General features: G+C 29.4%; 86 protein-coding genes, 1 riboswitch and 1 other annotated feature. Of the genes, 84 read left to right on the top strand and 2 right to left on the bottom strand.

The window, feature by feature from the left end:
- The 3 genes from Q0F58_RS00945 to Q0F58_RS00935 form a co-directional block, all read left to right on the top strand.
- Positions 1-1,143: PAS domain-containing sensor histidine kinase (locus tag Q0F58_RS00945; protein ID WP_294371244.1), on the top strand; the 1,143-nt coding region annotated here is incomplete at its 5' end.
- 226 nt (positions 1,144-1,369) lie between these two features.
- Entirely contained in the window at positions 1,370-2,293 is a 924-nt protein-coding gene (locus Q0F58_RS00940; RefSeq protein WP_294371241.1) for a tetratricopeptide repeat protein, read from the top strand.
- 124 nt (positions 2,294-2,417) lie between these two features.
- Positions 2,418-2,834 carry a DUF3592 domain-containing protein gene (locus Q0F58_RS00935; RefSeq protein WP_294371236.1) on the top strand — a complete coding sequence of 139 codons (417 nt, stop codon included), beginning with the start codon at positions 2,418-2,420 and terminating at the stop codon, positions 2,832-2,834.
- Positions 2,835-2,863: 29 nt separating this feature from the next.
- Here the strand turns inward: Q0F58_RS00935 and Q0F58_RS00930 are convergent, their stop codons facing one another.
- Positions 2,864-3,511: a hypothetical protein gene (locus Q0F58_RS00930; RefSeq protein ID WP_294371261.1), complete on the bottom strand. Its 648-nt coding sequence runs from the start codon at positions 3,509-3,511 to the stop codon at positions 2,864-2,866.
- Positions 3,512-3,857: 346 nt separating this feature from the next.
- Between Q0F58_RS00930 and Q0F58_RS00925 the strand changes: the two genes are divergently transcribed.
- The 23 genes from Q0F58_RS00925 (at position 3,858) to Q0F58_RS00815 (ending at position 25,129) form a co-directional block, all read left to right on the top strand.
- Complete coding sequence (locus tag Q0F58_RS00925; RefSeq protein ID WP_294371233.1) at positions 3,858-4,304, top strand: MarR family winged helix-turn-helix transcriptional regulator; 447 nt, start codon at positions 3,858-3,860, stop codon at positions 4,302-4,304.
- Between the two features lie 18 nt (positions 4,305-4,322).
- A complete protein-coding gene (locus tag Q0F58_RS00920) occupies positions 4,323-5,294 on the top strand; it encodes a beta-ketoacyl-ACP synthase III (protein WP_294371230.1) in 972 nt (323 codons plus the stop codon).
- A gap of 93 nt (positions 5,295-5,387) precedes the next feature.
- Complete coding sequence (locus Q0F58_RS00915; protein WP_294371227.1) at positions 5,388-5,612, top strand: acyl carrier protein; 225 nt, start codon at positions 5,388-5,390, stop codon at positions 5,610-5,612.
- 35 nt (positions 5,613-5,647) lie between these two features.
- Positions 5,648-6,583, top strand: a complete 936-nt coding sequence (gene fabK / locus Q0F58_RS00910) for an enoyl-[acyl-carrier-protein] reductase FabK (protein ID WP_294371223.1) — start codon at positions 5,648-5,650, stop codon at positions 6,581-6,583.
- Positions 6,584-6,585: 2 nt separating this feature from the next.
- Positions 6,586-7,524 (top strand): ACP S-malonyltransferase, encoded by a 939-nt coding sequence (gene fabD / locus Q0F58_RS00905; RefSeq protein WP_294371219.1) that lies wholly within the window; start codon positions 6,586-6,588, stop codon positions 7,522-7,524.
- A 71-nt stretch (positions 7,525-7,595) separates the two neighbouring features.
- Complete coding sequence (fabG, locus tag Q0F58_RS00900) at positions 7,596-8,336, top strand: 3-oxoacyl-[acyl-carrier-protein] reductase (RefSeq protein ID WP_294371216.1); 741 nt, start codon at positions 7,596-7,598, stop codon at positions 8,334-8,336.
- A gap of 15 nt (positions 8,337-8,351) precedes the next feature.
- Complete coding sequence (fabF, locus tag Q0F58_RS00895; RefSeq protein WP_294371213.1) at positions 8,352-9,584, top strand: beta-ketoacyl-ACP synthase II; 1,233 nt, start codon at positions 8,352-8,354, stop codon at positions 9,582-9,584.
- A 21-nt stretch (positions 9,585-9,605) separates the two neighbouring features.
- Entirely contained in the window at positions 9,606-10,103 is a 498-nt protein-coding gene (gene accB, locus Q0F58_RS00890) for an acetyl-CoA carboxylase biotin carboxyl carrier protein (RefSeq protein ID WP_294371211.1), read from the top strand.
- Positions 10,104-10,109: 6 nt separating this feature from the next.
- Complete coding sequence (gene fabZ / locus Q0F58_RS00885) at positions 10,110-10,538, top strand: 3-hydroxyacyl-ACP dehydratase FabZ (protein ID WP_294371208.1); 429 nt, start codon at positions 10,110-10,112, stop codon at positions 10,536-10,538.
- An 8-nt stretch (positions 10,539-10,546) separates the two neighbouring features.
- Positions 10,547-11,899 (top strand): acetyl-CoA carboxylase biotin carboxylase subunit, encoded by a 1,353-nt coding sequence (locus Q0F58_RS00880; protein WP_294371206.1) that lies wholly within the window; start codon positions 10,547-10,549, stop codon positions 11,897-11,899.
- Positions 11,892-12,773, top strand: coding sequence for an acetyl-CoA carboxylase, carboxyltransferase subunit beta (accD, locus tag Q0F58_RS00875; RefSeq protein WP_294371204.1), 882 nt, complete (start codon positions 11,892-11,894; stop codon positions 12,771-12,773). The genes Q0F58_RS00880 and accD overlap by 8 nt, the downstream gene beginning before the upstream one ends.
- A complete protein-coding gene (locus tag Q0F58_RS00870) occupies positions 12,766-13,584 on the top strand; it encodes an acetyl-CoA carboxylase carboxyltransferase subunit alpha (protein WP_294371200.1) in 819 nt (272 codons plus the stop codon). The genes accD and Q0F58_RS00870 overlap by 8 nt, the downstream gene beginning before the upstream one ends.
- Positions 13,585-13,759: 175 nt before the next feature.
- On the top strand, positions 13,760-14,173 hold the full coding sequence (locus Q0F58_RS00865; RefSeq protein ID WP_294371199.1) for a HutP family protein: 414 nt from the start codon (positions 13,760-13,762) through the stop codon (positions 14,171-14,173).
- Between the two features lie 310 nt (positions 14,174-14,483).
- Positions 14,484-15,500, top strand: a complete 1,017-nt coding sequence (locus Q0F58_RS00860) for an ABC transporter substrate-binding protein (protein WP_294371196.1) — start codon at positions 14,484-14,486, stop codon at positions 15,498-15,500.
- Entirely contained in the window at positions 15,500-16,414 is a 915-nt protein-coding gene (locus Q0F58_RS00855) for an ABC transporter permease (protein WP_294371193.1), read from the top strand. The genes Q0F58_RS00860 and Q0F58_RS00855 overlap by 1 nt, the downstream gene beginning before the upstream one ends.
- Positions 16,380-17,180 carry an ABC transporter ATP-binding protein gene (locus Q0F58_RS00850; RefSeq protein WP_294371190.1) on the top strand — a complete coding sequence of 267 codons (801 nt, stop codon included), beginning with the start codon at positions 16,380-16,382 and terminating at the stop codon, positions 17,178-17,180. Before Q0F58_RS00855 ends, Q0F58_RS00850 begins: the two co-directional genes overlap by 35 nt.
- A gap of 166 nt (positions 17,181-17,346) precedes the next feature.
- Entirely contained in the window at positions 17,347-19,272 is a 1,926-nt protein-coding gene (locus tag Q0F58_RS00845) for a [Fe-Fe] hydrogenase large subunit C-terminal domain-containing protein (RefSeq protein WP_294371188.1), read from the top strand.
- A gap of 246 nt (positions 19,273-19,518) precedes the next feature.
- Positions 19,519-20,763 carry a replication-associated recombination protein A gene (locus Q0F58_RS00840; RefSeq protein WP_294371185.1) on the top strand — a complete coding sequence of 415 codons (1,245 nt, stop codon included), beginning with the start codon at positions 19,519-19,521 and terminating at the stop codon, positions 20,761-20,763.
- A gap of 301 nt (positions 20,764-21,064) precedes the next feature.
- Positions 21,065-21,514 carry an Rrf2 family transcriptional regulator gene (locus Q0F58_RS00835; RefSeq protein ID WP_294371258.1) on the top strand — a complete coding sequence of 150 codons (450 nt, stop codon included), beginning with the start codon at positions 21,065-21,067 and terminating at the stop codon, positions 21,512-21,514.
- Positions 21,515-21,520: 6 nt separating this feature from the next.
- A complete protein-coding gene (gene nifS / locus Q0F58_RS00830; protein ID WP_294371184.1) occupies positions 21,521-22,702 on the top strand; it encodes a cysteine desulfurase NifS in 1,182 nt (393 codons plus the stop codon).
- A gap of 2 nt (positions 22,703-22,704) precedes the next feature.
- Positions 22,705-23,139: a Fe-S cluster assembly scaffold protein NifU gene (nifU, locus tag Q0F58_RS00825; RefSeq protein ID WP_294371180.1), complete on the top strand. Its 435-nt coding sequence runs from the start codon at positions 22,705-22,707 to the stop codon at positions 23,137-23,139.
- Between the two features lie 35 nt (positions 23,140-23,174).
- Positions 23,175-24,227: a tRNA 2-thiouridine(34) synthase MnmA gene (mnmA, locus tag Q0F58_RS00820; RefSeq protein ID WP_294371255.1), complete on the top strand. Its 1,053-nt coding sequence runs from the start codon at positions 23,175-23,177 to the stop codon at positions 24,225-24,227.
- 146 nt (positions 24,228-24,373) lie between these two features.
- A complete protein-coding gene (locus tag Q0F58_RS00815) occupies positions 24,374-25,129 on the top strand; it encodes an AraC family transcriptional regulator (protein ID WP_294371177.1) in 756 nt (251 codons plus the stop codon).
- A 14-nt stretch (positions 25,130-25,143) separates the two neighbouring features.
- Here the strand turns inward: Q0F58_RS00815 and Q0F58_RS00810 are convergent, their stop codons facing one another.
- Positions 25,144-25,353 (bottom strand): cupin domain-containing protein, encoded by a 210-nt coding sequence (locus Q0F58_RS00810; RefSeq protein WP_294371251.1) that lies wholly within the window; start codon positions 25,351-25,353, stop codon positions 25,144-25,146.
- Positions 25,354-25,694: 341 nt separating this feature from the next.
- On the opposite strand from Q0F58_RS00810, the gene Q0F58_RS00805 reads away from it, so the two are divergent.
- The 58 genes from Q0F58_RS00805 to Q0F58_RS00520 all read left to right on the top strand — a co-directional run bounded on the left by Q0F58_RS00805 (position 25,695) and on the right by Q0F58_RS00520 (position 88,253).
- Positions 25,695-26,195, top strand: coding sequence for a PRC-barrel domain-containing protein (locus tag Q0F58_RS00805; protein WP_294371175.1), 501 nt, complete (start codon positions 25,695-25,697; stop codon positions 26,193-26,195).
- Positions 26,176-27,204 (top strand): AI-2E family transporter, encoded by a 1,029-nt coding sequence (locus Q0F58_RS00800; RefSeq protein WP_294371172.1) that lies wholly within the window; start codon positions 26,176-26,178, stop codon positions 27,202-27,204. Before Q0F58_RS00805 ends, Q0F58_RS00800 begins: the two co-directional genes overlap by 20 nt.
- Positions 27,205-27,298: 94 nt before the next feature.
- Positions 27,299-27,476: a binding site (T-box leader), on the top strand.
- Between the two features lie 193 nt (positions 27,477-27,669).
- Positions 27,670-30,309 carry an alanine--tRNA ligase gene (gene alaS / locus Q0F58_RS00795; protein WP_294371169.1) on the top strand — a complete coding sequence of 880 codons (2,640 nt, stop codon included), beginning with the start codon at positions 27,670-27,672 and terminating at the stop codon, positions 30,307-30,309.
- Positions 30,310-30,449: 140 nt separating this feature from the next.
- Positions 30,450-30,707: an IreB family regulatory phosphoprotein gene (locus tag Q0F58_RS00790; protein WP_294371167.1), complete on the top strand. Its 258-nt coding sequence runs from the start codon at positions 30,450-30,452 to the stop codon at positions 30,705-30,707.
- A gap of 53 nt (positions 30,708-30,760) precedes the next feature.
- Positions 30,761-31,183, top strand: a complete 423-nt coding sequence (gene ruvX, locus Q0F58_RS00785) for a Holliday junction resolvase RuvX (RefSeq protein WP_294371164.1) — start codon at positions 30,761-30,763, stop codon at positions 31,181-31,183.
- Between the two features lie 120 nt (positions 31,184-31,303).
- Positions 31,304-31,582 (top strand): DUF1292 domain-containing protein, encoded by a 279-nt coding sequence (locus tag Q0F58_RS00780; RefSeq protein ID WP_294371161.1) that lies wholly within the window; start codon positions 31,304-31,306, stop codon positions 31,580-31,582.
- Between the two features lie 59 nt (positions 31,583-31,641).
- Positions 31,642-32,106 carry a Fur family transcriptional regulator gene (locus Q0F58_RS00775; RefSeq protein WP_294371158.1) on the top strand — a complete coding sequence of 155 codons (465 nt, stop codon included), beginning with the start codon at positions 31,642-31,644 and terminating at the stop codon, positions 32,104-32,106.
- A 60-nt stretch (positions 32,107-32,166) separates the two neighbouring features.
- Entirely contained in the window at positions 32,167-33,834 is a 1,668-nt protein-coding gene (locus Q0F58_RS00770; RefSeq protein ID WP_294371155.1) for a ribonuclease J, read from the top strand.
- Between the two features lie 327 nt (positions 33,835-34,161).
- Complete coding sequence (gene typA, locus Q0F58_RS00765; protein ID WP_294371152.1) at positions 34,162-35,988, top strand: translational GTPase TypA; 1,827 nt, start codon at positions 34,162-34,164, stop codon at positions 35,986-35,988.
- A gap of 101 nt (positions 35,989-36,089) precedes the next feature.
- Positions 36,090-37,115: an endolytic transglycosylase MltG gene (gene mltG, locus Q0F58_RS00760; RefSeq protein ID WP_294371248.1), complete on the top strand. Its 1,026-nt coding sequence runs from the start codon at positions 36,090-36,092 to the stop codon at positions 37,113-37,115.
- Positions 37,116-37,134: 19 nt separating this feature from the next.
- On the top strand, positions 37,135-37,779 hold the full coding sequence (locus Q0F58_RS00755; protein ID WP_294371150.1) for an O-methyltransferase: 645 nt from the start codon (positions 37,135-37,137) through the stop codon (positions 37,777-37,779).
- A gap of 8 nt (positions 37,780-37,787) precedes the next feature.
- Entirely contained in the window at positions 37,788-39,011 is a 1,224-nt protein-coding gene (locus tag Q0F58_RS00750; RefSeq protein ID WP_294371147.1) for a U32 family peptidase, read from the top strand.
- A 177-nt stretch (positions 39,012-39,188) separates the two neighbouring features.
- Positions 39,189-40,751: a penicillin-binding protein 2 gene (locus tag Q0F58_RS00745; RefSeq protein ID WP_294371145.1), complete on the top strand. Its 1,563-nt coding sequence runs from the start codon at positions 39,189-39,191 to the stop codon at positions 40,749-40,751.
- A 74-nt stretch (positions 40,752-40,825) separates the two neighbouring features.
- Complete coding sequence (sigK, locus tag Q0F58_RS00740) at positions 40,826-41,524, top strand: RNA polymerase sporulation sigma factor SigK (RefSeq protein WP_294371141.1); 699 nt, start codon at positions 40,826-40,828, stop codon at positions 41,522-41,524.
- A 208-nt stretch (positions 41,525-41,732) separates the two neighbouring features.
- Positions 41,733-42,767, top strand: a complete 1,035-nt coding sequence (locus Q0F58_RS00735; protein ID WP_294371140.1) for a type IV pilus twitching motility protein PilT — start codon at positions 41,733-41,735, stop codon at positions 42,765-42,767.
- Positions 42,768-43,036: 269 nt separating this feature from the next.
- Complete coding sequence (locus Q0F58_RS00730) at positions 43,037-44,302, top strand: cell division FtsA domain-containing protein (protein WP_367118139.1); 1,266 nt, start codon at positions 43,037-43,039, stop codon at positions 44,300-44,302.
- Positions 44,303-44,316: 14 nt separating this feature from the next.
- Complete coding sequence (gene ftsZ, locus Q0F58_RS00725; protein ID WP_294371135.1) at positions 44,317-45,456, top strand: cell division protein FtsZ; 1,140 nt, start codon at positions 44,317-44,319, stop codon at positions 45,454-45,456.
- A 465-nt stretch (positions 45,457-45,921) separates the two neighbouring features.
- Positions 45,922-46,722: a sigma-E processing peptidase SpoIIGA gene (locus Q0F58_RS00720; protein WP_294371132.1), complete on the top strand. Its 801-nt coding sequence runs from the start codon at positions 45,922-45,924 to the stop codon at positions 46,720-46,722.
- Between the two features lie 12 nt (positions 46,723-46,734).
- Complete coding sequence (gene sigE, locus Q0F58_RS00715) at positions 46,735-47,442, top strand: RNA polymerase sporulation sigma factor SigE (protein WP_294371130.1); 708 nt, start codon at positions 46,735-46,737, stop codon at positions 47,440-47,442.
- A gap of 82 nt (positions 47,443-47,524) precedes the next feature.
- The gene (gene sigG / locus Q0F58_RS00710) at positions 47,525-48,298 is read left to right on the top strand and encodes an RNA polymerase sporulation sigma factor SigG (protein ID WP_294371128.1); all 774 of its coding nucleotides are present in this window, start codon (positions 47,525-47,527) and stop codon (positions 48,296-48,298) included.
- A 163-nt stretch (positions 48,299-48,461) separates the two neighbouring features.
- On the top strand, positions 48,462-48,719 hold the full coding sequence (locus Q0F58_RS00705; RefSeq protein ID WP_294371125.1) for a YlmC/YmxH family sporulation protein: 258 nt from the start codon (positions 48,462-48,464) through the stop codon (positions 48,717-48,719).
- A gap of 72 nt (positions 48,720-48,791) precedes the next feature.
- Positions 48,792-49,241 carry a transcriptional regulator NrdR gene (gene nrdR, locus Q0F58_RS00700; protein WP_294371121.1) on the top strand — a complete coding sequence of 150 codons (450 nt, stop codon included), beginning with the start codon at positions 48,792-48,794 and terminating at the stop codon, positions 49,239-49,241.
- A gap of 248 nt (positions 49,242-49,489) precedes the next feature.
- The gene (pgeF, locus tag Q0F58_RS00695; RefSeq protein ID WP_294371119.1) at positions 49,490-50,230 is read left to right on the top strand and encodes a peptidoglycan editing factor PgeF; all 741 of its coding nucleotides are present in this window, start codon (positions 49,490-49,492) and stop codon (positions 50,228-50,230) included.
- A gap of 12 nt (positions 50,231-50,242) precedes the next feature.
- On the top strand, positions 50,243-50,941 hold the full coding sequence (locus tag Q0F58_RS00690; RefSeq protein ID WP_294371116.1) for a response regulator transcription factor: 699 nt from the start codon (positions 50,243-50,245) through the stop codon (positions 50,939-50,941).
- Between the two features lie 4 nt (positions 50,942-50,945).
- On the top strand, positions 50,946-52,634 hold the full coding sequence (locus tag Q0F58_RS00685) for an ATP-binding protein (protein WP_294371114.1): 1,689 nt from the start codon (positions 50,946-50,948) through the stop codon (positions 52,632-52,634).
- Between the two features lie 424 nt (positions 52,635-53,058).
- Positions 53,059-53,144: riboswitch (cyclic di-GMP riboswitch) on the top strand.
- Positions 53,145-53,322: 178 nt separating this feature from the next.
- Positions 53,323-53,814 (top strand): hypothetical protein, encoded by a 492-nt coding sequence (locus Q0F58_RS00680; protein ID WP_294371111.1) that lies wholly within the window; start codon positions 53,323-53,325, stop codon positions 53,812-53,814.
- Positions 53,811-54,806 carry a lipopolysaccharide assembly protein LapB gene (locus Q0F58_RS00675; protein ID WP_294371105.1) on the top strand — a complete coding sequence of 332 codons (996 nt, stop codon included), beginning with the start codon at positions 53,811-53,813 and terminating at the stop codon, positions 54,804-54,806. The genes Q0F58_RS00680 and Q0F58_RS00675 overlap by 4 nt, the downstream gene beginning before the upstream one ends.
- A 316-nt stretch (positions 54,807-55,122) precedes the next feature.
- Complete coding sequence (locus Q0F58_RS00670; protein WP_294371103.1) at positions 55,123-56,061, top strand: phosphate ABC transporter substrate-binding protein; 939 nt, start codon at positions 55,123-55,125, stop codon at positions 56,059-56,061.
- A gap of 103 nt (positions 56,062-56,164) precedes the next feature.
- Positions 56,165-57,055 carry a phosphate ABC transporter permease subunit PstC gene (gene pstC / locus Q0F58_RS00665; protein WP_294371100.1) on the top strand — a complete coding sequence of 297 codons (891 nt, stop codon included), beginning with the start codon at positions 56,165-56,167 and terminating at the stop codon, positions 57,053-57,055.
- A complete protein-coding gene (gene pstA / locus Q0F58_RS00660; protein WP_294371247.1) occupies positions 57,055-57,939 on the top strand; it encodes a phosphate ABC transporter permease PstA in 885 nt (294 codons plus the stop codon). The genes pstC and pstA overlap by 1 nt, the downstream gene beginning before the upstream one ends.
- A 9-nt stretch (positions 57,940-57,948) precedes the next feature.
- On the top strand, positions 57,949-58,698 hold the full coding sequence (pstB, locus tag Q0F58_RS00655; RefSeq protein ID WP_294371097.1) for a phosphate ABC transporter ATP-binding protein PstB: 750 nt from the start codon (positions 57,949-57,951) through the stop codon (positions 58,696-58,698).
- A gap of 18 nt (positions 58,699-58,716) precedes the next feature.
- A complete protein-coding gene (phoU, locus tag Q0F58_RS00650; protein ID WP_294371095.1) occupies positions 58,717-59,379 on the top strand; it encodes a phosphate signaling complex protein PhoU in 663 nt (220 codons plus the stop codon).
- Positions 59,380-59,501: 122 nt separating this feature from the next.
- Positions 59,502-60,659: a phosphatase gene (locus Q0F58_RS00645; protein WP_294371094.1), complete on the top strand. Its 1,158-nt coding sequence runs from the start codon at positions 59,502-59,504 to the stop codon at positions 60,657-60,659.
- Between the two features lie 50 nt (positions 60,660-60,709).
- Positions 60,710-62,803, top strand: a complete 2,094-nt coding sequence (gene ppk1 / locus Q0F58_RS00640; RefSeq protein ID WP_294371091.1) for a polyphosphate kinase 1 — start codon at positions 60,710-60,712, stop codon at positions 62,801-62,803.
- Between the two features lie 356 nt (positions 62,804-63,159).
- Complete coding sequence (gene der, locus Q0F58_RS00635) at positions 63,160-64,476, top strand: ribosome biogenesis GTPase Der (RefSeq protein WP_294371088.1); 1,317 nt, start codon at positions 63,160-63,162, stop codon at positions 64,474-64,476.
- Between the two features lie 4 nt (positions 64,477-64,480).
- Complete coding sequence (locus tag Q0F58_RS00630; protein WP_294371086.1) at positions 64,481-65,473, top strand: NAD(P)H-dependent glycerol-3-phosphate dehydrogenase; 993 nt, start codon at positions 64,481-64,483, stop codon at positions 65,471-65,473.
- Between the two features lie 188 nt (positions 65,474-65,661).
- Positions 65,662-66,228, top strand: a complete 567-nt coding sequence (locus Q0F58_RS00625; RefSeq protein ID WP_294371083.1) for a sigma-70 family RNA polymerase sigma factor — start codon at positions 65,662-65,664, stop codon at positions 66,226-66,228.
- Positions 66,218-67,279 carry a DUF4179 domain-containing protein gene (locus Q0F58_RS00620; protein ID WP_294371081.1) on the top strand — a complete coding sequence of 354 codons (1,062 nt, stop codon included), beginning with the start codon at positions 66,218-66,220 and terminating at the stop codon, positions 67,277-67,279. Before Q0F58_RS00625 ends, Q0F58_RS00620 begins: the two co-directional genes overlap by 11 nt.
- A 249-nt stretch (positions 67,280-67,528) precedes the next feature.
- On the top strand, positions 67,529-69,007 hold the full coding sequence (spoIVA, locus tag Q0F58_RS00615; protein WP_294371079.1) for a stage IV sporulation protein A: 1,479 nt from the start codon (positions 67,529-67,531) through the stop codon (positions 69,005-69,007).
- 394 nt (positions 69,008-69,401) lie between these two features.
- Entirely contained in the window at positions 69,402-69,827 is a 426-nt protein-coding gene (locus tag Q0F58_RS00610; protein ID WP_294371076.1) for a hypothetical protein, read from the top strand.
- 379 nt (positions 69,828-70,206) lie between these two features.
- The gene (locus tag Q0F58_RS00605) at positions 70,207-71,190 is read left to right on the top strand and encodes an asparaginase (protein ID WP_294371074.1); all 984 of its coding nucleotides are present in this window, start codon (positions 70,207-70,209) and stop codon (positions 71,188-71,190) included.
- A 301-nt stretch (positions 71,191-71,491) separates the two neighbouring features.
- Entirely contained in the window at positions 71,492-72,871 is a 1,380-nt protein-coding gene (locus Q0F58_RS00600; RefSeq protein ID WP_294371072.1) for an NCS2 family permease, read from the top strand.
- Between the two features lie 333 nt (positions 72,872-73,204).
- Entirely contained in the window at positions 73,205-74,086 is an 882-nt protein-coding gene (locus Q0F58_RS00595) for a YicC/YloC family endoribonuclease (RefSeq protein WP_294371068.1), read from the top strand.
- A 16-nt stretch (positions 74,087-74,102) separates the two neighbouring features.
- Entirely contained in the window at positions 74,103-74,372 is a 270-nt protein-coding gene (gene remA / locus Q0F58_RS00590; protein ID WP_002579574.1) for an extracellular matrix/biofilm regulator RemA, read from the top strand.
- Positions 74,372-75,010, top strand: a complete 639-nt coding sequence (gene gmk / locus Q0F58_RS00585) for a guanylate kinase (RefSeq protein ID WP_294371066.1) — start codon at positions 74,372-74,374, stop codon at positions 75,008-75,010. The genes remA and gmk overlap by 1 nt, the downstream gene beginning before the upstream one ends.
- Positions 74,991-75,215 carry a DNA-directed RNA polymerase subunit omega gene (gene rpoZ / locus Q0F58_RS00580; RefSeq protein ID WP_294371064.1) on the top strand — a complete coding sequence of 75 codons (225 nt, stop codon included), beginning with the start codon at positions 74,991-74,993 and terminating at the stop codon, positions 75,213-75,215. The genes gmk and rpoZ overlap by 20 nt, the downstream gene beginning before the upstream one ends.
- A gap of 1 nt (position 75,216) precedes the next feature.
- A complete protein-coding gene (gene coaBC, locus Q0F58_RS00575; protein ID WP_294371059.1) occupies positions 75,217-76,401 on the top strand; it encodes a bifunctional phosphopantothenoylcysteine decarboxylase/phosphopantothenate--cysteine ligase CoaBC in 1,185 nt (394 codons plus the stop codon).
- A gap of 91 nt (positions 76,402-76,492) precedes the next feature.
- Entirely contained in the window at positions 76,493-78,682 is a 2,190-nt protein-coding gene (gene priA, locus Q0F58_RS00570) for a primosomal protein N' (RefSeq protein WP_294371056.1), read from the top strand.
- A 14-nt stretch (positions 78,683-78,696) separates the two neighbouring features.
- Positions 78,697-79,137 (top strand): peptide deformylase, encoded by a 441-nt coding sequence (def, locus tag Q0F58_RS00565; RefSeq protein ID WP_294371052.1) that lies wholly within the window; start codon positions 78,697-78,699, stop codon positions 79,135-79,137.
- Between the two features lie 28 nt (positions 79,138-79,165).
- The gene (gene fmt / locus Q0F58_RS00560) at positions 79,166-80,092 is read left to right on the top strand and encodes a methionyl-tRNA formyltransferase (RefSeq protein ID WP_294371051.1); all 927 of its coding nucleotides are present in this window, start codon (positions 79,166-79,168) and stop codon (positions 80,090-80,092) included.
- A gap of 271 nt (positions 80,093-80,363) precedes the next feature.
- Complete coding sequence (gene rsmB / locus Q0F58_RS00555) at positions 80,364-81,680, top strand: 16S rRNA (cytosine(967)-C(5))-methyltransferase RsmB (protein WP_294371048.1); 1,317 nt, start codon at positions 80,364-80,366, stop codon at positions 81,678-81,680.
- A gap of 14 nt (positions 81,681-81,694) precedes the next feature.
- Positions 81,695-82,738: a 23S rRNA (adenine(2503)-C(2))-methyltransferase RlmN gene (gene rlmN, locus Q0F58_RS00550; RefSeq protein ID WP_294371045.1), complete on the top strand. Its 1,044-nt coding sequence runs from the start codon at positions 81,695-81,697 to the stop codon at positions 82,736-82,738.
- 1 nt (position 82,739) lies between these two features.
- On the top strand, positions 82,740-83,459 hold the full coding sequence (locus tag Q0F58_RS00545) for a Stp1/IreP family PP2C-type Ser/Thr phosphatase (RefSeq protein ID WP_294371042.1): 720 nt from the start codon (positions 82,740-82,742) through the stop codon (positions 83,457-83,459).
- A gap of 2 nt (positions 83,460-83,461) precedes the next feature.
- Positions 83,462-85,441, top strand: coding sequence for a Stk1 family PASTA domain-containing Ser/Thr kinase (gene pknB, locus Q0F58_RS00540; protein ID WP_294371040.1), 1,980 nt, complete (start codon positions 83,462-83,464; stop codon positions 85,439-85,441).
- Between the two features lie 113 nt (positions 85,442-85,554).
- Complete coding sequence (rsgA, locus tag Q0F58_RS00535; RefSeq protein ID WP_294371038.1) at positions 85,555-86,427, top strand: ribosome small subunit-dependent GTPase A; 873 nt, start codon at positions 85,555-85,557, stop codon at positions 86,425-86,427.
- Positions 86,421-87,065, top strand: coding sequence for a ribulose-phosphate 3-epimerase (gene rpe / locus Q0F58_RS00530; protein WP_294371035.1), 645 nt, complete (start codon positions 86,421-86,423; stop codon positions 87,063-87,065). Before rsgA ends, rpe begins: the two co-directional genes overlap by 7 nt.
- Positions 87,066-87,070: 5 nt before the next feature.
- Positions 87,071-87,706 (top strand): thiamine diphosphokinase, encoded by a 636-nt coding sequence (locus Q0F58_RS00525; RefSeq protein ID WP_294371034.1) that lies wholly within the window; start codon positions 87,071-87,073, stop codon positions 87,704-87,706.
- A 421-nt stretch (positions 87,707-88,127) separates the two neighbouring features.
- The gene (locus Q0F58_RS00520) at positions 88,128-88,253 is read left to right on the top strand and encodes a hypothetical protein (RefSeq protein ID WP_294371032.1); all 126 of its coding nucleotides are present in this window, start codon (positions 88,128-88,130) and stop codon (positions 88,251-88,253) included.
- Positions 88,254-88,481: the final 228 nt, after the last annotated feature.

Here is an 88,481-nt window from a genome sequence, read left to right as displayed (position 1 = left end):
AAAAATGGAAAAATACTATATGCTAATAGAAGCGCAGCAAATTTATTAGCATATGATTATATAGATGATCTTAATGAAAAAGTAATTTATGATTTTCATAATCCTAAAGAAATTGAAGAGATAAAAGAAAAGTATATTGAAATAGAAAATCAGAAAGGAAGAAAAGTAGTAGATGAAGAAGAGTTTATAGATTCATCTGGGAAAATTATACCTGTAAGTAATACATCATCATTTTTTCTTTACAAAGAAGAAGGGGCAGTATTATCGGTATTAACTGATATGACTGATGAAAAGAAAATAGAAAGTCTTCAAATAGATATAAAAAATAATATAAAGGAAATTAAAGAGGCAAAAGAATTTAATATGCTTATAACAACATTTTTTGTTAATATGTCTCATGAATTAAAAACTCCTCTAAATGTTATATATTCAGCAGTTCAGGCTATTGCATCAAATTGTGAAATCAACTATATAAAGAAAAATGCAGTATATCTGAAAAATATGAAACAAAACTGTTTGAGGATGACACGATTAATTAACAATTATGTTGATGCAACAAGAATTGAATCAGGGGAAATGAAATTAAATAGAAGTAATGGAGATTTTATAGGAGTTGTTGAAAATTTGGTTCAAAAAGTGGCCGAATATGTTAAAGAAAAAAAGAATATAGATATCACATTTGATACTGAGCTAGAAGAAAAGACCATGGCTTTTGACATAGAACTTATAAAAAGAGTTGTGCTTAATTTAATATCAAATTCAATAAAATATGGATATGAGAAAATATCAATATTTGTAAGTATATTTTCAGAAGATAAATATATTATTTTAAAGGTAAGAGATAATGGAAAAGGTATCAAAAAAAGCAAATTAAAGATTATTTTTGAATGTTTTGGACAAGGAGATAAATCTCTTTCAAGAGAAAGTGAGGGAGCTGGCATTGGTTTGTATCTTGTTAAGTTATTTGTTGAACTTCATAATGGACAGATAGAGCTAGAAAGTAGTGAAGGCTGTGGAACAGAAGTTACAATAAAACTTCCTATGGAAGAGATATATGACGAAGGGGTATGTTCTAAGAATATGATTTTTGAGACTGATGAAGAGAAGATAGAAATGGAATTTTCAGATATTTATACTTTATAGGAATCGATGATTTTGTATGGTATTTTATATTATATGATATTTAGAGATAACTATGTCAAAGTGTTATTTATAAAGTGGGTGTGTTGAATCCACTTTGTTTTTGGATGTATACTAATGGAGCATTATTATATTTAAGTAGAATTTTTGCAAAATTATTCGATTACTGTAGTTTTTTAATGTTATAATATATTGGTTGTTATTAATAATTGATAAGGATGACGTTAAAATGCAGAACAAAAATTATTTATATAATAATTATTTAAACATAGCAAGGAATTTGAGAACAGAAAACAATCTATTAAAAGCAATGTCTTTTTATAAGAAGGCATATAATCTAGGAATTGGCAAAAAAGATATAGAGCTGCTTATAGATATGGCTTTGATATATGATGAAATAGGAATGAAAAATGAAGCGGAAGAAAAGTATTTTGAAGTAATAAATTTAGATAAAGATGAAGCAAGAGCTTATTATGGTCTTGCAATAATATATGATGATAATGATGAATTGGGAAAAGCAAAAGAATATTATGAAAAGGCTATAGAAAAGAATCCTAATTATGATAAGGCATATTTTTTTCTTGCTGATATTTATGATACATGGGGAGATAAAGAAAATGCTATAAAAAACTATAAAAGAGCAATAGAGGCCAACCCCTATGAAATATGGTCATATGCCAATTTAGCATGCATATATGAGGAAGAAAATAGAAACGAAGAAGCATTAAATTATATAAATCAAGCTTTGGAAATTGATGAAAATCATTATAAGGTTTTGTTTAATAAAGGTGTAATTTTAAAAAAGCTTGGTAAAATAGGTGAAAGTAAAGAGTGCTATAGAAAAGCAATAAAAAATAATCCACATTATCCATATAGTTATTTAAATTTAGCAGTGATATATAGAGAAAACAGCAATTTTGAAAAAGCTGTTGAAATTATTAGTGAAGGAATTATAAATAATGAAGATGAAGGCTTTTTATATTATAATAGAGCATGCTTTTATATTAATTTAAATGAATATGTGAAAGCGTTTTATGATGTAAAAAAAAGCATAGAATTAGATGAGTTTTTTTTAGAATATATGAAAAAGGATGAAGAGATTGATCCTATACGTAAACTTAAAGAATATACGGAGTTTATAGAAAGCAATTAAATGAGTTTACTTTTAATAATATGTTGTTTTGTATATTAAAGGTGGTTAAAATGTTTGCATTTAAACAAATATTTTAACAATAATCATGAATATTTCATATACATAATTGTAGGAGGAAATATTTATGGTTAGTATTTTATTAATGTCTGTTGGGATAACATTTATAATTATAGGAATTTTAGTGTTTATAGATAAAATAAAAATGCTTAAATATGGAATAAAAGTTAAAGGGGAAGTTATAGGATTTGAAAAAGATACTTCAGCATATATAGATCAGAACAAGCGGATTGCGTATATAAGTGTATATAAGCCTAAAATAAAATTTTTTACTAGTAATGGAGAAATGAAAATAATAACATATAATACTTCAGATATAGATAAGGCGTATAATATAGGAGATAAAATTGACTTGGTATATACTGAAAATGAGCCTGATTATTTGGAAATAGCAAATGGTAATGCGATTTTTTCTATATTATGCAAAATTATTTCTGTAGGAATAGTGTTTGTAATATTTTCAGTGATATTGTGGATAGTATAAGTAAAAAGCAGGGATTAAACCCTGCCTTTTTATTTGTAGTGAATTTCAGATAATTCAGCTACATGATCATATTCAATATTTTCGCCATTATATAAGAATTTAACTCCATCAATCCATTCTCCATTTGATTTATTATTAGATTGAAGGTAATTTTCTATTAAAGTATTTGCTGTTATTTGTCCTCCTGTTGAACCCTGGAATTTTGGAACCCATTCATTATTCCCAGAATCAGTAAGGTTTATGGTAGCTACTTTTTTCCCATCTATAGTATCAATAGATTTTACTTCAAGATTAAGACCATCAAAATCAGTTTTTGATATTTCAGCTGATAACTTTGTTAATTTATCATTTAAACTTAGATTGGAATCTAAAGAGATACTGCTTACTTTATTAGGTTCTAAAGAATTTTCATCTGTTGCATAAATAGAAAATTCAATTTTATTATCAGTTTTTTTTGATTCATTTTGTGGTTTGTCTTGAGTTTTAGATTCTGTATTGTTTTCGTTTTCGTTTTCTTTTTCCTTTTTATCTTCATTTTTAGGTTCTGCACTTGATGAATCGTCAGTAACAGATGAAGAACTAGAATTAGAATCAGCTGTCTTTTTATCAGAGTTACATGAAACTAGTGTAAATACACTTAGTATTAAAACAGTTGTTAATATAAATTTTCTAATCATAGCATGTACTATCGCTTTTGGTAAAGCAATAGTTTTCACCTCCTTTGGTAATAATAATTTCATAAATATACGTTCTAATTAATAAAACTACATAATGTTAAAGGAATTTTATAAAGATTTCAGCATTTATTGTATATTGTAGATTTGAACATATATATTTTCATAAATTATATCATATGACCTACAAAAATAAAAGATGATGAGAAGGCAAGAATTTATTGACAATTTATTTTGATTGTGATATATTTTGATTATCAAAATATTTGACACTAAAAATACAAAGTAAATACGTGTTTATTTAAAGATAAATAGAAAACTTTCATTATTTATGTGGGAGGGTAAATAAATGAACAAACCAACAGTTATTATCAATGAATTATTGGTAGAATTGTTTAATGATGTTTTGCAGATTGAAGAGTACAGCTTAAAGAGCGGGCCTATTTCTGATTTATCAATAACTGAAGTGCATACAATTGAAGCTATTGGAATGTATGATGAAAAACCTATGTCAGAAATTGCACAGATACTTAAAATAACAGTTGGAACACTTACAACAGCTATAAACAAACTTATAAAGAAGGAATATGTTCAAAGAAAAAGAATAGAAGAAGATAGAAGAGTTGTTTTAATCAAACTTACAAAAAGAGGAAAACTTGCTTATAGAATTCATGAAAAATTTCATAAGGATATGGTTAATACAGCTATAGAAGGATTAGATGAAGAACAGGAGAAAATTTTAATAAATGCATTAACAGAGATTAATGTATTTTTTAAGAAAAAATATGAATTGTAATTATAAAGGAGAATTACTATGAGTAATGTGGGGATTGCTGGAATTGGTGCATATACACCTTCTTTAGCAGTGACAAATGATGATATCAGCAGACTTGTAGAGACAAATGACGAATGGATTGTCAAAATGACAGGAATACATGAAAGAAGAATATCTGAAGGAGAAGATACATCAGACATGGCTTGTAAAGCAGCTATGACTGCTTTGAAAAGAGCCGATGTTGATCCAAAAGATTTAGATCTTATAATAGTAGCAACAATAAGTCCTGATAAGTTTATTCCATCAGTTGCTTGTCTTGTACAAAGTAAAATAGGAGCTGATGACGCAGCTTGTTTTGATATAAGTGTAGCATGCTCTGGATTTGTTTATGCCATGGAAGTAGCTAAAGGCATGATGAATTCCATGAATTATAAAAATGCTTTAATAGTTGGGGCAGAAACTTTATCAAAAATTATAAATTGGCAGGACAGATCTACATGTATTTTGTTTGGTGATGGAGCAGGAGCAGCTGTTTTAAAGAAAACAGAAGGAAATGGGATAATAAAATCATATTTGAGATCACAAGGAAAGAAGTGGAAAGCACTTACAGTAGATGGAGCTGATTTTGATACTCCATTTTCGAAAGAAACTGTTATTAAAGATAGGCATGTAATTATGGATGGAGGCAAAGTTTTGAGATTTGCAGTTTCAGCAATATCTAATTCTGTGAAAGAAGTTTTAAAAGAAACTGGAATTTCTATGGACGAGATTAAATATATAGTGCCACATCAGGCTAATATCAGAATAATACAGTCAGCAGCTAAATTACTTCGTTTAGATTTAAATAAATTTTATATAAATATTGACAAGTATGGAAATACATCGTCGGCATCTGTACCTATAGCATTGAATGAAATGTATGAAAAAGGAGTAATAGAAAAGGGCGATAAACTTATATTGGTAGCATTTGGTGGAGGTTTAACTTATGCTGCATCTGTAATAGAATGGTAGAAATATTTAAGTGATTTAAGGCAAAACAAAAATAGATTGTCTTTTAAAATAAATAATTTAATTAATTAATGAAAATTTTTGGAGGTATATATTATGTTATTTGAAGAAATTAGAGAAGTTATCTGTGAACAATTAGGAATTGAAAAGGAAGAAGTTACTTTAGAAACAACATTTGATGAATTGGGAGCAGATTCTTTAGATTTATTCCAAATAGTAATAGAACTTGAAGAAAAATATGAAATTCAAATAGAAGAAGTAGAAAACTTAAAGACTATAAAAGATGCAGTAGATTATGTACAATCGCATAAAGCAAACTAATGTAATTTGTTTAATTATTTCAGGGGGAATTTCTTATGGAGAAAAATAGAGTATGTGAACTTTTAAAGATAGAATATCCTATCTTTCAAGGTGGTATGGCTAGAATAGCAGATGCTTCATTAGCAGCAGCTGTAAGTGAAGCAGGCGGCCTTGGAATAATAACTGGAGCAGCACCTACAGAATGGGTTAGGGAAGAAATAAGGAAAGCTAAAAAGATTACTGATAAGCCTTTTGGTGTAAACATAATGCTTATGTCAGAAAATGCAGATGAAATTGCAGATTTAGTATGTGAAGAGGGCGTAAAAGTAGTAACTACAGGGGCAGGAAGTCCAGGAAAATATATGGTAAAATGGAAAGAAAACAATATAAAAGTTATTCCAGTGGTTGCATCAGTTGCTCTTGCTAAGAGAATGGAAAAATCAGGTGCAGATGCAATTGTTGCAGAAGGCACTGAGTCTGGAGGCCATATAGGTCAGCTTACTACTATGGCTTTAGTTCCACAAGTTGCAGATGCAGTAAGCATTCCAGTAATTGCTGCAGGTGGTATCGGTGATGGCAGAGGTGTTGCAGCAGCATTTATGCTAGGTGCAGAAGGAGTTCAGGTAGGTACAAGATTTCTAGTAGCAAAGGAGTGTACAGTACATCAGAACTATAAAGATAAAGTGTTGAAAGCCAAAGATATAGATACTGAAGTTACAGGAAGATCAACAGGGCATCCTGTCAGGGCACTAAAAAATAAGATGTCAAGAACTTATATGAAATTGGAAAAAGAAGGAGCCACTGCAGATGAATTAGAGAAGATAGGAACTGGTGCATTGAAAAAAGCAGCTGTTGATGGAGATGTTGAAAATGGAGCAGTTATGTCAGGCCAGATTGCAGGACTTGTAAATAAGGAACAGACAGCAAGAGAAATAGTAGAAGATTTATTTCAAGGTGCAAATGAAAGATTTAAGCTTTTTGGAGGCAGATAGATATGAACAGTAAGAAAATAGCATTTCTTTTTCCAGGCCAAGGAGTTCAAACTGTTGGTATGGCAAAGGAATTATATGATAATATACCAGAATGCAAGGAAATATTAGACTCTAGTGAAGAAATTTTAAAAATGCCGCTGAAGAAGATGATGTTTGAAGGTCCATTAGACCTTCTTACTGAAACAGAAAATGCTCAGCCAACTATTTTAGTAGCATCACTTATGGCGTTGAAGGCATTGGAGATAAATGGAATAGAAGCGGAATATGCTGCGGGATTAAGTCTTGGAGAATATGCTGCTTTGATTAATGGTGAGGCTCTTTCTTTAGAAGATGGTTTGCTTCTTGTAAAAGAGAGAGGAAGAATAATGGGAAATGCACTGCCAGAAGGTCTTGGAACAATGGCAGCTATATTAAAATTAAATGATGAAAAATTACAGGAATTATTAGATAGAGCTGGAAAATTTGGAATAATAGAAGGTGCTAATTTTAATTGCCCAGGGCAAGTGTCTGTATCAGGAGAAGTTAAAGCAGTTGAAGAAGCAGTTAAAATAGCAAAAGAATTAGGAGGACTTGGAATTATGCTTAAAGTAAGTGGTCCATTTCATAGTTCTCTTTTAAAAGATGCAAGTGAAGAATTTTACAATACAATAAAAAAGGCAAATATCAAACCTCTTACAAAGAAAGTTTATTCAAATGTTAAAGGAGCACTTTATGAAGAAAATGATGATGTAAGAGATCTTTTAAAGAGACATATAAGATCATCAGTATTATTTGAAAAAACTATAAGGGATATGCTTGAAAAAGGCGTGGATACATTTATTGAAGTAGGACCTGGAAAAGCGTTGAGAGGATTTGTTAAGAAAATAGATAGAAAAGTAAAATTATTAAATGTTGAAGATATGGAATCATTAGATAATACAATAAAAGCATTGAATATCTAATTCCATCAGTTTGATGAATTGATGTTTTTGGAAAAGTAATAATGCTGAATTTAACATAGGGAGGGAATTTTATGTTAAATGGAAAGTGTGCACTTGTAACAGGTGCATCAAGGGGAATAGGTAAAGCTATTGCTTTAAAATTGGCTTCTCTTGGAGCAAATTTAGTTTTAAATTATAGAAGCAGTGAAGCAGAAGCTTTGGAAGTTGAAAAAGAAATAAAGAATATGGGTGTTGAGACGATAAGTGTTAAAGGCGATATTTCAAAATTAGAAGATGTTGAAAATCTTGTTGCAGCAGCAAAAGAAAAATTTGGGATTATTGATATTATGGTAAATAATGCAGGAATAACCAAAGATAATTTAATACTTAGAATGAAAGAAGAAGATTTTGATAAAGTAATAGATGTTAATTTAAAGGGAGTATTTAATTGCTTAAAAGTAATTACTCCCATTATGGTAAGACAGAAACATGGAAAAATAGTAAATCTTTCATCTGTGGTTGGAATTTCGGGAAATGCAGGTCAAGTAAATTATGCAGCATCAAAAGCAGGAGTAATAGGAATGACAAAATCTCTTGCAAAAGAAGTAGGTTCTAGAGGAATTAATGTTAATGCTGTAGCTCCAGGGTTTATAGAAACTGATATGACTGAAGTTTTGGGAGAAAAATATAAGGACGAAATGAAGAAAAACATTCCATTAAAAAAACTTGGAAAGCCTGAAGATGTAGCAAATGTAGTCGCTTTTCTTGTAAGTGAAAGTTCAGATTATGTTACAGGACAGGTCATTCATGTTGATGGCGGAATGTTAATGTAGTGGAGGAAAATTAGTATGGAAAGAAGAGTTGTTATAACAGGAATGGGAGCATTAACTCCTATTGGAAATGATGTAAATACTTTTTGGAATAATGCTAAAGAAGGAAAACTAGGAATAGATTATATTACATTAATTGATAAAGATTTAGTTGATGTAAAAGTTGCTGGAGAGGTTAAAGGATTTGATCCAGAACCAATTATAGGAAAAAAAGAATGTAAAAGACTTGATAGATTTGAGCAGCTTGGATTAGCAGCAGCTCATGAAGCAATTGAAAATTCTGGTTTGGATCTTGAAAAAGAAGATTTAGAACGAATAGGTGTTATGGTAGGATCAGGTATAGGTGGTCTTCAAAGTATAGAAACAGAATGTATAAAACTTGAAAATGGCAAATCAAGAAGGGTATCTCCATTTTTCATACCAATGGCAATAATTAATCTTGTTGCAGGTAATATTGCAATAAAATATGGATTAAAGGGACCATGTACATCTGTAGTAACAGCATGTGCTACTGGAACAAACAGCATCGGTGATGCATTCAGAACAATTAAACATGGTTATGCAGATGTTATGGTTGCTGGTGGAGCAGAAGCACCTATAACTAGAATTGGAATAGGTGGATTTAATGGAATGAAAGCATTGAATACATCTAATGATCCTAAAAAAGCTTCAATACCTTTTGATAAGGATAGAGCAGGATTTGTTATGGGAGAAGGTGCTGGAGTTGTGGTTTTAGAATCATTAGAACATGCACAAGCAAGAGGTGCTAATATCATAGCAGAAATTTCAGGATATGGATCAACTTGTGATGCATATCATATTACATCACCTATTCCAGATGGAAGTGGAGCTTCAAAAGCTATTAAAGATGCGTTAAATGAAGGTGGTATTACACATGATAAAGTTTCATATATAAATGCTCATGGAACTTCAACTCAATTAAATGATAAATTTGAAACACAAGCAATAAAAAATGTATTTGGTGAAGATACAAAAGTTCCAGTTTCATCAACAAAATCTATGACTGGTCATTTATTAGGAGCAGCAGGAGCTATTGAAACTATTATATGTGCAAAAGCATTAGAAGATGGATTTATACCACCAACAATAGGATATACTACACCAGATGAAGGATTAGATCTTGATTATGTTCCTAATATAGGTAGAAAGCAGGAATTAGAGTATGCACTTACTAATTCATTAGGATTTGGTGGTCATAATGCAGTTTTACTTTTAAAGAAATGGAAGTAGGGACTTCTAGGAGGGTATAATATGGATTTTGAACAGATTAAAGAACTTATTACACTTATAGATTCTTCTGATTTAGCTTTTTTTGAACTTTCAGATGGAAATAATCATATAAAGATGGATAAATCACTAAATAGGAATATATCTGATAATTCTGCTAATAATATCAATATAAGTAGTAAGGAAGAACCTATTGTAGAAAGAGTTGAAAGACCAGCAATAAGAGAAGTTAAAAAGGTAAAAAATGAAGAAGTAGAAGAACAGAGTGAAGAAGAGAGTGATTTAATTACAATTACATCTCCAATGGTTGGAACATTTTATTCATCGGCTTCCCCAGAGGCAGAACCTTTTGTTAAAACAGGGGATATAGTATCTAAAGGTAAGATAATATGTATAATCGAAGCTATGAAGTTGATGAATGAAATTGAAAGTGAATATAATGGTGAGATAGTTGAATGTTTAGTGAAGAATGGTGATATGGTAGAATACGGTCAACCATTGTTCAAAATAAAGGAGGCGTAATTGTTTATGCTTAATATTAAAGAAATAAAAGAAATTTTGCCTCATAGATATCCTATGTTGTTAATAGACAGAGTGGTAGAAATGGATATTGAAGATAAGATGTATGTTAAAGGATATAAAAATTTAACAGCTAATGAGGCTTTTTTTCAGGGACATTATCCTGAAGAACCTATTATGCCAGGTGTATTGCAGATAGAAGCACTAGCTCAGGCTGGAGCTGTTGCTATTTTATCTATGGAAAAATTTAAAGGAAAAACACCATTATTTGCAGGAACAAATAAAGTAAGATTTAAAAATAAAGTTGTTCCTGGCGACAGACTTGATTTGTACTGTGAAATTGTAAAAATTAAAGGACCTATAGGAATAGGAAAAGGTGTAGCTACTGTTGATGGTAAAGTAGCATGTGAAGCAGAAATATTATTTGCTATAGGATAGGTGATAGTATGTTTAAGAAGGTACTTATTGCAAACAGAGGTGAAATTGCCGTTAGAGTTATAAGAGCGTGCAGAGAAATGGGAATAAGCACAGTTGCAGTTTATTCAGATATAGATAAAGATGCACTTCATACACAGCTTGCTGATGAAGCTGTGTGTATCGGTTCTGCAATGCCTAAAGATAGTTATCTAAATATGGCTAATATATTAAGTGCGTGTGTATTGACAGGAGCTGATGCTATACATCCAGGTTTTGGATTTTTGTCTGAAAATTCAAAGTTTGCGAAAATGTGCAGGGAATGTAATATAAAATTTATAGGACCAGATTATGAAACTATAGATTTTATAGGAGATAAAGCTGAAGCAAGAAAAATAATGAAGCTTTCAGATGTTCCAGTTGTTCCAGGATATGAAGGGGAAATTCGTGATGAAAACCATGCATTGGAGCTTGCTAAAGAAATCGGATATCCAATTATGATTAAAGCATCAGCTGGAGGTGGAGGAAAGGGCATAAGAATCGCCTTTAATGATGAAGAATTTCTTATGGGATATAAAACTGCACAAGCTGAAGCTAAAGCATGTTTTGGAGATGATACACTATACTTAGAAAAGTTTATTCAAAAGCCTAAACATATAGAGTTTCAAATTTTAGCAGATGAATATGGAAATATTATTCATCTTGGAGAAAGAGAATGCTCAATGCAGAGAAAAAACCAAAAAGTATTAGAAGAAGCTCCATCTAATGTGCTTACTGAGGAACTTAGAAATAAAATGGGTGAAATAGCAAAGAGAGCAGCTCTTGCAGTTGATTATAAAAATGCAGGAACTGTAGAGTTTTTATTTGATAGAGATAATAATTTTTACTTTATGGAGATGAACACAAGAATTCAAGTTGAGCATCCAATTACAGAAATGATTACAGGGATTGATATTGTTAAGGAGCAGTTAAGAATTGCAGCAGGCGAAAAATTAAGATTTACTCAGGATGATATAAAAATAAAAGGTCATGCAATTGAATGCAGGGTAAATGCTGAAGATCCTGAACATGATTTCAGACCATGCCCTGGAAAGATTGAGGAATTATGTATTCCTGGGGGAATGGGAGTAAGAATAGATTCTGCTATATATTGTGGATATAAGATACCTCATTGTTATGATTCTATGATTGCTAAGGTAATAACATATGGAAATGATAGAAATGAAGCTATAGTAAAAATGAGAAGAGCATTATCTGAATTTGCAGTGGGTGGTGTAAAGACCAACATAAATTTTGATTTGTCTATTTTAGATACAAAAGAATTTATAAAAGGCGATTATGATACGTCATTTTTATCGGAAAAGATGGTGAAGAAGAATGCTTAAGGATTTATTTGTTAAAAGACAATATGCAGTTGTAAAGCCTGCAGTGTTAAAGAACAATGAAGAATTAAAAATAGAAAAACCTAATATTCCGTCAGGCATGTGGACTAAATGTGATAAATGTGGTCAGATGATATATCAAGATGATTTGGAAAATTACAAATATGTTTGTCCTAATTGTAATCATCATTTCAGATTGAATGCCAAAGAAAGAATAAGAATGTTTTTTGATAAAAATACATTCGAAGAAATGTGGGGAGATTTAAAAACTACCAATCCTCTTGGCTTTGATGGATATGATGAAAAAATTAAAAGTAGCAGCCATAAGACAACAAGTTCTGAAGCTGTTGTAACAGGTATAGGATTGATAAATGGATTAAAAATTGCATGTGGAATAATGGATAGCTTTTTTATGATGGGAAGTATGGGAACTGTAGTTGGAGAAAAGCTAACTAGATTAATAGAATATTCTACAGCAAACAAACTTCCTGTAATAATATTTACTACATCTGGAGGGGCAAGAATGCAGGAAGGTATTTTTTCCCTTATGCAGATGGCGAAAGTGAGCAGTGCTTTAGCCAAACATGATGAAGCTGGTCTTTTATATATTTCAGTATTAACTGATCCTACAACAGGTGGTGTGACTGCAAGTTTTGCAATGGAAGGTGATATTATCTTAAGTGAGCCAGATGCACTTGTTGGATTTGCAGGCAGAAGGGTTATAGAAAACACTATTAAAGAGACTCTTCCAGATAATTTTCAAAAGGCAGAATTCCTTTTAGAAAAAGGATTTATTGATTCCATAGTCGAAAGAAAAGATCTTAGGGCATGTATATATAGAATTCTTGTTTTACATGGAGTGAAGAATTATGAATAGAGAATTTATTAAGGGTAATAGTGAAGCTTGGGAAAGCGTTGAAATAGCAAGACATAAAGAGAGGCCTACAGGAAAATTTTATATAGAAATTATATTCAAAGATTTTATTGAACTTCATGGAGATAGATGCTTTGGTGATGATAAAGCTATAATAGGAGGAATTGCTTCTATTAATGGAACAAATGTTACGGTGATTTCTATAACAAAAGGAAGCAATACTAATGAAAATATAAAGAGAAATTTTGGTATGCCTAACCCTGAAGGATATAGAAAAGCATTAAGACTTATGAAGCAAGCTGAAAAATTCAAGAGACCTGTAATATGTTTTGTGGATACTCCAGGAGCCTTTTGCGGACTTGGAGCTGAAGAAAGAGGTCAAGGTCAGGCTATTGCAAATAATTTATTTGAATTAAGCAGACTTAAAACACCAATAATGTCTGTTATTACTGGTGAAGGAGGAAGTGGAGGAGCATTAGCATTAATGGTTGCAGATAATGTGTGTATGCTTGAACATTCAATATATTCTATTCTTTCACCAGAAGGCTTTGCATCTATTTTGTGGAAAGATGCTTCAAGAGTAAAGGAAGCAGCTGAAGCTATGAAGATAACAGCTAAAAACCTAAAGGAATTTAATATAATAGATGAAGTTATAAAAGAACCTAGAGGTGGAGCTCACAAGAATCCTCAAAAAACGGCAGAAGAAATTAAAAATAGTATTATACAGTTTCTTCTTAAAGTTAAAAATAAGGATTTAGAAAGTTTGGTAGATGAAAGATATAAAAAATTTAGAAATATGGGAAACTTCTATTAATTTAGAAAGCACTTAAAAGTAAGTTTAAGAAATGACTTTTAAGTGCTTTTTATATTATTGATAATAAACATTATATTTTGCATTTAAAATCTATGATAACAATATTATATAGAACTGACAACTGAAAATTAATGTTATATAATCAAATTAAAGTTTTTAGTGTTAGGAGAATATTATGGATAGTAATAGTACAAAAATTGCAAAGATAGCTACCAAGATGGCGATTTGTGATAGAGAAGAAGAAGAAGTTTTAAAGAATATGTATAGTAAACAAGGAATAAAGGTGACAGCAGTAAATATAGGTGGAAATATAAATTCATCTGTTTCGAAGATTTTAGAAAGTGCACTAGTAGCTGCAAAAAGAAATGGACTTATAAGAGAAGAGCACCTTCATGAAGGTGCTGTAATAGGCGCAGCACGAGATGCCATAATTCAGATCAGCAATAGAGCTAATGGATTAAATGTAGGTGGAAAAGTAGGAATTGCAAGAGGTGGAGAACATGTTTCTGTATGTATATTTTTAAGCATAGGGTTACTTCATTTAGATGAAGTAGTTATAGGAATTGGACATAGAAGCATTCCAATGTGAAAATTAACAGTTTTTAGATAAATAATTAATAAATGAGAAAAATAATGAGGAGCTTAAAATATTTAAGTCTCCTTTTTTTATTCGACATAATATATATAAAATGTGAGAAAAAATAAAAAAATTTTAATATATAGGAGATAAAACTTTACAGTAATTTTAAATTATGATAATATAAATTAATAAATTAATAAAAGGTTGTCAATTCAATTGAGGTAATAGCATAAATATAAGCGTATAATTATCAATTTATTTTTTAGGAGTAAATAATAATTAAGTTAAACTGACAACATATATATAGGAGGATAGAATTATGGTAGGAAAGAAAAAATTAGGGGCACTTATTACCGCAGCAATAATAGGAACTTCATTAATTGGCTGTGGAGGAAGTTCTGGGACAAGCAATTCTGATAATAAGGGAAATGGAAATACTAAAAATATTGGTGTTGTTCAACTTGTTCAACATGATGCATTGGATTCTGCAAATAATGGATTTGTAGATGGATTGAAAGAAAAAGGATATGAAGAAGGAAAAAATATAAATATAGATCAGCAGAATGCTCAAGGTGAACAAGCAAACGCACAAACAATAACTAAGCAATTTGCAGATGGTAAAAAGGATTTAATATTTGCCATAGCAACACCAGCAGCACAGGCGGCATATAATTCAACAAAGGATATTCCTATAGTATTTACAGCAGTTACAGATCCAGTAGCAGCTGAAATTGCAAAGGATTGGAAAAGTTCTGGAACTAATGTTACTGGAACATCTGATAAAGTACCAGTAGAAGATCAAATGAAATTATTAAAGAAATTACTTCCAGAAACAAAGACAGTAGGAGTAATTTATAATACTTCAGAAACCAATTCATTGATTCAAGTAGAAGAATTAAAAGCAGCTGCAGAAAAAGAAGGATTAGCTGTAAAAGAAGTTGGTGTAACAAATGTAAATGAAATAAACCAAAATCTTGCAAGTGCAATAAACGATATTGATGTTTTATATACTCCAACTGATAATACAGTAGCTTCTGCATATAGCTTGGTTGGAAAGATTTGTTTAGATGCCAAGAAACCTATTATCGGGGCAGAAGAAGCCGTAGTAACTAAAGGTGGTCTTGCAACTATAGGTATTGATTACTATAAATTAGGAAAAGAAGCTGGATATAAAGCAGCTGAAATATTAGATGGAAAGAATCCTTCTGATATTGAAATAACAACATTAAGTCAAATGTCATTTACTATAAATACAGATGTTGCTACAAAATTAGGAATAACTATTCCAGAAGATATTGAAAAGGATGCTAAATTAGTTACAGGAGGAGTAGAATAGTGGATGTTTTAATAAATATTTTAGAACAAGGTCTATTATTCTCTATTGTAGCAATTGCAGTTTATATAACATATAAAATATTAGATTTTCCAGATATGTCTGTTGATGGAACATTTCCTATGGGGGCAGCTATAAGTGCTGCTCTTCTGGTAAAAGGTGTAAATCCATGGATAAGCATACTTGTAGCAGCAGGAGGAGGAGCAATAGCTGGAACTATTACAGGACTTTTACATGTTAAATTAAAAATTGACAATTTAATGGCTGGGATACTTATGATGATAGGCTTGTATTCAATAAACTTAAGGATAATGGGAAAAGCAAATGTTCCTTTATTTAATGTAGATAATATATTTAAATTAAATGTACCTGCTATAGTACTCATTGCAGTGGCATTAATAGTTATAAAAATTCTTTTAGACCTATATTTGAAAACTAAATCTGGTTTTTTACTTATTGCAGTAGGTGATAATGAACAGGTTGTGTCATCTCTAGGTGTAAATAAGGATTTTATAAAAGTTTTAGGGCTTCTTATAAGTAATGCACTGGCTGCAACAGCTGGAGCAATTACAGCTCAATATCAAGGATTTGCAGATGTTGGAATGGGAACTGGTACAGTTGTAATGGGACTTGCAGCAGTAATAATTGGAACATCTTTATTTGAAAAGGTAACATTCATAAAAGCAACTACTCTTTCTATAATCGGAGCAATAATATATAAAGGTGCAATAGCAATAGTATTGAAATATGGAGCTGTAATAGGCTTGACTGCTAACGATTTGAAACTTATGACAGCTATTATAGTAGTAGTAGCACTATGTTCTAATAATGGTGTATTTAAATTTAAAAAGAAAAAACTTATAGAAGGTGGTGCACAAAAAGATGTTAAAAGTGACACAACTATCCAAAGTGTTTAATCCTAACACTATAAATGAAAACAGAGTATTTGATAAATTATCATTGGAAGTTAGTGAAGGGGATTTTGTAAGTATAATAGGATCAAATGGGGCTGGAAAATCTACATTGCTGAATATGATATCTGGTACATTACAAGCTGATTCAGGATCTATATTATTAGATGGAATTGAGGTAATAAATAAGCCTGAATATATTCGATGTAAATCTATTGGAAGGGTTTTTCAGGATCCATCAAAGGGTGTAGCACCTAATATGACCATATTAGAAAATATAGCTCTTGCAGATAATAAAGGAAAAAGATTTGGATTTGCTCCAGGAATAAATAAAAAGAGAATTGATTATTATAAAGAAATGGTCAGTGAAATAAATCTAGGACTTGAAGATAAGCTTCATAATAAAGTACAGCTCTTGTCAGGAGGACAAAGGCAAGCCCTAACTCTTCTTATGTCAGTAATGTCTAAGCCAAAACTTTTATTACTGGATGAGCACACAGCTGCATTGGATCCAAAAACGTCTGAAAAGATAATGGAGATAACAAGAAAAATAGTAAAAGAAAGTGGAATTACTACTCTTATGGTTACTCATAATCTTAAACATGCTATTGAAAATGGAAATCGACTATTTATGATGCACAGAGGTCAAATTCTTGCAGATATAAAAGGCAAAGAAAAAGAAAAATTGGATACAAACAGTCTTCTTGGATTATTTGAAAAAGCAAATGGAAATGGAGAAGAAGGCTTAAGTGATAGAACTTTATTTGGATAACAGGCTAAACCCATATAAGCATTAATTATTAATGTTTATATGGGTTTTTTGCAATATAAGTGTAAATATATGTTGTGCTTGAAAAAATATATTTCTGCTTTATTATTACATATATGGTAAAATAGTATTAAGAGTATAAAATTGTGTTGTTTTAAGGGGGGTAACTATGAGTACAATTATAATTGATAAAGACAAATGTGTAGGATGTAATAACTGTGTCAGAGCATGCCCTGCAATAGATGCTAATATAGCTGAATATGATGAAAATGATCAGCTTACGATTTCTATTGATGAAGATAAGTGTATAAAATGCGGTTCATGTATTACTGCATGTGCGCATAAAGCAAGAAGATTCGAGGATGATACGGATGAATTTATAAGTGATTTAAAAAGAGGTGAAAAAATAAATATAATAGTGGCTCCAGCAATAAAGATTGCATTTGATGGAAATTGGAGACATGCACTTCAATGGCTTAGAAATAATGGAGTTAATAAAATTTATGATGTTTCATTTGGTGCAGATATATGTACATGGGCTCATGTTCGACTTCTTGAAAAAGAACCTGCAAGGAAAATTATAAGTCAGTCTTGTGCGGCAATAGTCAATTACATACTTAAATACCGGCATGGATTAATAAAGGATTTATCTCCTATTCAGAGTCCTATGATCTGTTTGGTGATTTACATGAAAAAATATCTAAATATGTCTGGGAAAATAGCTGCATTATCTCCATGTATAGCTAAAAAAGATGAATTTAATCAGACTGGTCTTGTAGATTATAATATTACATTTGGAAAATTGAAGAAATATTTTAATGCAAATAATATAAATCTTCCTCAAGTAAAAATATATAGTGATTTTGAATTTGATGAAGAACAGGGACTTGAAGGTTCTATATATTCAAGGCCAGGTGGATTAAAAGATAATATATTGATTCATAATCCTAAGCTTAACATAATAAATAGTGAAGGAATTCAAGTTTATAATGATTTGGATACTTATGAAAAAGAAAAACCAGAATTTAGACCTCAGGTATTTGATGTTTTAAACTGTCAATTTGGCTGTAATGGAGGAACAGCAGTGGGCCAAGACTATATGGTATTTAAAATGAACAGCATAATGTACGATGTTGAACAATTTACAAGAGAAAAAAGAAAGCAGAATACTACAAAAAAAGGTGTTGATAAACAGTATGAATTTTTTGATAAAAGATTAGATATAAATGATTTTATAAGAAAGTATGAGCCTGTTGGCAAATATATAGAGGAGCCTGCTGAAGAGGAAATAGAAATGGCTTATAGAAAATTAAATAAAACTACAGAAGAACAGAAAAATTTTGATTGTCATGCATGTGGATATCAAACATGTAGGAATATGGCCATTGCAATAGCTAAAGGAGTAAATCAGCCATTAAATTGTAATCAAAATGTATTATACATATGTAGGAAAGAAAAAAAGGAAATGGAGAATATTAATAACAAAGTAGCTGAACTTGTTGGAAAACTTGAACAAGTTATGGAAGTATTGAATGACAATATAGATAAAGTTGGAGAAGGAACTAATAAGATAAATAATTTAGGAATTAGAAGTTCTGATGATATGAATAGTGTATCAAAACATATGAATGAAATGGATCAGTTATGTACTAACATCAGATTAGCAACTATGGATATCTCAAGTGAAATTGATCAATATAAAATAATGATAAAAAATGTTAATTCAATAGCAAGTGATATAAATTTGTTATCTTTAAATGCTTCTATAGAAGCTGCAAGAGCTGGAGAAGCTGGAAAAGGTTTTTCTGTAGTTGCTGAGAATATAAGAGAATTGTCTGATAAGTCGAAGAGAGCTGTAAGTAATGCCAAGGAAAGTGAGAAAAAATTATATTACGTTATAGATAAGATAAAGGGCATAGTGGAAGATACATTAGAGACCAACAAAAAATTATTGAAAAATGTTGAAGATGCATTGTATGATGTTGATAATATTACACAAGAGGGAAATTTCATAAACGAATCAATGAATATGCTTGAAGGTGTGGCTAAAAAACTTGATGGAATGATGAAGGAAACAAGTAGTATACTAAAATAGTCTAAATAAACAGCTATTATATGGAAATTAACAATATAATAGCTGTATTATTTTGAGGATTTTAGATGTGAAGATATTAATGATATAATTTAATCAGTTGTATATTGATGAAATATGGTAATATATATTTATCATATTTCATCAATATATATTCAATAGTGAATGATGAAATATTTGAGCTATTTGAATATGTATTATAGAAATTAAAATTATAGATATATATGTATAGGATAGGGGATATTTTTAGTGAGACCATTAGCTGATTTAATGAGACCTTCATCACTAGAGGATTTTGCAGGTCAAAAGCATATACTTGGTGAAGGAAAACCATTATATAATTTAATAAAAAACAGAAAAATATGTAATTGCATATTTTATGGACCACCAGGTACAGGAAAAACAACTTTAGCAAATATAATGGCTAACTATGTTGATAAAAAATTCTATAAATTAAATGCAACAACAGCAAGTGTCAAAGATATACAGGACATAACGAATAATATGGGAAATCTGATGAGTTATAATGGAGTGGTACTTTATATTGATGAAATACAACATTTTAATAAAAAGCAGCAGCAGGCGTTATTAGAATTTATTGAAGATGGAAGAATAACATTGATTGCAAGTACTACAGAAAATCCTTATTTTGTAATACACAAAGCTATAATAAGCAGATGCAATATATTTGAATTTAAACCGTTGAACAGTAATGATATAGTCATAGGACTTGAAAATTCTTTAAAAAAACTTATAAATGAAGGTGTGAATGTGAATTATTCATTAGATGCACTAAAATATATAGCAGAAATATCTCAGGGAGATTATAGAAAATCTTATAATATTCTTGAACTTGCTATAAATTCACAAATCAAACATATCAGAGAAATAACTAAAGAATACATTGAAAGTCTTGGACAGTCCACTATGAGAGCAGACAGTAGTGGAGATGAATTCTATAATCTTTTGAGTGCACTTCAAAAGAGTATAAGAGGAAGTGACCCTGATGCAGCAGTTCATTATCTTGCAAGACTCATAAAAGGTGGAGAACTGAATGCAATAGTCAGGAGAATTGCGGTAATAGCAGCAGAAGATATAGGGCTTGCTGTGCCTAATGCACTTACAGTAATAAATTCAGGAATAGATCTTGTTTTAAAAACAGGACTGCCTGAAGCAGGGTTAATATTATCTGAAATGGTTATATATCTTGCAACACTTCCAAAATCAAATAGTGCTTGCATTGCTATAAATCGAGCTCTTAATGATTTGGAAAATATGAATGTAGGAGATGTTCCAATGCATTTAAAAGATGCACATTATAGTGGAGCTGAAAAATTAGGAGTTGGAGGGTATAAATATCCGCATGATTTTGAAAATCATTACATTAAACAGCAGTATATGCCTAAAGAATTAATAGGACGGAAATATTATGAAGAGCAGAATAATAAATATGAAACAAGTATAAAAAATTATTGGAACAAGATAAAATATTAATAATTTTAAAAAATCTATGCAAACTAATATAAAATGATATAATGAGTAATAAAAGACAATTTTATATAATGAAAAGATTTTATATTAAAGGTAGAAATATATATAAAATTAATAATAAAACATACTATTCATATAAATATTATAAAAAATATCCAATGTGATTTTGTCAAGATTACATCAGTTTTCAGTTATATTTGAATAATAAATAATATGATTAATTACAGAAATATTTTTGAGTTTGACAATAGCCGAGTATTTTGATAAGATATAGATGAAATGAATGATAATAAGGGGTGAGATGGTGAAATTATCGACAAAAGGAAGATATGGAGTAAGAGCCATGGTAGAGCTTGCTGCTCATTATGGAGGTGCCCCTATTTCAATAAAGACAATATCGAAAGAACAAAATCTTTCTGAATATTATTTAGAACAGCTTTTTAGTCCTTTAAGGCGCGCAAATATGATAAGAAGCATAAGAGGAGCACAAGGTGGATATGTTTTATGCAAGCATCCAAGTGAAATAACAGTTGGTGATATTATGACAATACTTGAAGGTCCAATTGAAATTGCAGATTGTATTGATGGATACCAATGTGAAAGTGAACATAGCTGTGCAACTAAATTTGTATGGGAAAGAATAAAAAATAGTATAGATGAAGTTATGAATTCTATTTCTTTACAAGATATAGTGGATAATTATGAAAATATAAAAAAAGAAAGCAGCAAGATAAGAATCGTAGAGGAGTGTTAATATACAATGAGAAATGTTTATATGGATTATTCAGCAACAACTTATGTTAAGCCTGAAGTTTTAGAAGAAATGATGCCATATTTTACAGAGAAGTTTGGAAATCCATCTTCATTTTATGGAATATCTAGAGAAACAAAGAGAGCTATAGATTCAGCAAGAGAAAAAGTTGCAAAAGGTTTGAATTGTCTGCCTGATGAAGTTTATTTCACAGGTGGAGGATCAGAAGCTGATAACTGGGCAATAAAAGGAATTGCTTCTGCTCATAAGAAAAAAGGAAATCATATAATAACAACAAAAATTGAACATCATGCTGTTCTTCATACTTGTCAGTATTTAGAAAAACATGGATTTGAAGTTACATACCTTGATGTTGATAGTGAAGGATTTATAAATTTAGACGATTTAAAAAATGCTATAACAGATAAGACAATATTGGTTTCTATAATGTTTGCTAATAATGAAATAGGAACTATTCAACCAATAAAAGAAATTGGTGAAATTTGTAGGGAAAAGAAAGTATTATTTCATACAGATGCAGTTCAAGCAGTTGGAAATGTTCCAATAGATGTTAAAGATATGAATATTGATATGTTATCTTTAGCTGGACATAAAATTTATGGACCTAAAGGAGTAGGAGTTCTTTATATAAAGAAGGGAATTAAAATTGATAATCTTATTCATGGGGGAGCTCAAGAAAGAAATAGAAGAGCTGGAACAGAAAATATTGCAGGAATTGTTGGTATCGGTAAAGCAATGGAACTTGCAACAAGTAATGTTGAAGAACATATGAAAAAGATGACTGTATTAAGAGATAAACTTATTGATGGATTGCTAAAAATTCCATATACTTATTTAAATGGACCAAGAGGAGATAAGAGACTTCCTGGAAATGTTAATGTTAGGTTTACATTTATAGAAGGTGAATCAATATTACTTTCATTAGATTTTAAGGGAGTATGTGCTTCAAGCGGAAGTGCTTGTACTTCAGGATCACTTGATCCATCACATGTACTTTTAGCAATAGGTCTTCCACATGAATTAGCTCATGGATCATTAAGACTTACATTAGGTGCAGGATCTACTGAAGAAGATGTGGATTACGTATTGGAAGTTACACCACCAATAATAGAAAGATTAAGAAATATGTCACCATTATGGGATGACTTTATTAAGAAGGGAGAAAAATAATTATGATATACAGTGATAAAGTTTTAGATCATTTTCAAAATCCAAGAAATGTAGGAGAAATAGAAGATGCTAATGGTATTGGTGAAGTTGGAAATGCTAAATGTGGAGATATAATGAAAATTTATTTAAAAGTTGAAGATAATATAATTAAAGATGTTAAATTCAAAACTTTTGGATGTGGATCTGCAATTGCATCATCATCAATGGCAACTGAAATGATAAAAGGAAAGACAATAGATGAAGCATGGGAATTGAGTAATAAAGCTGTTGCAGAAGCTTTAGATGGACTTCCACCAGTAAAAATGCATTGTTCAGTACTTGCAGAAGAAGCTATTCATAAAGCTATTAATGATTATAGAGAAAAAAATGGTTTAGAAGTTCATCCAATGGAAGAACATAACCATGATGAATTACATGATATGGTTCATGGAGAATAGTAAAGGTGAGCGGTAAAAAGAAAGTTTTAGTGGGTATGAGTGGCGGAGTTGACAGCTCTGTGGCTGCATACTTATTAAAACAACAAGGATATGAAGTTATTGGCGCTACAATGCAGATATGGCAGGAAGATAAAGAATATGAAGAAAGAGAAGGCGGATGCTGTTCACTTTCAGCAGTTGAAGATGCAAGAAGAGTATGTGATAAATTAGATATACCTTTCTATGTATTGAATTTTAGAGATTATTTTAAGGAAAAAGTAATAGAGCCATTTATACAAGAATATATGGATGGAAGAACTCCAAATCCATGTATAGAATGTAATAAACACCTTAAATTTGATGAACTTTTAAGAAGAGCAAGAGGGATTGGTGCAGATTATGTGGCAACAGGACATTATGCTAGAATTGAAGAAAGAGATGGAAGATATCTGCTTATAAGATCAGAAGATGATTCTAAAGATCAAACATATGCTCTATATAATTTTACACAAGATCAGCTGGCTCATACATTGATGCCTTGTGGTGATTATGAAAAAACAAAGATAAGAGAAATTGCTAAAGAAATAGGATTAGCTGTACATAATAAAAAAGATAGTGAAGAAATATGTTTTATTTCGGATAATAATCATGGAAAGTATATTTCGGAAGCAAGACCTAACAGAGTAAAACCAGGCAATTTCGTGGATAAAGAAGGAAATGTGCTTGGAAAGCATAAAGGTATTGTGTATTATACTATTGGACAGAGAAAAGGTCTTGGATTGGCACTTGGAAGACCAGTTTTTGTTACTGGAATTAACGCAAAAACTAATGAAGTTATAATAGGATCAGAAGATGAAATATTCAAGAATGATCTTATTGCTACAGATGTTAATTTTATACCTTTTGATAAATTAAAAGATGAATTAACAGTTCAAGCTAAAATAAGGTATTCAGCAAAACCAGCAGAAGCTGTACTTTCACCATTACCTAATGGAAAAGTAAAAGTATCATTTAAAGATAAGCAGAGAGCTATAACCAAAGGGCAGTCTGTAGTTTTTTATGATAAAGAAGTAGTTGTTGGTGGAGGAATAATAGAGAGCATAATTTAAATACATATGATATTTTTAGGGAGTGTTATATTTTAAAGATATAATGCTCTTTTTTAATATAATTTACAATATTTTTTGTAAGAGACAGAATAAATATTTGAATTTAAAACAAATATAATCGATTATATAAAGGCAGGCGAATTTTATTGAAGTGTAGTAAGATAAAGTGTTTTCATACAGAAAAAGAGTTTGTTGAGGTTATTTATATCAAAAATTCAAAAATTTCATATTGTCAACATAATCATAAATCTATATATACAATAGCAATAATAATAGATGGAAGTCTTAAAATTCAAGAGGAAAATATAAAATGCGAATATTTTGCGGGAGATGTATATGTTGTAAAGCCCTACAAATCTCATTCTATAGAAGCTGGAATATGTGGATATTCATCACTTATTTTTTGCGTAAAATCAGAGTTTATGAAGAAGTATAGCTTTGAAAAGGTTGGAAAATATATAGATAATATTATATGTGGACTTTACTTGAAGGATTTGGTTGATATTGATGTGAAATCTATAATAATTAAAGAATTGGAAAAGATATATACCTATGTAGTTAAAGAAGAATTAAATGAAGAATATCTACATATAATAAATAATATTATTGATAAAAATTTGGAAAATGATATGAATGTTGAAGAATTGAGTCAAAAGCTGTTTATAAGCAAATATCATTTTATAAGACAATTTAAAAAGAATATAGGAATAACACCTCATAAATTTCAAATTCAGAATAGAATAAGAACTGCACAAAATAGGATACGAAAAGGTGAAAACATAAATAAAGTAGCTTTGGATATGGGATTTTATGATCAAAGCCACTTTATAAAATATTTTAAAAAAATTGTAGGTATTACTCCAATGGAATATATAATGTCATGTAATAAGATGCATGATTAAAAATGAATTTTTCATTAAGCGGGAAAAAACTTTGCAAACATATAAAGTCCATTTTCTCCAGCTGTTACTTCATGAGGAGTATTCATGTCAAATATTGATATTGTACCACTTGTATAATCAAGCTTTGTACCATTATTTATACAATACCCATTACCTGCTATTACTTCATGAGTTTCAATTTGTTTTTGATGAACATGATTTTTAATGCTTTTTCCAGGATGAATTCTTACGAGATGATAGCTGTATTGTCCGTTAGTTTCATCTCCTGTAACAATATGTTTTAATTCAACCCCTTGGAAGGCAGGATGTTTAGTCCATTCTATATCTGCGAATTTTATTTCATGGGAAGGAAGTTTTAAAATTCCATTTTCAAAGTTTTAAAAAGTATTTTTATTATTCATATATTATACCGCCTTTCTTTGATTTACAAATTTATGATACAAATTTTTTTAAAAAAATTATTGTAAAAAATTGCTCACTATTACTTAAAAAGTAATGAGCAATAGGATTAAATTCCTTTGTTATGGGAAACATATAGTTATTAACCTAATAAGGATGTGTATTGATGCTGAGAAGTAAAGATTTTTATTTGAAAAACATATATGATGTTAATGGGAAAAAAATAGGTGTGGTAGAAGATATATATATAGATTTTTATAATCAAAGAGTAGTTGGATTTAAATGTTCATCCCTAAGTTTTCTTAATAAAAATGATTATATAGATATTGAAGATGTAATCGAACTTGATGATGAAGTTGTTGTTTATAGCAGAAAGCAGGGAAGTGGATTAAGTTTTAAGTCTATTAAGAACCTGAATATAGTTGATATTAATGGAATAAAAAAAGGTGTTTTAGAGGATATTATAGTGGATAGTAATAATTATAATATAAAAGGAATTGTAGCAAGTTCAGGGATTTTTGATAGATTGATAAAAGGAAAAGAAATATTTCTGCTAGAACAATGTATATTAGGTGACGAATATATTTTGTACACTGGGAAAGATAATATTGAATTTAAGACAATGATACATGATATGGAGAAGAAAAATGATTCTGCAAAAGCATAAATCAAAGTTGCTTGTATTAGCAGGTGTTCTGATAGGAATAAGTCTTATATGTCTATATTTATTTAATTCATCTGTCAAGGAAATAACAGATATTGTATTTATTTCTTTTGTATTAGCATATATTTTAAGTCCAATTAAAGAATTTTTTGAAGAGAGAGTTGGACTTGATAGGAGAGTATCATCTATAGTAGTAATAGTAATTGTCATAACGATTGTCGTGCTAGGTATTGCAATGATTTTACCAGGTTTTATAAAAGAACTATCATCTATAAATGATGTATTTGATGATTTAACATTACTATATGAAGATATTATTCAAAAGTTCAACTTGAATAATGCACCTAAAATAGAAGCTTTCTACAATTTGATTGTAGAAAAAAGTAATAGAATATGGGTGAATTTTTCAGAAAATATATTTGATAATATATTGGAAACAAGTTCAAAAGTAATATCATTAGCGGTTATTCCTATAATTACATATTATTTTATGTGTGATGGAACAAAGATGTTTTCAAGGATGCTGCTTTTTCTTCCTACAGAAAGAAGAGATCTTACTGAAAAAATAGTAAAAGATATAAACAAAGTTCTAAAAAGGTATATATGTAGTCAGTTATATTTATGTGGAATAATAGGAATTCTTACTTTTATTCTTCTTATATTGCTTGGAATAAGATTTCCTTTGTGGATTGCAGTACTTAATGGATTATTTAATATAATACCTTATTTTGGACCGATTTTTGGAATGATACCTGCCGTTTTTATTGCATTTATATTGTCACCATCAAAAGCTTTATGGGTTCTTGCGGGTATGATTTTAATACAGCAGATAGAAGGAAATATATTATCGCCTAAAATAACTGGAGATAATACAGAAATGCATCCCGTAGTTATAATAATTCTTCTTCTTATAGGGGATAAATTTGGAGGTTTTATGGGGATGATTATAATAGTACCGATAGCTGTAATAATAAAAGTTTTATATGATGATATTAATTACTATTTCTTTTAAGAATTTGTGACTATTAAATGTTTAGTATTGTACAATAGTATTATATGTATTGACAGAATTATGTATATGAAATATAATTTTTGTTGAAAACATATATTAAGCGATGAATAGGAAAAGTAGAATTATAAATAGACATTAAGAGAGAAAGTGGCTGGTGAAAACTTTCTGCTATTGTAATTTGAAGCTGCCTAGGAGCTATAATTTTTACTAAGTGATGTATATTTTATACATAATTAGGGTGGTACCGCGGAAATTCAGCTTTCGTCCCTTGTGATTTCATGGGAAGGAAGCTTTTTTATTTTGTAAAGATTTATATGAAAAGTTTCTGCTTTTCAACATGAATTTGAAATAATGATAATGTATAATTAATTCTGTAAATATGCAGAAATTGACTTATCTTTATTCGGTATGATGTAACAGTATTTTGACAGTTCAAAGATAAATTAATAAATGGAGGAATAACTTATGAAATTTACAAAGACTAATGACTTAAGAGATGCTTATTTAAAGTTCTTTGAAAGTAAAGGACATTTAAAAATGGATAGTTTTTCTTTAGTGCCAAAAAATGATAAAAGTTTATTATTAATAAATGCAGGTATGGCGCCATTAAAGCCTTACTTTACTGGCTTACAAGAACCACCAAGAAGAAGGGTTACTACTTGTCAAAAGTGTGTAAGAACTGGTGATATTGAAAATGTAGGTATTACAAGCAGACACGGTACATTCTTTGAAATGCTTGGAAATTTTTCTTTTGGAGATTATTTTAAGAAAGAAGTTATTCCTTGGGCTTGGGAGTTTTTAACAGAAGTTTTAGAAATGCCAAAGGATAAGCTATATGTAACAATATATTTAGACGATGATGAGGCTTATGAATACTGGACTACTCTTACAGATGTAGATAAGAGCCACATATTTAGACTAGGAAAAGAAGATAACTTCTGGGAACATGGTGCTGGTCCTTGTGGTCCTTGTACAGAAATTCATTTCAGCAGAACAGAAGAAGTTCCAAAGAATGCTGAAGAATTTGTTGAATTATCAGATGCTGATAAGATAATTGAAGTATGGAACCTTGTATTCACTCAATTTGATGGTGATGGAAAAGGAAATTATGAAAAACTTGCAAGTACTAACATAGATACAGGAATGGGACTTGAAAGACTTGCAGTTGTAATGCAGGGTAAAAACAGTATTTTTGAAATAGATACATTAGAAAATATATTAAATGAAGTTGCTAAGCTTGCAGGAGTTAAGTATGGTGAAAATCATAAAACTGATATATCATTAAGATTAATAACAGATCATATAAGATCTATAACTTTTATGATTTCAGATGATATCATGCCTTCAAATGAAGGAAGAGGATATGTTTTAAGAAGACTTCTAAGAAGAGCAGCTAGACATGGAAAGACTTTAGGAATCAAAGATGCATTCCTTTGCAACTTATGTGATGTTGTTATAAGGGATTCAAAAGATGCATATCCAGAATTAGAAACTAAGAAGGAATATATCAAGAAAGTAATAAAAATAGAAGAAGATAAGTTTAGAGAAACTTTAGATGCTGGTATAGAAATATTAAATGGATTCATAGCTGATTTAAAAGCAAAGAATGAAAAAGTTCTTAGTGGTGCAGACGGATTCAAATTATATGACACTTTTGGATTCCCAATGGAACTTACAAAAGAAATATTAGAAGATGAAGGACTTTCTTTGGATGAAGAAGCATTCCATGAAGAAATGAAAATACAAAGAGAAAGAGCAAGAAGTGCAAGAAAAGTTTCTAACTATATGGGTGCTGATGTTAAAACTTCAGATGCAATAAGTGCAGAAGTGGAAACAGAATTTGATGGATATGAAAATGATGAACTTAATGGTAAAGTTGAAGTACTGATAAATGGTGATGAGTTTGCTGATTCATTAACTGAAGGAAATAAGGGAATAATAGTTACAGATGTAACTCCATTTTATGCTGAAATGGGAGGACAGATTGGAGATACAGGTGTGATTTATAGTGACAGCTTTAAAGCTGCTGTTGTAGATACTAAGAAGAACATTGGTGGAAAGATAGTACACTTTGTTGAAGTTTTAAGTGGAGAAGTAAAGGTAAATGATATTGTTACTTTATCAATAGATAAAGAAAGACGTGAAAGAATAAGAAAGAATCATACAGCTACTCATTTATTAGATACTGCACTTAAAAAGGTTCTTGGATCTCATGTACATCAGGCAGGTTCGTTAGTAACTGATGAAAGATTAAGATTTGACTTTTCTCATTTTGAAGGATTGACAGAAGAAGAAATTCTAAAAGTTGAGGAATTAGTTAATGATGCTATAACAAGTGTTACACCAGTAGTTACTGAAGTTATGGATTTAAATGCTGCAAAGAATAGTGGAGCAATTGGTATTTTTGATGATAAATATGGAGACAAAGTAAGAGTAGTTACTGCTGGAGAATATTCAAAGGAATTATGTGGTGGTACTCATATAGATAATACTGGTAAAATTGGATTGTTTAAAATTATATCTGAAAGTGGAATCGCTGCAGGTACAAGAAGAATAGAAGCTGTAACAGGAAAAGAAGCTGTTAAATTTATAAATGAAAAAGAAGAACTTTTAAAAGAAGCTTGTGGAAAATTAAAATGTGCTCAAAAGGAAATTTCTACAAAAATAGACCAGAATTTAAAAGAAATAAAAGAAAAAGAAAAAGAAATAGCTCAATTAAAAGCTAAATTTGCTACTATGGGATTGGATGACATAATTGCAAGCAGCAAAGAAATAAAAGGAATAAATGTAGTATCTTATGAATTAAAAGATGTTGATAGTGACGCACTTAGAGATGTATGTGAAAAGGTACGAGACAAAGTTGAAAACAGTCTTGTTTTACTTATGAGTTCTAATAATGGAAAAGTTATTATATGTGCTATGGCTGATAAAGATGCAGTGGCTAAGGGTGCTCACTGTGGTAAACTAATAAAAGAAGTTTCTGCTATCCTTGGAGGAGGTGGAGGTGGAAGACCAGACATGGCTCAAGCTGGTGGAAAGCTTCCAGAAAAAATTAGTGAGGCTATTGAAGAATCTTATAAAATAGTTGAAACTTTGGTAAAATAGTATACTTTTTGTTCAAATTAGAGTATAATTTAAATAAAGATTCAGGTATAAAATATAATTATAATGTTAACAATAATTATGGATATAGTTTCCTTAGAATATGCGTAAGGGGGTGAGCTGCAGTTTAAGCAGCATGAGTTATGAGTAATAATATAGAAGCAACAATGCAATTTGATTTGAGTAAGAATAAAGAAGCTCTTACAAAGTCTATCTTGTCACAGGTTTATAATTCATTGCAGGAAAAAGGATATAATCCTATAAATCAATTGGTTGGATATTTGATTTCAGGAGACCCTACTTACATCACTAATTACAACGGAGCAAGGGCTTTAGTAAGAAAACTCGAAAGAGATGACATACTGGAAGAAGTAATAAAATCTTATTTAGAGATAAAGTAGAAAGAGTGCCCGTTATCTACGGGCACTTTTATTTATATTCGTGAGGTGAAAAATTGAAGAGAATATTAGGTCTGGATTTGGGACAGAAAACTATAGGAGTTGCAATAAGTGATCCATTAGGTTTTACAGCACAAGGACTCACAACTATAAGAAGAAGTAATAAAGAAAAAGATATAGAAGATTTAAAGAAAATATGTGATGATTATAAAGTTGAAACAATTGTTGTTGGATTGCCAAAGAATATGAATGGAACAATAGGTCCATCAGGTGAATTAGCAATGTCGTTTGGAAATTTGTTAGAAGAAAAACTTGGCATTGAAATTAAGTTCTGGGATGAACGCTTAACAACAGTAGCTGCACATAAAGCTATGCTTGAAGCAGATTTGTCAAGAAATAAGAGGAAGAAGATAGTAGATAAAGTAGCATCTACTTATATACTACAAGGATATCTAGATATGATTTCTAGACAAATGTAATTATTTTTTATAAAATTAAGAAAATTGTAAAATTATTTTAAAATGAATTTGAAGATAATCTCTTGATGAAAATTGTAAAGAGAATTAATATATAAATTAGAAACAGAAAGGAAAGTATGTATGGATAAGGATGCAAAATATGTATATATACCAGATGAAAATGGAAATGATGTAAAGTTTGAGGTTATTATATATTTTGAAATTGAAAAATTAAAAGGGCAATATATAATTGCAACGCCAGCTTTTGAAGAAACTGATGAAGCATATGCTTTTAAAATTTTTAAAGAAGAAGATGGAAGTGAAGTATTTTTAGCTCTAGAAGATGATGATGAAGAATTTGAAATGGTTTTAGAGACTTATAATACTTTAATGAGTGAAGATGGTTTATTTGAAGAATAATTAAAATTATATTGATTATAAATTAAATTCCTTAAGAATGAGAAAGTGAGGTGTTATAAATGCAGGAATCAAATTTAATTGATATGAATGCCTTAAAAGAAGACCTAAAGAAAAAGGGGTATAAATTAACTCCTCAGAGAAGGTCTATTGTTGATACAATAATAAAAAACGAAGGTAAACATTTAACAGCAGAAGAAATTTATGACGAAGTTAAAAAGGATTGCCCGGAAATAGGTCTGGCAACAGTTTATAGAACTATTCTGCTTCTTGAAGAATTAAATGTTATATCAAGACTTGATTTAAATGATGGATGCAGCAGATATGAAATATTGCATTCTAATGAAACTCACAGACATCATCATTTAATATGTAACATATGTAATAAAGTATTAGAGGTTCAAGATGATCTTTTAGAAGACCTTGAAGCTAATATTGAGAGTAACTACAAATTTAAGATACTCGACCATAGTTTGAAATTTTATGGAATATGCAAAGAGTGTCAGGAAAAACAACTTGATGAATAAAAGGATTTTTTAAAAGAAACCTTTGTTTATAAATAAATATTAGGAAAAAGGAGGGGAAATATGAAAAATGAGAGAGCGAAGATTAAGATAATTCCTCTTGGTGGTATAAATGAAATCGGGAAAAACATTACAGCTATAGAATATAAAGAAGATATTGTAATTATAGACTGTGGTTTGAAGTTTCCTGATGACGATATGTTTGGAATAGATATAGTAATACCAGATATTTCATATCTTCTTAAGAATTCGGAAAAAATAAAAGGAATATTTTTAACTCATGGACATGAGGATCATATAGGAGCATTGCCTTATGTATTAAAGCAATTAAATGTTCCTGTATATGGTACAAAGCTTACTCTTGGAATTGTTGAAACAAAACTTAAAGAGCACGGTTTATTAGGATCAACAGAATTGGTAAGAGTGAAGCCTAAAGATATAATAAAATTAAGCAGTGTATCAGTTGAATTTATTAAGACTAATCATTCTATAGCTGATTCAGTAGCAATAGCAATTCATACTCCTCTTGGTGTGGTTCTTCATACAGGAGATTTTAAAATTGATTATACTCCAATAGATGGAGAAATGATGGATTTTGCAAGACTGGCTGAAATAGGAAGAAAAGGTGTTTTGGTTATGATGGCTGATTCAACAAACGTTGAAAGACCAGGATATACTATGACTGAAAGAGTTGTAGGAGAAACATTTGACAGACTATTTGGAAAAGCTTCTGGAAGAATAATTGTAGCGACATTTGCATCAAATGTTCACAGAATTCAGCAGATAATAACTGCTGCACAAAAATATGATAAAAAAGTATCAGTGTCTGGAAGGAGTATGGAGAACATAGTTCAGGTTGCTATTGAACTTGGTTACCTTGAAGCTGAAAAAGATGTGTTAGTTCCTATTGATCAGATTGGAAAGTATCCAAATGAAAAAATGGTAATAATAACAACTGGAAGTCAAGGTGAACCTATGTCAGCTTTGGCAAGAATGGCAGCTTCAGAACATAGAAAAATAACTATAGTTCCAGGAGACACTGTAATTATTTCAGCAACACCTATACCTGGAAATGAAAAATTTGTTTCAAGAGTTGTTAATCAGCTGTTTAAAAAAGGTGCTGAAGTAATATATGATTCGGCTGAGAAAATTCACGTATCTGGGCATGCTTGTCAAGAAGAATTAAAGCTTATGCAGGCATTGGTAAAGCCAAGATTTTTCATACCAGTTCATGGAGAATACAGACATCTTAAAAAACATGGAGAATTAGCTATGGAACTTGGACTTCCAGAAAAAAATCTTGTTATATGCGAAAATGGAGATGTTATTGAAGTAACTCGTAATTCAATTAAGAAAAATGGAAGTGTAACTTCTGGTCAAGTTTTTGTTGATGGATTAGGTGTTGGCGATGTAGGTAACATTGTTTTAAGAGATAGAAAGCATTTGTCACAGGATGGTATATTAACAGTAGTTGTTACAATTGAAAAGCAGACTGGTAAAGTAGTGTCAGGACCGGATATAATTTCAAGAGGATTTGTTTATGTAAGAGAATCTGAAGGTCTTATGGACGAAGCAAGAGAAATTGTAAGGGCTGTTTTAAAAGACTGTGAAGAAAGACAGATAACTGATTGGGCTACATTAAAGTCTAAGATGAGGGATGAATTAAGAGAATTCCTTTATGAAAAGACTAAGAGAAAGCCAATGATATTACCAATAATAATGGAATTTTAATTAAGAGTTTGTATTGATTTGATTATACTTGACTTTTTATGATTAAAAGAGTAATATTAATTATAGTTACGTGAGAAATTGGGTACTTTTTGTATCCAATTTTCTTTTGGAAAAAAACAGTTATAGGTTTACATTCATATATTAATAAAGATATTAGCTGATAATGCTAAATCATTTATCCAGATATTTATATGAATTGGAATACATTTTAATGAATAAGAACTTATTTGCAATAAATACTTTAATTTTTACTTGTTAATAAATAAGTATAGATATAAACTAGTACATATAAAATTCACAGTATAAATACTGTATGGAGGAATTAAAATGGAATTAATTAAAAGAGAAGATATTAGAAATATTGCTATCATAGCTCACGTTGACCATGGTAAGACTACATTAGTTGATGCACTATTAAAGCAAAGTAACATTTTCAGAAGTAATGAAAAAGTTCAAGAAAGAGTAATGGATTCTAATGACTTAGAAAAAGAAAGAGGAATTACAATACTTTCAAAAAATACAGCAGTAATGCATGATGGGGTTAAAATAAATATTGTTGATACTCCAGGACATGCTGATTTTGGTGGAGAAGTTGAACGTGTACTTAAAATGGTTGACTCAGTTTTATTAGTAGTTGACTCTTATGAAGGACCAATGCCACAGACTAAATTCGTTCTTAAGAAATCACTAGAATTAGGTTTAAAGCCAATTGTTATAATAAATAAAATAGATAAACCAGATGCAAGACCTGCTGAAGTAATAGATGAAGTATTTGATTTATTTGTTGAACTTGGAGCAAATGATGAACAATTAGACTTCCCAATAGTTTATGCTTCAGCAAGAGAAGGATTTGCAAGATATAATGTTGAAGATACAAATAACGATATGACACCAATATTTGAAACAATATTAAAACATGTTGCACCACCAGAAGGAGAGATGGATGAACCATTCCAGATGCTTGTAACTACATTAGATACAAATGCATTCGTTGGTAAAATTGCTATAGGTAAGATTCACAGAGGTAAGGTTAAAAAGAATCAATCAGTTTCTTTAGTAAGAAATGATGGAAGTACTTCAAATTACAAAATTACTGCTGTGTTTACTTATGATGGTTTAAAAAGAGTAGAAGTTGATGAAGCAGGAATGGGTGATATAGTAGCAGTAAGTGGTGTTGTAGATGCTAATATAGGTGAAACAATTGCTGATTCAAGTGCTCCAGAAGCATTACCATTTGTACATATTGATGAACCAACACTTAATATGAATTTCATGGTTAATGATTCTCCATTTGCAGGTAAAGAAGGAGAATTTGTTACATCAAGACACTTAAGAGATAGATTAATGAAAGAGCTTGAAACAAATGTAAGTTTAAGAGTTAAAGAAATAACTCCAGATTGTTTTGAAGTATCAGGAAGAGGAGAACTTCATCTTTCAGTATTGATTGAAACAATGAGAAGAGAAGGATATGAATTCCAAGTTTCTAAAGCAAATGTTATATTTAAAGAAGAAAATGGTCATAAGTTAGAACCGATAGAATACTTGACAATTGATGTCCCAGAAGAATTTATGGGGCCAGTTATGGAAAAGCTTGGACCAAGAAAAGCTGAAATGGTAAATATGACATCAGCAGTAAATGGTTATACAAGATTAGAATTCAAAATTCCAGCAAGAGGACTTATTGGATTCAGAAATGAATTCATGACAGATACTAAGGGTAATGGAATTATGAATCATGTATTTGAAGGATATGAACAATATAAAGGTGAAATACCAACAAGAAATAGAGGTTCAATAGTTGCATTTGAATCTGGTGATTCAATAACTTACGGACTATATAATGCTCAAGATAAAGGTCAATTATTCATAGGTGCTGGCGTGCCAGTTTATACAGGAATGGTTGTTGGAGTATGTTCAAGAGCTGAAGATATAGACATAAATGTATGTAAAGGTAAAAAACTTACTAATACAAGATCATCTGGTGCAGATGAAGCATTAAAACTTACTCCACCATTAGAAATGACATTAGAACAATGTTTAGATTTTATTAATTCAGACGAATTAGTTGAAGTGACACCAGAAAATATTAGAATGAGAAAAAGAGTTTTAGATCCTGCTGAAAGAAGAAGGATGATAAGCAGAAATAAGAAGTAGTATATAATTTAAATTATATATTTTAACTATAATTAAAGTAAATAGTCTTTTAGGCTATTTACTTTATTGCGTATAGGAGAAGTTTTATGAAAAAAAGGAAAATGCGGAAAAGAAGTAAAATAAAAAAAACTAGAATTATTTGTCTATTTTTGATTTTTTCTATTCTTGTAGGATTTGTTATTTTATACAATAAGGCAATAAGTAAACCTTTAAAAAGCGATGAAGATACAGTTCTAATTGAAGTAAAGAATGGAGAAGGTTTTTATGATGTGTTAAATAGATTAGATAGTGAAGGAATGTTATATAATAAACTTCTTGTTAAAGTAAAACTGAGTATAGATAAGCCTTATGTAGTTCTTAAAGAAGGAACATATGAAATTAAATCAGATGTTACACTTGATGAACTTATAAATGGACTTCAAGATGATTCAAATAATATAAAATTTGTTAAGGTTACCATACCAGAGGGATATTCAATAGAAGAAATAGCAGAACTTATGGATGAGAAAGAATTGTGTTCTAAGGATGAATTTATTAAAAGTGTAAAAGATTATAAACTGCCAGACTTTATTGAAGTTAATGAAAAAAGAAGATATAATTTAGAAGGGTTTTTATATCCTGATACATATATGATAGAAAAGGGAATTAGTGCAGATGATATAATAGAGAAAATGCTTAAGCGCTTTGAAGAAGTAATAAATGAGATTGAAAAAGAAAACAATATTTCATTAGATGATAAGGAAATCTATAAAATTGTTACTATTGCATCTATGATAGAAAAAGAAGCAAAAGTAGATTCTGATAGAAGTCTCATTTCATCTGTTATTTATAATAGGCTTGAAAAAAGTATGAAGCTTCAGTTAGATGCAACTGTACTCTATGCTTTGGGTGAACATTTGGATGTGGTATTGAATAAACATTTAGAAACTGATTCTCCATATAATACATATAAATATTCAGGACTTCCAGTAGGACCAATAGCAAGTCCAGGAATTGAATGTATAAAAGCAGCTATTTTCCCAGATAATACAGATTATATATATTATATATTGCAAAAAGATGGAACACATTATTTTACAAATAGCTATGATGATTTTCTGGCTAAAAAGAAAGAGCTAGGATATTAATTTTGGAGGAGAGATAAGAGTGAGTAAAGTTACATATGACTATATGGAAGATTATATAAGAGGACTTATTCCTGATAGAACTGGAACCTTAAAAGAAATAGAAGATTTTGCAAGGGAAAACGGAGTTCCTATAGTGCAAAAAGAAACAGGTGTTTTTTTAGAATTTATGACCAGCATGAAAAAACCTAAAAAGATATTGGAACTTGGAACAGCTGTGGGATTTTCATCTATATTAATGTATGAAAGTGCAGGAACTGAACCTGATATAGTAACTATAGAACGAGATGAGAGAATGATAGAACTTGCTAAAATTAATCTCGAAAAGTTCAATTTAAGCCATAAGATAAAAATTGAAGAAGGAGACTGCCTTGAAGTTTTAGAGCGATTAGATGATAAATATGATCTTATTTTTATGGATGCAGGTAAAGGTCATTATAATCATTTTCTTCCACATTGTTTAAGGCTTCTAAAAGAAGATGGAATCATTGTTGCAGATAATGTTCTTTTCAGAGGAATGGTTGCATCACAAGAATTGGTTAAACGAAGGAAGATAACAATAGTAAAAAGAATGAGAACATATTTAGATTTAGTAACACATGATGAAAATTTAATTACGTCAGTCATACCTATGGGAGATGGCATAGCAGTGACTAAAAGGAGGTAATAAACCCTATGAAAAAGAAACCAGAAATTTTAGCACCAGCAGGAAGTTTGGAAAAATTAAAAATAGCAATAGATTTTGGCGCAGATGCAGTGTATCTGGCTGGAGAAAAATTAAATTTAGAAGCATTTTCAGATAATTTTACCAATGAAGAAATGATTGAAGGTATTAAATATTGCCATGAAAGAGGAAAAAAAGTATATGTCAATCTAAATATTTTTGCAAGAAATTATGATTTAAAGGATGCTGGTGAATATATTAAGAAGTTATATGATATTGGAGTAGATGCAATACTTATTGCAGATCCATCGCTTATATCAATTGCAAAAGAAATAGCACCACAATTAGATATACATTTAAGTACTCAGGCAAATACAGTAAACTGGGTTGCAGCAAAATTTTGGCATGATATTGGAATAAAGAGAATTGTACTTTCAAAGGAATTAACTTTTAAAGAAATAAAAACAATAACTGAAAATATACCAGGTAGTTGTGAAATAGAATGTTTTGTTCATGGTTCCATGTGTATTGCTTATTCAGGAAGAAGTCTTATTTCAAATTATATTCTTGGAAGAGATGCTCATAAACAAATGGATTTAAATGAATGTGAACATAAATATAACCTTGTAGAAGAAACAAGACCTGGTGAATATTATCCTATAGTTGAAGATAAAAATGGTACATATATAATGAACTCAAAAGATTTATGTATGATTCACTATATACCTGAACTTGTAGAATCAGGAATAAACTCTTTTAAGATAGAGGGAAGAATGCAAAGTGAATTTTATATTGCTTCAACAATAAAAGCTTATAGGGAAGCATTGGATAGATATTATGATGATCCTCAAAATTATCAATTCCAGCAAGAATGGATGGATATATTAAATAGAGTAAGTCATAGACCATACCATACAGGATTTTATTTAGGAAAAAATGATGAACAGAATTATGAAGAAAAATCATATACAGGTGGTTATAAAATAATTGGAATTGTTGAAGAATACGATGCTGGCACACAGACAGCAATAATAATGCAGAAAAACAAAGCTTTTAATAATACAGAAGTTGAGATATTAAGACCTTACATGCCATATTTTAAAGTTAATATGAGTCAAATGTATGATATTGAAAAAGATCGTGAAATTGAAGAAGCAGATAGATCTCATATGAGATTCAAAGTAAAAGTTAATATACCTCTTCAAAAAAATGACATTATTCTCAAAGGTAATTAAGTTAAGAAAGATTAACTCAAGTAAATATTAAAGAATATTATTTTAGTATTTGTAATATTAGGAATAAAGGGATAAATATGAATAAAAAGCATCTTTCAAGGTTAAAATTTAACTGAAGGGAGATGCTTTATTATTTTTATTGATAAATTATATAAAAGAAAAAGAATAGTGTGTGTAATGGCAATGTTATTTATGATGTTAATATTGCTAAGTATAAGAATATATATCCTTCAGATATATCCTTCAGAAAAGGTTCAAAGTTCTTATAAAAATCATCAAGAAGAAAATATAACAAATCTGGATTATATGATTTTGGATTCAAAAGGAAGAGATATGATGAAATATGCTAAAAAATATATTTTGGTTATTGATTTAAAACCATTTTCTTTAAATAATTATGAAGAAACATTAGAAGATCTTATGGCATTAAATTTTATAATGAAATCTGAGGATCCAGAATTTAATTATTCTGAAATTATGAAACAAACTGGAAAGATGTATTATGATATATCAAAAGAGACTTATGAAAAAATTAACAAACTAACAAATTTAAAAGGAATTTACACTTATATATCAGATACTGTTGATGTGAAAAAAGCGTGGAGCATAGGAAATATGTTCGGTAAAATTATGGAAGGTAATCATAAAGAAGGAACAATCGAATATGAGTTATATGAATATTTAAAAGATAATGAAACACCTAAAGAGGAGTTTTATCTAGATGATAAGGCTATATATTCAAAACAGAGTATAAATATTTCAGATAAGAATAGAAATTTAAGACTTACTATTGATAAAGATATGCAGAATAAAGTAAATGATGTGCTTGAAGATGAGCAATATGATTATCTTGAAAATATAGGAATAATAATTATGGAAAGCGAAACTGGAAAAATAAGATGTATGATACAGAAAGATGAAAGTGAAGCAAATATAAATTTAGGAATAGAACAGATGGGATATGAACCAGGTTCTATATATAAAATAGTAACATTAGGTTCTGCATTAGATTGTGGCCTTATAAATATAGATGATATTTATTGCTGTAATGGTAATATATGCAGGGTGCCTCATGGAAGAATTACAGTAGAAAAGGCTTTTGAAATTTCATGTAATGATGTATTTGCGCAGATAGGAGCAAAATTAGGATATGATAAATTGATGGAGTATTCTAAAAGTCAAGGATTGTATAATCCAGTAATAAATTTTGCAGGAAATAATTGCAATGAGGCTGCAGGAGTTATTCCTAATGAAGAAGCAGGAATAAACAATATATCAATTGGGCAGTGCATGAATGTGACACCAGTTCAGATGATTGGAGCTATAAATACTATAGTAAATAATGGAGTTTACATAAAACCATATATAGTAGAAGCGGTTTTAGATAAAAATGAGAATATAGTAAAAGAATTTGAAGGTGAAAAAAAACGGGTGTATAGTGAGATAACAGCTAAACTTGTACAAAATTCTATGAAAAAAGTAGTGCAGAATGGAACAGGAAAAAAAGCATATATTAATAGTATTTCTATTGGAGGAAAAACTGGGTCTTCTACAGGAAATAATGGAAAGACTCATGGGTGGTTTGTTGGATATTTTAATATGGAAGATAAGAAATATACTATGATAGTTTTTACTCCTAATATTGAATGTGTTAAAGATGCAAATAATAATGATGCTGGAGGTGGTGATACAGCAGCTCCAATTTTTAAAAGTATTGTAGAAAAATTATATGATAAATAAAATGAATACAAATTAAGAAACTTTTTTGAAATTATAACATACTATAATATGAAGCACTGTTATGGAGGAAAAAGGTGTTTATATTAAGTGGTCTTGTTGAGCTTGTATGTAATTCCTTTTTTTTAACAGGATATATAACTAACAATAATACTTTTCCATTACCATTAAACGAAGAAGAAGAACAGATGTATTTAAAAAAGCTAAAAGAAGGAGATAAAAATGCAAAAAGCATACTGATTGAAAGAAATTTAAGATTAGTGGCTCATATTGTAAAGAAATATTCATTTCCAAACAAAGATGTTGACGAATTGATATCAATAGGAACTGTTGGCTTGATAAAAGCAATAGATTCCTTTGATTCAAGCAAAGGAACAAGACTGGCTACTTATGCTTCAAGATGTATAGAAAATGAAATATTAATGCTTTTTAGAAATAATAAGAAGCAAAAAAATGAAGTGTATCTCCAGGATCCGATTGGAGTTGATAAAGAAGGCAATGAATTCTGTCTTATGGATATATTGAGCAGTGAAAAGGATTGTGTATTGGATAAAGTAGAAAATAATCTTCAAGTAAGGGCATTATATAAAAAATTAGGAGAATCGCTTACAAGAAGAGAAAGCTCCATATTGATAATGAGATATGGACTCATTGATGGAAAATGCAAGACTCAAAGAGAAATAGCAGGAAATCTTGGGATATCACGTTCATATGTATCTAGAATAGAAAAAAAAGCCTTAAAGAAGCTAAAAAAAGAATTATATTCAAAAAGTTAATTATTCATTACTTAAATTAGCTCAAAATTAAAGCAATAGATTTTCAATATATTAAATATAATTGAATTGCTTTTACTTTTGAGCTATTTATCATTAATTTGTTTATAATTATTGACATATATGGAAATAAAATGATATTTTAAAAGTGGTATTTTTATATTTATTAAAAAAATAAAAAAAGAACTAGTGGAATATATGGAGGGGTATTATGGCAAAAATAGACAAGCTATTAGATAATATGGATATAACAAGAGTATCGGATATTCATATTACATCTGGATTGACACCAATGGTAAGAATTGATGGAAATCTTGTTAAGGCATATGAAGATCCGATTCCTCATGAAGTTGTTGAAGAATATATAAAAGATATGGCTCCAAGTAAATTTGAAGAATTTTTACATGATGGAGAAATTGATTTTAAATATAACAGACCTGGAGTAAGTAATTTTAGAGTAAATGCATTTAAATGCAGGGGTTCATATGCTATTTGTATGAGGGTTATAAAAGAGAGTGTACCTAAGTTGAGTGATATTACAGACGCAAGAGCATTAAGAGAATTTACTGAGTTGAAGGATGGTTTGGTATTGGTAACAGGACCTACTGGATCAGGAAAAAGTACAACTCTTGCAGCAATGATAAATGAGATAAATACAACAAAAGAAAAACATATAATAACATTGGAAGAACCTATAGAGTATATTTATGAAACAAAGAAATCTATGGTTAACCAAAGAGAAATAGGAGAAGATACTCAAAGTTATGTTATGGGATTGAGAGCAGCGTTAAGGCAAGATCCCGATGTTATATTAGTAGGAGAAATGAGAGATTCAGAAACGATAGAAACTGCTTTAAGGGCAGCTCAGACAGGACATCTTGTATTTTCAACTCTTCATAATATGGGGGCGGCAAATAGCATATATAGAATCATAAATTCATTTGAATCTGGTCATCAAAATGAAGTAAAGATTCAATTAGCATCTTTATTAAGAGGAGTAGTGTCTCAGGTACTTTTGCCAAATGCATCAGGAAAAGGTAGAACAGCAGCAATGGAAATAATGGTATGTACTCCCAGTATAAAAAATCTTATAAGAGAGGGAAATTATGAGCAGATAAACAGTTTTATTCAAATGGGATCTAAATTTGGTATGCAGACAATAGACATGGATTTAAGAAGGTTAGTGAATAATAATACTATTTCTCGAGACGAGTATGAAAGATGGGCAAGAAATAATAGATACTAATATAGAATTAAAAAAAGTTTTTATATTGAGAATTTAATTATTAATTAAAGCAAATGTATATCAATTTGGAAGCTTTTATTAGCTTGAAATTTAGTTTCGCTAATTTTATAATATGTTTGATATATATTGTAGAAGAATCAAAGTAGATAAATAATAAAAATATAATAAAAAATAAATTTGACATATTTTTTAAAGGAGTTTTTAAATGTATGTTGAATATATTCTTAAGAGGTTTGATTTTTTCTGCAAAGAAGGGGAAGAAACTAGTCATGTTACAAGAGATAATAACAGCAATAGATATTGGTAGTAAAAAGTTTTCTGCAACAATTGCAGAAAAAAATAAAAATGATGACTTAGAAATATTATACACAAAAAGTTGCAAATCATTAGGAATAGAGAAAGGTATTGTTGCTGATTCAAAAAAATGCAGAGAATCAGCAGAAAAATTACTAAAGGAACTAGAAGAAAAAACAGAAACTGATATTAAAAATATCACATTAGGTATTTCTTCAAGAAGATTAAGAATTACAGAAACTACAGTAAAAGTTAATTTAGAAGATGGAAAAGTAACAAAAGAAGCATTAGTAGAAGGATTAAATAAAGCAAAAAGCAACTTTTTATTAAGTACTGATGAAGTGATTATTGATGAAATAATAAATTTTTATTTGATAAATAATCAAGTTGTATATAAAGATATACTTAACTGGAAAGCTGAAAGTTTTGAAATTAATCTTACTTTTATTATAGGAAATAAGGAAGAAATAGAAAAATATTATGAAATTTTTAAAGATACTAAATATGAAGTAGTATCTATAAAGAGCAATATAATTACAGGTAAGCAAATATTTTTAAGTGAAAATAAAAATGATGGTGAAACTGCTCTTGTAGATATTGGAGCTGGTGAAATTGATATTGCTGTATTTGATGATGCTGGAGTGGTAAAACAAATAAGCAGCATACCTGTAGGAGGAAATAATATTTCAAATGATTTAGCTATCTGCGGAGAATTTTCATTTTTAGAAGCTGATAATATTAAAAAAATTTATTCTAGTAATTACAAAACTTTATATAACGACAATTCTGTTCCAGATGAAATTGAAGTTGGTACTGTAAAGGTATCAAAAGATTTATTTTATGAAGTTACAAATGCAAGAATTGAAGAAATATTAAATCATATCCATATGGAGTTAAAAAAGACTGGTCATTATGATAGAATTTGTAGTATAATTTTATATGGAGATGCTTTAGGCTATTTTGAAGATATAATTGAAATCGTTAGTAAAATTTTCAAGATAAAAATAAAGATAATAAAAGATATTGATTTGGGAATTAAAAATTCGGAAAATATAACTTCATTAGCATTAGTTAAAGAAGTGTATGATAAATTAATCTTATTAGGGGATAATAAGATAATTCCAAATAATAAAAAAGCAGAAAAAGAAATTGTGAATAAAGACACAGAAATTTTACACAATAATGAATATGAAAATCATATATTAAGTAAATTGAAAAATTTCTTTAATAAGATTTTCTAAAGGGAGGAATTGTTTTGTTAGATTTTGAAGCAGATATGCAAGAATTAACCAACATAAAAGTAATTGGCTGCGGTGGCGGTGGAAGCAATGCTGTTAATAGAATGATAGTTGAAGGATTAAAAAATGTAGAATTTATCGTCATTAATACTGATAAACAAGCATTGCTGCTTTCTGATGCTGATCAAAAAATACAGATCGGAGAGAAACTTACCAAAGGACTTGGTGCTGGAGCTAATCCTGAGATTGGTAAAAAGGCTGCTGAAGAAAGTAGAGAAGAAATAACAGCAGCTATAAAGGGTGCCAATATGGTATTTATTACAGCAGGAATGGGAGGCGGAACTGGAACAGGAGCTGCACCTGTTGTTGCTGAAATAGCTAAAGCTATGGATATTTTAACTGTAGGAGTAGTCACTAAACCTTTTCCATTTGAAGGAAAGAGAAGAATGAGACAAGCGGAAATTGGAATAGAAAATCTTAAAGAAAAAGTTGATACTTTAGTTATAATTCCTAATGAAAGGCTTCTTACAATGGCAGATAAGAAAACAACATTGTTAGATTCTTTCAAGCTTGCAGATGATGTTTTAAGACAAGGGGTACAGGCGATTTCAGACCTTATTACTATTACAGGGGTAATTAATGCTGATTTCGCAGATATTAAAGCTGTTATGCTTAATAAAGGTCTAGCTCATATGGGAGTTGGATTTGGTAAAGGAGATACAAGGGCTCAAGATGCTGTCAAGCAGGCGATATCATCGCCATTATTGGAGACATCTATTGATGGTGCAACAGATGTAATAATAAACTTTACTGGTGGTGCTGATTTGGGAGCTTTAGAAGTTTATGATGCAGCGGATGTTGTTAGAGAAGCTGTAGACCCTGATGCAAATATTATAGTCGGAGCAGTAATTGATGAAACTTTAACTGAAGAAGTAAGGATTACAGTAATTGCTACTGGATTTGAAAATGAATTTAATCAGGGAAATGTAACAACAAATGTTGTTCAAGAAGTGAAGAAAAATGTTGTTCAGGAAACTGCTAAAGAAGAAGCAGCTGTAGCTTCAGCAGAAAAAGAATCAGAAACATCTTCAGTAAATACCTATGAACAAGATGATTTAGATATACCAGTATTTTTAAGAAGACAAAGAAAACATTAATATATTATACTCTTAGTTTAGGTGCAGATTTATCTGCATCTTTTTTTATTCTATAGGAAATTATATTTTCGAACAATCTGTGGATAACTTTTGAAGGGGGCAGAAACACACAGTCTGCGAAGCAGATTTTTTTATATATAAATTTTTGGTTAAATTTTTATTATAAAGACTTGCAGTTTGAGAAATGGATTTTTAAAAAGTATAGGATTAAGTGAATTAAGATTTTTTAAAAATAATATTCTAATATTTAGGTGTATATATATAAATTTATATCAAAATTAGATATAAAAGAATAATTTGCCTATTACTAAAGTATTTATTTAAAGTTAAAAAAGTAAAGGTGAAAATTTACTGTAAATATATGTAAAAAGTTAAAAATAAAAAATAAAACTCATACATGCTATTATGACAAAATTTTGAAATAAAAGAGACTATAATAAATTCAGGCAGTTAGGGGGGCTTATGATGGCTGTTTATGCAGACATATATTTTTTAGAAAATTTTATAGTCAATATATTTCTTTTAAGTGTAACCATGAGATGTTTGAAGCATAAATATTCAATACGCATACTTTTGGAAGCTGGATTTATAGGTGCAATGTATAGTTTGGTTTTACTAATTCCTAAACTTAAATTTTTTTCAATACTGCCTTTTGAATTATTAGTGGCATATTTGATGCTGAGAATAGTTTATGGAAAGACAAATCTGATAAATACAATTAAAGCAGTATGTATATTTTTTATGAGTACATTTACGTTGAGTGGAATATGTTTTCTATTTTCATTAAAGCAGAACTATTATGTATATGGCAGTTATAAAATAGAGAAATATTCAATTAAATATATTATTATTGGAATTATGATTATATTTATATTTTTAGATAGAATGACTGAATATATAAAAGATAGAACAGCTGTAAGCAATTATATTTATATGATTGAATTCCAGGTGAAAGGTAAAAAATATAATTTGCAGAGTTTTCTAGATACAGGCAATGAATTAAGAGAGCCAATTACAAATCTTCCTTGCATTTTAGCAGAAGAAAAATTTTTTTCTCAGAAGAATTTTTCTGATGAAAATGTATACTATATATCTTATAATGCTATTGGATATGAAGGCAGATTAAAGGGAATTAGAGTTAACAATATTAAAATTAAATGTGGAAAGCTAGAGTGGAGGAATATTGATGCTGTAGTATGTCCTTGTAAGGAAAAATTGAGCAGAGAAAATGACTTTAATGCTCTATTATCAAGAGGAGTTTTATGAGGGAGGATATATATGGAAAGATTATTTTTATTTCTAAACAGATTGTTGAGCAGAATAAAGTTATTCAGCAAAAATTTGTTTTATGTAGGGGGGAATGATGCGTTGCCTCCTCCTTTGTCTAAAGATGAAGAAGAAAAATTGTTGAAGCAGCTTGGCAGTGGTGATGAAAAAATAAGGAGTACATTAATAGAAAGAAATTTAAGACTTGTAGTTTATATAGCAAGAAAATTTGAAAATACAGGAGTTTATGTTGAAGATTTAATATCAGTAGGAACTATTGGATTAATAAAAGCAGTAAACACATTTAATCCTGAAAAAAAAATTAAATTAGCAACGTATGCATCAAGATGTATTGAAAATGAAATATTGATGTATTTAAGAAGAAATAGCAAAGTAAAGGCTGAGATATCGTTTTATGAACCTTTGAATATTGACTGGGATGGAAATGAACTTTTGCTTTCAGATATTTTGGGAACTGAAAATGATACAGTATATAATCTCATTGAAGATGAAGTGGACAAACAGCTTTTGTTTATGGCATTGAAAAGTTTAAATGATAGGGAAAAAGAAATAGTAAGATTGAGATTTGGATTAAATGGAACAAGAGAAAAAACACAGAAAGAAGTTGCTGATATGCTTGGAATATCGCAGTCATATATATCAAGATTAGAAAAAAAGATAATTAAAAGATTGAAAAGAGAAATAAATAGAATGGTTTAGGTTGTCTGTAAGTATAAAAGTATACTCTATCGGAAATAATGTTTAATGCAATGGATTATTACTTCCGAAGGGGTTGATACTTATGATAATTAATAAAGTAGAAATATGTGGTGTTAATACTTCAAAACTTCCAATACTTAAGGAAAAGGAAAAAAAACAACTTCTTCTACAAATGAAAGCTGGAGATAAACATGCAAGAGAGACATTTATAAAAGGCAATTTAAGATTGGTATTGAGTGTTATTCAGCGTTTTAATAATAGAGGCGAAAATATTGATGATCTATTTCAAGTTGGATGTATAGGATTAATGAAATCCATAGATAATTTTGACTTATCTCAAAATGTAAAATTTTCAACATATGCAGTTCCAATGATAATAGGAGAAATAAGAAGATACCTTAGAGATAACAATTCAATAAGGGTAAGCAGATCTCTGCGTGACATTGCATATAAAGCATTAATTGTACGAGAGAAGTTTATTAAAGATAATAATAAAGAACCAACAATATCTCAAATTGCAAAAGAACTTGAACTTCCAAGAGAAGAAGTTGTATTTGCGCTTGATGCAATACAAGATCCTGTATCTTTATATGAACCAATCTATCATGATGGTGGAGATGCTATATATGTAATGGATCAAATAAGTGATTCAAAGGATACGGATGAAAATTGGCTTGAAAATATTTCTATAAAAGAAGCAATGAAAAAGCTTACTGATAGAGAAAAGTTAATATTGAATTTGAGATTTTTTAATGGAAGAACTCAAATGGAAGTTGCAGACGAAATAGGCATTTCTCAAGCACAAGTTTCAAGATTAGAAAAGACAGCATTAAAGCATATGCGTAAACATGTATGATAAAAACTGGTATTATATAATGCCAGTTTTTATAAATTTGTTCTTTAAATTTTTTACTGAACATATAATATATTGGTATGCAATATAATAAATAAATTTTTTACTATAGATTTATAACTGCTTATTATATAAAACAAAATATTGAATTCAAGGGGGAAATAGAATGGAGCTTGAATTACATTCACTTAATGCTATGCGAAATATGGAAGTTATAGATATACTTACAGGAAGTAAAATGGGATACATAAGTGATTTTAAAATTGATTGCAGCACAAATAAAATAGTATCTTTAATATTGCCAGGAGAAATAAAATCATGGTTTTCAAAGGATGATAATATTGAAGTTAAGTGGAATGATATTGTTAAAATCGGTTCAGATGTTATTCTTGTAAAGGTGAATGAGACCTTTAGTGAAAATTAATGTGGTAATAAGTAAAAAATATAGGTATAATAATTATAAACATTAGAGAAAAGCAGTGAGGTGAGTAAGTAAATGAAATGTCCATTTTGTGGCTTTGAAGAGAGTAAAGTTGTAGACTCAAGATCAACTGATGATAATTCTACAATAAGAAGAAGAAGAGAATGTTTAAAGTGCAATAAAAGATATACTACATATGAAAAGATAGAAGATTTTCCTATATTGGTCATCAAAAAAGATTCTACAAGAGAAAATTTTAATAAGGAAAAAATAATTAATGGTTTAATAATTGCTTGTCAAAAAAGACCTGTTTCAAGAAAACAGATTGAAGATATAGCCTATGATATAGAAAAAACAATATCAAATAGTATGCTTACAGAAGTACCATCAAAAGATATTGGAGAAATGGTAATGGCACGATTAAAAGATGTTGATGAAATATCTTATGTTCGATTTGCATCAGTATATAGGCAGTTTAAGGATATAAATACATTTTTAGAAGAAATTAAAAGCTTAATAACTTAAAATTATATAAATTTTAAATAAGCAATCTAATGGATGTTGAAGTCTATTTTCAATGTCCATTTTTTATTATAAATTCACGATTTTTGATTGTTACAAAATTATATAGTGTTATATTGATGTTAAACTTTGGTTAAGAATATTATATGTTTTAAATATAAGTGTTAATATTATGTAAGAAGATGCTTTTTATAATTTATGTAATTAAGGATTTATAATTAATAATCTTATACATATTTTAGGAGGACAACATGAAATTTTTAAAAGTAAATATGATGGAAAGAGAAAAAGATTTTTTAAAGACTGAAGGTAAAAATTTTACAATAGTATTTACAAATGCTGAGAACAACAGAAGTTTTAATAGAAATACTGAATCAGGAATAAAAGAGCTTGAATCATTAAAAGAAGAATTTCAAGTAAAAGATATAGCATATTTAAAACAAGTGCATAGTGATAAAATCTTAAAATACACATTGAATCAAAATAAATTTAATGAAAATGAAGGTGATGCAGTCATATCTGATGAAAAAGAAGTTATAATAGGGGTTTTTACTGCAGATTGTGTTCCTGTCATTCTTGTAGATGAAGAAAAAAGCGTTGCAGCAGCAATACATAGCGGATGGAGAGGAACTTTTGAATCAATAACATTGAAAACAGTAGAAAAAATGAAAAAAGAATATGGATGCAGAAGTGAAAATATAAAAGCATTTATAGGACCTCATATAAGAGAATGTTGTTATGAGGTATCACAAGAATTGAAGGATAAATTTATAGAAAAAAAGAATAAAATTGAACCATCAGTATTATTTAAAGATAAAAATTTAAATTTAGAAGTATGCATAGAAAAAGATTTAAAAGATGCTGGTTTAAAAGAAGAAAATATAAATAGTTTAGGTTTATGTACTTATTGCAGTAAAGAAATTAAACTTCATTCATATAGAAAATCAGAAGGTGCATATGGAAGAATGTTTGCTTTTATTATTTTACATTAGGAGGAATATTCGATGACTAGAGAAAAAATATTGATAGTTGATGATGAAGAACATATAGTAGAACTTTTAGATTTTAATCTAAAAAATGCAGGATATGAGACATTTACAGCTTCAGATGGCATTGAGGCTGTAAAAATAGCTGAAGAAGAAAAGCCGAGTCTGATTCTTCTTGATCTTATGCTGCCAGGAATGGATGGATTTGATGTGTGTAAGGAAATAAGAAAAAACAAAGAAATGAAAAATACATCTATAATAATGCTTACTGCAAAGGGAGAAGAACTTGATAAAATACTTGGACTTGAGCTTGGAGCTGATGATTATATAACTAAACCATTTTCAGTAAGAGAACTTCTTGCAAGAGTAAAAGCTGTATTGAGAAGGACGTCAGTTTCTAATATTCAGGAAAGTGATATCTATGAATCTAAAACTTTAAAAGTGGATTTTGAACGTCACGAAGTGATTGTAAATGGCGAAAAAGTTGATCTTACATTGAAAGAATTTGAACTTCTGCATATACTTATAAAAAATAAAGGAAAGATACTTAAGAGAGAAATGCTTTTAGATAAGATATGGGGATATGAATATATTGGAGAAACAAGAACAGTTGATGTTCATATAAGATATCTTAGAAAGAAAATTGAAGAGGATGATAAAAATCCAAGATTTATAGAAACTATAAGAGGAGTAGGATATAGGTTTAATCCTATCTAAAATTATGAAGAATAAAATATTAAGTCTTGTTATAATAACTGTTTTATCTGCAATATTGATAGTAACATCTTTGTTTACAATTGTTACTAATATGGAACAGATAAGAAGTGCAAAGGATTCTCTCAGAAGTATTAATTTTTTAATTTCTCAATCTGGAAGTGATATTGAGGAAAAAATAAAACAATGTGATAATATCAGAATTGATGATATGAAAATAAGATTTACACTTATAAGAATGGATGGATCTGTATTATATGATAGTGAAAGCAATACAGAAGAAAATCATAAAGACAGGGAAGAAGTGAAACAAGCTATTCAGTATGGTGAAGGATATGTAAGCAGATACAGTGAAACTATGAGCTTGAACTATATATATTATGCCACAAAAATAAATGACAATTTAATAATAAGAAGTTCTGTACCAGTAAATACTATAAGGATGATGCAGCAAGAAAAAATAAAATACTATCTACCACTAGTGCTTATTACAGTAATTTTTTCTGTGTTATTTGCATTAAGGATGATAAGAAAGATTGTTGAACCTGTAAAAGAATTGGAAAGTGTAACATTAAAAATGACTAATGGAGACTATAAAATAAGGGCTAAAGTAAATGGAAATGATGAGCTTGGAACTTTAAGCAGAAGTTTTAATAATATGGCTGATGAATTGCAGAATAAAATTCAGGAAGTTATAAACAATCAAACTAAATTAGAAGCTATATTTAATAGTATGGATAGTGGAATTGTTGCAGTAGATAATGAAAATAAAGTTATTTCAATTAATCCAGCAGCAGAACTTCTTTTAGGAATAAAGAAAAATATTAGTGGTGAAAAATTGACAGATTATATTACAGATCATGAAATAATTGATTTTTTAGAAAATGCAGAAGAACAGGACAAAGAAATAACTATACTTCATCCAATAGAAAGAAATATTAAAATAAAAAAATCTGAAATGTTGGACAAGAAGGTTAATTTAGGAATGGTAATAAGTTTTCAAGATATAACCGACATGAAAAGGGTTGAACTTATGAGAAGTCAGTTTGTTGCTAATGTATCTCATGAACTTAAGACTCCTTTGACATCTATTAAAGGGTTTGCTGAAACATTAAAAATTGTTGAAGACAGTGCAACAAGAGAAAAATTTTTAAATATTATAAATAAAGAAGCTGAAAGGCTGACAAGACTTATCAATGACATACTTGTATTATCTAACATTGAAAGTAATCTTGTATCAGATGTTGAAGAATTTAGACCTGGAGTTGTTATTGAGGAAGTGGCTAATATGTTGAAAAAAACTGCAAAAATTAGAAATGTAGATATTGAATTTCAAGATGACAGCAGTGAATGTATATTAGGTGATAAAGATAAATTTTATCAGCTTGCATTAAATCTTATTGAAAATGCTGTTAAATATTCAAAAGGAAAGGACAGCTATGTAAAGATAACAAGTTATAATGAAGCTGGATATTATTATCTTATAGTAAAAGATAATGGGATTGGAATACCAAAGAAAGATGTATCTCGTATTTTTGAAAGATTTTATAGAGTTGATAAATCAAGGAAAAAGGGAGGTACTGGTTTGGGGCTTGCTATTGTAAAACATATTGTTAAGATATTTAATGGTGAAATAAATGTAGATAGTGTATTTGGAGAAGGAACTACATTTGAAGTTAAAATTCCATATATATAATATTAAAATAGAGTGAATACATTAAGATAAATTCTGTAATGTTTCACTCTGCTTTAGTTTTTGGGAAAGTGTAAAAATGCTTAAAACTAAAATATAGATATAATGTATTATAATATTAAAATTATATGTAAATTTTGTTTTATACAGGTAAAAATATCGAAAATATTTCATGCTCCATTTTCAATTATACATTATTTAACTAATTATAGATGAGGAATGTGAGAGAACAAAAGAGTCATTTATGAAATGAATCTGATGCTAAATTATTTTTTTATATAAATGTTTTAATTTATATAAATTGCTGAATGAAAAAGAGTTTTCAAAAACACTATTTGACAGAAAATAACTTTTTATTACAATTAAGCATAAAAAATGTTGAAAAATATAGAATTATATGGTGTTCGTTATGGGAAGATAATATAAATTAATATTTAAGCAAAACTAAGGAAATTTGGTGACGCAAAGCTAAAGGGACTAAAATTAGTAAAATCATGTCAGCCAGCTGCCAAAGAGTAAATAATATTCTTTGAATTCGAGGTTAATAAAACTGTTTAAAAATTGAATCATAAAGAAGAGTATGTAATTTTAATGATTGGATGATATATTATACAGATTTATTTTAGATATAAAAAATAAGCTATAAGACTGATTTTATAAATTTTTAAAAATATATTTTAGGAGAAGATGTATGAATAAAAAATTAAAAATTTGTATCTCAGTAATTTTTAGTTTAGTATTAATAATTATATGTGGCGTGAATATTTATATAAAAAGAAATTCAACAGAATATTTATTAACGCAAAGTTTGAAGGAAAAAGTTCAAAATAAAGGACAATTAGACTATGATCAATTTCAAGAATATAAACAGAAAAATATAGATAAGATGAACAGCGGTGAAGAATTATCCGCGGAAGATTATTTTTTTATTTCTTATGGATACTATTTAGACAAAAACATGGAAGAAGTTAATGAATATAGTAATACTGCAAAATTAAAAAAAGATGAATTTAAAGATGATTTTGTAAAAACATATAATGAATTTTTAATAGCTTATTCAGATCTTTATTTAGGTAATGAAGATGAAACTATTGAAATAGTAAAAAAGTTTATGAGGAAAATACAATTAAAGATTGGAATAAAAATTATAAACTATTGTATTCATTTTCTCCACTGGTTATGAATACAGAATATCAGTATGAAATTATAATAAATGAATTTGAAAAATTACTACAATCTGAAGCTAAATTAGATGGTGAATGTATTGTTTTGCTTAAAGACACTTTAGCATCATTATATATGGAACATGGCAAATACGCAAAAAGTTTGGAAAATGACTTGGAAATAAAAGCTTTATTAGAATCAGAAAAAATTCAAAATGGTGATTTCTATATGGTTAGAGTATATGCAAATATGGCACTTGTTTATGAAATTTTAGGAGATTATGATAATGCTGAAAATTTATTTAAAGAAGGATTAAATTTAGATATAGAAGATAAAGAAAGTGAAAGATCCCAAAAATTCATTATGTTGAAAAATTTATTTGCGATATATATTTCCGATGATAATGATGAAAATAATATGAAAAAATTTGAAGAGCTATTAGATGAATATTCAGATTTTTTCAAAGATAGTGATGAACCATATTTTAATGAATTGTATAATATATGTTTGACAAATTATTACATAGGAAAATATGAAATGAGTGGAAAAACTACACAGGAATATCTAGAAAAAGCAGAAGAACATCTAAATTTGATTGATTTAAATCAAGTAGATCTTAATAATGGAAAATTAATTAGAATGGATATGGAATATGCAATAAATTATAATTATTTAAACTATTTAAAAGGAAATGTTGATGAGGCAATAGAAAATTTTAAAAATTTAATGAATTCTAATGATGATACTAAAGTTAAAAAATATGTATGCCAACGATTGTCAGAAATCTTCTCAAACAAAGGAGATTATGAATCAGCATATGAATATTCTAATGAATATTTGAAACTTTATAATGAAGAATCATTGCTCATAAACAAGGACTATTCTGATTATTCTATTCAAAAATATAATGATGAATTGCATTTAAGAGAAATGAATAAAAAAGTCTTACATGATTATATTAAAAAGTTTATTAATAAAGATAATGTGGTTATAAAAGATCAAGTTGTTTAAAATTTAGGTTAAATCTAAAAATTAACAGATATATTAAAAAGAATATTTAATAATGTAGAACTATTATATAAGAATTTTGATTAAGAAGTGTTAAATTACAGGTATTAACATAAGCTGAATTCAAGATTAATAACTTATATAATAGTTCTTTTTTGTTAATTACTATATAGCGTATGTTAAAATTTCTTAACATACATCTAATATAAGTTAACATGTACATAATAATTACTTAACTTATAAGGGGTATTATATAACTTGTAAGGAAGAAAGAAAATAAAAAATGTTTTACAAATATTTTTGTTCAGGGGGAACTACAATGAAAAGAAAATCTTTAAAATTATTAGCAAGCGCTTTATTAGTAACAGTAATGGGAGTGGGAATGCTTGGATGTGGAAGCAGCAGTGATGCTGGAAACGCTGCTGGAAATTCAACTGAAGGAACTAAGCAAGAACAAAAGCTTGAAGGATCAATAACAATAAGCGGATCTTCAGCATTGCTTCCATTAATGGAACAGTCAATTGAAAAGTTTAATGAAAAATATCCAGATGTTGAAATAAGTGCTCAAGCAGGTGGATCAGGAACTGGTCTTACTCAAGTATTAGATGGAACAGTAAATATCGGTAATTCAGATATATTTGCTGAAGATAAATTAGAAAAAGACCAAGCAAGCCAGTTGGTTGACCATAAGGTAGTTGCACAAGGATTTGCAGTTACAGTAAGCAAATCACTAGGAATAGACAGTTTAACAAAAGATCAGATTAAAGATATATTCTCAGGAAAAGTAACAAATTGGAACCAGATAACTAAAGCAGATGGAACTACAGGTCCCGATAAAGAAATATTTGTAGTTCATAGAAAGAGCGGATCAGGTACAAGAGCTACTTTTGAAGAAAAGATACTAGATGGAGATAAGAGTTTGGAAAATGATTCAATTGGTGTTATGCAGGATTCAAATGGAGCAGTATTGACAGCTATGAAACAGAATGATGGAGCAATAAGTTATTTAGGACTTGCTTATATGAATACAGATGAAGCTAAAGAAGCATTAACTATGGTAAGCATTGATGGAAAGAGTGCAGAAACAGCAAATATTTGTGATGGTTCATATCCTTTCTGGTCATGGGGACATATGTATACTAAAGGTGAACCTGATGAAGTTTCAAAAGCATTTATAGATTTTATATCAAGTGATGAAAATAAAGAAAGTTTAGAAAATTTAAGTTTCATTTCTGGTAATGAAATGAAAACAAAATAAATTAAAACTTTGGCTGGATGAAATATAAGTGCTTTGTAAAAAAGCACTTATATTTTTAATAAAGGAAAATCTTAAAAATAAATTATATTAAGGATGAGTAGAAATGGAAAAAAGAAGTTTTAAGGAAAGGCTGAAAAATGAATATATAGGTCAGGGATTTGCATGGGCTTGTGGAATATTAATAATTTTGATTACAATATCCATTATTATATTTATTGCATCTAAAGGAATTAGAATGTTTACGCAAGATGGATATAGCATAAAGGAGTTTTTATTTAAGGATAACTGGCAGCCAAGTCAGGAGACACCTTCCTTTGGAGCTTTAGCTTTCATTGCTGGCTCAACCATGGTATCAGTAGGAGCAATAGTAATAAGCGCTCCAATAGCAGTAAGTCTTGCCATATTTGTAAATGTTATTTCTAAAGGTTTTGGAAGCAAGATTATAAAACCATGTCTTGAAATTTTAGTTGGTATACCATCAGTTGTTTATGGCTGGGTAGGAATTTCTGTTTTAGTTCCCATAATAAAAAGTCATTTTGGAGGAGTTGGATATTCATTATTTGCAGGAATTCTTGTTCTTTCATTAATGATATTGCCTACAATTGCTACTTTAAGCATAGATGCCATAAAAACTATTCCTAAAGATCATATTGAAGCATCTTATGGACTTGGAGCAACAAGATGGCAGACCATATATAAGGTAATAGTACCAGGTGCAAAATCAGGAATACTTACAGGAATTGTCCTTGGAGTTGCAAGAGCTTTTGGAGAAGCACTAGCAGTTCAGATGGTAATAGGAAATACAGTAAAAATACCTGATAGTATTTTTGCTTCAATGTCCACATTGACAAGTGTTATAACTATGGACATGGCTAATACAGTTGCAGGAACATTATGGAATGATGCATTATGGTCATTAGCATTAATTCTGTTAATCATATCATTTGCATTTATATTATTAGTCAGATTTATTGGAAAGAGGTGCAGCAGATGATAAATTCAAAAAAGGCAGATAAGATTGCAACAGGTGTATTTTATACAATAAGCATATTTATAGTAGTGTTGCTTGGTGCATTTATTGCTTACATTTTATATAAAGGCGGAAGCATGTTAAAGCCATCATTTCTTTTTGGAAAGCCAAAAATATCAGGAGCTGGCGGTGGAATTGGACCTCAATTATTTAATTCCTTTTATATGCTTATAATATCACTTCTAATAACCATACCAATAGGAATTGGTTCTGGAATCTATTTAGCTGAATATGCTAAACAAGGACCTATAGTTAATTTTATAAGGATGTGTCTTGAAACAATGTCATCACTTCCTTCAATAGTAATTGGTATGTTTGGTTTACTGGTTTTTGTAAATATGGCAGGATGGGGGTATTCAATTTTAGCAGGAGCATTGTCAGTAAGTATCTTAAATATACCTTCAATGACAAGAATATCAGAAGATGCACTAAGAGCTGCAAGTAAGAGAGTGAAAGAAGCATCTCTTGGGCTTGGAGCTACTAAATGGCAGACTATAGTGAAGCTTACCCTTCCAACAGCTATGAGTGAAATAATAACTGGTATACTTCTTGCAGCAGGAAGAATATTTGGTGAAGCAGCAGCATTTTTATATACAGCAGGATTAAGTTCAAAGGCACTGGATTTTTCACAAATAAGTTTTGCAGGAGGCAAATCTGCTTTTTCATTATTCAGACCGGCAGAAACATTAGCTGTACACATATGGAAACTTAATTCAGAAGGTATAGTACCAGATGCAGCACAAATAGCAAATGGTACAGCAGCTGTACTTATAATTGCTGTTCTATTATTTAACATAATTGCAAAATTTGCAGGAAACAAATTAATGAAAGCTTATAGCGGCAAGTAGGAGGAAATTATGAGTATTATTGAAACTAAAAATTTAAATTTATATTATGGAGAGAAACAGGCTTTAAAAAGCATAGATATGAGTATAAATAAGAATGAGGTTACAGCTCTCATAGGACCATCAGGATGTGGTAAATCAACATTTTTAAGAACTATAAACAGAATGAATGATCTTATAGATATTGTAAAAATTGATGGAGAAGTATTATTTGAAGGAAAAGACATATATAAAGATTATGATGAAATACATTTAAGAAAAAGAATAGGTATGGTATTTCAAAGACCAAATCCATTTCCTATGTCTATTTACAACAATATAGCATATGGGCCTAAAATACATGGCATAACAAATAAAAAACAGCTTGATGAAATAGTTGAAAAGAGTTTAAGAGGAGCAGCTCTTTGGGATGAAACCAAGGACAGATTAAAAGATAATGCACTTGGAATGTCTGGAGGACAGCAGCAGAGATTGTGTATTGCAAGAACTCTTGCAGTTTCGCCAGAAGTTATATTGATGGATGAACCTACTTCAGCGCTAGATCCAATATCTACATCAAAAATGGAAGAACTTATGGATGAACTTAAAAAGAAATATACAGTAATAATAGTTACACATAACATGCAGCAGGCAGGAAGAATTGCAGATAAAACAGCATTTTTCTTAAATGGTGAAGTTGTTGAATTTGGAAAAACAGAAGATATATTTTACAATCCCAAAGATAAGAGGACAGAAGATTATATAACAGGAAGATTTGGCTAAGAAATGGAGGGAATATAGATGACTAGAGAATTACAAAATATAAGAGTTAAAAATATAGAAAAAGATATTATAACTATGTCTAATCTAGCTGAAAAACAATTATATGAGAGTATGCTGTGTTTAAAAAATTATGATTTGGACAAGATAGATTCTATAGTGAAAAATGATGACATAGTTGATGAAATGCAGAAAAAAATAGAGGATGAATGTGTGAAGTTTATTGCAACAGAACAGCCTTTAGCATCGGATTTAAGAAGGGTTTTTGCAGCTTCAAAAGTAGTTACTGATTTGGAAAGAATGGCTGACCATGCAGTAGATATCTGCAAACTCACAAAGAAAATAGGAAGAAATGTAAATGTGTTTAATGGAAGTCTGGATAATTTATGGGATATGGAAGCAAAAGTACGAATGATGATTAAATCTGCCACTGATGCCTATGTTCAAAATAATTCTAAAAATGCTTATAAGATTTGTGAAGAAGATGATAAAGTAGATGGATTATGCAGGCAGTTGTTTGAAGACATAATCAGGATAATAAAATCAAAAGAAGAGTTGGTTGGTGAAGGGGCGCAGTTATTATTTGTAATTAAATATCTTGAAAGAATAGCTGATCATGTTACAAATTTATGTGAATGGACAATATTTTCTAAAGATGGAGTTTATGTCGATCTTAATGAATAGAGAGTATATATATCATAGACATAAAATATTAATGTAGAAATAGTATACTGGATAAAACAAATGTATATTGTTTTATCCGGTATTTACATATTTATAAAGTAGATAAAAAGAAGGAGAAAAATATGTTTGGAGTAATAGATATTGGTTCTAATACCATAAGACTATCATTATATAAAAATGTAGATAATATTGTAGAGCCTATGATGAATAAAAAAAGAGTTGCAGGCCTTGCATCATATGTAGATGATAATAATATCATGACACAAAAAGGAATTGAAAAAGCAGTATCTGTATTAAATGAATACAATAAGGTTATAGAAGCAGTAGGTGTAAAGAAAGTATTTGTTTTTGCTACTGCATCTTTAAGAAATATAGATAATACAAAAGAAGTTTTAAAAACAATAGAAGAACAGACAGGCATGAATGTAAATGTTCTTTCAGGAGAAGAAGAAGGATATTATGATTTTGTTGGAGCTACACAAAAAACAAATATTGATGAAGGTATCATAATGGATATTGGAGGAGGCAGTACAGAATTAACATTTGTAAGAGATAAAAAAATTGAAAAAGTCGTGTCTATTCCAATGGGATCTTTGAATACATATAGAAAATATGTGAAAAATCTTATTCCAACTAAAAATGAAGAAAAGAAAATAAAACAGTCTATTGTAAATGAATTAGAAAAAATTACTCTTCCAGATATGGAATTTAAATATACTGAAGCTTATGGGATTGGAGGAAGCATAAGAGGGGCGTTTAAATTAAACAGGGATTTTTTTGAACTTGATAATAATGAACAGAGATTAGAAAGAAAAAGTATAAAAAGATTGATAAATATTTTTGAGGACAAGCCTCATATAGCTGTTTCAGAAATTTTAGAAGTTGTTCCAGACAGAATACACACAGTTTTGACTGGAATGATAATGTTGAAGACAATAATGAAATTCTATGGATGTAAGACTGTAGAATTATGTAAATGGGGAGTTCGAGAAGGATACCTTATAGACAATATTAAGAAAGAAAAAAAATATATTAAAGAAGATGCAAATAAACAAAAAGTTAAAAGTGATATAGTGGAAAAAGAAACTGAATTGGAGAGAAAAGATACAAATTCAGATATAGCACAGAAAAATATTAATGAATTAAAGAATAGTGAAAAAAATAAAAAGATAGAAAAAAATAGTACTAAAGAATTAGGTGATAATGTTAAAAATCAAGAAAGTAATTCAGAAGTGCTAAAAGATAATATTAAGATAGTAAAGGATAATGGGAAAAAATAATAAACATAATTACAATTTTTTTAAGTGGAACCAATGAAGGGGGAACACATATGAGCAATGAAAAGAAAAAATATAAGTATACCCAAAATAGAGAATTATCATGGTTGAAATTCAACGAACGTGTATTAGAAGAAGGAGAGGATAAATCAGTTCCTCTTTTAGAAAGATTATCTTTTACATCAATTTTTATAAGCAATCTTGATGAATTTTTCATGATAAGAGTGGGAAGTTTGTGGGATTTATCTATTGTTGAACATGAAGCAATAGACAGCAGATCAGGAATGACTCCAAATGAACAATTAAACAAAATATATGAAGAAGTAAAGCCTCTATATAAGAAAAAAGACAGAATTTATTTTGATATAGAAGAAAACTTAAGAACATATGGAATACAATCATTATCTATGGATGAACTTACTATAGATGAAAAAAATTATATAGAGAAGTATTTTAATGCTAATATACTGCCAATATTATCACCTCAGATAATAGATACCCATCATCCATTTCCTCATCTTTTAAATAAGGTTATTCATATAGTGACTATTCTTAAAAATAAAGGAAAGAATGTATTTGGAATAATACCAATTCCATCAGCTTTACCAGAAGTGCTCTTTTTACCTGGAAATGAGATAAGATATATAAGTATTGAAAAGATTATTCTTGAATTTGCTCATGAAGTTTTTGATATGTATAACATAGCAGAAAAAAATTATATATGTGTTACGAGAAATGCAGATGTAACTGCTGATGATGAAGCTTATGATGTAAATGAGGATTTTAGATATATGATGAAGAAAGCGTTGTCTAAACGTCAGCGTTTAGGAGTAGTCAGAGTTGAAGTTGGTCATCAGTTGAGTAAAAAATTTGAAGAGTTTTTCTGTGAAAAATTTGATATAACCAAGAAACAGATATTTTGTACAAAATCTCCAATGAAAATAGATTACATTGGAATGATAAAAAATAAATTATCTCTTTCTTTAAAAATGGAATTATTGTATACAAAGTTTACTCCACAAAAATCATGTGATTTAATTGCAGATAAAACAATTGCAGAACAAGCAGAAAATAAAGATCTGCTTCTTTCATATCCATTTTACAGTATGAAACCATTTTTAAATATGGTGAAGGAAGCAGCAAATGATTCATCTGTTGTATCAATAAAAATTTGTATATACAGACTTGCAAAGAAAGCCAGATTAGTAGAATATCTCTGCCAAGCAGCTGAAAATGGAAAAGATGTTACTGTAGTAATAGAATTGAGAGCACGATTTGATGAACAAAATAATATAGACTGGTCAGAGAGGCTGGAGGAATCTGGATGCAGGCTTATTTATGGATTTGAAGGATTTAAGGTTCACTCAAAAATATGTCTTATAACAAGACAGGAGGAAGATACAATAAAATATCTCACTCTTGTAAGTACAGGAAATTTTAATGAAAAAACAGCAGAATTATATACAGATTTATCATTAATAACTTCTAATAAGATGATAGGAATTGATGCAGTGAATTTCTTTAAAAATATGGCGATTGCAAATTTAAATGGTTCCTATAATTTATTCTTAGTATCTCCTTTTCATTTAAAAAACAGAATAATATCAATGATAAGAAAGGAAATTGAGAAAAAAGATAAAGGTAGGATAATAATAAAATTAAATTCAATAACAGATGTTGACATAATTAAAGAACTTTCAAAAGCATCTTGTGCTGGAGTAAAAATAGATCTTATTGTAAGAGGAATATGTAGTATCATTCCAGGAATTGATAAGTATACGGAAAATATAAGAGTAATAAGTATAGTTGGAAGATTTTTGGAACATTCAAGGATTTACAGCTTTGGAGAAGGCGATGAACAAAAAATGTACATATCATCTGCAGATTTTATGACAAGAAATACAGAAAAAAGAGTTGAAATAGCATGCCCTATCTTGGATGAGGGTGTAAAATCAAAAATTAATTCAATTATAGAAATTATATTAAAGGATAATGTAAAAGCACGTCAGCTTACTAGTGATGGAACATATGTAAAAAGATCTATTGCTGGAAGATTGATAGATAGTCAAGAGGAACTGATGAAACAAAGTCTCTATAATTCAAATATATCAGAAATATTAAATCCAAAGTATCAGGAAATTGGATAAATATTATATTGAAAATCTCCATGTTTTACTATTTTATAAGGTTCATTTTTAAAGAGGACTTTTAAATAACATGGAGATTTTATTTTTGAATAAAATTAGATTTATATGGAAAAGATAGCAACTGATAATATAGTAGTTTTTTTACGAAAGCAATATAAACATACAAGTAATTCTGTTGACTTAACCTATTTCATAATGTAATATAACAAAAGATAGTATGTTATAATTAAAATATAGTAATGTGAAATAAAAATAATATACTTGTTTCTATTAATGGTAATAAATAAAAAGGCATAATAGATTAAGGAACATAAGAAAATTTGTTCAAAAAACAATAGATATAAGGAGGAAAAATTATGGCAAAACCTATAGTTGCTATGGTTGGAAGACCAAATGTTGGTAAGTCAACATTATTTAACAGACTGGCAGGAAAGAGAATTTCTATAGTTCAAGATACACCTGGTGTTACAAGAGATAGAGTTTATGCAGAAGCTGAATGGCTTAACCATACATTTACAATGATTGATACAGGTGGTATTGAACCTGAAAGAAATGATATAATAATGAAGCAGATGAGAAGACAGGCAAATATAGCAATAGAGACAGCCGATGTTATAGTATTTATTGTTGATGGTAAAGAAGGATTGACAGCTGCTGACCATGAAGTTGCAACAATGCTTAGGAAGAGTAAAAAACCTGTAGTTTTAGTCGTTAATAAAGTGGATTCATTAAAAGAAGAAGATAATGCATGGGAATTTTATAATTTAGGAATAGGTGATCCAATTACAATATCAGCTTCACAGGGATTAGGACTTGGAGATATGCTTGATAAAGTTGTTGAAAATTTTGATGAATCCATATATGAACAGGATGAAGATGAATTTGTAAGAATAGCTATGATTGGTAAACCTAATGTAGGTAAATCATCACTCATAAATAAACTTTTAGGTGAAGAAAGGGTTATAGTTTCAGAAGTGGCAGGAACTACAAGAGATGCTATTGACAGTGAACTTGAAACTGAAGAAGGCAAGTTTATACTTATAGATACAGCAGGTCTTAGAAGAAAAAGTAAAGTAAAAGAAGAAATTGAAAGATATAGTGTTGTAAGAACATATGCTGCAATTGAAAGAGCTGATGTATGTATATTAATGATAGATGCGACAGAAGGAATAACTGAACAGGATGAAAAGATAATAGGATATGCTCATGAAATGAGAAAAGCTATTATGGTTATAGTAAATAAATGGGATCTTGTTGAAAAAGATGATAAGACATTAGACAACTTTAAGAGGGATTTACAAAGCAAGCTTAAGTTTATAAATTACGCAGAATATCTATTTATATCTGCATTGACAGGACAAAGAACTCATAAGGTTTTACAAATGGCTAAAAAATGTTATGATAACTATAATAAGAGAGTTTCAACAGGAATACTTAATGATGTAATAAGTAAAGCAGTTCTTATGAAAGAACCACCAGTTGTAGGTCTTAAGAGAATGAAGATTTATTATGCAACTCAGGTTGCAACAAGACCACCAAAGTTTGTATTCTTTGTAAATGATGCAGAAGCAAGACACTTCTCATATGAAAGATATATTGAAAATCAACTAAGAGATAGTTTTGATTTTAAGGGGACTGGTATACAAATAGAGTATAGACAAAGAAAGGAATAATTGTATGAGCAGAGTTACTTTTCTTGGCGGAGGAAGTTTTGGTACAGCATTAGCTGTACTGCTTGCAGAAAAAAATAATATTGTTAACATATACAATAGAGATAAAACTGTTGTTGATGAAATTAATATTAAAAGAACGAATGAAAAGTACATCAAAAATATAATAATTCCAGATAAGGTTACAGCTTTTGGAGATGTAAAAGAAGCAGTTGAAGGTGCAGATTATATAGTATTGTCTGTGCCTTCACATGTAATTCGAGGTATGTGCAAAAATCTTAAAGGAAATATTCCAGATAACATACCTATAATTTCTATTGCTAAAGGAATTGAAGAAGATAGTGATGAAAGATTATCAATTGTAATTAAAGAAGAATTGAATAATCCGGTAGTTGTTTTGTCTGGTCCAAGTCATGCGGAAGAAATTGCTATGAAACTTCCAACAACTCTTGTGAGTACATCTGAAGATATGAAGTATGCTTTTGAGGTACAGGATTTATTTATGACTCCTAACCTAAGAATATATACTAATGATGATATAATAGGCGTGGAAATTGGAGGAGCTGTTAAAAATATAATAGCTCTTGCAGCTGGAATTCTTGATGGACTTGGTTATGGTGATAACACAAAAGCAGCACTTATGACAAGAGGAATGAAAGAAATAAGCAGGATAGGAATGGCACTAGGTGGAAGAGCTGAAACTTTTTATGGTCTTACAGGAATGGGAGATTTGATAGTAACATGTACATCAAAACATTCTAGAAATAGAAGAGCAGGAATATTGATAGGAAAGGGCAAATCTTTAGACGATACATTAGAAGAAGTAGGAATGGTTGTTGAAGGTGTTAAGGCCTGCAGGGCATTCTATCAATTGAAAGAAAAGATGGGAATATCGATGCCTATAACTGATGGATTATATAAAGTATTGTTTGAAAAACAGAATCCCAAAAAAGTAATTGATAATCTTATGATTAGAGATAAAAAAAGTGAGTTATTTTAATTGAATTTAGAATTTATCGGAGATGAAGAGTCTGAAAGTATTTGAAATAAGATATTTTATTTCAAATATCTTCAGGCTTAATTTTTTGCTTAAAATAAATATAAATTGATAGATATGCTTCTTATTGTTACGAAGTATTAAGTGAAGGTGCTTGAATTTGTAATATATTACAGGGAAGGAATTTGATTATGAAAATAAATGAAGAAAATTTTATAGGTCAGTTGAGAAGAAAAAATGAACGGGCCATGGATTATGTCATAGACACTTATGGATGTATTATTAAATCAGTGGTGAAGAAACATCTATATAATCTGACAAGTGTTCAGGAAGAATGCATAAATGATGTATTATTAGCGATTTGGAATAATATTGATTCTTTTAATGAAGAAAGAAGCAGTTTTAAAAACTGGATAATAGGAATATCCAAATTTAAATCCATTGATTATAAAAGAAAATATTTAAGAGATTTAGAAAATTCCAATATAGATGATATGTATATAGCGGATAATGATTTTACAGAAGAAATATTGCAAAACGAACTCAGCATAGAGATGACAGAACTGATGAATTGTTTGAATAAAAAAGACAGGGAAATATTTCATAAACTTTATGTTGAAGAAAGAGATATGAATGAAGTTAGTGAAGATACAGGGATAAAGAGAGAAATTATATACAACAGAATTTCACGTGCTAAAAAGAGATTAAGGAATATTTTTCGATTGAATGAAAATGGAGGAATAAAATATGAAAAATAATATCTATGAAATGCTTAATGAAGCAAAATTTGATGAAGCTGATTATGAGTTTGAACCTCTTAATGATCTTGAAAAAAAGAAGTTTAAGAAAAATATAAAGAAATTAGTATGTGGAAAGAATAATAAAAAGAAATATAAGAATACAGCAGCTGCAGCTATTATTTCATTCATATGTATTGGAACAGTAGGATTATCTACTCAGGCTGGAGCAGAAGTTATGATGATGGTAAAAGAAAATATTGAATCTGCTTTGAATATTGAAAAGAATATAGATGATTATAAGACAGTAGTAAATAAAAGTGTAACGGACAAAGGCATTACAATTCAGCTTAATGAAGTTATATTGGACGAAAGAGAGCTTATAATATCTACCAATATAAGTTCAGATAAAACTTTAAATGATAATGAAGTTTATGATGAAGATAAAACTATATATATAAATAATAAAAAAGTAAAATTTACAGGACAAAGTGGTTCAATTGGAAAAATAGATGATAAGACAAGTCAAAGCGTTTTGATGTATGATCTGGATAATGTTGATGAAAAAGATCTTGACGGAGATTTGGATATAAAAATTGTTTATTCTAAAGTAAGCATAAATCATAGTGATACAGTAAGAGGAAAATGGGTTTTTGAATTTAAAGCTAACAAAGATATGCTTATGAAAAATACAAATAAAATCAAGTTAGATTATAGTTTTTCACTTGATAATGGAGAAAAGGTGACTCTAGAAAAATATAAGAGCAATGATATTGGGCAGAATATTTATGCTGAAGTAGAAGGGGATAATGAAAATGAAAGTTATGATATTCAATTGAGAGGAACTGATGATTTAAATAATGAAGTTATATTTTATATATCAAGAGGAAGAAAAGGATATTTAGATTTTAAATATGATAATTTTGATAAAAATATAGATGATAATGCGAAAATATTAACACTTGCACCATACGCAGTTAAGATGCCGAAGACTAATGGTAAAATGCCGGATGAGAGTGAATATATGAAAGTTGGAGAAGAATTTACTATAGATTTATCTCAAGATAAATAGAATTTATTTAATAAAAGATGGTATTTTTAATAAAGTTAATTTATAGAAAATACTGTCTTTTTTCATATTCTGATTTTTACTAGTCCATATTAATCAAAGTATGCATAATCTATATAGAATGTATATATTGCATGTAAACTTATAAACATCAGGTCTGAAATAAGTAATTTATAAATACATTAATGTGTATATTTCCGAATTCTATAGAATATATATATATTGGTAAAAAGAATATGGGAGGGAAATCATGTGGAGAATTTTAACATATACAAAGATATAGCAGATAGAACGCAAGGGGACATATATGTTGGTGTTGTTGGACCTGTAAGAACAGGAAAATCCACCTTCATAAAGAAGTTCATGGACTTGATGGTCATACCAAAGATAGACAATACTTATAAAAAAGAGAGGGCTAAAGATGAACTTCCACAAAGCGGTTCAGGAAAAAGCATTCATACAACTGAACCTAAATTTGTACCTAATGAAGCAGTAGAAATAACTTTAGATGATGAAATAAAATTTAAAGTGAGAATGGTAGATTGCGTAGGATATATAGTAAAAAGTGCACTTGGATATATGGATGGAGAAGAAAGTAAGATGGTTCATACACCATGGTATGATTATGAAATACCATTTGAAGATGCAGCAGAGATTGGAACTAGAAAGGTTATTGATGATCATTCTACAATAGGCCTTGTTGTGACTACTGATGGAACTATTACAGGAATAGACAGGGAAGATTATGTAGAAGCTGAAGAAAGAGTTGTCTCAGAACTCCAGTCTTTGAATAAACCATTCATTATCATACTCAATACTATAAAACCTAATTCTCAGGAAACAAAGAGTTTGAAAATTGAACTGGAGGCAAAGTATAATGTTACAGTTCAGATAATGGATGTTTACAACATGGGAGAAGAAGATATTGGAGAATTATTTAAATCTGTACTAAAGGAATTCCCAGTAAAAGAAATAGATATAGATATGCCTGAATGGCTTGAAAAATTAGATGCAGGCCATTGGCTAAAGAAGGATTTTTTCAACATAATTATGGACATGTGTCAGGATGTTTCTAAAATAAGGGATATTAAATATTGCCTTAATAATTTTGAAGATGAAGATTTTATGGGAAGTGCTGTTATAAAAGAAGTCAATCTTGGAAATGGAATGGCCAAAGTACTTATGAAACCTAGAGATGGAATTTTTTATAAGGTTTTAAGTGAAATATGTAATCTTGAAGTTGGTTCAGAGAGTGATCTTTTGGGAATCATAAAAGATTTGACTCATGCAAAATGTGAATATGATAAAGTAAAGGAAGCATTAGATGAAGTTAAAGAAACAGGTTATGGACTTGTAGCTCCACAGCTTTCTGAGATGAAATTTGAAGAGCCTGAAATTGTAAGACAAGGAAGTAAATTTGGTGTTAAATTAAAAGCAAGTGCTCCGAGCCTTCATTTGATTAAATGCGATGTTAAAACAGAAATAAGTCCTATAATGGGATCTGAAAAAGAATCAGAAGAACTTGTAAAAGGACTTCTTGATCAATTTGAAACTGATCCTGCACAGCTTTGGCAGAGCAATATGTTTGGAAAATCATTAGAGGTATTGGTCAAAGAAGGATTACAGAATAAATTATATAAGATGCCAGAAGATGTACAAGTCAAAATTCAGAAGACTCTTCAAAAGATAATTAATGAAGGAAATGGAGGATTGATCTGCATAATATTATAATATATTTTATTCATGTCTGTTTTTTAGACTTAAATCTATATCTATTGAAGTTTGAAAAATAGTTAATGAGAATATATATTTAAGACCTGATTTTGTATTTTACACATAAATTAAAAAATAAGCTGATATATTTGTGTATTGGCTTATTTTTATAATTATGGCTTATGGTTTTCTTATTCAAAAAAACATATATGTTCTGAACAATGAAACTACATAGTAATCAAAAAAGTCTTGAAATCATCAGTTGTTGTAAATTAACAATTATATATTGCAGATTGTAACACATACACATAAGTTGATAGTCAGATTACATATACTTATCATTTTATTGATCAGGTAGAAAAAAACGTTATATTGATATATAATGAAAGAAAGGATGTAAATGAGGGGTATTATGAGAAGTGATTATAAGGCTTATAAGAAAGTTGGCAAAATTAAGGAATCTATAAGTGCAAACCTAGGACTCAATATATCAAGAGTTGTTTATGCCTCTCCGGGTGTTATAAATCATATAAAAAAAAGACATGGAAAGCAGTTCACAAAAAGGGTTAAGGACAATATAATAGATATTGTTGAAAGAATAATCAAAGAACCTGATTATGTAGGAATAGAGTATGATGGTAAAAAAGCTCAAGCAATAGAGTTAGTTAAAAAAATTGATAATATTATAATTTTTTTATGTCTGGAGATTGATTTAGAAGATGAATATATATATGTGGCAACAATGTATCCATTAACACCATCTAAATTAAAAACAAGATTATATACAAGACGACTTGTAAAAATAGAAGATATTGAAATTGAGGAAAATATATTGTAATATATTTTTTGTTGGAATTGATTTTTTGAGGTGAGAAAAGGCTCCTCACGCGCTATGAATTTAGTAATCAGAGATGCAGGATACGCCGACCTGCCAAAAAAGATATAAAAAACTCTTAGATTTAATCTAAGGGTTTTTTGTTGTGGCCGTCACGAAATAAAATTATTATATACTACTATTTAGAAATAGTGTTTTTTATTATATTACAATTTATGATTATAATATATATTGAAAGATAAAAATTTATTTTAATAATATGAAAAGAATTTTGAAAATATCTTATCATTAATTGCAAAATATATAAAACAAAGCAATTATAAAATTAGACTTAAAATATTATAAGTTTAATAAAAATACAAAAGATGTATGGAGGAATAATATGAAAAAAATAGCAGTGGTATTCAATGGAGGAACTATATCAATGAAAATTGATGAAAGGATAAAAGCTGCAGTTCCAAGCCTTAGTGGTGAAGATATTATGGCAATGGTGACTGGAATTGAAGAATTTGCAGAAATAGAAAGTTATAATTTTTCAAGTTTGCCTTCACCTTACATGACACCAAAGCTTATGTGTGAATTGTCAAAGCAAATTCAGGGACTTTTAGATAGAGAGGATATAACAGGTGTTGTAGTGACTCATGGAACAGATACTCTTGAAGAGAGTGCTTATTTTTTAGATCTTACACTTAATAGCTCAAAGCCTGTAGTTGTAACAGGAGCTATGAGAAGCAGTTCTGAATTAGGATATGATGGACCGTTTAATCTTGCATCTTCAATATGCACCGCAATATCAGAAGATTCAAAAAATAGAGGGGTTCTTGTGTGTTTTAATGGAGAACTTCATAGTGCATCTGAAGTTACAAAGAGAAATTCTATGGCATTAAATGCTTTTAGCACTCCTAATTTTGGACCTATAGGTATAGTAGATAATAATAGAGTAATTTTTTACAGAAATAATCCTAAGTCCATTCACATGAAAATAGAATCAGTTGAAAAAGATGTTGCAATAATAAAATGCAGTGCAGGAAGTGATTCGAGATTTATAGATTTTTCTATTGAAGAAGGATTTAAGGGAATAATAATAGAAGCACTAGGAAGAGGAAATGTACCTCCTGCTATGGTTGAAGGAATAAAGAGAGCTGTTATGAAGAATATACCAGTAGTTATAGTATCAAGATGTTTTGAAGGAAGAGTATTTGAGTCTTATGGATATGAAGGAGGAGGAAAAGAGCTTAAAGAGATAGGCTGTATCTTTGGAGATGTATTGACGAGCCAAAAAGCTAGGATAAAACTTATAGCAGCAATAAACTATAGTGATGATATAGATAAAATAAAAGAGATTTTTCAATTTAATATTATTTGATAAAATATAATTTTTATGATAAAACTTATGATGTAGAGATATATATTGATGTCAATATATATCTCTATTTTGATGTGATTATAAATAAGAACAAATAAGGAAAAGTCAAAGAAAAATATTCGTTATAAAAAGAACTATATAGTGATAATAATTGACAATGTTCGACTGAAAATGTATAATAATATTCGGAAAATATAATTTTTATAACATAGAAAGGACAAGTATAGAATTTTTTGTAAATAATATGAAATATATAGGATATGAATAATTATTTTAGTATTTAAGTTTAGGAGTGTATAAGATGCAGAAATTAAATGAACAGAAGAAAGTTTTTGAAATATTTTCTAACAAAAATGTAGATTTTAAGAAAGAAATTATAGCAGGAATAACTACATTTCTTACTATGGCTTATATTATAGCTGTAAATCCTAATATTTTGGGAACTGATGGAATAGGAATGGATAAAGGTGCATTAGTTACATCAACATGTCTGGCAGCTGCATTTGCGAGTATAATTATGGGTGTTTATGCCAATCTTCCATTTGTATTAGCTTCAGGAATGGGACTTAATGCATATTTTGCATATTCAGTAGTTCTTGGTAAAGGAGTATCATGGAACGTAGCATTAACTGCTGTGTTTGTTGAAGGAATTATATTTATATTGATGTCATTATTTAAAGTAAGGGAAGCTGTGGTTAATGCAATTCCAGTGAATATGAAACATGCTGTAACAGCTGGAATAGGCTTGTTTATTGCATTTATAGGTCTTACAGGAAGTGGACTTGTTGTGGCTGATGAATCAACATATCTTGCATTAGGTAATTTTGCATTACCAACAGCATTGATTGCATTTATAGGTGTGATAATTATTGCAGTACTTGATAAAAAAGGAACAAAAGCATCTATTTTAATAGGTATAGTAGTAAGCACATTATTGGCATGGGGATATGCTGTTATCAATCCTGAAAATGCAGCAGCACTCGGAATTTATCTTCCAGAAGGAATTTTTAAATTTGAAAGTATTGCTCCAATTGCTGGTAAGATAGACTTGGCATATGTGCTTCATCCAAGCAATATAATGAATTTTATTGTAATTGTATGTACGTTTTTATTTGTTGATTTTTTTGATACAGTTGGAACATTAGTGGGAGTATGTTCAAGAGCAGGAATGCTTGATGAGGATGGAAAAGTGCCTAATGCAGGAAAAGCTTTAATGTCAGATGCTATTGGTACTACTGTAGGTGCATGTTTAGGTGTTTCTACAGTAACAACTTATGTTGAAAGTTCTACAGGTGTAGCAGCAGGTGGAAGAACTGGATGGACAGCAGTTACATCAGGAATTTTATTTTTAATAGCGATGTTTTTTTCACCAATATTCATTGCAATTCCATCATGTGCAACAGCACCAGCTCTTATATATGTGGGATATTTAATGCTTGGAGCAGTTAAAAATATAGATTTTAATGAGATAACAGAAGGTCTTCCAGCATTTATAACAATTGCTATGATGCCTCTTACTTACAGTATAGGAGATGGCCTTACTATAGGAGTAATTGCTTATGTTTTAATAAATGTATTATATAATTTCTTCTTTTCTAAAAAAGATGAAAAGAAAAAAGTTTCAATTGTTATGATTATATTAGCAATTGTGTTTATAATAAAATTGTTTTTACTAAAATAAAATCGAATAAGTGTTTTATTGTATAGGAAGATTTTTAAATAATTCATTTATTGCATTTAAATAAATACATTGAGGTTTTTGTATTGAGGGTTCAGATAATAATGTCTGAATAGTTCTGATTCACAAATGTGAAAATTAAATACAAGAGCCTCTTTTTTATAGATCTAATTAATGATAAAAAATATCGTTCTTAGAAAATGCATAGTAAGATGCAGATAGTTAAAAAAATATAAATGTTAATAAATTGTGAACAAAATATTGACAGGAAAATACTCTTAGATATATCATAAGTTCAGTAATAGAAATAGTAATTGCAAAAGGAGGTGTATAGATTTGATTAAAAGTATGACTAGTTTTGGTAGAGCTCAGAGTGAAGAAGGAAAAGATATGTGTTTTTCCATAGAAATGAAAAGTGTAAATCACAGATATCTTGATATAAATATAAGGATGCCTAAAACAATGCTTTCTTTGGAAGAAAAAATAAGAAATATAATAAGCAGAAGACTTAATAGAGGAAAAGTTGATGTTTTTATTAATTATAAAAATTATTTGAGCAATTCAGGAAAAGCAGTATTGAATTTAGAACTTGCAAAAGATTACTATAATTGTCTTAAAGAAATAGCAAATAATCTGGAGGTTATTGATGATATATCAGCAACAAAAATAGCAAGATTTCCTGATGTGATTACAATACAGGAACCTGAGGAAAATCTTGATGATATATTTGCTGAAATTGCACCATTAGTGGAATCAGCACTGAATTTAATGGAAGACATGAGAATAAGAGAAGGTGAAAAACTAAAAGACGATATTCTTATAAAGCTTGAATCCATAGAAAATGATGTTGATAAACTTGAAAAGTTAGCAGATCTTGTTCCAAGCAATTATAAAAAGAAACTTGAAGAAAGATTGGATGATTTACTTTCAGGAGTTGATATTGATGAAAGCAGAATAGCCCTTGAAGTTGCTATATTTTCTGATAAAGCTGCTGTTGATGAAGAAATAACAAGACTTAAAAGTCATTTAAGCCAGGTGAGAAGCACATTATGTCTTGAGGAACCAATAGGAAGAAAACTTGATTTTATAATTCAGGAAATGAATAGAGAAGCAAATACTATAGCATCAAAATCAAGTGATATAAATATGACAAACATAGTTATAGAAATAAAGAATACATTAGAAAAAATAAGAGAACAGATTCAAAATATAGAATAAATTAGGAGGGCAGAGTATGGGAATCAAATTAATAAACATAGGATTTGGAAATATTGTTTCTGCTAATAGATTAGTTGCCATTGTAAGTCCAGAATCGGCGCCGATTAAAAGAATCATTCAAGAAGCAAGAGACAGAGGCATGCTTATTGATGCTACCTATGGAAGAAGAACAAGAGCTGTTATAATAACTGATAGTGATCATGTTATATTATCAGCAGTTCAGCCAGAGACAGTTGCTCATAGATTAGCAACAAAAGATGATATAGTTGATGAGGATGATGAATAATGAATAATAAAGGCAGAGGATTATTAATAGTTATTTCAGGACCATCTGGTGCTGGAAAAGGTACTATATGTAAAAGTTTTTTAGAAAGAAATCCTGAAGTAGCAATATCAGTATCTGCAACAACAAGATCTCCAAGGCAGGGAGAAGTTGAAGGCGTAAATTATTATTTTATGTCAAAAGATCAGTTTAAGAAAAAAATTAATGATAATGATTTTCTTGAATATGCAGAAGTTTATGATAATTTTTATGGTACACCTAAGTCTAATGTAGAAAAATTACTTGAAGAAGGTAAGGATGTTATATTAGAAATTGACATTCAGGGTGCATTAAAAGTCAAAGAAAATACAGAAGAAGGGGTGTTTATATTTATACTTCCTCCATCAATGGAAGAATTGAAGGCAAGAATAATAAAAAGAGGAAGCGAAACACCAGAATCTTTAATGAAAAGATTCAAATCAGCATATAAAGAAATTAACTTTATATCAAGATATAATTATGCTGTTGTAAATGATGAAGTTGAAACAGCAGTAGAAAAGCTTGAAGCTATTATTGGAGCTGAAAAGTGCAGAGTAGATAGAATAAAACATAGTATATTAGATTCAAAGGAGGGTATTATTCATGAACAACTCTATGATTAATCCATCAGTAGTAGATTTATTACAAAAAACAAAGGACAGATATTCTTTAGTAATTTTAACTTCCAAAAGAGCAAGACAAATAATTGATGGCTCAAAACCTCAAGTTGATGCACATTCAAATAAACCATTAACAATTGCTATACATGAAGTTAATGAAAACGCTATTAATTTTCAAGTGGTAGATGAAGAAGAAGGTTCAAAATAGTATGAAAAAAAATGTTGTACTTGGGGTGAGTGGAGGTATTGCAGTATATAAAGCATTAGAAATAACAAGTCTTCTTATAAAGAAAAACATTAATGTTAATGTTATTATGACAGAAAATGCAACTAAATTTGTATCTCCTCTTTCATTTCAATCATTAAGTCAGAATCAGGTTGCATGTGATACATTTGAAGAGCCTAAGGTGTGGGAAATTCAGCATATAAGTCTTGCTGATAAAGCTGATGTATTTTTAGTAGCACCTGCAACTGCAAATATTATAGGAAAAGTTGCTAATGGTATAGCAGATGATATGCTTTCAACTACTATTATGGCTACTAGAGCAAAAGTTATTTTTGCACCAGCTATGAACACAAAAATGTATGAAAATCCAATTGTTCAGGAAAACATAAAAAAGCTTAAATCACTAGGGTATGAATTTGTTGATCCTGCTGAAGGAAGACTTGCATGTGGAGATGTTGGCAAAGGAAAGCTTGAAAGACCAGAAATAATAGTAGATAAAGTTTTAATGGAACTTAATGAAAAAAAGGATTTAATAAACAAAAATGTAGTAGTTACTGCAGGACCAACAATAGCACCTATTGATCCAGTACGATTTATTACAAATAGATCAAGTGGTAAAATGGGATATGCAATAGCTAGAGAAGCAAGAAACAGGGGTGCTAATGTAACTCTTATAAGTGGTCCTACTAATTTAGAAATTCCTAAGGGAATAAATGCAATAAAAGTTTCAACTAACACAGAAATGAGAGAAGCAGTCTTGAATGCTTTTGAATCTGCAGATATAGTAGTAAAATCAGCTGCTGTAGCTGATTATAAACCTGAATCATATAGTGAACAGAAGATTAAAAAAGGGCATGGCAGCTGGTCTCTTGAACTTATAAGAGATAATGATATTCTTATGGAACTTGGAAGCATTAAAAAAAATCAGATTCTTGTAGGGTTTGCTGCAGAAAGTCAGAATTTGAAAGAAAATGCATTAACAAAAATGAAAAAGAAAAATCTTGATTTTATAGTAGCTAATGATATAATTTCTAAAGATACCGGATTTGCAAGCGAAGACAATAAAGTGATTATTTTATCTAAAGATAATGAAGAAATATGTTTAGATAAAATGAGTAAGGAAAAGATTGCAGAAAATTTATTTGATGTGATAATAAAGAAGCGCTAGATTGCGCTTCTTTATTTATTGTAATATACTATATTAATGCTTAATAAATTATGACTAATGAATTAGTCTTAGAAAAGGGGCATGATGTAATATGTATGCTGAAATTGTAATAAACAGCGATGCCTTAGAAGTTGATAGACTTTTTACGTACAAAGTTCCAGATGAATTTTTAGATAAAATTTATGCAGGACATAGAGTTATAGTACCATTTGGAATGGGAAATAAGAAAATAGAAGGTTTTGTTTACTCAATTACAACAGATGAAGTAAAAATTAATTACAGAGTAAAAAAAATAGTGAATTTGTGCGATGAGTATCCAATACTTACAATTGACAATCTTAAATTGGTAGATTTTTTGAGAAAAAAATATTTATGTAGATATATAGATGCAATAAGATTAATGATACCTGTAGGAATAATGAAGGGATCTTCAAATAAAAAGAAGAAAGTTATATGTATTAATAAGAAAGTCGATTGCGAAGAAATGAAAGAAAATCAGAGCAGACTTTATAAATATATATGTGAAAATGATGGAATTTATACTAAAGCTGATATTACCAGAGATAAAATGTATTCCTTATATACATTGAATAAAATGATTGATCAAGGTATTTTTAAGGTAGAGGATAAAGTAGTATTCAGATATAATAGAAAAATATATGATATAGATAAAAAGAAAGAACTTAATTTTGAACAGAAAAAATGTGTTGATACCATATTAAATGGAGATAATCTTATATATCTTATTAAAGGTGTTACAGGATCAGGAAAGACAGAAGTTTATATGAACCTTGTTGAGCATACTTTAAATGAAGGAAAAAGTGCAGTTGTACTCGTACCTGAAATTTCTCTTACTCCACAGATGATAGAAAGATTTAAAGGGAGATTTGGTGAAAATGTTGCATTATTTCACAGCAGGCTTTCAGATGGAGAAAGATTTGATGAATGGTATAGAATAAAAGAAGGAAAAGCGAAGCTTGCAATAGGTGCAAGAAGTGCGTTATTTCTTCCTATGGATGACTTGGGACTTATAGTTGTTGATGAGGAGCATGAAAATACTTATAAATCAGATCAAAATCCTAAATATCATATACGAGAAGTAAGTGAATATCTCTGCAAATTGAAAAATTGCAAGCTGGTTCTCGGCTCAGCAACACCTAGTATAGAGAGTTATTATAAAGCTCTCAGTGGCGAATATAAGCTTATAGAGATGAATAAGAGAGTTAATGAAATGGGAATGCCGCATATGGAAATTGTGGATATGAGAGAAGAACTGAAAAATAGAAATTTATCTTTATTTAGTCAAACACTCTATAATGCTATAAACGATACATTAAAGAAAAAAAAGCAGACAATACTTTTTTTGAATAGAAGGGGATATTCAACTTTTATTTCATGCAGAAGCTGTGGTTATGTGTTTAAATGCCCTGAATGCGATGTTTCTATGACATATCATAATAATGGATATCTTGTCTGTCATTATTGTGGAAGAGCGGAAAAGGTAAGAAAAATATGTCCCAAGTGTCAAAGTAAATATGTAAAGTTTTTTGGAGCGGGGACTGAAAGAGTTGAGATGGAAGTTAAGAAATACTTTCCTAAAGCAAGAGTTTTACGAATGGATGTGGATACAACAAGACATAAGGGCTCACATGAATCTATATATAATTCCTTTAAAAATGAAGAAGCTGATATTCTTGTAGGGACTCAGATGGTTTCAAAAGGTTTGGATTTTAAAAATGTAACTCTTGTGGGAGTTCTTGCAGCAGATATATCATTAAATGTGCCAGACTATAGAGCAGCAGAAAGAACATATCAGATAATAACTCAGGTGGCAGGAAGAGCTGGAAGAGGAAGTGATGAAGGAAAAGTTATAGTCCAGAGCTATACACCAGAACATTATAGTTTAAATTATGCAAAAGAAGGAAACTATGAAGGACTTTTTAAAGAGGAAATAAAGTTAAGAAGGTTGATGGGAAATCCGCCTTTTGGTAAAATATTATTAATTAATGGTTCTTCAAAATATGAGGAAAAATTAAAGAAATTTATGAATAATCTGCATGAGAATTTGAAAGAACTAATAATAGATGATTTGACTATGTTAGGACCAGTTCCATGCATAATAACAAAGCTAAAAGAAAATTATAGATGGCAGATAATAATAAAAGGCAATTTTAATGATGAGTTTAGTGAAAAAATTAAAGATACTCTTTATCAATTAAATAAGAGTGTATATAATGAAATAAGGGTTAGTATAGATATTAATCCTAATAATATGACCTAGGGGGAATTAGAAAAATGGCGTTAAGAAATATAAGAAAATATGGTGATGATATATTAAGAAAAAAATGCAGAGAAGTTGAAGAAATAGATAAAAGAACTTTAGTACTTATAAAAGATATGTTTGATACAATGTATGATGCAGATGGTGTTGGTCTTGCAGGTCCTCAAGTTGGAGTGCTCAAGAGATTGTTTGTAATTGATATTGGAGAAGGTCCATTAGTATTTGTAAATCCAGAGATACTTGAAACAAGCGGAAAACAAATTGATGAAGAAGGATGTTTAAGTCTTCCAGGAGAAATGGAAGAGGTTATGAGACCAAATTATGTAAGAGCTAGAGCATTAAATGAAAAAGGCGAAGAATTTGAAATAGAGGCAGAAGGCCTTTTAGCTAGAGCTATTTTACATGAATATGATCATTTAAATGGAACTTTATTTATAGATAGAGTTAAAAGATAATAAAAATTAAAACCTAGGAGGATAGATAATGAATATAGTATTTATGGGTACTCCTGATTTTGCAGTTCCTTCATTAAAAAAACTTATAGAAAAACATAATGTAATGGCAATATTGACTCAGCCTGATAAACCAAAAGGAAGAGGAAAGAAGATGGCTTATTCAGATGTTAAAGAAGAAGGATTGAAACATGATATACCAATATATCAGCCTGTGAAGCTTAAAGAAGATAGAGAACTTATAGAAAAATTAAAAGAAATGAATCCAGATTTTATGATTGTAGTTGCATTTGGGCAGATTCTTACAAAAGAAGTATTGGATATACCTAAATACGGATGTATAAATCTTCATGGATCATTGCTTCCTATGTATAGAGGTGCAGCACCAATAAACTGGGCAATAATAAATGGAGAAAAGGTTTCTGGAAATACTACAATGCTTATGGATGTAGGATTGGATACAGGAGATATGCTTCTTAAAGATGAAGTTGAAATTTCAAATGATATGACAGCAGGAGAACTTTACGATATATTAAAAGAAAGAGGAAGCAGTCTTTTATTAGAAACAATTGATGGTATTGTTAATAATACAATAGTTCCAGAAAAGCAGAATGGTGAAACTTTTTATGCTAAAATGTTAAACAAAGATATTGCAGCTGTCTCATGGGATGAATCGGCAGAAAAAATACATAATCTTATAAGAGGATTAAATCCATGGCCAATTGCTTACACTAATTATAAAGAAGAAAGAATGAAAATATTTGAAAGTGAAGTTTTAAATGAAAAAACTTTAGAAGTTCCAGGAACTATAATTGAAGTGAGCAAAAAGGGAATGAAAGTTGCATGCAGAAATTCTGTTCTTCTTGTTAAAAAGGTGCAATTTCCTAATAAGAAGCCATTGACAATAGCTGAATATATTAATGGTCATGAAATTAAAGAAAATGTAATTTTAGGATGATTAGAACAAATATATGCTGCAGATAGATTTTTATAAGAAATTTATGATATGATTTGTTATGGAATATATATTGCAGTATATATTTATTATAACAGCCTTTTACATAATCAGATAAAATACAGATACTATTTTTGGCAGATAACTGTTTTGAAATATATGATGAAATATATTAATATAACAAAGTCTTACAGAATACGGCTAATAATTTGAAGGCTGTGGAATTGTGATTTATTCATAATTTATATATAGAATTAAAAAAAAGAGGTAGCGTATGAGTTGTAGAAAACTAGCAGTAAAAATATTAAATAGAGTTTTAAATGAAGGAGCATATTCAAATATAATCCTTTCAAAAGAATTAAATGAAGTAGAATTAAATGATAAAGATAAAGCATTGCTTACAGAAATTGTATATGGTGTTTTGAGAAGAAAAAAAACATTAGATATTATAATTGCAAATTTTGTTAAAGACATCAAGATAATGGATAAAAACGTACTTAATATTTTAAGAGTTGCCATATACCAAATGAATTTCTTAGATAAAATACCTACTTATGCAGCGTGTAATGAAGCTGTAGAAGAAGCAAAAGAAATATCAGAAAGTGACAGCAAGCTTGTTAATGGAATATTGAGAAGTTTTACTAAAAATCCAGATGATATCAATGTGCCTGGAAATAGAATAGATGAATATGCATATAAATTTTCATTTGAACCTTGGATGATAAGACTTTTAATTAAACAATATGGTGAAAATGCAGCTAAGAAAATAATGTCTGGATTAAATAGTGTACCAAAGGTAAGTATAAGAGTAAATGAATTAAATTCTGATTATGATGAAGTATATGAAAAACTTGAAGAAATGGAATATGAAATATCTGAAGGAGTAATCTGTCCAGAAGCTATAAATATAAAAGGCGGAAAATCAATAGAAAATAATCCATTATTTAAGGAAGGAAAAATAACTGTACAGGATGAGAGTGCTATGCTTGTTGCTCCACTTTTAGATTTGGAAGAAGGAATGACAGTGATTGATTTATGTAGCGCACCAGGTGGAAAAACTACACATGCAGCAGAGATATTAGGAAATACAGGAAAAGTTCTTGCTTTTGATCTTCATGAATCCAAAATTGGATTAATTAAAGAAAATTGTGAAAGATTAGGTATAACTAATGTTGTAGCTTGTGCTGGTGATGCAACAAAACTTAATGCTGATTTGGTTGCTTCAAGTGATAGGGTTCTTATAGATGTGCCATGTTCAGGACTTGGGATAATAAGAAAGAAACCAGAAATAAAATGGAATAAGAAGAGAAATGATTTAAGAGAAATAATACCAGTTCAAAGAGAAATAATGGATAATGCATGGCAATATTTAAAGCAAGGAGGAGTTATGATTTACTCTACTTGTACATTAAATAAAGAAGAAAATGAAGAAAATATTGAATGGTTCCTTAATACTCATAAAGATTGTCAAGTTAAAAAAATATTTGTTGGAAAACAAGATAATCTTATATATAGCAGAGAAGGATTTTTAACAATAATGCCAAATGAAAATATGGATGGATTCTTCATAGCAAAATTAGAAAAAAGATAATAGTAGGTGGATAAATGAACAATTTACTAGATTATACTTTAGAAGAACTTAAAGTATGGATGAAGGAAAATGGTGAAAGTGCATTTAGGGGAAAACAGATATTATCGTGGATTTACAAAGGGGTTATGGATTTTGAAGGTATGAAAAACATACCTAAATCCCTAATTAATAAATTAAAAGAAAATTTTACAATCACAATACCTGAAATTATAGAAGTATATAAATCAGAGTTAGATGGTACAGAAAAATTTCTGCTTGGTTTTCCAGATGGAAATCTTATTGAAAGTGTGCTTATGAAATATAAGCATGGAAATTCTATTTGTATATCTACACAGGTAGGATGCAGAATGGGGTGTAAATTCTGTGCGTCTACAATAGAAGGACGTGTAAGAAATTTAACTGCTGGAGAAATATTATCAGAAGTAATTGCTGTACAAAATTATATAGGTGAAAGAATATCTAACATTGTTTTAATGGGAAGTGGAGAACCACTTGATAATTATGACAATGTAATGAAATTTTTAGAAGTCGTTTCAGCAGATTATGGATTGAACATAGGTCAGAGACATATAACATTGTCTACATGTGGTATTGTTCCTAAGATTTATGAACTTGCTGATAAAGAATTAAGTATAACTCTTGCTATTTCATTACATGCATTTAATGATGAAAAAAGAAAAGAGATAATGCCTATTGCAAATAAATACAAGATAAATGAAGTCCTGGAAGCCTGTAGGTATTATTTGAAAAAGACTAATCGCAGAATTACATTTGAATATGCATTGGTTAAGGGTGTTAATGATGGCAAGGAAGATGCAAAAGCATTAGGACAATTATTAAGAGGAATGTTATGTCATGTGAATTTAATTCCTGTTAATGAAATAAAAGAAAATACTTTTAAAAGATCATCCAAAAAAACTATAGATGATTTTTCAGAAATATTGAAGAACAATGGGATAGAAGTTACTACTAGACGTGAGATGGGCAGTGACATAAATGCAGCATGTGGACAACTCAGAAGAAGCTACATTGAAACCCAGAGGATAGGGGGCAGATAAATTGGTTGGCTTAGTAAGTGACGTGGGACTAAAGCGTAAATTAAATGAAGATTCTGCATTATATTTAGAAAAAGAAAAATTTAAAATATATGTTGTTGCAGATGGTATGGGAGGTCATAATGCTGGAGAAGTTGCGAGTAAAATGGCTGTAGAACATATTATAAAATATATAGATGAAAATTATTCTTTGGAAAATGAAGAGTTTTTAATATCAAGAGCTATAAAAAGTGCAAATGAGGAAATTCACAAATTTTCAGAAACAAATGATAATTTAAAAGGAATGGGAACAACAGTAACAGCATGTTTTGTTACAGAAAAATTTGTTTATGTTGCAAATGTTGGAGACAGTTGTTGCATGGGATTTAAGAATGGAAGATTAAAGAAGATAACAAAAGACCATTCTTTAGTTCAAGAGCTTTTAGATAGTGGAACTATAAGTGAAACTGAAGCTGTGAATCATCCTAAGAAAAATATTATTACTAGAGCTTTAGGAACTAGCAGTGATGTTAAAGTAGATGTGTTCAGATTTGATGTTAATAAATATGATTCATTTATGTTGTGTTCAGATGGACTTACAAATGAAGTTACGAAGGATGAAATTTTAGAAATTTTTAATTCGGAAAATGATTATACAACCATGGCAGACAATCTGGTTGACCTGGCGAAAGAAAAAGGCGGAAGGGATAATATAACAGTATTGTTGTTTGGAGGAGAGATGTAGAGATGAATGGAATTGTGCTTGGTAACAGATATGAGTTACTGGAGAAAATAGGCGAAGGAGGAATGTCTGAAGTATTTAAAGCAAGATGTAATAAGCTGAACAGATTTGTAGCAGTAAAGATCCTTAAAAGTGAATTTTGCAATAATCCTGAAATTGTTGAAAAATTTAAAGGTGAAGCTACAGCTATTGCAACTTTATCAGATAATAATATAGTTAACATACTTGATGTTGGAACTCAAGATGGGATAAATTACATTGTAATGGAATATGTAAAGGGCAAAACATTAAAAGATGTTATAAGACAGGTTGGGAAGATGAATTATGAAACTGGTATTTCTGTAGCAATACAGATTGCTAGAGCGTTAGATTGTGCACACAGAAATAAGATAATTCATAGAGATGTAAAACCACAAAATATATTGGTGACAGAAGACGGTGTAATGAAAGTTACTGATTTTGGCATTGCTAAATCGTCCACATCTTCTACAATAACAAATACAAGTACTATTATGGGATCAGCTCATTATCTTTCTCCAGAACAGGCAAAGGGCAGTTTTATAGACTGTAGAACAGATTTATATTCATTAGGTGTTGTATTATATGAAATGGTTACTGGAACTGTACCATTTCAGGCTGACAGTGCTGTGGCAATAGCGTTAAAACATATTCAAGAAGAACCAATACCACCTAAGCAACTTAATTCAAAAATACCAGATAGTTTAAATAAACTTATTTTAAAGGCTATGGAAAAAGAACCTAGCAAAAGGTATCAAAGTGCTAAAGAAATGATTGCAGATCTTCAGAAGATTAAAGAAAATCCAAATGCACGTATTGATGATGATGAAAATGATGATGAACATACAATAATAATGTCTGCTGTTACAGAAGAAATAGCCAAACAGAAAGAATTTAAGAAAAACGATAATAATTCAGATGATGATTATGATGATTACGATGATGACTATTATTATGATGATGACGATGATGATGGTGAGTTTGGAAGAAAAGGGAAAAGTGCCAAGATTAAAAAAATTGTTATAGGAGTAGCTTGCGCTGTAGTATTAATACTATTAGGAGCAGGTGTATATGGTTTATCTGGAGTGTTTAAGGGAGGCAAAGAAATAGAAGTGCCTAATCTTGTTGGCATGGATATTGATAAAGCTAAATCAACTCTTGAAGGATTAAATTTAACTTTAGTTGAAGCTGGAGAAGAAACAAGTACAGAATATCCAGAAGGAACTATAATGCAAATGAATCCAGAAGCAGGAACTAAAGTAAAAGAAAATAGTGAAGTAAGAGTTATAGTAAGTGGTGGCGAAAATAAATTGAAAATGCCTGATTTATTAGAATATGATCTTGACAAAGCTAAAGAAATATTAAGTTCATATGGATTAAAAATTTCAAATACAAGTGAAGCATATAGTGATGATGTAGCTAAAGGTGAGATAATAAGTCAAGTTCCAGCGAAAGATACAGAAATTACAAAAGATGCAGAGATTTCAGTTGTTATAAGTTTAGGTTCAAAAATAAAATATACAACAGTTCCTGGAGTTTCAGGATTGAAATCAGAAGATGCACAAAGTAAATTAAGCAACAATGGATTGAATGTTTCTGTTACCTCTAAAGAAACAAATAACAAAAGTGAAGATGGAATTGTTTTAAGTCAGTCTTATGGAGAAGGCGCTACAGTAAAATCGGGAACAACAGTTACAATTACTGTAGGTCAGTATGTTGAAAAGAAAGAAGAACCAGCACAAAATAATCAAAACACAACTAATAAACCAGAAGATAATAAAAATAATGGAAATGGAACAACAAATAATTCCTCAAATTCAAATGGAAATAATAATGGAGGAAATTCGCATACTCAGGAGCCTAATTCAGGAAACAATCAAGATAAGCAACCTGAGGGTCCATGGGATGAAGCAGCAGATAAAGAAACAAGTGCAAATGAAAATGGAAACTCACCTAGTAAGCAATAGCCTGAAAGAATAATTGTACAATTTAATGAGAAAAATAAATTATAAAGGAGAGGTTTTATTAATACCTCTCCTCTTATAATATTTATTAAAGAAAATTTTAATGGAGGAATAATATGAATGGAAAGATAATAAAAGGAATTGGAGGTTTCTATTATATTAAAACTGAAGAAGGATTAATAGAATGTAAAGCTAGGGGAAAATTTAGACATAAAGATATAAAACCTATGGTTGGAGATAATGTTACTATAAAAATAGAAAAGGGAAAGGGCGTTATTGAAGAAATACATAAAAGAACATCAGAGCTTATAAGACCTACAGTTGCTAATGTATCTTTGGCATTTATTGTCTTTGCAGTTAAAAATCCAGATATAAATTTTGATCTTTTAAATAAATTCTTAGTTTTATGTGAATATAATAGTATTGAAGTTGTAGTATGTTTGAATAAAATAGATTTAGTTTCAGAAGAAGAACGTGAAGATATAAAGAAAAAAATAAATGATATAGGTTATGAAGTTTTGTTTATAAATGCAAAAGCAGGAGTAGGGATAGATAGACTAAAAGAAAAGATGAAAGGAAATATAACCGTATTTTGTGGCCCTTCAGGAGCTGGAAAATCTACTTTAACTAATAAACTTGCAGATAGAGAACATATGGAAACTGGAACTGTAAGTGAAAAGCTGGGAAGAGGTAGACATACTACAAGGCATAGTGAACTTATTGAAGTAGCAGATGGGTATATAGTAGATACTCCAGGATTTTCTACTTTAGAAATAAAAGATTTGATGGATAAAAATTCATTAAAATATTGTTTTCCTGAATTTACTGAGTATAATGATAATTGTAAATACAGAGGCTGTTTGCATTACAAAGAGCCAAAATGTTCATTAAAAGATGCAGTTGAAGAGGGGAAAGTAAATAAGTACAGATATGATTTTTATATTAAATCATTAGAAGAGATAATGGAGGAGGAAAAAAATAAATGGTAAAAATTTCACCATCAATATTATCAGCAGATTTTTCTAAATTGGGAGAGGATATAAAGGCAGTAGACAAAGGAGGAGCAGAGTTTATTCATATAGATGTAATGGATGGGTCTTTTGTTCCAAACATATCTTTTGGTTTTCCTATAATGAAATCTATAAGAAAACTTACTGACAAGGTATTTGATGTACATTTAATGATAGATAATCCATCAAATTATATTGATGATTTTATAGAAGCGGGAGCGGATCTGATAACTGTTCATTATGAAGCAGACAGACATATAGATAGAACTATAAATTATATAAAATCAAAGGGAAAGATGGCCGGTATTGCGTTAAATCCAGGTACTCCGGTAAGTGTATTAAAAAATCTTATATCAAATCTTGATATGGTTTTGATAATGTCTGTAAATCCAGGGTTTGGAGGACAAAAATTTATTACATACTCTATTGATAAAATTAAAGAAGTAAAAGAACTTAGTGAAAAGTTAAATCCAGAACTTTTAATAGAAGTTGATGGAGGAGTTGGAAGCGGCAATGCTAAAAAAATAATTGAAGCTGGAGCTAATGTTCTTGTTGCAGGTTCAGCAGTATTTAATGGTGGAAATATAGAAGAAAATATTAAATCTTTGAGGGGGTAATGTTATTGAAAGCTCTCATCGTAGCTGGAGGAAACAGACCTTCAGAAGCATTGCTAAAATCTTATATAGAAGATGTGGATATTATTGTTGGAGCAGATAAAGGAAGCGAATATCTATATGACTATAATATTATGCCTGATTTGATTCTTGGAGATTTTGATTCTATTGATAGAAATAAATTGAAGATTATAGAAAATAAAAATGTTGAGATTATAAAATTCCCGCCTGAAAAAGATTATACAGATACTGAAATTGCAGTTATGGAAGCTGTAAAAAGAGGTGCTGATACAATATATCTTTTTGCAGCAATAGGAACAAGAGCAGATCATACATTAGGAAACATAGGGTTGATGCTTAAAGCCAGGAAAGAAGGCATATCTATAATAATGGTTGATGATCATAATAAAATGTATCTTTCAGAAAAAAATATGATTTTAAATGGAAAACCTGGTGAAACAATATCGTTTCATGCATTAAGCGAAGTTGTTAAAGGATTTAAAATACGAGGAGCAAAATATAATCTTGACAGTTATGATATGCATCTCCTTGATCCGAGAGCAGTATGTAATGAATTTCTTGATACACCTATAAATATAAGTTATGAAAATGGAGAATTATTAATAATTCATTCAGTCGATTAAAAAAGTAGGAACATATTTCACTTCTTTTGAATATTAATATAATAAGGTATAAAAATTAATATTTGATGGGAGGATTTAAATATGAAAATAATCGCTGTTAAACTGCCAAAATTCTTTTCTAATATAATAAAGTTTTTTAGAAGGAAAAAATAGAGTATACATAAAATAGCTCTAAGAGTGTAGAAAATATAAATTGAATGAACTGTCATACGAAGGTTATAGCCATAGTGTTATTTGTAATTCTGGAGAGTTAATAAGTAGTTTGTGACTTAACCTTTGTGGACAGTTTTATTTATTTTAGAAAGAAATTGAATTTGAATAAAGATATAATCTTTGTTGACGATAATATAAATGAGATATTTTGTAAATTAAGCCAATTACAGAATATATTATTTATAATATATTAGAAAGAGATGATATAATGAGCAGTATTTTATCTGTTAACAATTTTGGATTTAATGATTATTCGTTAAAATCAGAAAATGCTAAAAAGAAAAAAATGATGAGCAGACAGAAAATACAAAGGAAAAGGAAAAACAAATTATAACTATACAGGAAGGAAAGTTTTATGCTAAATATCTTGTAGATGATGATGGAAACAAGATTTTGCTATTTAAAGTCCCTGTGAAAGAAGAAAATGTTGAGGATTCAGGAATTTTCAAGAATAAGGGATTTGAACAATACAGTAAAATATTAGATGAATTCAATAAAAATATAAGAAATGCATATGATGAAATAAAAGATAAAAAAGATGAAATTAAAGATATGCTTAAGA

It is taken from the genome of uncultured Clostridium sp. (assembly GCF_934754915.1).
In the GTDB taxonomy this organism is placed as follows: Bacteria; Bacillota; Clostridia; order Clostridiales; family Clostridiaceae; genus Clostridium.
The sequence above is the reverse complement of the archived record's forward strand: the minus strand, read 5'-3'. Positions and strand labels throughout refer to the sequence as shown.

What these genes read in the sequence shown, in the direction of transcription:
- typA (WP_294371152.1), top strand. Translation starts at nt 34,162, where the DNA reads ATGGAATTAATTAAAAGAGAAGATATTAGAAATATTGCTATCATAGCT.
- Q0F58_RS00920 (WP_294371230.1), top strand. Translation starts at nt 4,323, where the DNA reads ATGAGTAATGTGGGGATTGCTGGAATTGGTGCATATACACCTTCTTTA.
- sigG (WP_294371128.1), top strand. Translation starts at nt 47,525, where the DNA reads ATGATAATTAATAAAGTAGAAATATGTGGTGTTAATACTTCAAAACTT.
- Q0F58_RS00750 (WP_294371147.1), top strand. Translation starts at nt 37,788, where the DNA reads ATGAAAAAGAAACCAGAAATTTTAGCACCAGCAGGAAGTTTGGAAAAA.
- sigE (WP_294371130.1), top strand. Translation starts at nt 46,735, where the DNA reads ATGGAAAGATTATTTTTATTTCTAAACAGATTGTTGAGCAGAATAAAG.
- Q0F58_RS00770 (WP_294371155.1), top strand. Translation starts at nt 32,167, where the DNA reads ATGAAAAATGAGAGAGCGAAGATTAAGATAATTCCTCTTGGTGGTATA.
- Q0F58_RS00720 (WP_294371132.1), top strand. Translation starts at nt 45,922, where the DNA reads ATGGCTGTTTATGCAGACATATATTTTTTAGAAAATTTTATAGTCAAT.
- der (WP_294371088.1), top strand. Translation starts at nt 63,160, where the DNA reads ATGGCAAAACCTATAGTTGCTATGGTTGGAAGACCAAATGTTGGTAAG.
- Q0F58_RS00850 (WP_294371190.1), top strand. Translation starts at nt 16,380, where the DNA reads ATGTTAAAAGTGACACAACTATCCAAAGTGTTTAATCCTAACACTATA.
- fabK (WP_294371223.1), top strand. Translation starts at nt 5,648, where the DNA reads ATGGAGAAAAATAGAGTATGTGAACTTTTAAAGATAGAATATCCTATC.
- rlmN (WP_294371045.1), top strand. Translation starts at nt 81,695, where the DNA reads ATGAACAATTTACTAGATTATACTTTAGAAGAACTTAAAGTATGGATG.
- Q0F58_RS00730 (WP_367118139.1), top strand. Translation starts at nt 43,037, where the DNA reads ATGTTACAAGAGATAATAACAGCAATAGATATTGGTAGTAAAAAGTTT.
- Q0F58_RS00865 (WP_294371199.1), top strand. Translation starts at nt 13,760, where the DNA reads ATGGATAGTAATAGTACAAAAATTGCAAAGATAGCTACCAAGATGGCG.
- Q0F58_RS00610 (WP_294371076.1), top strand. Translation starts at nt 69,402, where the DNA reads ATGAGAAGTGATTATAAGGCTTATAAGAAAGTTGGCAAAATTAAGGAA.
- Q0F58_RS00925 (WP_294371233.1), top strand. Translation starts at nt 3,858, where the DNA reads ATGAACAAACCAACAGTTATTATCAATGAATTATTGGTAGAATTGTTT.
- Q0F58_RS00685 (WP_294371114.1), top strand. Translation starts at nt 50,946, where the DNA reads ATGAAGAATAAAATATTAAGTCTTGTTATAATAACTGTTTTATCTGCA.
- Q0F58_RS00600 (WP_294371072.1), top strand. Translation starts at nt 71,492, where the DNA reads ATGCAGAAATTAAATGAACAGAAGAAAGTTTTTGAAATATTTTCTAAC.
- phoU (WP_294371095.1), top strand. Translation starts at nt 58,717, where the DNA reads ATGACTAGAGAATTACAAAATATAAGAGTTAAAAATATAGAAAAAGAT.
- fmt (WP_294371051.1), top strand. Translation starts at nt 79,166, where the DNA reads ATGAATATAGTATTTATGGGTACTCCTGATTTTGCAGTTCCTTCATTA.
- Q0F58_RS00745 (WP_294371145.1), top strand. Translation starts at nt 39,189, where the DNA reads ATGGCAATGTTATTTATGATGTTAATATTGCTAAGTATAAGAATATAT.
- priA (WP_294371056.1), top strand. Translation starts at nt 76,493, where the DNA reads ATGTATGCTGAAATTGTAATAAACAGCGATGCCTTAGAAGTTGATAGA.
- mltG (WP_294371248.1), top strand. Translation starts at nt 36,090, where the DNA reads ATGCGGAAAAGAAGTAAAATAAAAAAAACTAGAATTATTTGTCTATTT.
- Q0F58_RS00705 (WP_294371125.1), top strand. Translation starts at nt 48,462, where the DNA reads ATGGAGCTTGAATTACATTCACTTAATGCTATGCGAAATATGGAAGTT.
- Q0F58_RS00625 (WP_294371083.1), top strand. Translation starts at nt 65,662, where the DNA reads ATGAAAATAAATGAAGAAAATTTTATAGGTCAGTTGAGAAGAAAAAAT.
- nrdR (WP_294371121.1), top strand. Translation starts at nt 48,792, where the DNA reads ATGAAATGTCCATTTTGTGGCTTTGAAGAGAGTAAAGTTGTAGACTCA.
- Q0F58_RS00675 (WP_294371105.1), top strand. Translation starts at nt 53,811, where the DNA reads ATGAATACAGAATATCAGTATGAAATTATAATAAATGAATTTGAAAAA.
- Q0F58_RS00780 (WP_294371161.1), top strand. Translation starts at nt 31,304, where the DNA reads ATGGATAAGGATGCAAAATATGTATATATACCAGATGAAAATGGAAAT.
- accB (WP_294371211.1), top strand. Translation starts at nt 9,606, where the DNA reads ATGGATTTTGAACAGATTAAAGAACTTATTACACTTATAGATTCTTCT.
- Q0F58_RS00930 (WP_294371261.1), bottom strand. Translation starts at nt 3,511, where the DNA reads ATGATTAGAAAATTTATATTAACAACTGTTTTAATACTAAGTGTATTT.
- mnmA (WP_294371255.1), top strand. Translation starts at nt 23,175, where the DNA reads ATGAGTGGCGGAGTTGACAGCTCTGTGGCTGCATACTTATTAAAACAA.
- rsmB (WP_294371048.1), top strand. Translation starts at nt 80,364, where the DNA reads ATGAGTTGTAGAAAACTAGCAGTAAAAATATTAAATAGAGTTTTAAAT.
- Q0F58_RS00800 (WP_294371172.1), top strand. Translation starts at nt 26,176, where the DNA reads ATGATTCTGCAAAAGCATAAATCAAAGTTGCTTGTATTAGCAGGTGTT.
- Q0F58_RS00880 (WP_294371206.1), top strand. Translation starts at nt 10,547, where the DNA reads ATGTTTAAGAAGGTACTTATTGCAAACAGAGGTGAAATTGCCGTTAGA.
- Q0F58_RS00790 (WP_294371167.1), top strand. Translation starts at nt 30,450, where the DNA reads ATGAGTAATAATATAGAAGCAACAATGCAATTTGATTTGAGTAAGAAT.
- pgeF (WP_294371119.1), top strand. Translation starts at nt 49,490, where the DNA reads ATGAAATTTTTAAAAGTAAATATGATGGAAAGAGAAAAAGATTTTTTA.
- Q0F58_RS00845 (WP_294371188.1), top strand. Translation starts at nt 17,347, where the DNA reads ATGAGTACAATTATAATTGATAAAGACAAATGTGTAGGATGTAATAAC.
- nifS (WP_294371184.1), top strand. Translation starts at nt 21,521, where the DNA reads ATGAGAAATGTTTATATGGATTATTCAGCAACAACTTATGTTAAGCCT.
- def (WP_294371052.1), top strand. Translation starts at nt 78,697, where the DNA reads ATGGCGTTAAGAAATATAAGAAAATATGGTGATGATATATTAAGAAAA.
- Q0F58_RS00935 (WP_294371236.1), top strand. Translation starts at nt 2,418, where the DNA reads ATGGTTAGTATTTTATTAATGTCTGTTGGGATAACATTTATAATTATA.
- Q0F58_RS00645 (WP_294371094.1), top strand. Translation starts at nt 59,502, where the DNA reads ATGTTTGGAGTAATAGATATTGGTTCTAATACCATAAGACTATCATTA.
- remA (WP_002579574.1), top strand. Translation starts at nt 74,103, where the DNA reads ATGGGAATCAAATTAATAAACATAGGATTTGGAAATATTGTTTCTGCT.
- Q0F58_RS00860 (WP_294371196.1), top strand. Translation starts at nt 14,484, where the DNA reads ATGGTAGGAAAGAAAAAATTAGGGGCACTTATTACCGCAGCAATAATA.
- fabD (WP_294371219.1), top strand. Translation starts at nt 6,586, where the DNA reads ATGAACAGTAAGAAAATAGCATTTCTTTTTCCAGGCCAAGGAGTTCAA.
- fabF (WP_294371213.1), top strand. Translation starts at nt 8,352, where the DNA reads ATGGAAAGAAGAGTTGTTATAACAGGAATGGGAGCATTAACTCCTATT.
- nifU (WP_294371180.1), top strand. Translation starts at nt 22,705, where the DNA reads ATGATATACAGTGATAAAGTTTTAGATCATTTTCAAAATCCAAGAAAT.
- fabG (WP_294371216.1), top strand. Translation starts at nt 7,596, where the DNA reads ATGTTAAATGGAAAGTGTGCACTTGTAACAGGTGCATCAAGGGGAATA.
- Q0F58_RS00670 (WP_294371103.1), top strand. Translation starts at nt 55,123, where the DNA reads ATGAAAAGAAAATCTTTAAAATTATTAGCAAGCGCTTTATTAGTAACA.
- rpoZ (WP_294371064.1), top strand. Translation starts at nt 74,991, where the DNA reads ATGAACAACTCTATGATTAATCCATCAGTAGTAGATTTATTACAAAAA.
- coaBC (WP_294371059.1), top strand. Translation starts at nt 75,217, where the DNA reads ATGAAAAAAAATGTTGTACTTGGGGTGAGTGGAGGTATTGCAGTATAT.
- rsgA (WP_294371038.1), top strand. Translation starts at nt 85,555, where the DNA reads ATGAATGGAAAGATAATAAAAGGAATTGGAGGTTTCTATTATATTAAA.
- pstB (WP_294371097.1), top strand. Translation starts at nt 57,949, where the DNA reads ATGAGTATTATTGAAACTAAAAATTTAAATTTATATTATGGAGAGAAA.
- Q0F58_RS00915 (WP_294371227.1), top strand. Translation starts at nt 5,388, where the DNA reads ATGTTATTTGAAGAAATTAGAGAAGTTATCTGTGAACAATTAGGAATT.
- Q0F58_RS00735 (WP_294371140.1), top strand. Translation starts at nt 41,733, where the DNA reads ATGGCAAAAATAGACAAGCTATTAGATAATATGGATATAACAAGAGTA.
- gmk (WP_294371066.1), top strand. Translation starts at nt 74,372, where the DNA reads ATGAATAATAAAGGCAGAGGATTATTAATAGTTATTTCAGGACCATCT.
- pknB (WP_294371040.1), top strand. Translation starts at nt 83,462, where the DNA reads ATGAATGGAATTGTGCTTGGTAACAGATATGAGTTACTGGAGAAAATA.
- Q0F58_RS00680 (WP_294371111.1), top strand. Translation starts at nt 53,323, where the DNA reads ATGAATAAAAAATTAAAAATTTGTATCTCAGTAATTTTTAGTTTAGTA.
- ppk1 (WP_294371091.1), top strand. Translation starts at nt 60,710, where the DNA reads ATGAGCAATGAAAAGAAAAAATATAAGTATACCCAAAATAGAGAATTA.
- Q0F58_RS00605 (WP_294371074.1), top strand. Translation starts at nt 70,207, where the DNA reads ATGAAAAAAATAGCAGTGGTATTCAATGGAGGAACTATATCAATGAAA.
- rpe (WP_294371035.1), top strand. Translation starts at nt 86,421, where the DNA reads ATGGTAAAAATTTCACCATCAATATTATCAGCAGATTTTTCTAAATTG.
- Q0F58_RS00630 (WP_294371086.1), top strand. Translation starts at nt 64,481, where the DNA reads ATGAGCAGAGTTACTTTTCTTGGCGGAGGAAGTTTTGGTACAGCATTA.
- alaS (WP_294371169.1), top strand. Translation starts at nt 27,670, where the DNA reads ATGAAATTTACAAAGACTAATGACTTAAGAGATGCTTATTTAAAGTTC.
- Q0F58_RS00520 (WP_294371032.1), top strand. Translation starts at nt 88,128, where the DNA reads ATGAGCAGTATTTTATCTGTTAACAATTTTGGATTTAATGATTATTCG.
- fabZ (WP_294371208.1), top strand. Translation starts at nt 10,110, where the DNA reads ATGCTTAATATTAAAGAAATAAAAGAAATTTTGCCTCATAGATATCCT.
- pstC (WP_294371100.1), top strand. Translation starts at nt 56,165, where the DNA reads ATGGAAAAAAGAAGTTTTAAGGAAAGGCTGAAAAATGAATATATAGGT.
- Q0F58_RS00775 (WP_294371158.1), top strand. Translation starts at nt 31,642, where the DNA reads ATGCAGGAATCAAATTTAATTGATATGAATGCCTTAAAAGAAGACCTA.
- accD (WP_294371204.1), top strand. Translation starts at nt 11,892, where the DNA reads ATGCTTAAGGATTTATTTGTTAAAAGACAATATGCAGTTGTAAAGCCT.
- Q0F58_RS00620 (WP_294371081.1), top strand. Translation starts at nt 66,218, where the DNA reads ATGAAAAATAATATCTATGAAATGCTTAATGAAGCAAAATTTGATGAA.
- Q0F58_RS00690 (WP_294371116.1), top strand. Translation starts at nt 50,243, where the DNA reads ATGACTAGAGAAAAAATATTGATAGTTGATGATGAAGAACATATAGTA.
- Q0F58_RS00870 (WP_294371200.1), top strand. Translation starts at nt 12,766, where the DNA reads ATGAATAGAGAATTTATTAAGGGTAATAGTGAAGCTTGGGAAAGCGTT.
- Q0F58_RS00805 (WP_294371175.1), top strand. Translation starts at nt 25,695, where the DNA reads ATGCTGAGAAGTAAAGATTTTTATTTGAAAAACATATATGATGTTAAT.
- Q0F58_RS00940 (WP_294371241.1), top strand. Translation starts at nt 1,370, where the DNA reads ATGCAGAACAAAAATTATTTATATAATAATTATTTAAACATAGCAAGG.